The following is a 113,344-nucleotide window of genomic DNA, read 5'->3' as shown; positions in this document are numbered from 1 at the left end:
CAGGTCCAGCCACTGCCGCCCGTACTTGCCGGTGCCCAGCACGAACACCGCCAGCAGCGGCAGCATCGACAGCGCGTAGATCAGCGGGGTCCAGGCGCGCAGGCGCAGCGCCGACACCCGCGACAGGCTCCACATCGCCGCCGCACCGATGGCGAAGCGCGCGCCCTGCGCCATGACGAGGTGCATGCCGCCGGCGCTCTTGAGCACCGCCAGCCCCATCGCCATCAGCGCGCCCAGCGCCAGGCACAGCGGCCAGTCCAGGGTGCGGGTGAAGCGGCCGCCGATGTCGACCAGCCAGCGCAGGAAATCCTTCATCGCTCGTCCGGAATCTCGTCGGGGATCGCCGGCGCTGCGGACTGCAGCGGCACCACCGCCGCATCCACCTCGGCCTGGCCGATCAGCACCGGGCGTTCGCCGGCAGCCAGCGCCACCGCATCGGCGGCGGCGCGCGAGCCCGGATCCTCGGCGTAGTACAGGTGGCTGCCGAAGGCGGTGGCGCCGCGCAGACTGTCCAGCGGCTCGACGCCGGGCGGCAGCCGGCCGAGCAGCCAGGCATCGAAGATCTTGCGTGCGATCGGCGCGGCGGTACTGGCGCCGTAGCCGCCGCCTTCCACCGCGATCGCCAGGGCGATGGTCGGCCGCTCGGCGGGCGCGAAGCCCTCGAACAGCGAGCGGTGCCGCAGGTGCATCGGCAGACTGCGCGGATCGACCGCGGCCAGCCCCTTGCGGCTGACCACCTGCGCGGTACCGGTCTTGCCGGCCATCTGGTACGGCGCACCGACGGTGATGGCATAGCCGCTGCCGCCCGGGCGCATGGTGTCCATCATGCCTTCGCGCACCGCCTGCAGGTTGCTGGGGTTGTCGCTGATCGGCTTGCTCGGCTCCGGCTGCACCGGCGCCCACGGCTGGTCGAAGGCCTGGCGCGTGGCCATCACCAGGTGCGGCGTGCGCAGTTGTCCGTCGGCGATGCCGGCGACCCCGCGCACCAGTTGCAGCGGCGTCACCTTCCAGTCGCCCTGGCCGATGGCGATGTTGACCGTGTCGCCGGGGTACCAGGCTTCCTTGCGGCTCTTGGCCTTGTAGGCCGGCGACGGCACGATGCCGCCGGTCTCGCCGACCAGGTCGATGCCGGTGGGCACGCCGAAGCCGTAGCGGGTCATGTACTGGTCGACCTTGGTGATGCCCATGTCGATGGCCAGCTTGTAGTAGTAGGTGTTCACCGACTGCGCGATGGACTTGCGCAGGTCGGTCCAGCCGTGGCCGCCGCGGTGCGAGTCGCCCCAGCCGCGGCTGACCCCGGGCAGGTAGAACATGCCGGTGGAGAGGATCTTGTCCTCCGGGCGGCGGGTGCCGCTGTCCAGGCCGGCCAGGCCCATGAACGGCTTGATGGTGGAGCCGGGCGCCACGCCGCCCAGCACCAGGCGGTTGAACTGCGGCCGCGACGGGTCGCTGTTGAGCGCCTGGAAATCGGCGTGGGAGATGCCGTTGACGAACAGGTTGGGGTCGTAGGACGGCAGGCTGACCATGGCCAGGATCTCGCCGGTGCGCGGATCGATGGCGATCGCCGAGCCCTGGTAGTCGCCGAACGCGGCGACCATGGCGCGCTGCAGATCGGCGTCGATGGACAGGTGCAGGTCGGCGCCGGATTGCGCCGGCACCCGGCCGACGGTGCGGATCGCGCGGCCCTGCACGTTGGTCTCGACCTGCTCGTAGCCGACCTTGCCACGCAGTTCCTCTTCGTAATAGCGCTCCAGCCCGGACTTGCCGATGTGGGTCAGCGCGGCGTTGCCCTCGCCCAGCGTCTCCAGGTCCTTCTCGTCGATGCGGCCCACGTAGCCGATGATGTGCGCGAACAGGTCGCCGTAGGGGTAGTGCCGGGTCAGGTAGGGTTCCAGCTCCACGCCCGGGAAGCGCCAGCGGTCCACCGCGAAGCGCGCCCGCTCCTCCTCGCTGACGCGCAGCTTCAGGGTGATCGGGCGGAAGCTGCGGCTGGCCTTGCGCGCGGCCTGGAAACGTTCGATGTCTTCCGGCGACAGCGCGATTACCTTGCCCAGCTCGGCCAGCAGCGCGTCCATGTCGGCGACCTTGTCCGGTGTCACGTCGAGCCGGAACGCGGGCACGTTCTCGGCCAGCAGGCGGCCGTTGCGGTCGTAGATCATGCCGCGCCCGGGCACCACCGGCCGCGGCTTGATGCGGTTGGCGTCGGAGCGGGTGGCGTAGACGTCGTGGTCCAGCACCTGCAGCTTGAAGTACCAGCCGCCCAGGCCCAGCAACGCCAGCAGCACGGCGAGGAAGCCCAGCGCCGCGCGGCGCCGGAACTGCTCGGCCTCGGCGTGCGGGTTCTTCTGCGCGCGGCGCGGATGCAGGGCCATGCTACTTGCTCCGCCGGCCCAGCCGCAGCGCGTCCAGCAGCACGAACAGCGGCGGCCACAGCGCCATGCCCAGCAGCGGCGCCCACCAGTAGTTCCACGGCAGGGTCGGCTCGCCGACGGCCAGGTGCACCGCCGCGGCGACGATGCGGTCGTTGACCAGCAGGCCGCCGATCGCCAGCGCCTGCTGCGACATCGGGAAGAAGCGGATGCGCGCGCGGAAGCGCTGCAGGATGAAGCTCAGGATCACCAGGCGCAGCGCCTGCTCGCCCAGCACCCCGCCGTACAGCAGATCGGCCAGCACCCCGACCGCGAAGGCGAAGCCCAGCCCGACCTTGTCCGGGGTCTCGATCACCCAGTACGCCACCACCAGCGCCAGCCAGTACGGCCGCAGCGGCTGCACCACCAGCGGCAACGGCATCAACCCCAGCAACAGCGCCACGATCACGCTGACCGGAAGCACCCAGCCTTTGCTGCGCAGGCGGCTCATTGGCCCGTCTCCTTTGGAGCCGGGATTGGGGATTGGGGATTGGGGATTGGGGAAGGCGCTGGCTGCTTGGGGGCTGCGGACGCGGCCGCGGGCCGTGCACGCGGCTGGTCGCTGGTGACCCGCGAAGGCGTCGTCTGCTGAGCGGAGGACACCAGCTGGGTGGCGGCAGCGGGCATTGCATGACCGTCGCCAACGCCATTGGCGCCGCTTTTCACCAATCCCGACTCCCGAATCCCCAATCCCGTTGCAGCGGCCGAAGGCCGCAGCAACAACACATCCCGCCCCCGGTCCAGCTTCGCCGCCGGCTTCAGTTCGCCGACCAGGAAGGCGTGGGTGTCGTCCGGGCGCAGGGCGGAGATGGTGCCGACCGGGAAGCCGGCCGGGAAGCGGCCGCCCAGGCCGGAGGTGACGATCTCGTCGCCCACCTCGACGCCGGCGCTGAGCGGGATGTCGCGCAGCTCCAGGCTGCCGCCGCGGCCATAGACGATCAGGCGCACGCCGTTGCGCGCCACCGTCACCGGCACCGCGTGGTCGGGGTCGGTCAGCAGCAGCACGGTGGAGTGCAGCGGGGTCACCGCGATCACCTGGCCCATCAGGCCGCCGGCGTCGATCACCGCCTGACCGACGTGCACGCCGTCGCGGCTGCCGGCGTCGAGCACCAGCCGCTGCCGGGTCGGGTCCAGGTCGATGTCCAGGATCGGCGCCAGCTGCACGTCCAGGCCGCGGCGCTCGGCCACGCCCAGCAGTTCGCGCAGCTGCGCGTTGTCCAGCGCCGCGGTCTGCAGCCGGGTCAGGCGCGCCTTGGCGATCAGCAATTCGTTGCGCAACGCGCGGTTTTCCTTGACCAGTTGCGCGTGGCTGGCCGCGTTCTCCTGCACCTGGGTGCCGAGCCGCCCCGGCAGGCCGGCCAGCGCCCAGATCGGCTGCACCAGCACCGTGGCCTGGCTGCGCAGGCGGGCCAGCCAGTCGGCCTGCGCGTCGAGCACGATCAGCACCAGCGCCAGCGCCAGGTAGGCCAGCAGGCGCGGCGTGCTGGCGGATTCGCCGGGGCGGGCGGTGACGGGAGGACCGGCGTAAGGAGGCACGGGCTAAAGCCGGGAATGGGGAATCGGGAATGGGGAATCGAACAACAACGGCGCGCTCCCGGCTCGATCGGGCCGGGGCGCGGATACGGCGGTGAACGCGGGCACTGGGGCATCGGTGCGGATGGGGCATTCGATTCCCCATTCCCCATTCCCGATTCCCAGCCTCACCATCACTCCGGCGCGAAGAACTCGTTGCCGTGCATGTCCACCAGTTCCAGCGCACGGCCGCCGCCCCGGGCCACGCAGGTCAGCGGATCGTCGGCGACCTGCACGTGCAGGCCGGTTTCCTCGGAGATCAGCCGGTCCAGGTCGCGCAGCAGCGCGCCGCCGCCGGTCAGCACGATGCCGCGCTCGGCGACGTCGGCGCACAGTTCCGGCGGGGTCTGCTCCAGGGCCAGCTTGACCGCCGAGACGATGCCCGACAGCGGCTCGTGCAGCGCTTCCAGCACTTCGTTGGAGTTGATCTTGATCATCTTCGGCACGCCCTCGGCGAGGTTGCGGCCGGAGATCTCCATCTCCTGCACCACCGCCTGCGGGTAGGCGCAGCCGATTTCCAGCTTGATCCGCTCGGCGGTAGCCTCGCCGATCAGCATGCCGTGGTTGCGGCGCACGTAGTTGGTGATCGACTCGTCGAAGCGGTCGCCGCCGATGCGCACCGACTGCGAATAGACGATGCCGTTCAGCGAAATGACCGCGACCTCGGTGGTGCCGCCGCCGATGTCGATGACCATCGAGCCGCGCGCCTCGGTGACCGGCATGCCGGCGCCGATCGCCGCGGCCATCGGTTCCTCGATCAGGTATACGTCGCGGGCGCCGGCCTCCTCGGCCGATTCCTTGATCGCGCGGCGCTCGACCTGGGTGGAGCCGGCCGGCACGCACACCAGCACGCGCGGGCTGGGGCGCAGGAAGCGCGACTTGTGCACCTTCTTGATGAAGTGCTTCAGCATCGCCTCGGTATAGGTGAAGTCGGCGATGACGCCGTCCTTCATCGGGCGGATGGTGGTGATGTGGCCGGGGGTACGGCCGAGCATCTGCTTGGCCTCGGCACCGACCGCGGCCACCGAACGGGTGCCGCCGATCGCCCGGTCCTGGCGCACCGCCACCACCGACGGTTCGTTCAGCACGATGCCCTGGCCACGCACGTAGATGAGGGTGTTGGCCGTGCCCAGATCGATGGACAGGTCGTTGGAGAACATGCCGCGGAGTTTCTTGAACATCGGGGGATTGGGTCCTGGGGCGCGCGCCGTCGCCAGAATGGCGAAAAAATGGGCAGAAAACGAAGTCCGCTAGCCTAGCAATCCGCCTGGGTGCGGGCAAGGAAAATTCTCGCTAAAACCACGCGTTGCGTGGTATCGGCGAGACCGCGATGGATCGTGGTTCTGGCCCTGCCGGGCCGCAGCCGTTACCCTTTGCGCCGCGGCGACCCCGCCCTCGCCCGCCTGAATGCGGGCTCATTCCTCCGCCAAGGCCTGCCCGATGTCTGCACTGATCTGTGGTTCTCTCGCTTACGACACCATCATGGTGTTCCCGGACCAGTTCAAGAACCACATCCTGCCGGACAAGGTGCACATCCTGAACGTGTCGTTCCTGGTGCCGCGGATGCGCCGCGAGTTCGGCGGCTGCGCCGGCAACATCGCCTACAACCTGCACCTGCTGGGCGGCGATCCGATCCCGATGGGCACCGTGGGCCAGGACTTCGGCCCGTACCGCGAGCATTTCCAGGCACTGGGCATCGACCTGTCGCGGGTCAAGGTGATCGACGAACTATTCACCCCGCAGGCGTTCATCACCACCGACCACGACAACAACCAGATCACCGCCTTCCACCCCGGGGCGATGATGCGCAGCTACGAGAACCACGTGAAGGACGTGCCGGGCGTGACCCTGGGCCTGGTCGGCCCGGACGGGCGCGAGGGCATGATCCAGAACGCCGAGGAGTTCAGCGCCGGCGGCGTGCCGTTCATCTTCGATCCTGGCCAGGCCATGCCGCTGTTCAACGGCCCGGAGCTGCGCCAGTTCATCGAGCAGGCCGACTACGTGGTGGTCAACGACTACGAGTCCAACCTGCTGCAGGAGCGCACCGGCTGGGACGAGAAGGACATCGTCTCGCGCGTGCAGGCCTACATCACCACCCAGGGCCCGAAGGGCGCGCTGGTGCACACCCCCGAGAAGACCTACGACATCCCGCCGGCGCACGAGCGCCGCGTGGTCGACCCCACCGGCTGCGGCGACGCCTTCCGCGCCGGCCTGATCTTCGGCATCCAGCGCGGCTGCGACTGGCTGACCATCGGCCGCATGGGCAACCTGATGGGCGCCCTGAAGGTCGAGCACCCGGGCACCCAGAACCAGCGCTTCGACTTCGACGAATTCAACGACCAGTTCAAGCAGCAGTTCGGGTACGCGCTGTAAGTCGTACCCGCTGCCGCGCGGCCGGGAGGACGGCTTCGGCACCCCCGCGGCGATCACCCTTCCTACTCCGCTGACCCGGCAGCAGACCACCGTGAACGTCCCGACGAGACGCGGCGTCCAGGCTTGTACCGCCGGTCCGGGCGGGGCTAGACTCGGCCGCCCGCGTCGATGGAATGATCGGATGGACACCACGCCTCGCTGGACCGACAGGGCCCTGGCCGCTGCACCCACCCTGCGCGGACTGCTGCCCCTGTGCTGCGCAGCCATCCTGTGCGCGTGCGGCAATGCCGCCCAGGCACCTGCGAGCGCTGCTTCCTCCGCACCCCCGATCGCCTCTGCGACCGCCGCAAACGGCGCACCGGCGCCTGCTGCAACGAACGCTGCGGCGGCCGCGCAGGTGCCCGCCGGCCACTATGCCACGGAGCCAGGCTGGGGCCAGCTGACCGTGCAGCCCGATGCGCGCTTCACCCTGGAAACGCAGAATGTCGATGCCGGCTGCAGCTTCAGCGGCATGCTGCACGGGACCCAGGCCGCCGTCGACGACGGCACCTGCACGCTGCAGATCGCCCCCAAGGCAGGCGGCGTGGCGGTGATGGCCACGGCAGGTGCCGAGAGCGCATGCCGGGAGTACTGCGGCGGCAACGGCAGCTTCGCGGGCGACTATCTGAAACAGGATGCGGCCTGCACGCCGCAGGCCATGCAGGGGACACGCACGGCATTCCAGGCAGCTTACGATCGCAAGGACTATGCGGGCGCCGAAGCGGCGCTTGCGCCGCTCTACCGCGACTGCGTGGCGGCCATGAGTTTCGGCGACGCCGGCGCCATCCGCAACGACTACGCCCTCACCCAGCACAAGCTCGGCGACGATGCCGGATGCCGGCAGACGCTGGCGCCCTACCGGGAAGACGCCAAGCGCGGCGACGACGCCATCAGCGAAGGCATGACGCCCGCCCTCGTCGACGAGTATCTCCGCGTGATCCGCGCCGCACGCACCAACCTCACGCTCTGCGGAGACGGCAGAGGCTGACGCTAGCGCCCACAGGGACGACACACCATCAGGGAACAGCGACATGTCAGATCCGAACAACGCCCCTACTGCGGCAAGGCCGCAACTCAGCGATGCGCAACTCAAGACCTTGGGCTACTTCGCCATCGGCGTGGCCTCGGAAGGCAGCCTGGGTTCCAAGAACGTCGCCTACAGCCTGTCGTTCGCCGGATCGTTCGAGGGCAATACACTGAAGCCGGTGGCCAACAGCGGCTTCAGCATCGGTACGCTGCAGACCGACCTGGGCGCACATCCTGAAGTCGTGCCGACACTGGTGGATGCCTACCAGACTTGGGCCGGCAGGCAGACTCCGAGTCTGGCATTGTCGGAACACCAAAGAACCCAGACCATCTCCGATCTGCAGCGCAATGGCGATGCCATCCGCGCGGACAACGGCCGCGCGCCTGATGCAACCGTCCTCAAGAACCTCAATACCTTCCTGGCTTCCGACGCGGGCGTGCAATTCGTGCACGATCGCGACCGCTCGCAGATCGACCATCTGATGCGCGAAGGCGACGGCAAGAAGGATCCCGGCGGCGCGCTGCACCAGTTGCGCCAGACCGAGCTGTACAAGAACGCGAGCCTGGACGAGCAGGCCAAGTACGCCACCGTGCTGATGAAGTTGGAGAACCAGGCGGGCAAGGGCCAGTATCCGAAGATCCTCAAGGGCATCAACGACGGCAGCCTCGGCAGCGTCGAGGACGTGGTGAACAAGGTCGACGCGCTGCTGCCGAACAAGACCAACAAGAAAGGCGAGGTGGTGCCGGACTACATCGAGAGCGGCGTCCACCACGCGCTCGCAGGCACCGAGGTGTTCAACAAGCTCCGTGCAGCGCAACCTGGAAATCCCCTGCATGACGCCTTCACCGCGGTCTCCGCCGACCCATTGCGCAGTCCTGTCGATCTGAAGCGCGATACCGCCCACGCGGATGCGTTGCATCAGTACGACGCGACCAAGACCCTGTTCCTGCAGAACGGTCAGTCGCCGAAACTGATCGCCGCACTCGACCAGGACAGCTCGTTCGGCTACAACCTCAAAGGCCGCAACGGCAGGACCGTCGCCCAGTCGTCGAGCCTGTTCGGGTCGGATAACGATGTCGTGGTCTTCGACGGCAACGGCCATGGCACCGCCTTCGTTGGCGGCAAGTGGAGCGCAGTGCAACGCGACGAGGTCAAGCGCGTCGGCAATGCCGATCAGAGCGTGGACCTGCAATTGCGCAAGGACGGCAAGAGCGAAACGCTGCTGCACGTACCCACCCCGGCACAATTGCGTGAACGCAGCGAGCAACAGCAACCGCAAACGCCTGCGTCGGATCGCACCCAGGCGCCGGCGTCCAGCCCGAACGACGCCAACCACCCGAACCATGCACTGCTCGAACAGATCCGCGAGGGCGTCAGAAAGATCGACCAGGAGCTGGGCAAACCCTACGATGCGGCCAGCGAGCGCCTGAGCCGTGCGGCCCTGGCCTCTTGCCGGGACAATGGCGGCCTGGGCAACGCGCCGCTGGCGTCGAACGCGCTGGACCGGGCGGATCGCGTGACGCTCACCGAGAAGGGCTATCTGGTGGTGGTCGAAGGCGAACAGCGCGACCCGGCGCAAAAGCGCGCCAGCGTGGATGTGCAGGTGGCGCTCGCCACGCCAGTGGAACAGTCCGACCAGCGCCTGCAGGCCGCGAACCAAGCGATCGACCGCGAGCGGCAGCTCACGCAACAGCAGGAGCTGACGCGCGAGCGAGACACACCGAGCCGCAACGGTCCGGCGCTGGCATAAGCCCAGCGTCGGCCTGCACACGGGAGCACGCACGCGTCGCATTCAACCACGCGATGCGGCAGGGCGTCGATCGGTTGGCCCAGCCACTGTTCCTGCATGCGACGGTCGGTACGCAGCGCTGCCGGACCGCGGTGAGCCCGGCGTCGCTGACAACCATGTCACCGTCCCCCTGTAGGACCGGCGAACCGAGGGCGGCCGCGCCCTTTGCTTTGCTGCACTGCGGGTTGAGCGCGGGTCCGGTTTGTGCGTCACTTGCCCCAGGGGCCCCCTGGGGGGACGAGAGCGCGCCCATGTCCGAGTCGACTGTCGCCAGCCTCGCGCAAGCCAAGGTCGTTGCAGCATCCGCCGCCGAGGCCGACTGTGCGCCGCTGGCGCGCATGCGCCATTTCCGCCAGATCGAGTCCCTGCCGCCGGTCCTGGCGCGCTCGTGGCGGCGCTGCCTCGACGAGTACGGCCTGGACCCGGACACCCATCCCTCGCCGATGGTCCACGACGACGGCGAGCTGCGCGAGCGCCAGCAGCGGCTGGAGGCGCTGCTGCGCATCGCCACGGTGGAGATGGAAAATCTCTACGAACAGATCGCCGGCGGCAGCTACGCGGTGGTGTTCGCCGACACCGAGGCCACGGTGCTGCACAGCGTGCAGGATCCGGCGCTGCTGCGCGCGTTCCGCGAGACCGGGCTGTTCTGCGGCGCCAGCTGGGCCGAGCGCTACCAGGGCACCAACGGCATCGGCACCTGCGCGGTGGAGGGCAGCGCGCTGAGCGTGCACCGCGGCGAACATTACCTGGAGCGGCACCTGCCGCTGTCGTGCAGCGGCGCGCCGATCCTGGATCCGCAAGGCCGCCTGCTGGCGGTGCTGGACGCCTCCACGCCCGACGCGCGCGATACCAAGCTGGTGCAATGCCATACCGGCGCGCTGGTGCGCATGTCGGCGGCGCAGATCGCCCGCGCGTACTTCCTGGAACAGTACCGGCATGCCTGGATCCTGCGCTTCCACAGCCGCCCGGAATTCGCCGGGCTGCTGCACGAGGCACTGATCGCGGTGGGCGGCGACGGCCGCGTGCTCGCGGTCAACGAGGCGACGCTGGAACAGCTCGGCAAGCCCGACCGCTCCCCGCTGGTCGGGCGCGACATCGCCCAGGTGATGCAGCTGGATTTCGACACGCTGGAGCAGCGCGCGCGCAACGATGCCAGCACATTGTGGTCGATCCGCTGCGCCTGCCACGGCCGCCGCTTCTTCGCCCTGGCGCAGCCGCCACGCGCACGCCCCCCCGCCAGCCGTGCCCGCGCCGGCAGCGCGGATGACCAGGCCACGCGCGCCAACGACCATGTCGGCTCCGATCCGCGCATGCTGCACAACCTGGACAACGCGCTGAAGCTGGCCAAGCACCGCGTTTCGATCCTGCTGTGCGGCGCCACCGGCACCGGCAAGGAAGAGTTCGCCAAGGCGGTGCACCACAGCTCGCCCTGGGCCGACCGGCCGTTCGTGGCGGTGAACTGCGCGGCGATCCCGGAGGCGCTGATCGAGAGCGAGCTGTTCGGCTATGCGCGTGGCGCCTTCACCGATGCCGCGCGCGAGGGACGTCACGGCAAGCTGCTGCAGGCCAGCGGCGGCACCCTGTTCCTGGACGAGATCGGCGACATGCCGCTGCCGCTGCAGACGCGCCTGCTGCGCGTGCTGGAGGAACAGAGCGTGACCCCGCTGGGCAGCGACCGCGCGGTGCCGCTGGAACTGCACGTCATCAGCGCCAGCCACCGCGACCTGGCACAGATGGTCGGCAGCGGCGGCTTCCGCGAGGACCTGTACTACCGCCTCAACGGCGTGGTGCTGCACCTGCCGCCGCTGCGCGAGCGCAGCGACAAGGCCGAACTGATCCGCACCCTGCTGCGCGAGGAGAGTGGCGAACAACCGGTGCGCATCAGCGAGGACGCCCTGCACAAGCTGCTCAGCTATGCCTGGCCCGGCAACCTGCGGCAGCTGCGGAACGTGCTGCGCACCGCGGCGGTGCTGTGCGCCGACGGCGTCATCCGCATCCCTAACCTGCCACAGGAGATCGTCGACGCCGACAGCGGCCCGTGCCTGCTCGGCGACGACGCGCATGCCGGCGACGGCGTGCCCGGCCGCGTCGCCCTGGACAGCGCCGAGCGCAGCGTGCTGCAGCAGCAGCTCGAGCGCCACCGCTGGAACGTCAGCCGCACCGCCGATGCGCTGGGCATCAGCCGCAATACCCTGTATCGCAAGCTGCGCAAGCATGGGTTGGCAACGGTGTGAGGTGAGGTGGCATCGCGATTCAAGGGGCTTGCTGCGTGTCGCGAATGAAGCCTCGCCTGTCGCTCCTCGCCTGGCGGTTGCGCGAGTACTTCGGGAAATTCGGATCCCGACCGCTGATGCGCTTGGAGGATGCCTGGCTTCGACGTCGCGGCTGAAGCCGCTCCTACAGGAATCGCTGCGCCGGTCAGGCTGCGCTACCTCCGTAGGAGCGGCTTCAGCCGCGACAGTCGCCAGAGCCGATCGGCTTCCGGCCGCATGGACCAGGCGGATCGCGCGAAGCCGATCAATACCGCGCGACGCCCACTAGAACCGCCAGCGCAAACCGACCTGGTACTGCCGCGGGGCGCCAGGCGCAACGAAACGCGAGGGGCCATCCTCGACCGCGGCGTCCTGCGGACGCGCCAGGGCTCCGCCCGGGAACAGATCCTCGGCGATGGCCGCATACGTCTCGTAGCGACGGTCGAACACGTTGTTGACCCGCAGGTACAACGACAGGCCCTCGGCGAGTTCCCAGGTGCCGTGCAGGTCGAGCAAGGCATAGCCGCCGGTGGACAGATCGTGGCGCGCTGGCGCCTCGCCCTCTTCCGGATCCTCGACCAGGCCGTCCTCGTTGCCGCTGGCCACGCGCCGCGACACCGCACGCAGGTCCGCGCCCAGCGCCAGCTGCGCCAGCGCCTGCCACTCCACGCCCAGCTTCAGCGTGTTGCGCGGCAGGGCGGCGATGCGCGTGCCCGGGCGCAGCGTCACGGTGCGTTCGCCCGAGAGCAGTTCGCCGGCGCTGCGGTAGGTGGCGTCCAGATAGCTGTAGCCGGCGAACCAGCGCAGCGCGCCGTGGTTGCCGCGGTAGCTGAGATCGGCGCCCTGGTAGCGGGTGCGGTCGACGTTGTCGAAGTAGCCCTGCTGGGAATTGGGCGCGCGCAGGAACAGGATGTCGTCGCGGTTGTCGGCGCGATACAGCGACGCGTTCAGTGTCTGCGCCGGCGACGGGTTCCAGCGCAGGCCGAGCTCGTAGGTGCGCGAGACGATCTGCTCCAGGCGCGGATCGGCCTGCAGCCCGGTCGGCAGCCGGCAGGGTTGCTCCGGGTCGGCGCAGCCGAGTTCGATCGCGGTCGGCGCGCGGCTGTTCTGCGAGGCCGAGGCGAACGCGGTGAAGCCGCCGCCCAGGCGCTGGGTAATGCCCAACGACGGATTGGCCTTGGCGAACACGAAGCGCTCGCGCGGCAGCACACCGTCGTCGGCAGTGGACAGGGTGTTGGCGACGGCGACGCGGTTCCAGCGCAGCGCAGCGCTGACATGCGTGCGCTCGCTCAGCTCCCAGGTATCGGCGGCGAACAGGCCCAGGGTACTGCTGCGGCCGTCGACGCCGGAGAAGAACTCCCGGTCCTCGTCCGGATCGGCGACCACCGAGCGATCGTACTGCACGAACGCCTCCTGTTCGTACTGGCGGTAGCGCACGCGGTTGCGGTCGTAGGTGGCGCCGATGCTCAGCGCGTGCGCGCCGGCCTGGCGGCTGAGGTTCAGCGCCACGCCCTCGGCGTGCTGGCGCATCTGCGTGGTGTTGAGCACGCCGCTGTGCAGGGCGTCGGCATCGGCGCGCGAGACCGTGCAGCCGGCATCCAGCGGCGTGCCGTCGGCGGCGTAGCCGTCGGCGCAGTCGTCGACGAATTCCTCGTAGTCGTCGTTGATGTCGCCGTTGACGGTGTCGCGGCGCCCCTGCCGGTAGTAGGCCAGCAGATGCAGCGCGGTGCGCTCGTCGAAGCGATGGTCGAACTGCCCGGTGAGCAGGGTGTTGCGGTTGCGGGTCAGGTCCGGCGAGGTGTAGACCGCGGCGCGGTCGGCTTCGTACAGCCCCGGCTCGGTGCCCTCGTCGGTATAGCGATAGCTCGGCAGCAGGCCATTGCCGACCAGGCTGCTGCGCCCGTGCAGCAGCGACACGTCCCAATCGGTGCTGTCGCCCTGGCGCCCGAACTTGCCGAACACGGTACCCAGGCGGCCGGCGGAGGCGTCGCGCCAGCCGTTTTCGTCGAAGCCGGTGACCGCAACGAAGGCATGCAGGCCGTCGCGTCCGGCGTAGCCGTAGGACGCATCCAGGCGCTTGCGCGCGCCGCTGCCCACCGACAGGTCGGCGCGTAGGCCCGGCGCGGTCAGGCCGGACTGGGTGGTGAAGGCCAGCGCGCCACCGAGCGTGTTGGGACCGAACAGCGGGTTGGAGCCCGGCATCAGCGCGACGCTGCGGATCGCCGCCTCCGGCATCATGTCCCAGCTGACGATGTCGGCGAACGGCTCGTTCATGCGCACGCCGTCCAGGTACACCGACACGCCCTGCGAGGCGCCGGGCAGCGCCGAGGCGCGGAAGCCGCGGAAGGTCAGATCGGTCTGGAACGGGCTGCCCTGCACCTCGTTGGTGTCCACGCCGTTCATCTCGCGCAGCAGGAAGTCGGTGAGGTTGCCGGCCTGGCTGCGCGCGATGTCGTCGGCATTGGCGGTCTGCACCGTGTACGGCAACAGGTCGGCATCGATCAGCGTGCCGGGAATGGGCGTGGCGGTGACCTCGACCCGATCCAGCGCGGTGATCTGCGCATCGTCGGCGTTGACCGTGGTCTGCGCGCGCGCCGGTGCGGCGAGCAGGCCGATGGCGGTGGCGACGGCCAGGGCGAGCAGGCTCGCCGACGGGGTGCTGGGTCCTGGGGTGTAGGGCATGCCGGTTCCTTGAGGCTCAGTAGAGAACGATCGATTTGATGCCGCGGCCGGCGCGCATCGCCTCGAAACCGCGGTTGATGTGGTCCAGCGGCAGGGTTTCGCTGATCAGTTCGTCGATGCGGATCTCCCCGGCCAGGTAGCGCTCGGCATAGGCCGGCAGCTCGCTGCGGCCCTTGACCCCGCCGAACGCGCTGCCGCGCCAGGCGCGGCCGGTGACCAGCTGCAGCGGCCGCGTGCTGATCTCCTGCGCGCTCGGCGCCACGCCGAGGATGATGCTTTCGCCCCAGCCCTTGTGGCAGCACTCCAGCGCCGCGCGCATCGCACGCACGTCGCCGACGCAGGCGAAGCTGTGGTCGGCGCCGCCGTCGGTGAGATCGACGATGACCTGCTGCACCGGCGCGCCGAAATCCTTCGGGTCCAGGCAATCGGTGGCGCCCAGCGCGCGCGCCAGCGGGAACTTGTCGCGGTTGATGTCGACCACGATGATGCGTTCGGCGCGCGCCATCACCGCGCCCTGCACCACCGACAGGCCGATGCCGCCCAGCCCGAACACCGCCACGCTCTCGCCCGGACGCACCCGCGCGGTATTGAGCACCGCGCCGATGCCGGTGGTGACGGTGCAGCCGAGCAGGCAGGCCTTGTCCAGCGGCGCGGCCGGATGGATCCTGGCCACCGCGATCTCCGGCAGCACGGTGTACTCGGCGAAGGTGCTGGTGCCCATGTAGTGCAGCAGCGGGCGCCCGTGCAGCGAGAAGCGGCTGCTGCCGTCGGGCATCAGCCCGCGGTCCTGGCTGCTGCGGATCGCCTGGCACAGGTTGGTGCGGTTGGAACGGCAGTACTTGCACACGCCGCATTCGGGCATGTACAGCGGGATCACGTGATCGCCCGGGCGCACGCTGGTGACGCCGACACCGACGTCCTCGACCACGCCGGCGCCTTCCTGGCCCAGGATCACCGGAAACGCCGCCTCGGCATCGATGCCGGACAAGGCGATGTCGTCGCCATGGCAGATGCCGCTGGCGACCATGCGCACCAGCACCTCGCCGGCCTTGGGCGGCTGCAGATCCACTTCCTCGATGGCCAGCGGCTGGTTCGCCGCCCAGGCGACCGCGGCTCGCGTCTTCATTCCGGCTCTCCCCGCCTCCCGTCGCGGCGCCCGAGAGCGCCGCTCGCCTCACCTCACTGCGCCACGACCACACCCCATGGCATCTCGCCCACCGCGATCTGCTTGATCTCCTTCATCGCCGCCGTGTCGATGACACTGACGCTGTTGGACCGGCCATTGGCCACGTACAGCTTCTTGCCGTCAGGACTCAGCGCCGGATTCCACGGTCGCTGCCCGACCGGGATTTCCGCCAGCACCCGGCGCGCGGCCGGGTCGATCACGCTGACCGTGCCGGCGCCGTTCGACGCATACACGCGGCTGCCGTCGCGGGCGATGGCGATGCCGGCGGTGCGCTGCCCGGCCGGGATGCTGGCCACGCGCTTGCGCGCCGCCAGATCGATCACGTCGACCACGTTGGCCGCTTCCTGCGCCACGTACGCCGTCTTGCCGTCCGGCGCGAACGCCATGCCGCGCGGATGCCCGCTGGTGGCGATCACGCCGGTGGACGTGCCGGCCTTCAGGTCGATCACGTCCAGGTCGTTGGAGCCTTCGTTGCTGGTCAGCAGCAGCGCGCCGTCCGGGGTGTAGACGCAGTGCTCCGGCGCCTGCCCGCGGGTGGCGATGTGCGCGCCGATGGTGAAGCCGGCCGGGTCGATCAGCATCACCTGGTTCTGCCCTTCCACGCACACCGCCAGCTGGCGGCCATCCGGCGAAGCGGCCACGCCTTCGGCGTTCTCGCCGATGTCGACGCTGCGCAGCACGCGGTCCTGCACGGTGTCCAGGTCCAGCAGGCGATGGCCCTGCGCGTCGATGACGTACAGATGCCCGGGCGGACCCGGCACCACCTGCTGCAGGCGCTTGCCGAGCTGGCCCTGCGCCGACAGCGTCCGCACCACGCGGTCGCTGCCGGTGTCGATCACCGAGATGGTGCCGCTGCGCTGGTTCGGGACGTAGGCCAGCGCCGCGGCAGCGGCCGTCGGTGCCGGCGCAGCCTTCGCGGCGTCGGCCCCTGCGGCTGGCGCAGGTGCACGCTGGCAGGCCGCGGCGCACAGCGACAGCGCAAAGACCGCGGCCAGTCGCAACGCGTTGCTCATTGCGTGGCGCCCGCGGTCTTGTTGATGGAGTGGATGAAGGCCAGCAGCTTCTCGGTATCGCCCGGCTTGAGCACCGGACCGAACGGCGGCATCTGCCCGACCACCTTCTCGTGGCCGATGCGGGTCTTGCCGTGCGCGGCCATGCCGGCGGTGCCTTCGGTGATCAGCGCGCGCAAGGTGTCGTCGTCGCTGCCGTAGACCCAGATGTCGTTGGTCAGCGGAGGGCACATGCCGCCGCCACCGGTGCCGCCATGGCAAGCGGTACAGCCGGCGGAGTTGAAGATCGCCTTGCCTTCGGCGACCAGTTCCGGGGTGACCTTGACCGGCGGCCCCTTCGGAATCGGCGTGACCGCCGCAGCGGGTGCAGGTGCAGGTGCAGGCGCCGCGGCAGCGGGCGCGGCAGGCGCGGCCGGTGCAGGCGCAGGCGCTGCGGCAGGCGCGGCTGGGGCCGGCGCGGCCGCGGGCGCAGGCGGCGTCTCCTGCTTGCCGCAGGCGGCCAGCAACAGGAACGCGGTGAACAGGGACATGGGCAGCAGCACGGAGACGGCGCGACGGCGGACGGAAGCAGGACGCATGGGGACAACACCTTTGCGGAGTGCACGATGGGAAGAGCAGGCCGCGCGGGCGGCATGTGCGGGACGACAGGAAGCGGTCATTGCGTGCGTCGGTGCTGGGCCTCCGTCAACAGGTGGGCGAGTTCGGCATTGCCGCGTTGCTGGGCCAGCGCCGCGGGCGTCTTGCCGTCGGCGTCGCGCGCATCGGCGCTGGCGCCGGCGGCTAGCAGACGCCGGGCGCTGTCCTCGCGACCGGCGGCGGCAGCCAGCATCAAGGGAGTGACGCCGGCGCGGTTCGCGCGGTCGGGCTCGGCGCCGCGCTTGAGCAGCAGGTCGAGGATCTTCGGCTCGTTGCGCGCCACCGCAAACATCACCGGGGTGAAGCCGGCCGGATTGGCGTGGCGCACACTGGCGCCGGCGTCGAGCAGCGCCTGCACCACGTCGGCATCGGCGTAGGAGATGGCCAGGTCCAGCGGCGTCCAGCCGTCGGCGGACACCGCCTCGACCTTGGCACGATGCGCCAGCAACTGCGCGACACTCTTGCCATCGTTGGACCAGGCCGCCTTCATCAGCGGCGTCCAGCCATTGCTGTCGCGGTTTTCGACCTTGGCGCCGGCGGCCAGCAGTTCGCCGACCAGCAGCGGCGCCTGGTTGCGGATCGCCTGCTGCAGCGGCGGCTCGCCGAGCTGGTTGGGCGTGTCGGCGCTGGCGCCATGGCGCAGCAGCCAGGCCACGCGCACACCATCGCCGGCATCCAGCGCGTGCGCCAGTTCCTCGTTGGGATCGGCACCGCCGGCGATGCGCAGCTGCAATTGCGCCAGCATGTCCGAGGAGGCCTGCGCGCTCGGCGTGTCGTCCTGGTCGTCGGGCACCGCATAGGGACCGTGCGAGCGCAGGTCGCCGGCAACGATGCAATCGGCGCAGGCCACCAGCGGCACGTGATAGTCGCGCAGGATCGCATCGATCTTGCCGGCACTGCGCTGCATCGCCGCGTTCAGCGCATCGCGCAGGTCCGCGTTCTTGCGCGACACCGCCCACGCCATCGAATACTCCAGCACCTCGTTGTCGATGACGTTCAGCGGCACCACGCCGAGGCCGCCGCGCGCGGCGTAGTAGCCGGCCACCGGCCCCCAGGATTCGGCGGCATCGAGCTTGCCGGCGGCGACCTGCTCGGCGAGCTTGCCGGGATGCTCCTGCGGCGCGCTGGCCGAGTCGTAGAACAGGTATTGCACCTCGCCCTGCACGCCATGGTCGAACAGCGCCTGCCGCGCCGGCGAACTCTGGAACACGCCGACCTTGAGTTTCTTCAGCACCGGATCGTCCAGCGACGCCGGGCGCAGATCCAGGCCCTTGCGTGTGACCAGCACATAGGTGGAGCGATACAGCGGGCGCGTGGGCAGGCCCATTTCGAAATCGCTGTTCATGTCCATCAGCACGTCGCAGCGCCCGGCGTTGATCGTGCTGCGCGCCAGGCCGCGCTGGTAGTAGCTGCGCCACTCGTACTCCAGGCGCCGGCCCATCTCCGCGGCCACCACCTGAGCGATCTTGTTCTGGAAGCCCTCGCCTGCGCGATCGGACAACGGCATGTTGCCGGGATCGGCGCAGACCCGCAGCACCGGCGCATCAGCCGGCAGCGTCGTGGCGGGCGCGGCGGAGGCCGGCGCCGCAGCGGCGGGCGGGGCAGCAGGAGCGCGAGCCGTCGCGGACGACGGCTCGCGCGTGCAGCCTGCGGCGACGAGTCCGAGGCTGCACAACAGCAACACGGCGCGCGCGCCCGCAGGCAGGCGCCGCGAGACGGGCGCCATGCGGCCCCCGCTCGCACCCTGGACGCGGCGCCGCCGGCTCATCGCACCGTCTTGGCGGCGACCGCCGCGCTGCCGCCGCCCGCGGCCGCGGTGGCGGTCGTGGTAGGCGTGACGGTCTTGCCGGCGCCGTCGATGCGGAAGGTATGCACCATGCCGCCCAACGGAATCTTGTCGAAGCCATTGCTGAAGGCCAGGCCCGCCGCACCCAATGCGCCGTACGGATCGCCCGGGTCCAGGCCGGCGGCGACCGGCAGGCCGATCCAGCCGCCGATGCCCGAGAACACCGCCACGTACTGGTGGCCGTTGGCCTTGTAGGCGATCGGGTTGCCGATGATGCCCGAGGGCAGCTTGGTCTCCCACAGCTTCTTGCCGGTGTCCTTGTCCACCGCGCGGAACCAGCCGTCCAGCGTGCCGTAGAACACCAGCCCGCCATCGGTGACCAGGGTACCGCTCCACACCGGGAACTTCTCCTTGATCTCCCACTTGGACTTGCCTTCGACCACGTCGAACGCCTTGACGATGCCCAGCGCGCCGGGCTCGTTCGGCTTCATCAGCACGTTGGCGAACACGTACGGCAGGCCCATCATGGTGTTGCCGCGCTCCTGCGGATCCAGCTCCATGTGCCAGTTGTTGGTGCCGCAGAAGAACACCGCCGAGTGGGCCGGATCCACCGAGCACGGCTGCTGGTCCTTGCCGCCCATCGCCGACGGGAACGCCTCGACCTTGCGGCCGCGCTCCAGCGGCGAATGCGCCGCGACCTTGACCGGGCGCCCGGTCTTCATGTCGATGCGCTCGGCCCAGTTGGCCGGCACGAACTTGTTGGCGCGCAGCAGGGTGCCGTCGCGGCGGTCGAGCACGTAGGCAAAGCCGTTGCGGTCGAACTGCACCACCGAGGGCACCTGCTTGCCGTCGATGGTCAGGTCGACCAGGATGGGCTCGTTGATGCCGTCGTAGTCCCACTGGTCGAACGGGGTCTTCTGGTAGCCCCACACCGCCTCGCCGGTGTCGATCTTGCGCGCGAACAGGGTCATCGACCACTTGTTGTCGTACTCGCCGGTGTCGCATTCCTTCTGCGTGGTCTTGCCGCAGCGGTACGACGGACTCCACAGGCCGGGATTGCCGGTGCCGTAGTAGACCAGCTTGAGTTTCGGGTCGTAGCTGTACCAGCCCCACGCCGCGCCGCCGCCGCGCTTCCAGCCTTCGTCGGGATAAGTCTTCTGGCCGAGGTCGCCGAGCTGACCGTGCTGCGGATTGGCCTTGTTGAAGTCCGGGCCGAGGCAGATGTCCTTGTCGGTGCCGGTGGCCTCGCAGGACCAGGCCTGCTTGCCGTCGGCCAACGCGTACGCGGCGACACGCCCACGCACGCCGAACTCGTTGCCGCTGATGCCGGCCACGACCTTGCCGTCGGCGATGATCGGGGCCATGGTGATGGTCTCGCCCTTCTCCGGATAGGCGAGCTTCTGCTTCCACACTTCCTTGCCGGTCTTGGCATCGAGCGCGATCACGTCGCCGCTGAGGCTGCCGAACACCACCTTGCCGTCGGCATAGGAGGCGCCGCGGTTGACCGTGTCGCAGCAGGCCACCGCCACCGCACGCTCGTCCTGCTGCGGGGTGTACTTCCACAGCACCTTGCCGTTGTCTTCCTGCGACAGGTCGATGGCGAACACGTTGTTCGGATAGGCGCTGACCATGTACATGGTGCTGCCGATCACCAGCGGCTGGCCTTCGTGGCCGCGGGTGGCGTCGGTCTTCATCTCCCACGACATCTTCAGGTTCTTGACGTTGTCGCGATTGATCTCGGCCAGCGGGCTGTGCCGGTTCAGGCCGAAGTCGCGACCGATGCCACCCCAGTTGTCGGGGTTGGCGGCATTGGTGGCGAACTCGCTGTCGGTATCGGCAACCGCGGCCGGCGCAGCGGCCGGCGGTTGCTGTGCGGCGGCCGCCGGTGCGGCTGGGGCCGGGGCCTCTTCCTGCTTCTTGCAACCCGCCAGCGCCAACGCAGTGGCCAGCGCGAGCAACGTACAAGCCTGGGTACGACGTGAATGACTGTGCATCGTTCTACTCCCCTCGTTGAAGAGCCGCGACAGCTGCACCTTTGTCGGCGTGTGCCACGGAACCTGAAGCGTGGGTGTATGCGAGCAACGTCCATGCCATCGCAGCGCTGCGATGCAACATCCCTTACGTGCGGATCACGACGCCATGCGCCACCCTGAAGGTGTCCATCCAGGCGTCCGCGGGCGTCTCGAGAACGTGACACTTTGTGCCACGTCGTTGCATCGCCGGTGGCGCAGTGTGAGCACGCGCCTCCGTGGCACACCCTGCGCCACCCAGGCCCGTGCGTGGAGGCACGGCAGGGGAAGTGAGGCTGCGGCAGCCGTCAGCCGTCAGCCGCCGCGGCGCGCGGTCAGTGCGGCTGCGGCCCGACGCCGTCCTGCCACCACGCCAGCAGCGCGGCGCAATCGGCGAAATGCAGGTCGGCCAGCGCCGGCCAGGGGTTGTCCGGATGCAACAGCACAGTCGTCGCACCGGCGTGGCGCCCGCACTGCAGGTCGTAGGCGTGATCGCCGACCATCGCCAGCGCCTGCGGGGCCACGCCCCAGTGCTCGGCCAATTGCAGCAGGCCGCCGGGATGCGGCTTGGGCGGCGCCTCGTCGCGACCGAGGATGGTCACCTCCTCGAACAGATCGTCGACCTCGATCTCCTCCAGGGTCAGTTGCGCCAGCTCCCGCGCGTTGCGGGTCAGCACCGCCAGCCGACAATCGGCCGCACGCAGGGTGCGCAGCAGCGCCGGCGCGCCGTTGGCCGCGGTGGCCTCCTGGGCCAGCACCCGCTCGTGCTCCAGCAGCCAGGCGTGCTTGCTGGCGCGCTGCGCGTCCGGCAACGCCGCCAGGTGCTGCAGGATGTCGGCCTGCGGCGGGATCTGCAGTTCGCGGCGGATCAGCGCGAAATCGTGCACGGCGCGGGTCAGCGTGCCGTCCATGTCGAACACCCAGTGGCGGACCTGACGCAGGGCTTGCGCCGACGGCGGCGTGGCGGCGTGCATCGCGCTCAATCCCAGCCCGGCATCTGTGCGCCGTCCAGGCCGCCGGTCTCGAACACCGCGGTGCGGGTGCCGCCGGCCTTCACCGGGAAGGTGATCTGCAGCACCGTGGTCTTGCGTGCCAGCTTCCACAGCGCCTTGTCGTCGCTGATGAACATGGCGATGGCTTCGTCGGTCTTGGGCCGCCAGGCCGCCGCCGCGTGTGGCGGCGCGTCGTCGGCCTTCAGTTCCACCTTGCAGCCGCCGGCGCAGCGGAAATCGCCGGACTGCAGCACCAGGTAGGCACTGCGCTTCCATTCCGGGTGGTCGCGGAATACCAGTTGCACCGGCTTGGGCCCGCTGCCGTCCACATCGACCTTGTCGCGGCTGTACAGCATCGCCGAGCGCTGCACGCCCTTGCCGGCCGGCACCTGCGAGTACTGCCAGGCCGCCTGCATGCGCCGCAGCTCGCGCGCCGCCTCGCCCTTGGCCTTGACCTCGGCATAGCCGGGCTGGATGCGTTCGGCCGCGTCCGACCCGGGATACTGCTGCAGCAGTGCCGCGCCATGGATCCGCGCCAGGTCCCAGTTGCCGGATTTCACCGCGGCGTCGTACTGCTTGGCCAGGTCGTCGGCCGCCTGCGCCTTGGCCTGCGCTTCGGCCGCGGCCTGCGCCTTGCGCTCGGCTTCGTGATCGCCGCAAGCGGCCAGGGCGACGGCGCACAGCGCGCCGAGCAGGATGCGTTTCATCGTGGGGTTCCTCGTTGGATCAGGGCGTCGATGGCCTGCGCGACCTCGGCGGGCTTTTCGACGATGGACATGTGGCCGCTGCCATCCAGCAGCACCTGGATCGCCTGCGGCAGGCGTTGCGCGTACAGCGCCAGCGCGCTGGCGTCGATCACCGCGTCCTGCACGCAGTTCAGCAGCAGCGCCGGCTGGCGAATGCGCGCGGCCTCCTCGAACGGCAGGAACGCCTCCTCGCCGCGGCCGATGCGCGCCAGTACCTGCTGCTCGAACGCGGCCTCGCGGCGGCGCCAGGCCACCACCGCCGGCACCGCCCAGCGCGGGATGTGCGGCTTGGCGCGCTCGAGCAGGAACACGGTGTCGATGTAGCGCTGCAGCGATGCGGCATCGTGCACCGCGAACGGATTGTGCCCGTCCAGCACCGCCTGGCCGAAGACATTGTCGGCGAAGCGCACGCCGGCGGCGTTGAACAGGCCAACCCGGTCGAACACGGTGGGATGGCGCGCCGCGGCCAGCGCGGCGATGCCGCCGCCCATCGAATGCCCGAGCAGCACGCAGTCGCTGCCCGCACGGCGCGCGCACTGCACCGCGAACGCGGCCACGCGCTCGGCCTGCGCGACGAAACCGTAGTCCTGCCCGGCGATGCGCTGGCTCTCGGCCCATCCGGGCAGATCCGGGATCACCAGGTGATAGCGCGTGCCCAGCGCGCGCGCCAGCGGCAGCCAGTTCTCCTTGCTGCCGGTGAAGCCGTGCACCAGCAGCAGGGTCGGCGCGGCGGGATCGGCCGCGGCGCGCACCAGATAGGTCCAGCTGTGTCCGGCGACCTGCGCCTGGCGCCGCTGCAGCCCGCTGCCGCGGCGCTGGCGCAGGCTCTCCAGGCGCACCAGCAGGAACGGATCGCGCAGCACCAGCACCACGCCCACCAGCGCGGCCACCAGCAGCAGGACGCCGGCCAGCAGCAGCCAGGCCATCGTCAGCACCAGCATGGCGACACCGGAAGGCGGAGACGGATCATGCGCTCACACCACCACGTCGGCTTCGCCGAGATGGAGGGCCAGCCACACGGTCGGCTGCCCGGGATCGGTGAAGGTCACCCAATGCGGCGTATCGGCCGGGATGAACAGATGATCGCCCGGCACCAGCGCGACCTCGCGCTCGCGCAGCGCCACCCGCGCGCTGCCGCGCAACAGCAGCACCCATTCGTCGTGCGCCTGCACATAGGGCGTGTCCTGCGGCGTGGTCTGCCCGTGCGAGACGATGCGCTCGACGCGGCAACCGGAGCGCCGCAGCAGCTCGGTGAAGATTTCGCCACCGCGCGCATCGGGCAGCGCGGCCAGCAGGGAACCGGACAGTGGATGCGCGTCGCTCATCTCAGCAGCGCCTCGACACGCGCAGGCGATTCCGCTCGCATCGGCATCGGCACTGTCCTGCCGTGGCGATGGCGCTTGCAGCGGAGAGCAGGGAGGCGGTGGCGAACGGGGTCATGCGCGCATGGACCGGGGACCATCGGGACTGCCGAGGATATCGCGAATGCGTGGCAACGGGTCGCTGCGCGCGAGCCGCGGCATGTGTGGAATTCGTTAACGCCGCCCTGGGCAGACGCGCGTCGTGCAGGACGCGCAAGCGATGCCGCACATGCGCATCTGGCGCAACGTGCGCGCAGCGAACTGCTGCAGCGATCACCGCTTTCGCATGGCGCGCCCGCCGCATCATGCAGGCCTCGCAAACGCACACGGCGCCGGGATCGCTCCCGGCGCCGTGTGCGCGGTCTTCAGCAGCAGACGCGCGTCAGTGCGCGGTGTTGCCGGCCTTGGCCTTGTCCAGCATCTCCTGCACCGACACCGTGGTGATCGGGTGGTAGCCGGGCTTGGCCTTGGCGAACACCTCCTCGGCGAAGGCCAGCCCGTCCGGCGTCTTCACCAGTTCGGCGTAGATCGGCAGGATCAGCTTGCGGCGGCCAACGCGGGCGATGAACCCGCCGGCGGCCGGGCGCGCGTCCAGGTAGCCGCTGCGGATCGCCAGCGGATACCAGCGCATGGCGATCTCGCCGTTGGCGGTGCCGGTGAAGTGGTAGGCGTCGTCGAGCTGCTTGAGCTGCACCGGGGTGAGCTTGTCGCCCAGGCCGCTGAGGAAGCGCGTCCATTCCTGGGTGCTCCACGCATCGGTCACCTGCTTGCCCGGCAGCGTGCCGCTGCCGCTCCAGGCGATGCGGGCGGTGTCGACCATGGCGAAGTTACGCGAACGCGCCTTCTGCGCGAACGCCGGAATGCCCGGCTCGTCCAGCCACGCATGCAGCTCCTGCGCGGTCACCGCGTTCGGCTTCTTCGACAGCAGATGGGTCTTCAGGTACTCGACGAACTGGTCGGTGTTGGCGCTCTGGAACGCGTGGTCGTCGAACCAGCCGCGCAGGAACGGATCGAAGGTGTCGCGACCGAAGCGCTGCTCCAGGAACTGCAGGAACCATGCGCCCTTGACGTAGGCGACCTGGCTCAGCGCCTCGTCCGGATCGCGCTCGGTCAGCGCCGGCAGCGCCAGCGCCTGGTCGGCCGGGCTCATGCCCTTCAGTTCGGCCAGCAGATCGGTCTGGTCGATCTCGCGCTCCATCTCCGCCGCTTCGGGGCCGTACAGCGCCTCGGTGATGCGCGCCTGCACGTAGGTGGTGAAGCCTTCGTTGAGCCAGATGTCCTTCCAACTGGCGTTGGTCACCAGGTTGCCGGACCAGCTATGCGCCAGTTCGTGCGCGATCAGCGACACCAGCGACTTGTCGCCGACGATCACCGTCGGGGTGGCGAAGGTCAGGCGCGGATTCTCCATGCCGCCGAACGGGAACGAGGGCGGCAGCACCAGCATGTCGTAGCGGCCCCAGCGGTACGGGCCGTACAGCGTCTCCGCGGCCACGATCATCTTCTCGGTGTCCTCGAACTCCTTGGCCGCCTTGTCGACCATCGCCGGCTCGGCCCACACGCCCGAGCGCGCGGAGATCGGCTTGAACACCAGGTCGCCGGCGGCGATCGCCAGCAGGTAGGACGGGATCGGCTGCGGCATCTTGAAGCGGTAGTCGCCGTTGCGCACCGCCTTGGGATCGTTGTCGGCGCTCATCAGCACCATCACGTCCGGACGCGAGACCACGTGCGCGCTGTAGGTGAAACGCACGCTCGGCGTGTCCTGCAGCGGCACCCACGAACGCGCGTGGATCGCCTGCGACTGGCTGAACATGAAGGGCAGCTTCTTGCCCTCGGTCATCGACGGCTCCAGCCACTGCAGGCCCGAGGCGGTCGGTGCGGTGTGGTAGGTGATGCTGATCGTCTGCGGCTGGGTCGGCGCCTCGATGGTCAGCTTGCTGCCGTAGATCTTGTCGGCCGGTGCCAGCGCGTACTGCAGCGGCGCCTGCTGGCCCTTGCCGTCGTCGGCCTGCACCTTCTCGATGGTCAGGTCGCGCGTATCCAGCACCAGTTGTTTGGCGCTCTTGTCCTTCCAGTCCAGCGTGTAGGTGGCGGTGCCGCCGATCTGCTTGCTGTCGAAATCCAGCTTCAGATCCAGCGCCAGATCCTTGATCACGACCTTGGACGGCTCGGCGAAGGAGGTCTCGTCGTGACTGCGGTCGGCCGGCTTGGCCGCGGCGGGCGCCGGCTTGGCGGCAGGTGCGGCCGCATCGGGCGCAGGTGCTTCACGGGAACACCCGGACGCGACCATCGCGGCCAGGGACAACAACAGGAACGGGGAACGCATGGCAGTAACCGGTTCGAGGAAAACTCGCAGTCTACCGGAAGGCCGGGATTCGGGATTCGGGAGTCGGGATTCGCAACGGCAGTGCGGCGCACACTGCCGGACCGCGCGTCGGACTGAAGTCCCTCCCACAAGGACAGCACAGCCCCACGATCGGTCAGCAACCGATCGCCTGCTCTTGCTATTCCCCAATCCCGATTCCCCAATCCCGGCTTTCTGCGGCGGATGCTTGCGTCGGCACCGTCGGACCGCGCGTCGGGACTGAAGTCCCTCCCACAAGGACGACACAGCGCCGCGATCAGTCAGCACCCGATCGCCCGTCTTTGCGAATCCCCAATCCCGAATCCCCAATCCCGGCTCTAAATCCTATAGCCCGAATGGATCGCCACAATCCCACCGGTGAGATTCTTGTAGTGGCTGCGGGCGAAGCCGGCCTCTTCCATCATCCCCTTCAGCGCGTCCTGCGGCGGATGCTTGCGGATGCTCTCGGCCAGGTACTGATAGCTGTCGGCGTCCCTGGCGAACAGCTTGCCCAGGCGCGGCAGCACCTTGAACGAATGGAAGTCGTACAGCGGCTTGAACCAGTCGGCGGTGACTTCGGAGAACTCCAGCACCCGCGCCTGGCCGCCGACCTTGAGCACGCGGTACATCTCGCGCAGCGCCGCGTCCTTGTCGGTGACGTTGCGCAGGCCGAAGGCGATGGTCACCAGGTCGAAGCTCTGGTCCGGGAACGGCAGCGCCTCGGCGTTGCACTGCACGTAGTCCAGGCCCGCGACCAGGCCGCGGTTGGTGAGGCGGTCGCGGCCCACCGAGAGCATGCCGGCGTTGATGTCGCCCAGCACGATCTCGCCGTCGGCGCCGACCCGGTCCTTCAGCAGCGCGGCGATGTCGCCGGTGCCGCCGGCCAGGTCGAGCACGCGGTCGCCCGGCTTGACCTGCGCGGTGGCGACGAAATAGCGCTTCCAGACCCGATGGATGCCCATGCTCATCAGGTCGTTCATCAGATCGTAGTTGCCGGCGACCGAGGTGAAGACCTCGCCGACCAGCTTCTGCTTGTCCTTGGCGGCGACGTCGCGGAAGCCGAAATGGGTGGTACCGGTCTTGTAGGGGGATTCGCTCATGCCGGGATTATCGCACTGCCGGCCGCCGCGTGCCGGTGAAGCGCCGCCCGGGATGACAGCCGCCGGCCGCCTGGGCCAGACTGCCGGCCACTCCCTTCCCCCGGCCCTGCCATGCTGACCACGCCCGACTACCGCGCCCTGCTCGACACCGCCATCGCCGAAGCCCGCCAGGGCCTGGCCGAGGGCGGCATCCCGATCGGCGCCGCCCTGTACCACCGCGACGGCCGCCTGCTCGGCTGCGGCCACAACCGCCGCGTGCAGGAGGGGGACCCGTCCGTGCACGGCGAGACCGACGCCTTCCGCAAGGCCGGCCGCCAGCGCCGCTACAAGGACACCATCATGGTCACCACCCTGGCGCCGTGCTGGTACTGCAGCGGCCTGGTGCGGCAGTTCAACATCGGCACGGTGGTGGTCGGCGAATCGGTGACCTTCCAGGGCGGCATCGACTGGCTGCGCGAGAGCGGCGTGGAGGTCATCGACCTGCACAGCCAGGAATGCATCGACCTGCTCGGCGGCTTCATCGCCGCGCACCCGGACGTGTGGAACGAGGACATCGGCGAGGACTGAGCCTTACGCCGCCGCGCCGGTGCAGGCGCGGCGGCCTGACGACGCGATCCGCGGACAGGTGCCCGCGTCGCCAAGGGGCACGCACCCGCGCCCTGCCTGCGGGCGCCGTCGGCTCGACGGGCCATCGCTTCGCGTGACACCCCGGTCGCGACGGCGCACGCGGCCGGCGCCCGACGCGCAAGTGTTATATTGTTTCAATATTCGACACTCGCCGTCACGCATGCCGCCCGCTGCTTCCGTTTCCGCCGCGCCCGCATCCTTCGCCCTGCCCGCCGCTGCCACGGCCAACACACGCCTGGCCTCGATCGATTTGCTGCGCGGCACGGTGATGCTGCTGATGCTGCTCGACCACGTGCGCGAGACCTTCTATCTGCACCACCCGGTCGGTGACCCGATGCAGGTGGAAGGCACGGCGCCGGCGCTGTTCGTCGCGCGCACCCTCGCCCACCTGTGTGCGCCGGTGTTCGTGTTCCTCACCGGCCTGTCGGCCTGGCTGTACGCGTCCAGGCAGGCCGACGGGCGCGCGGCGGCCGCCCGTTTCCTGCTCAAGCGCGGCCTGTTCCTGATCGTGCTGGAGCTGACCCTGGTCAACCTGGCCTGGAGCGGCGCCTTCCCGCCGCAGGCGCTGTACCTGCAGGTGATCTGGGCGATCGGCCTGAGCATGCTCGCGCTGGCCGCGTTGCTGTGGCTGCCGCGGCCGGCGCTGGCCCTGCTGGGCGCGGCGCTGGTTGCCGGCCATCACCTGCTGGACGCCGTGCAGGTGCAGGGCGACGGCCCGCTCGCGGCCGCCTGGGCGGTGCTGCACGACCGGCGCTGGCTGGAACTGGGCGAGCTGCGCCTGCGCACCTCGTATCCGGTGCTGCCGTGGATCGGGGTGATCGCGCTCGGCTATGCCGCCGGCCCCTGGTACGGCGCCGCCACCGACCCGGCGCAACGCCAGCAGCGCCTGCTGGCCTGGGGGCTGGGCGCGCTGGCCGGCTTCCACCTGCTGCGCTGGCACAACGGCTACGGCGATGCGCCCTGGCAGGCGCAGGACGACCTCGCGCATACCGCGATGAGCTTCTTCAACGTCACCAAGTACCCGCCGTCGCTGCAGTTCCTGCTGCTGACCCTGGGCGTGGGCCTGCTGTTGCTGCGCCTGTACGAACACCCCGCCGTGGCGCGCACGCTGGCGCCACTGGCGGCGATCGGCGCGGCACCGATGTTCTTCTACCTGCTGCATCTGTACGTGCTCAAGCTCGCCTATCTGGCCGCGCTGGCGCTGTGGGGCGCCAACCACGGCGCCGTGTTCGGCGTGGACAGCGTGGCCGCGCTGTGGGCGATCGCCGCGGCGCTGGGGCTGGCCCTGTACTGGCCCACCGCCGCGTTCGCGCGGCTCAAGGCGCGGCGCCGCGACCAGGCCTGGCTGCGCTACTTCTAGGAGCGATGGGCGGTTCATCTGCGTGCAATGCACGCGTGGTCGACTGCAGGTTCATTCGTCCGCGCCTGGAGACCTGCGATGTCCACCCGCCTGCCGCAGTTGCTGCTGATCGGCCTGACCCTTGCCGCATGCGCCAGTGGCGCGACGGCGGCGAGCAAGCGCAACGCCTGGGTGGTGCAGCAGATCCACGACTACAACCATCCCTACGCCGCGCAGCGTGCCGAGCTGGACACCAAGATGGCGACCATGGCCACCAGCGCCTACGCCTTCTACCGCGGCACCGACCACATCTTCTACCAGGACATGACGACCCTGCCGGAATCGCTGTGGACCTCGCCGCAGACCGGCTACACCTGGCTCGGCGGCGACACCCACCTCGGCAACTTCGATGCGGCGCGCGACAGCAGCGGCAAGGCGGTGTTCAAGGTCGCCGACTTCGACGAAGGCCACCTCGGCCAGTACGTGTGGGACCTGCGCCGGCTGGCCGCGAGCATGGTCCTGGCCGGCCGCGACAACGGCCTGTCCGACAGCGACATCGGCGACGCCATCGACACCATGGTCGGCGCCTACCTGGACAAGATCGCCGACTTCCGCGGCAGCGACGCCGAAGCGAGCTTCCAGCTGAGCAAGCGCAACACCAGTGGCGCGGTGGCCAAGATCATCGACAGCGCCGACGGCAAGAGCCGCAGCAGCCTGCTGTCCAAGTACACGGTGGTCAACGGCGGCAAGCGCCAGTTCCAGGACCTGGACAACTTGGTCGCGGTGGACACCAGCACTGCCTCGGCGGTGGCCGCGGCGATGAATGGCTACATCGGCTCGATCGCCGCCTCCAAGCGCTATGCGTCCAGCTACTACACCATCAAGGACGTGCGCCAGAAGCTGGGTTCGGGCACCGGCAGTCTCGGCCGCCTGCGCCTGTACGTGCTGATCGAAGGCCCGAGCGCGTCGACCAGCGACGACGTGATCCTGGAGTGGAAGCAGGAAGCGGCCAGCGTGGTCGCGGTGGCGGCGCCGTCGCAGATGCCGGCCTCCACCTACGACAACAACGAGGGCGCGCGGGTGGCGCGCACCGCCAAGGCGCAGACCATCGACGCCGACGTGCTGGTCGGCTACGCCAGCGTCAACGGCACCCCGTTCTACGTGCACGAGAAGTCGCCGTTCCAGCAGGACCTGGACCCGACCGCGCTGGACAGCGCCGGCAAGCTCGCCACCGCCGCCACCTACCTGGGCCAGGCCCTGGCCTCGGCGCACGCCCTGGCCGACCAGGACTACGACCCGAACGTGGTGCCCTACAGCATCGACAAGCAGATCGACCAGGCGGCCACCAGCAAGAGCGGGCTGAAATCGGAACTGCGCCAGTTCGCGTTCGACTACGCCGCGCAGGTGCAGTTGGATTGGCAGTCGTTCGTGGCCGCGTACAAGGCGGGCACGCCGCTGTATTGAGTTCGCCGCTGCATGCGGTCGCACGCGGTATATGTTGCGTTGGCGACCGCTACTGGCCGCCGATGACGCGCTTGCGCTGCCACCGCACCGCCTAGGAGAGAAAAGGCGCCACGCCGTCGCAGCGCAGGCGGACGGCGCCAGCGCGCCTCAGTGCAAGGTCGGGCTGTGCGGATCCAGCCGGTCGATGACGCCCTGCATGGCGCTGTCGAAGGCGCCGTCGTCCACATGCGCGCGCAGCCGGCCCAGCCGCACCATCACCGCCAGTTCTTCCGGCGAGGCCACGCAGAAGCGCACGCCGCGCCGGTTGACGAACAGCAGGCGCGACGAGATCGGACTCACCCACGACAGCTTGCCGGCCTGCATCTTGCCGTCGCGGTCGACGAAATCCAGCCAGGTGCCGATCGGCATCGCGCGGAAGCGGTCGGCATCGGCATTGTCGAAATCGTCCATGGTCTGCGGCGGCGCCACCTCCACCGGCTGCGCCTCCTGCACCGGCGGTTGCGGCAGCGCCACCTGCGGCAGTTCCGGCAGCGGCCGCTCCAGTTCCGGGCGCAGTTCGGCCACCGCCTGCAGCGTGTCGTGCAGCGCATCGATCGCCGCCGCGGCCGCCTCGGCGTGCAGGCCGACGCTGGCGAAGACCCGCTGCAGCGCGCCCTGCCAGGCCTGCAGCCAGGGCTTGCCGACGATGTGCCGCTGCGCCTCGGCGGCTTCCTCGAGCAGGCCGTCGGCCAGCGCCAGCGCATCGCGCACGCCGGGGCCGCCCTCGCCTTCGCGCAGCATCGCCATGGTCAGGTGGTGCTGCCACGGCTGGCGCAGGAAATCCTGCAGCGCCTGCGGCAACTGTCGCCCCTGCAGGCGCAGCTGCAGTTCGGCTTCGGCGCGCTGCCGCGCCAGTTCCAGCTTTTCCTGGCCGCGCTGGGTCTCGGCGGCGCGGCGCTCGGCGATCTCGATGCGGCGGCGGTGCTGCACCAGGAAATCGCGGAATTCCTCTTCCAGGGTCAGGAAGATCGCCAGGTTCTCGTTGAAGTCGGCCACCAGCCGGTCGATGATCTCCTCGACCTTGCCCATCAGCACGCGCTCGGCCTGGCTCTCGCCGGTGTTGCCCTCGCAGGCCTCGGCCAGCGAGTTGAGCAGGCGCCGCGCCGGATGGGTCTTCTGCACGAACATGCGCCGGTCCAGCAGCGCGACCTTGACGAACGGCACCACCAGCCGGCCGATCAGTTCGCGCGAGCGGCCTTCCAGGTCGCGCTCGTCGAGCATCACGTCGAACAGCATGCCGACCAGGTCGATCGCATCCTCGTCGACCGGATCCAGCCGTGCATGCGCCGGGTCCACGCCGAACTGGGTGGCGTTGGACAGCACCTCGCTCTTGAGCCGCTGCGCCAATGACTCGCTGTCGTCGCCGATCGCCGCGCGCAGGGTGGCGCTGGGCGTGGCCTGCAGCAGCGACAGCACCGACATCATCTCGCGCTGGCTCAGCGGCCGTTGCTGGCCGACCGCCGCGGTCGCCGCGGAGGTGGCGCTCTCGCGCGCGTTGCGGGTCTGCTGCAGCAGTTCGTGCAGCGCCTCCAGCAACACGCCCTGGCTGCCGCCAGGCAGGCGCGCCTCGGGGTCCTCGTAGCGCTCGCCGGCCTGCAGGCTGCCGCGGCGCTCGGCCCACCGGTTGACGAAGCGATTGGCCCAGGCCGGCGCGTAGTGTTCCTCGTCCTCGCCCAGCTCGGCGCCGATGCCGGCATCGGCCGCAGCCCCGGTGTCGCGCGGCGGGCGCTGCTCCGGCGGCGGCGCGCGGCGCGGCGGCGGCGTGCGTGGCCGCGAGATCTCCGGCATCACCCCGGCCTGGGCAAGGCTGTCGTCCAGGTCCTGGTAGAGCTTGCCAACGCCGGCGGTGAAGTCGCGCTCGCACAGCTTGATCAGCACCAGCCGCACTTCCGGGGCCAGGTCGCTGGTGGAGAAGGCGGCATGCACGGCCACGCCGATGTGTTCGGGGCCGATCGGGTTGGTGTCCGCATCCAGTTCCAGGCCGCCGGCGATCCAGCCCAGGCGCCGGTCGATGCGGGTCAGCACCGGCTTCCACTCGCGCAGCAGCACGCTGGCCAGGTTGCGCACCGCCAGCCGCGATTCCAGTTCGTGTTCGGAGATCAGGCTCAGGCCCTGCCCATAGCCGGCCAGGGCGACTTCGGCCGACAACGGCGCGCCGGCCTCCAGCGCCTCCCAGGCGGTGTGCAGTTGCGCGCGGAAGCGCGCGGCGATCTCGTCGCGGCGGCGCCGCAACTCGCGCATCCCGTCCAGGAACAGCAGCTGCGACGCACCCGCGCTCTCGGCGCGGTCGAACAGCACATCGTCGAAGTGCGCCAGCGCCTCGGCGAAGGCCTGGCCCAGCACCGGCAGCATGCCCTCGCGCGCCTGCGTCAACAGGCGCGGGTCACGCGCCGGGTGTGCGTGCGGGCTGGGGCTGAAACTCATGCGCGACGGCTCCGCGCCATGGACGGCGCCAGATGGAGGAATGGTGGAGGACAAACAGACGCGGCCCCTGTTTCCGCTCCTGCATGGTAGGCAAGGTAGCTGAATATCAACCGTGACGGGCTACGCATTTCTCGCTCCAGAACGTGACCCCGCGCAGAATCGTAGCGGTCGGCAGCGTAACCGCGTGTGCAGCGCGGCCTGAATGCGAAACCGCTCAGGCCGCGACCGCCACCCGTTCCAGGCGGTCGACCACACCCTGCATGGCGCTGTAGAAGGCATCGTCGTCGCGATGCAGGCGCAGCCGGTCCAGCCGCGCCATCACCGCCAGCGCCTCGGCCGAGGCGACGCACAGCCGCCCGCCACGACGGTTGACGAACAGCAGGCGCGCCGAGATCGGACTCACCCAGGTCAGCTTGCCGGGTTGCACGCGGCCTTCGCGGTCGACGAAGTCCAGCCAGGTCCCCAGCGGCAGGTTGCGGAAGTAATCGGCGGTGATGTGGTCGAAATCGATGGCCTGGGCTGGTTCCGGCAGGGCCGGCACGGTCTCGGCGGCGGGCGGCTCGGGCACGTCCACGCCCGTCGCGGGCAGCGCGGCCTGCAGCGGCCGCGCGTGCGCCAGGTCGTCCAGCGCCGTGTGCAGGGCCTGCCAGGCGGCTTCGGCCGCCGCGGCGTCCAGGCCGACGCTGGTCCACAGCCGGGTCAGCTCGGCATGCTGCGGCTGCAGCCAGCCCTCCGCCGGTGCCACGCCAGACTGGGCCTGGCGGCACTGCGCCAGCACCGCATCGCCCAGCGCCAGCGCCGCAGCGAGCGCGCTGCCCTGGCTGTCGTCGCGCAAGGCCGACTGCTGCACGTACTGGCACCAGGACTGGCGCAGGAACGCCTCGATGGGCAGCGGCAGGGCCAGGTCGCCCCCGGCCTGCTGCAGCAGTTCGTGCAGGGCCTGCGCGGCGCGCTGCCGGGCGACCTCCCGGCGTTCCTCCGCCCGCTGCAGTTCGGCCGCGCGGCGCTCGGCGATCTCCACCCGGCGCCGGTACTGCTCGTAGGCGCTGCCGAACTCGGCCTCCAGCGCCAGGAACACCGCCAGGTGCTCGTCGAAATCGCGCACCACCCGTTCCACCGCCGCCTGCGCCTGCGCCAGCAGCGCCTGCTCCGGGCCGGTGCTGCCGGCATTGCCGTCGCAGGCGTCGGCCAGCAGGTTGAGCAGTCGCCGCGCCGGATGCCCGTCGCGCACGAACAGGCGGCCGTCGATCAGCGCCACCTTGGCCATCGGCACCAGCATCTGCCCCAACAGTTCGCGCTGCGCCGGCTGCAGCACGCATTCCTCGAGCATCACGTCGAACAGCAGGCCGACCAGATCCAGGGTGTCGGCATCGGCCGGGTCCAGGCAGGTGCTGGCCGGGTCCAGACCGAGCGAGGCGCCGACCCCGGCGATCTGCCGGCGCAGGCCCTGCGCCAGCGGGCCGCCGTGTTCGCAGACCGCGGCGAATCCGGCCAACGGCATGGTCTGCAGCAACGACAGCACCGACAGCACCTCGCGCGGCGACAGGCAGCGCCGGCCGTCGCCCGGACCCGCCTCCGGCTGCGCCTCGTGCAGCAGCGCGCGCAACGCCGGCGGCAGTACCTCCTGCTCGTTGCGCGCGTGCGCGTCCAGCGCGCGCGCGGCACGGCGCTGCGCCGCCGACAGCGGCGCGGCGGTGTCCCAGTTCTCGAAGAAGCGGCTGATCCAGTCCGGCGCCGCCTCGTCCTCGCTCGCGCCCAGGCGCGGGATGGCACGACGGCGCGGACGCCCGCTGGGCAGCGCGCGGGCGCGCGCGACCTCGTTCAGGCGCTGCTCCAGTTGCGCATACAGCTCGCCGACGCGCTCCTGCAGTTCCTGCTCGCAGATCTTGACGATCGCCAGTTGCACCTGCGGCGCCAGTACCAGCCCGTGCAGCGCCGCGTACACTGCCGCGCCCACGTGCTCGGGGCCGAACGGGTTGTTGTCGGCATCGATGCGCTGGCCGCCGGCGATGAAGCCGAGGAACCGGTTCAGCCGCATCAGCTCCGGCCGCCAGCGGTGCTGGATCGCGCCGGCCAGGTTGCGCACCGCCAGGCGCACGTCCAGTTCCTGTTCCGAGACCAGGCTCAGGTCGCCGCGCTCGCGCGCCAGGCTGCGCTCCACCGACAGCGGGCGCCCGGCTTCCAGCGCCTGCCAGGCCTGGGCCAGATGCGCGCGGAACCGCGCGGCGATCGGCTCGCGCTGCTGGCGCAACAGCTGGATCGCCTCGAAATAGTCGTTCTGCGCCGGCCCGGCGCGCTCGGCCATGCGGAACAGCGCCTCGGCGAGCACGTCCAGCACCTCGCCGAACGCGCCGGCGAGCGGAACCGACACCACGTCACGGACCTGCTCGAGCAGATCCGCATTGCGGCTGGGCGACAACTCTTCAGCGTATTCAGCAAGGGTCATGGCAGTGTGATACGCAGGCGGCAGTGAGACCGACGTCAATTCGGAAGCTAGCGGCAGATCAGCAACGCAACGTGATTGTCCGTGTAACCGCGGCATCCGCTGCCGCCTGCGAGCGCCCGACTATAATTCCGCGCCCGCCCCACGGAATCGAGACTATGCGCACAATTCATTCGCTGCAAGCGCTGGATGCGCGCCGTTCAGTGCCATCCAAGCAGCTGGGCGAGCCGGGACCGGACGCGGAGACGCTGCTGGCGATGCTGCAGTCGGCAGTGCGTGTCCCCGATCACGGAAAGCTGGTGCCGTTCCGCTTCCTGCGCATCGCCGGCCCGGCGCGCCAGGCGTTGGGCGACATCCTCGCCGCGCGCACCCTGCAGCGCGATCCCGGCGCGGCGCCGGCGGCGGTGGAAAAGGACCGCGAACGCTTCGCCCACGCGCCGCTGGTGATCGCGGTGATCGCCTGCCTGCAGCGCGGACACAAGGTGCCGGAGATCGAACAGTGGATGACCGCCGGATCGGTGTGCTTCGCGCTGCTGCAGGCGGCGCAGGCCTACGGCTTCGGCGCGCAGTGGCTGACCGGCTGGATGGCATATGACGAAACGGTGACCGCGCGACTGGGCCTGGCCGAGCACGAGCATGTCGCCGGCTTCATCCATATCGGCACCGCCCGCCTCGACGTGCCGGAGCGCGAGCGGCCGGACCCACGCGCGCTGCTCAGCGACTGGACGCCGTGAACGCAGGCCTGCCCGTGTCGCGGCCGCTGTACCTGGTCGACGCCAGCCTGTACGTGTTCCGCGCCTGGCATTCGATTCCCGACGAGTTCCAGGACGCGCAGGGCTGGCCGACCAATGCGGTGCACGGCTTCGCCCGCTTCCTGCTCGACCTGCTCGAGCGCGAGCGACCGCAGCACATCGTGATCGCCTTCGACGAGGCGCTGGACAGCTGCTTCCGGCATCGTCTGTACACCGCCTACAAGGCCAACCGCGCGCCGGCACCGGACGCGCTGCGCCGCCAGTTCGCGCACTGCAAGGCGCTGTGCGCGGCCCTGGGCCTGGGCGTGCTGGCGCACCACGACTACGAGGCCGACGATCTGATCGGCAGCGCCCTGCACAGCGCCCGCGGCAACGGCTTCCACGGCGTGATCGTCTCCGCCGACAAGGACCTGTCGCAGTTGCTGCTGGAGTTCGACGAACAATGGGACTACGGCCGCGGCCAGCGCTGGGGCGCGGCCGGGGTCAAGGCGCGCCACGGCGTGCATGCGCACCAGATCGCCGACTACCTGGCGCTGACCGGCGATGCGATCGACAACATCCCCGGCGTGACCGGCATCGGTGCCAAGTCGGCGGCGATCCTGCTGGCGCACTTCGGCGACCTGGACACGCTGCTGGCACGGGTCGACGAAGTGGCGTTCCTGCGCCTGCGCGGCGCCGCGCAGATGGCCGTGCGCCTGCGCGAGCAGCGCGAACACGCGCTGCTGTGGCGGCAGCTGACCACCATCGCCCTGGACGCGCCGCTGCACACCGCCACCGCGGATTTCGCGCGCGGCGCGGCCGATGCCGACATGCTGCACGGCCTGTGCGAGGCGCTGCGCTTCGGGCCGCTGACCCGGCGCCGCCTGCTGCAGGCGGCGGGCCTGGAGTTCGTGGCCGGCTGAGCGAGCGCCGGCCCCGCGTCGCGCCCGCCCACCGCTGGCCGCAGGGCGCGCATCAAAAAAACACAGTGCACGCTCTACACTGCACCGCATCGCCGGACCGCGCCGCGCGCGACCGCGCCTTCTTCCTCCGCCATCTTGCGAGCTGCCCATGCCCCGCCACGATTCCCCGCCCCGCGTCGTCTACGAAGGCAAATACCAGCGCATGGTCGTGCGCGGCACCTGGGAGTATTCCGAACGCGTGCACGCCGGTGGCCTGGCCGCGATCATCGTGGCGGTCACGCCGGACGACGAAGTGCTGTTCGTCGAGCAGTTCCGCGTGCCGCTGCAGGCGCGCACCATCGAGATGCCGGCCGGCCTGGTCGGCGACATCGATGCTGGCGAATCGATCGAAGTGTCGGCGGTGCGCGAACTGGAGGAGGAGACCGGCTGGACCGCCGACCACGCCGAAGTGCTGCTGATCGGCCCGACCTCGGCCGGCGCCAGCAACGAGAAGATCGCCTTCGTGCGTGCCACCGGCCTGCGCAAGGTCGGCAACGGCGGCGGCGACGCCAGCGAGGACATCACCGTGCATTCGGTACCGCGCGCCCGTGCCGCCGCGTGGCTGGTGCAGAAGATGGGCGAAGGCTACGCACTGGACGCGAAGCTGTGGGCCGGCCTGTGGATGATCGAACACGAGCTCGACGGGACGCCGCGTGGCTGAGGCACCCCGTTCCGATCTGCTGCCGCTGCTGGGCGCCGACGACCCGGCGGTGTTCACCATCCACCGCGCGCACGGCGCTTCGCCGTTCGTGCTGCTGGCCGACCACGCCGGCCAGGCGATCCCGCGCGCGCTGCACGGTCTCGGCCTGGCGCAGACGGACCTGGACCGGCACATCGGCTGGGACATCGGCATCGCCGGCACCACCCGCGCGCTGTCCGCGCTGCTCGACGCCTGGGCGATCGAACAGACCTATTCGCGGTTGTTGATCGACTGCAATCGCCCGCTGGCCTCGCCGACGCTGATTCCGCCGGTCAGCGACCACACCGTGGTGCCGGGTAATGCCGGACTCACGGCGGCGCAGCGGCAGCAGCGCATCGACGCCGTGCATGCGCCCTACCACGCGCGCATCGCCGCCGAACTGGACGCGCGCCGCGCTGCCGCGCGCCCCACCCTGCTGGTGATGATGCACAGCTTCACCCCGGTGATGGACGGCGTGCCGCGGCCCTGGCATGCCGGCGTGCTCTACCACCGCGACACCCGCTTCGCCCACGCGCTGCTGCAGGCGCTGCGCGAGGAAGACGACCTGCTGGTCGGCGACAACGCGCCGTACGCGGTCAGCGACAGCAGCGACTACGCGGTCCCCGTGCACGGCGAAGGCCGCGGCCTGCCGCACGTGGAACTGGAAATCCGCCAGGACCTGATCGCCGACGCCGCCGGCCAGCAGGCCTGGGCGCAGCGCCTGGCGCGGATCTTCAGCGCGCTGCAGCCGCAGCTGCTGGCGTTGGGCTGAGCCGAGGCGGACGCAGACCCGGCCGATCGGTCATGCCTCGCGCGACAGGCGGGGCGCTGCACCGCACTCGCCGTGCGGGCAGCGCAGGCACAACGCGATGGCCACGCCGAGGAGCGCGAACAGGGCCGCGCCGTACTGCGCCTGCACCAACCCGTGCAGCGCCGCCGCACTGGCGGCCGGTTGCGCGCCGCGCGCCGCATTGGCCACCATCACCAGTACCGCCAGGCCCACGGCGCCGCCGATCTGCTGCGCCGTGGCGGCCATGCCCGAGGCCACGCCCTGCTGCGGCGCCGGCACGCCCTGTCCGGCCACCACCCACATCGCCGTCCAGCTCATGCCCTGCCCCACACTGAGCAGGACAATGCCCGGCAGCAACGGCCAATAGCCCGCGCCATGCGGCAAGGCGGCGGTCGCTGCGGCGATGCCCAGCGCGCCCGCGCCGAATCCCCAGGCCAGCACCTGCCGCGGCGAACGCCGCTGCAGCAAGCGCTCGGCGATGCGGATGCCGAAGGCGCAGACCAGCGTCGGCGGCAGGAACGCCATCCCGGCCTGCAGCGGACTCCAGCCATAGCCGTCCTGAAAGTACAGCGCCAGGAAGTAGTACTGCACGCCGTAGCTGCTCATGAAAGCGAAGGTCAGGCCCAGTGCGGCGCGCAGACCGGGAAGACGCAGCAGCGCGAAGCGCATCAGCGGATCGCGGCTGCGTTGCTCGATCCATACGAACCCCGCCAGCAGCAGCGCCGATGCCAGCAGGCAGGACAGCGTCGCCGGTGCGCTCCAGCCCCATTCCGGACCCTGCACCAGGGTGGCGACCAGCAGGCTGCCGCCGGCGGTCACGGTGGCGCATCCGGCCAGGTCGAAGGTGCGGCCATGCGCGCGCAGGCCGTCGGCCGGCAACCACCGCCCTGCCGCCGCCGCGCAGGCGATGGCCGGCGGCACGATGACCGCCAGCACCGCCGGCCAGCCGAAGGTCTGAGTCAGCGCGCCGCCCAGCAAGGTGCCCAGCGCCAGCCCCACCGCGCTGGCCGTGCTCCAGATCGCCAACGCGCGATTGCGCGCCGCGCCCTCGGCATAGAGGGTGTTGATCAAGGCCAGCGTCGCCGGAAACAACAATGCCGCGCCCACGCCTTGCGCGGCCCGCGCGGCGATCAGCAGCGCTGCATCGGGTGACAGCGCGCCCAGCAACGAGGCCAGCGCGAACAACAGCATGCCCAGCCGGTAGAAGCGGCGCCGCCCCAACAGATCGGCTGCGCGGCCGCCGAGCAGCAGGCAACCGCCGAACGCCACGGTGTAGGCGCTGACCACCCATTGCAGGCGCTGCGCGTCGATCTGCAGCGCCCGGCCCATATCGTGCAGGGCGACGAAGATGATGGTGGCGTCCAGGGCGATCAGCAGTTGCGCGATGGCGAGCAGCGCCAGCGCCCTGCGCGGATGGGAAACAGAGTGCATTGGCATCGGGACATGGGGAGGAGCCATCAGTCTCATTGATGCGAAATCAACGATAAATCCTGTTTTCTTCATATGTGTCATGCTTTTTTGCATGAATAGCAAAGGCATGGATCTCAACGCGGTGCGCATGCTGGTGCGCGTGGCCGAGGCGCGCAGTTTCACTGTCGCCGCCGGCCAACTCGGCGTCAGTCAATCGGGCCTGTCCCGCGCGATCGGCAGGCTGGAAGCGACACTGGGAGTCAAGCTGCTGCAACGCACGACCCGCAACGTCGGGCTGACCCCGGACGGGCGCCAGTTCGTCGAGCAGGTTGCGCCGCTGCTGGGCGGCCTGGACGAGGCCGAGCGGCAACTGGCGGACCGCTCCTGCACGCCGTCCGGCACGCTCAGGATCAGCGCGCCGTCGATGTTCGGCCGCAAGGTGCTGGTGCCGCTACTGGCCCCATTGCTGGCGCGATATCCGCAGTTGCGCGTGGAGACCGTGCTCAGCGACCGCCTGGTCGATCTGGTCGAGGAAGGCTTCGACGTGGCACTGCGCACCGGCCCTATCGCCGACAGGCGCATCGTCGCACGGCCGCTGCGGCCGCTACGTTGGGTGACCGTCGCCAGTCCCGCCTACCTGGCCGCACGCGGCGCGCCCGCCGATCTCGAGACGCTGCGCGATCACGCCTGCCTGGCGATCCGCAATCCGCGCAGCGGGCGCCTGGTGAACTGGCAGTTCCTGCAGGACGGGGCAACGCTGCGGATTCGCGCCGCCGGCACGGATGGTGTTCGACCACGGCGATCCGCTGGTGGAAGGCGCCATCGCCGGCATGGCCATCGTGCAGGTGATGGATTTCGCAGTGGCCGATGCACTGGCCGACGGACGCCTGCAACGTGTGCTGCAGGCATTCGAAGGCCGCAGCCGCACGCTGTCGATGATCTATCCGCCGTCACGGCAGCGCTCGGCCAAGCTACATGTGTTGACGGAAGCGCTGCTGGCCGGGAGCTGGTGAATCCGCTGCACCGCCGATGACACGGCAATGCGCAGCAGAGACGATGCACGCCAGGCGCATGCGGCCCGTCGCACTATGCCAGGGTCGGCACCGACATCCACGGAAACGCCTTGTAGCCTTGCACCCGCAAGGGCACACCAAGCCCAGCGAAATCGGCCGCGATCGCTGCGGCACGGCGACGGTCCAGTGCCTCGCCCACGGCCAGCGGCCCGGCGCGGCACGCTGCCAGCGCCTGGCCGATCGGCCACCCCAGCAGGCGTGCGACCTGCTGCGCCACCGGCTTCACGCGTTCGGACGGACAGGCCGCGAGCGTCAGATCGAACGTGGCGAAGATGCCGGGGCCCACGCCCAGCGCGCGGGCCGCCTCCCAGGCGTTTTCGTCCGCCTCGCCCAGGGCCTCGTCCACGCCCTCGACCTGCAGGAACGCGTCGTACTCGGCGTAGTGGGCCAACGCCTGCGCGTAATCCTGCAGCGTCGACAGCGGGCCTTGCCGCTTCTGCACGTCGAGCACATCGGCGAACGTCGCCGGTTCCAGGTAGGGCGCCAGGCCCAGCGCGCGCGCCGCCGCGGGCGGTGCGCCATCGTCACCGAAGGCAGTGGCTTCGTCGGGCGGCAACCAGAAGCGCGCCTGCAGCGGATCCTCGCCGGTGGCATGTACCCAGCCGAACGCCGCGTGTACGTGGCCCTCGTCGTTGCAGGCGGCAAAGGCGTCCAGCGTCTCGCCCAGGGTCAACAGCGGGATCATGCGGCGTCGGGCAGCAGCGTGCGGCAGCGCAGTCTACGCCAGGTGCCGACGTTGGAACCTGCGAGGCCCAGCACGACGCCGCTGACGTCACCTCGCCTTGCGCTGCGCGGCCCCGAGCGTCGACCGCCGCCCGCCCCATGCCGTTCGCGCCGGGCAGCGCCGCCGCCACGATGCGTACCCAGTGCAGTCGCCCCCTCGCTCCGCCACGCTGCGCTCGCCACGGCGGCCGTTCGACAGGCACTGAGCGCCGCGCCGCTCAGCATGCTGAAGCTGCGGCCACCGGCCTTCACACCAAGCTGAGCGCGTCCTGCGCACCCTCGGGCTTGACCGGTCCGCGCCGGCACCCCGCCCGCACCGGACTCCCCATGCTCATCCGCCTCGGCTACGAGATCCGCTACCGTTTCGCGCAGGCGACGCCGATGCTGGCGATGCTGGACATCCACGACAGCCGCCGCGACGACATCGTCGCCGCCACCGCCCTGCACAGCGTGCCGGCAGTGCCGCTGCACACCTATCGCGACGGCTTCGGCAATTGCTGCACGCGCCTGCAGGCACCCGCCGGCGCGCTGACCCTGCGTGCCGACGCGGTGGTGCGCGACAGCGGGCTGCCGGACCAGTATCGCTACGACGCCGCGCAGACCCCGGTGGAGCAGTTGCCCGACGACGCCCTGGTCTACCTGCTCGGCAGCCGCTACTGCGAGACCGACCTGCTCAGCGGCATGGCCTGGGAGCTGTTCGGCGGCACGCCGCCCGGCTGGGCGCGGGTGCAGGCGATCTGCGACTACGTGCATGCGCGCATCGCCTTCGGCTACGTCCATGCCTGCGCCACCAAGAGCGCGGCGCAGGCGCTGCAGGAAGGGCGCGGGGTGTGTCGCGACTTTGCGCATGCGGCCATCGCGCTGTGCCGCTGCATGAACATTCCGGCCCGCTACTGCACCGGCTATCTCGGCGACATCGGCGTCCCGGCATCGGACGCGCCGATGGATTTTTCCGGCTGGTTCGAGGCCTTCCTCGAGGGGCACTGGTACACCTTCGATGCGCGCCACAACCTGCCGCGCATCGGCCGCGTGCTGATCGCGCGCGGCCGCGACGCCGCCGACGTGGCGATCAGCACCACCTTCGGCGACAACGTCCTGGAATCGTTCGTGGTGTGGACCGAGGAGACCACGCAAGCGCAGCTCGACCCACGGCCTGCAGCGCCAGGTGCAGCCGCGGCGGCCGACTACGCGCCTGGCAACGTGCTGGCCTGCTGAGCCGCAGACCGGGCGCGCCGCGCAGGCGCCCCCGCGAACTCAGGCGAAGCCGTCGGTGGCGCGCACCAGCGCGTCGACGTTCTCGGCCTCGAACGCAGAATGGCCGGAGGCCGGCGTGATCTGCAGCGACGCCTTCGGCCAGGCCTTGGCCAGGTCCCAGGCGTTGGCCAGCGGGCAGACCACGTCGTAGCGGCCATGCACGATCACCCCGGGGATGTCGGCGATGCGGTGCGCGTCGCGCAGCAACTGATCCTCGACCTCGAAGAAGCCGCCGTTGACGAAGTAGTGGTTCTCGATGCGCGCGAACGCCAGCGCGAAGTGCGGGTCTTCGTGGCTGTCGACGAAATCGGCATCCACGTGCAGGAAGCTGGTCGCGCCCTCCCACACGCTCCAGGCCTTGGCCGCGGCCAGGCGGGTGGCCTCGTCGTCGCTGGTCAGGCGTCGGTGGAAGGCCGAGATCAGGTCCGCTCGCTCCACCGGCGGGATCGCCGCGACGTAGTGCTCCCATGCGTCAGGGAACAGGCGGCTGGCGCCTTCCTGGTAGAACCACTCCAATTCCCAGCGGCGTAGCATGAAGATGCCGCGCAGCACCAGTTCGGTGACGCGCTGCGGATGCGTCTGCGCGTAGGCCAGCGCCAGGGTCGAGCCCCAGCTGCCGCCGAACACCTGCCAGCGGTCGATGCCCAGGTGCGCGCGCAGCCGCTCGATGTCGGCGACCAGGTCCCAGGTGGTGTTGTCGACCAGGTCGGCATGCGGCGTGGAGCGGCCGGAGCCGCGCTGGTCGAACAGCACGATGCGGTACTTGGCCGGATCGTGGAAGCGGCGCATCTTGGCGTTGCAGCCGCCGCCCGGACCGCCATGCAGCAGCACCACCGGCTTGCCGTGCGGATTGCCGCACTGTTCGTAGGACAGGGTATGCCGTGCGTCCACCGGCAACATGCCGCTGTCGAACGGCTCGATCTCGGGATACAGCGTGCGCATGGCGCCTCCTGCAGGGAAACCCCCGATTCTACCCAGCGCGTGGCCTGGACTCGCAGACGAATGCGCCACGCCCCCTTGGCGCCTGGGGCGAATCGACGCGGCCGCTCGGCGCAGCGCGGGTCGCTTCACTGCACGGCGCGCACCGCGTGCCCGCCATCGGCAACGGTCGCGCGCGTCCCGCCAGACCTATCGCTCAACCAGCCAGCCACTGCCCCAGCGTGACCCGGTCGCGCGCTTCCAGATCTTGGTGAGTTGCCACCTGCGCGAAGCCGGCCGCGTCCAGCAGTGCGCGCACCGCCGCGCCCTGGTCCCAGCCGTGTTCCAGCAGCAGCCAGCCACCGGGCAGCAGATGCGCCGGCGCAGCGGCGACGATCCGGCGCAGATCGTCCAGCCCGTCCGGGCCGGATGCCAGCGCGCTGGCCGGTTCGTAGCGCAGGTCGCCCTGCTGCAGGTGCGGATCGCCATCGGCGATGTACGGCGGGTTGCTGGCGATCAGGTCGAAGCGCTGGCGGGCCAGCGGCGCCAGCCAGGCACCGTGGACGAAGGCGACGTTGCCCAGGCCGTGCGCGTGCGCATTGGCCTGCGCCACCGCCAGGGCGGCTGCACTGAGGTCGGTGGCCGTCACCTGCGCCTGCGGGCGCTCGCTGGCCAGGGCCAGGGCGATGGCGCCGCTGCCGGTGCCGAGGTCGGCGACACGCCGGCCCGGCGCCCCATCCAGCCGCTCCAGCGCCAGTTCCACCAGCCGCTCGGTGTCCGCGCGCGGGATCAGCGTGGCCGGCCCGACCGCCAGGTCCAGGGTCCAGAAGCCGCGCCGGCCGGTCAGGTAGGCCACCGGCTCGCCCTGCGCACGCCGCGCCAACAGGGCCTGGAACCCAGCGACCCAATCGCCGGGCAGCGGCTCGCGGGCGTGGGCGAACAGCCACGCGCGGTCGCGTTGCAGGGCGTGCAGCAGCAGGGCTTCGGCATCGCCGCGCTCGACCTGGGTGCAGGCCGCGCGCAGCAGGGACTCGGGGGTAGGCGCATTCATCGCTGTCACGATGACGCAGCGAGCCTGGAAAAGCCAACGTGGTAGAAGGAAACCACGCCTACGCGCCATGGGCGACTGACGCCGTTGCGCGGCAGTGCAGCAAAGAGCCAGGCTTGGAAATCGATAGAGGAAACCTATCTATTCAATTCCATCAATCGATTTGAGGGATCTATCGGTGCCCCCTATCATTAGCCTCGTTCCATCCCCCGACCCCTATTGCAACCACGAGGAAACTCCATGTCGTCTTTGATCAACACCCAGGTCCAGCCGTTCAAGGCCAACGCCTACCGCAACGGCGAATTCATCGAAGTCACCGACGCGGACCTGAAGGGCAAGTGGTCGGTGCTGATCTTCATGCCGGCCGCCTTCACCTTCAACTGCCCGACCGAAGTGGAAGACGCCGCCGAGCATTACGCCGAGTTCCAGAAGATCGGCGCCGAGGTCTACATCGTCACCACCGACACCCATTTCTCGCACAAGGTGTGGCACGAGACCTCCCCGGCGGTGGGCAAGGCCCAGTTCCCGCTGGTCGGCGACCCGACCCACCAGCTGACCCGCGCCTTCGGCGTGCACATCGAGGAAGAAGGCCTGGCCCTGCGCGGCACCTTCGTGATCAACCCGGAAGGCGTGATCAAGACCCTCGAGATCCACGACAACGCGATCGCCCGCGACGTCACCGAGACCCTGCGCAAGCTCAAGGCCGCGCAGTTCGTCGCTTCGCACCCGGGCGAGGTGTGCCCGGCCAAGTGGAAGGAAGGCGAGAAGACCCTGAAGCCGTCGCTGGACCTGGTCGGCAAGATCTAAGCCGCCCGCGCTCCCATCTCCGCCTTGCGGCGGGGGTGGGGGTGAACCGCAGCCGGCATCGCGCGCCGGCGCCGGCTGCGGTTCATCCCTCCTCCCTCTTCGCAGCGCGCTGCTCCGGCAGCTCGCTTCTCCCTCGCTTTGCCCAACGTCAGGAGTCCGCCATGTTGGATGCCGATCTGAAAACCCAATTGAAGGCCTACCTGGAGCGGGTCGTCCGGCCCATCCACATCACCGCGTCGGTGGACGATGGCGCCAAGTCGCGCGAGATGCTCGACCTGCTCGAGGACCTGGTGCTGCTGTCGGACAAGATCACCCTGGACGTGCACCGCGACAGCGGCGAGCGCGCGCCCTCGTTCGCGCTGAACAGCCCGGGCCAGGACATCCACCTGCGCTTCGCCGGCCTGCCGATGGGCCACGAGTTCACCTCGCTGGTGCTGGCGCTGCTACAGGTCGGCGGCCACCCGTCCAAGGCCACCGCCGAGCTGATCGAGCAGGTGCGCAACCTGCCCGGCGAGTACTGCTTCGAAACCTATTTCTCGCTGTCCTGCCAGAACTGCCCGGACGTGGTGCAGGCGCTGAACCTGGCCGCGGTGCTGAATCCGAACATCCAGCACGTAGCGATCGACGGCGCGCTGTTCCAGGACGAGGTCGAGGCGCGGCAGATCATGTCGGTGCCCACCGTCTACCTCAACGGCGAAGTCTTCGACCAGGGCCGCATGACCCTGGAGCAGATCGTGGCCAGGCTCGACACCGGCGCGGCCAAGCGCGATGCGGCGGCGATCGCGGCCAAGGCGCCGTTCGACGTGCTGGTGGTCGGCGGCGGCCCGGCCGGCGCGGCCGCGGCGATCTACGCCGCGCGCAAGGGCATCCGCACCGGCGTGGCGGCCGAGCGCTTCGGCGGCCAGGTGCTGGACACCATGGCGATCGAGAACTTCATCTCCGTGCAGGAGACCGAAGGCCCGAAGATGGCCGCGGCGCTGGAGCAGCACGTGCGCCAGTACGACGTGGACATCATGAACCTGCAGCGCGCCGAGCAGCTGGTGCCGGCCGGCGCCGACGGCCTGGTCGAGGTCAAGCTGGCCAACGGCGCGTCGCTGAAGAGCCGCACGGTGATCCTGTCCACCGGCGCGCGCTGGCGGCAGATGAACGTGCCCGGCGAAGACCAGTACCGCAACAAGGGCGTTGCCTACTGCCCGCACTGTGACGGCCCACTGTTCAAGGGCAAGCGTGTGGCGGTGATCGGCGGCGGCAACTCCGGCGTGGAAGCGGCGATCGACCTGGCCGGCATCGTCAGCCACGTCACCCTGGTCGAGTTCGACAGCAAGCTGCGCGCCGACGAAGTCCTGCAGCGCAAGCTGCGCAGCCTGGGCAACGTCGACATCCTGGTCAACGCGCAGAGCACCGAGGTGCTGGGCGACGGCCAGAAGGTCACCGGCCTGGTCTACAAGGACCGCGTCGGCGGCGATGTGCACCGCGTGGCGCTGGAAGGCATCTTCGTGCAGATCGGGCTGCTGCCGAACACCGAATGGCTGCAGGGCACGGTGGCGCTGTCGCCGCGCGGCGAGATCGTGGTCGACGACCGCGGCCAGACCTCGCTGCCGGGCGTGTTCGCCGCCGGCGATGCCACCACGGTGCCGTACAAGCAGATCATCATCGCCATGGGCGAAGGCTCCAAGGCGGCGCTGAGCGCCTTCGACCACCTGATCCGCCACAGCGCACCGGTGACCAGCGGCAGCGTCGCCGAAGCGGCCTGATTCGCCCCGTCCCGCGCCGCACTGCCGGCGCGGGACCAAGGCGCGCGGCCTGCCCATCTGTCTCGCCGCCATCTGCGCCAGACGCTCTATGCTGTGACCCTGCGCCACCTCCCGCCGCTGCGTCCCGAGGACCCCGTCGATGAACCTGCGTGATCTGAAATACCTGGTGGCGCTGGCCGATCACAAGCATTTCGGGCGTGCCGCCGCGGCCTGCTTCGTCAGCCAGCCGACGCTGTCCACGCAGATCAAGAAACTCGAGGACGAACTGGGCGTGCCGCTGGTCGAGCGCGCTCCGCGCAAGGTCATGCTGACCCCGGCCGGGCGCGAGGCGGCCAGCCGCGCGCGCGGCATCGTCGCCGAGATCGAGCAGATGAAGGAGGCGGCGCGGCGCAGCCAGGATCCGGAAGCCGGCACCGTGCGCCTGGGCATCTTCCCCACGCTCGGCCCGTACCTGCTGCCGCACGTGATCCCGCGCATCCGCGAGCGCTTCCCGCAACTGGAACTGCTGCTGATCGAAGAGAAGAGCGACGTGCTGCTGACCCGCCTGCGCGAAGGCCGGCTGGACGCCGCACTGCTGGCGCTGCCGCTGCACGACGAGCAGTTGCACGCCGAATTCCTGTTCGAGGAACCGTTCGTGCTGGCGGTGCCCGAGCAGCATCCGCTGGCGCGGCGGCCGACCCCGCTGACCCTGGAGGAACTGCACGCGCAACGCCTGCTGCTGCTCGAGGATGGGCATTGCCTGCGCGACCAGGCGCTGGACGTGTGCCATCTGTCCGGCGCGCTGGAAAAGGCCGAGTTCCAGGCCACCAGCCTGGAGACACTGCGGCAGATGGTCGCCGCCAACGTCGGCGTGACCCTGTTGCCGCTGCTGGCGGTGCAGCCGCCGGTGGCCAACCCGCCGAACCTGCGGCTGCTGGCGTTCGCGCCCGACGGCGGACCGAGCCGGCGCATCGCCATGCTGTGGCGGCGCAGTTCGGCGATGGGCGCATTCCTGCAGCAACTGGCGCACCTGTTCGGCGCGCTCCCCGAAGACCTGTTCACGCTGCCGGCGCAGGCGCCGCTGTCGAGCCAGGCGCCGCGCCAGGTGGCCTGAGCGGGGCAGACCCGGCCACGGCGTCGCATCGGCGCCGGCTTGCTTGCACAATGGCAACAGGGGGCGGCACGGTGCCGCCCCCGTGCGTTGTGCCATCCAACCGGAGCCTGTCCATGACCTCGCAACACCACAGCGGCCTGCCGCCCTCGTTGATCGTCTCCAGCCGCGATTTCGCGCGCCTGGAAGCCCTGCTCGATTCCCCTGCCTTGCACCAGCACCCGGCCGCGCTCGCGCTGGGCGCAGAACTCGACCGCGCCACCGTCGTGGCGCCGGAGCAACTTCCTCCCGGCATCGTCGCCATGCATTCGCGCGTGGAATGCGAAGACGAACTGCACGGCGAACGCCACCAGCTGACCCTGGTCTATCCGCACGAAGCCGATGCCGCGCATGCGCGCATCTCGGTGCTGGCCCCGGTCGGCAGCGCCCTGCTCGGCCTGGCCGTGGGCCAGTCGATCGACTGGCAGGCGCCCGGCGGACGCCCGCTGCGCCTGCGCGTGACCGCGGTGCAGCGCGCCGACGACGACAACGCGCGCGCAGCGCGTTAACGTGCGCGGCCCTATCCTTGTTCCCACTCGTTTCCGAGAGATACCGATGACCTCTTCCGCCCCCTCCAAGCTCGCCCAGTTGCGCGAGTTGTCCGTGGTCGTGGCCGATACCGGCGACTACGACGCGATCAAGCGGCTCAAGCCGGTGGACTGCACCACCAACCCGACCCTGGTGAAGAAGGCGCTGGACCTGCCGGTCTATGCCGACCTGATCGACGAGGCGCTGGCCTGGGCGCGTAGCCAGGACGGCGACCACGCCGCCCTGGTCGACGAGATCGCCGATCGCCTGACCATCGGCGTCGGCGCCAAGCTCAGCGCGCTGGTGCCCGGCCGCGTGTCCACCGAAGTGGACGCCGACCTGGCCCACGACACCGCCGCCACCATCGCCAAGGCGCACAAGTTCATCGCCATGTACGCCGAGCGCGGCATCCCCAAGGACCGCATCCTGATCAAGGTCGCCGCAACCTGGGAAGGCATCGAGGCCGCGCGGCAGCTGCAGAAGGACGGCATCGACTGCAACCTGACGCTGATCTTCAACCGCACCCAGGCCCTGGCCTGCGCCGAGGCCGGGGTATTCCTGATCTCGCCGTTCGTCGGCCGCATCCTCGACTGGTACGTGGCCAAGGGCCAGACCCCGGCGACCATCGACGAAGACCCAGGCGTGCAGTTCGTGCGCGGGGTCTACGACGAGTTCAAGCGGCGCGGTTCGCAGACCGTGGTCATGGGCGCCTCGTTCCGTTCCACCGCGCAGATCGAGGCGCTGGCCGGCTGCGACCGCCTGACCATTTCGCCGGACCTGCTGGAGAAGCTCGACGCCGACCATGGCCCGCTGCCGCGCAAGCTCTCGCCCGGCCAGGCCGACGGCGCCAAGATCGAGCCGATCGACGCCAAGCGCTTCGCCGCCGACCTGGCCGCCGATCCGATGGCCACCGAGAAGCTGGCCGGCGGCATCGACACCTTCGCCAAGGACCTGCAGACCCTGCGCGACACGATTCGGCAGAAGTTGGTCGGCTGAGTGTTGCCTGCACCCCAAGCGCGGTGATGCTGCGCTTGGGGTGCGGGGAATAGGGAAACGGGAATGGGGAATCGGGAAAAGCGAGTCCCCGTTTTTCTGCTGTCTCCTGATCGATTCGATGACGTCTGCACGCGGTTGCACTGCGCGAGCGCGAAGGTGCACGTCCCCGCGAACGCCGAAAACAGACTAGGAGCAGCGCACATCACCTGCGGCACGTTCGTAACAGCGTTGGCGCGGCCGCAACTTTTCCCGGGCTATGCTGCGCGCCCGAGTGCAGAGGCAAGGCAATGGCAACGATCGCAGTGGTGATGGTGGACGGCGTGGCGGACTGGGAGATCGGCACCATCCTGCCGGCGGCGCGGGCCTGGTTCGGCGACACGATCCAGATCGCCAGCATCGACGGCAAGCCCATCACCTCGATCGGCGGACTCGACCTGCACCCCACCCATGCGCTGTCGGACCTGGCGCCGCTGGATGCCGACCTGTGGCTGCTGCCCGGCAGCGACCGCTGGCAGGCCGGCGAGATTCCGGGCCTGAGCGCGTTGCTGCAGCAGCGCCTGGAGGCCGGCCGCGGCGTCGCGGCGATCTGCGGCGCGACCCTGGCCCTGGCCTATGCCGGCCTGCTCGATGCCCGCCCGCATACCAGCAACTCCGGAGCCTTCCTGCGCGAGCACGCCGGCGTCTATGCCGGCAGCGCGCACTACCAGGAACGCCGCGTGGTCAGCGCCGGCGGCCTGATCACCGCACCGGGCACGAGCCCGGTCAGCTTCGCCGAGGCATGCCTGCGCCTGCTGCACCCCGAACGCGAGGAGCAGATCGCGCAGATGCGGCAGATGTTCGCGGCCGAGTTCGTCTAGCGCGGCCAGTGCCACCTGTCATGCAGACGGCGGCGGCACGCCGTGACTACACTTGTCGCCACACCATGCAACCCGCCATCGGCGGCTGCGCGCGGCGTCGCGGTCGATCCGCGGCGGGCGTGACGTAACGGCGCTCACGCACACCCGCGCGCCGGCAGGGTGCTGCCACGGCCTGGATAGGAGAGAGTGCATGCGCGGATGGATGGCGCGTTGTTTGTTTTCGCTGACGCTGGCTGCCGCCAGCGCCACCGGCATGGCCGCCACGCCGGCACCGACCCGGGTCGCGATCCTGGGCGTGGAGCACGCCGCGCAACTGGTCTCCGAGCGCGACCAGCCGGGCGTGCTTGCCGCGTTCCTGGAGCACCTCGCGCCGGATGCGATCTGTCTCGAGCGACCGCCGGAGCAGGCGGCGCGCGGCGACTATTACGAGTACACCTACGAGGTGCAGGGCGTGATCCTGCCATACGCCGCGGCGCATCCGGTCGCCCTCTGTCCGATCGACTGGATGCCGCCGGTGGAGGACGCCAGGCTCGGCTTCGGCGTGGACCTGGACACCCCGCTGGAACTGCGCCGCGAGCAGGGCTTTCAGGGCTTCCTGTCGTTCCCCGACAAGGCCGCCCTGCAGCGCGACTTCTTTGCGGCGGATGCGGCCGAGAACGTGGCCGCGGTGCAGAAGTGGGCGCAGACGCCGGCGCCGCGGGCCGACCAGGACCTGCCGCGACGCCTGTACCTGTACCGCACCTTCCTGCAAGCCCAGCGCATCCGCGCCGCAGCGCTGGCGCACCCGGGCAAGACCGTGCTGGTCGTGGTCGGCTATTTCCACAAACCGGACCTGGAAGCGATCCTCGCGCACGATCCGGCGATCGCGTTGGTCAAGCCCTCAACGCTGGGGCGCCCGGCGGCGGACGCGGTCGAGCGCGCCACCACCGCGACGCAGCGCGCGGCTATCCTCGCCTTCAACCTGCTCGGCACCCAGGCCGACACCGGCAACGTCGATTGGGCGTGGATGGGCCGCGTCCTGGATGCCTACGCGGCCGACGCACCAGCCGCCGAAACGGCGCTGTTGCAGACGCGCCTGGCGCTGCTGAGCGGCCGCATTGCACCGGCCGAGGCACGGCGGCGCTACGCACGGCTCGCCGAGGACACCCCAGTCGAACTGGCGTTCGGCTGGACCGGCGTGCAGGACCGCACACGGGTGGATTCCTTCTTCGATCCCTTCGGCAACCTGACGGTGCGCCAGCGCGCGACGCTGGAACTGGCGCGGACCGACTACGCGCTCAGCCGCAGCCGTGACGGCGACGCAGCGATCGAACGGCTCAAGGCCGAGCTGTCGCCACGCAAGGCGCTGCAACTGTCCGGCTATGCGGCGCGGCTGCGGCCGGCCGCCGCGAGCACGCGCGATCCGCGTGCCGCGAAGTAACGGGCTCGCGCCAAGACGTCACCCGCGGTCGCGGTGCCCCCCGATGGCGACAGCATCCTGCGCACACCATGCGCAGATGCGCCCGCTCAGGCCTCCAGCCCGATCGGGCAACTCACCCCGGTCCCGCCCAGGCCGCAGTAGCCGCCCGGGTTCTTGGCCAGATACTGCTGGTGCTCGTCCTCGGCGTAATAGAACGGCGGCGCCGGGAAGCGGATTTCGGTGGTGATGGGGCCGTAGCCGGCGGCGTCCAGGCGCTGCTGGTAGGCATCGCGGCTGGCCAGCGCGGCGGCGTACTGCGCCTGGGTGGTGCAGTAGATCGCCGAGCGGTACTGGGTGCCGGTGTCGTTGCCCTGGCGCATGCCCTGGGTCGGGTCGTGGCTTTCCCAGAAGGTCTGCAGCAACTGCTCGAAGCGCACGGCCTGCGGGTCGAACGCCACCAGCACCGCCTCGGTGTGGCCGGTCTGGCCCGAGCAGACCTCGCGATAGGTAGCATTGGGCGTCTCGCCGCCGGCGTAGCCGACGGCGGTGCTGAACACGCCCGGCAGCGACCAGAACTTGCGTTCGGCGCCCCAGAAGCAGCCCAGGCCGAACTGCACCTGCTCCAGGCCGGCGAAGGCGTCGCGCAACGGATGGCCGTTGACGAAGTGGCGGTTGTGCAGCGGCAGCGGCTGCGCGCGTCCCGGCAGGCTCTCGCCCGGACGCGGCAGGCGCTGCTTGAAGGCACCGATTCCCAACATGGCACGGACTCCTGGCAACGACGGCGATGCACTGTGGATGGCGCTGCCGGAGTCCGCTTTCAAGTGCGCCGCACCACCGCGGCGGCACCAGGCGCGCCGTTCACTTTGTGACAGCGCTGGCCGTCGCGGCGGCGACCGGCTCCGGCATCGCCGAGCTGTGGTGGTTGATGATTAGCCAGCGCCCGTCGCGCTTTTCGTAGACGAAGGTGTAGCGCGCCTGCACCTGGCGGGTGCTGCCGTCGGGATTGTTCAGGGTGAAGGTGTAGACGCCGGCATCGACCGCACTGTCGTCGTCGAGCAGCCGCACCTGGCGGTAGTTGATGGCGCCACGCGGCTTGGCGGCGAGGAAGTGGCTGAAGTAGTCCTCGATCTCGGCGCGGCTGGCGCGCACCTGGTTGGACACGGTGGGCAGCAGCACGCCGTCGCGGGCGTACAGGTCGGCCACGCGCTGCGGATTGCCGGTGGCCAGCGCCGCGTTCCAGCGGTCGAACAGGCCGGCGATCTCGCGTTCGGCGCTGCTGGCCGGCGTCGCCGGCTGGCCGTCGTAGTGCATCGCCGGCGCGGCCAGCGCGGTGGAGGTGGTGGTGGTCAGGCCCAGTGCCAGGGCGAACAGGATGCGACGCATGGGAAGTCTCCGTGTGCTGAGGGGATGCCGTCTCGGGGCGAAGCGAGTATTGGCGGCGGCGGCTTGCGCAACATCCGCCGGGCGGCATATCCTCGAATATGCCGTTCGGCATATCGGAGACGCACGCGTGCATAGCCCCTCCAATGCAGGCCAGTGGCGTGAAGCGCTGCGCCGCGACGCCGCCGACGCCGCGCGCTGGCAGGCGGTGGCCGCCGCCGCCGCGGCGCTGCGCGAGGCCGGCGATGCCGCGCAGGCCGCCACGCACGCGCTCGTGCCGGCCAGCGTCCTGGTGGCGGCCCCGCACGCCGCCGTGCTGGCGGTGCGCGGCGCCCGCTGCCTGGTGCTGGCCAGCCAGGGCGATGCGTTGCCGCCGGGCGCCAGCGTCGCTGTCGAGGCGCCAGCGCATGCGTGGCGCCTGCGCTGCCATGCCGCCGCCGAGGCCGAGGCCGGCGAACTGTGCCTGTCGATCGCCGCGCTGGGCGTGCCGCTGGGCACGCTGTGCCTGGGCTGGGACGCCCGCACCGTCCCGGCGCCGGAAGACGTGCAGGCCCTGTCCGCGATCGCCGCGCTGCTGGCACCGCTGGCGGCCGAACCGCCGCGTCCGCCGCGGCGACGCAAACCGGCGCAGGCCGACCGCCTGGCCGTGCTCAGCGCGCGCGAGCGGCAGGTGCTGGCGCTGCTGTCGCGCGGCCTCACCAATGCCGCGCTCGGCGCCGAGCTGGGCATCAGCGCCGGCACCGCCAAGGTCCACGTCGAACGCATCCTGCACAAGCTGCAGGTGGCCGACCGCACCCAGGCCGCAGTGGTCGCGGTGCAGGCGGGGGTGGCGCTGTGAGGGCGCTGGCGCGGCGCTGGAACGACTGGCCGCTGACCCGCAAGAGCCTGGCGCTGGTGGCGCTGCCGCTGTTGCTGCTGGTGGCGGCGCTGGTGGCGATCTACAGCGTGGAGCGGCAGAACATCGCCGCCGAGAACGACGTGCGCCGCACATTGCAACTGCTCAGCGACCTGCACGAGGCGCATGCGCTGCTGGCCGAGACCGCCGCCGGCGTGCGCGGCTACCGGCTGGTGCGCCAGGACGCGTTCCTGACCCCGTACCGCGACGCCGAGCCGCGGCTCAAGACCGTGGTGCAGCGCCTGTCGCAACGCATCACCGATCCGCGCCAGGCGCAGCGCTTCGCCCGCATCCAGCCGCTGTTCGAGGAGAAGATGCAGGGCTGGCGGCGGCTGCTGGCGCCGGACCTGAGCCGCGAGGAAGAGATCCGCCAGCTGCGCGAGGGCAAGGTCACCCTCGACATCCTGCGCGCGGAACTGCGCGAGCTGCGCAACTACGAGACCGCGCAGCTGCAGGTGCGCACTGCCAAGGCGCAGGCACTGCGCCAGCGCAACCTGCTGATCACCCTGTGCGCAGCAATGCTGGGCGGGCTCGGCGCGGTGCTCGCGGTGGCCTGGTTCGCCTCGTCGCTGTCGCGCCGCCTGCGCCAGCTCTCGGCCAACGCCGACCGCCTCGGCGACGGCCGGCCACTGGCGCCGCAGCCGCCGGCCGGCGACGAACTGGGCCAGGTGGCGCAACGCCTGCAGCAGGCCAGCACCCTGCTCGCGGCGCGCGCCGAGGAAGCGCAGTCGGCGCGCCGCGAGGCCGAGAGCGCCAACCGCGCCAAGACCGAATTCCTCTCGCGCAGCAGCCACGAACTGCGCACCCCGCTCAACGCCATCCTCGGCTACGCGCAGTTGCTGGAGATGGACCTGCCGGGCGCGGCGCAGCGCGATCACCTGCAGCACATCCTCGGCGCCGGCCGGCACCTGCTGGGGCTGATCACCGAACTGCTGGATATCGCCCGCATCGAGGCCGACCAGCTCGACCTGAGCCCACGCCCGGTGCCGGTGCGCACCGCGCTGGAAGAGGCGCTGGGGCTGGTCGCGCCGGAGGCGCAGGCGCGCGGCATCGTGCTGCGGCCACCGCAACTGCCGCCGGAATGGACGGTGCGCGCCGACCCGCAGCGGCTGCGCCAGGTGCTGATCAACCTGCTGTCCAACGCGATCAAGTTCAACCGCCCGGGTGGCGCGGTGTGGGTGAGCGCCGTGCCCGAAGGCCAGTCCCTGGCGCTGACCGTGCACGACCAGGGCCACGGCCTGACGCCGGCACAGGTGGAACGCTTGTTCACGCCGTTCGAGCGCCTCGGCGCCGAGCGCTCGGCGATCGAAGGCACCGGCCTGGGCCTGGCGCTGAGCAAGCGCCTGACCGAGGCGATGGGCGGGCGCATCGCCGTGGACAGCGGCCCGGACGGATCGCGGTTCACGATCGCGCTGCCGCTGGACCGGCCGCAGGCCGCGGCGCAGCCGGACCTGGCCGTGGCGACGACGACGGCGGGCGGGGGACATCGCCAGTTGCTGAGCGTGGAAGACAACCCGTCCAACCAGGCGCTGATCCGTACCCTGGTCGAACGCCGCCCGCACTGGCGCCTGCACGAGGCCGCCAGCCTGGCGCAGGCGCACGCGCATCTGCAGCAGGCCACGCCGGACCTGATCCTGCTCGATCTGCACCTGAGCGACGGCAACGGCGAGGAGCTGCTGCAGGCGCTGCGCGCGCAGCCGCACACCGCAGCGATCCCGGTGGTGGTGGTCAGTGCCGATGCCACCGCGACCACGCTGGCGCGCGTGCAGGGCGATCCGGTGTGCGCCTACCTGACCAAGCCGCTGGACGTGGCCGACTTCTTCTCCGTTCTGGACCGACACCTCGCATGACCCGCAACGATGTCCTCGCCGCGCGCATCCTGATCGTCGACGACGAACCGGCCAACGTCCGCCTGCTGGAGGAACTGCTGCAGCGCGAAGGTTTCCGCCAGGTGGTGGCGACCACCGACCCGCAGCGGGTGCTGGGGCTGGTCGCCGCATTCGCGCCGGACCTGATCCTGCTCGACCTGATGATGCCGGAGCTGGACGGCTACGCGATCCTGGAGCAACTGGCGCGGCTGGCCGGCCCGTCCAGCTTCCTGCCGGTGATCGTGCTCACCGCCGACCCCAGCCGCAGCGCACGCCACCGCGCCCTCGGCCTGGGCGCCAAGGATTTCCTGACCAAGCCGCTGGACACCTTCGAAGTGGCCCTGCGGGTCTGGAACGTGGCCGAGACCGTGGTGCTGTTCAAGCGACTGCGCGGCCTGGCCGTGGCCGATGCCGCGCCGCCGGGCTGGTCGACGAGGGGCGGAGATTCGGGATTGGGGATTGGGGATTCGTAGAAGCGGGAGTGCTTGCCGTTACGAATCCCCAATCCCGACTCCCCAATCTCGGCCCCACCCCTACATCGCCCGCGTCACCTGGCCGCCCAGGCCCAATGCCATCAGCACTTCCTGGGCCTTTTCCAGCAGTTCGTCGGCCACGCAGACCTGGACCACGCCGAACGGCAGTTCGCCGGCGCCGCCAAGCAGGGCCTCGCCGAACACGAAGGCGGTGATGCCGGCGTCCTCCAGCGCGTGCTTGGCCAGGTGCGCATCGATCAGCTGTTGGGCGCGGTAGGCGATCTGCATGGCGGCGCCCTCAGCCGTACACAGCGACATTGGCGACGGCACGGGAGACGCGCCGCACGCTCGCAGACAGGGTCTGGGCGCCGATAACGAGGCTGAGCAAAGGCATGGCGCGTTCTCGCAAAGGGAGATCGGCAGAGTACGCTGGAGACGCCGGTCGCAGCCAGCCGAACCGAGCCCCCAGCGTCAACAAACGTCAACATAGGGTCAACGTTTGTTGACCCGAGTAGACTGTTGCGCACCCAATTTGTTGACGCGCGCATGTCCGACACCCCCGCCACCGACGCCTCCGCCCCGGCCGAGAAGAAAGACTTCATCCGCCAGATCGTCCGCGATGACCTGGCCAGCGGCAAGCACACGGCCATCCGCACCCGCTTCCCGCCCGAGCCCAACGGCTATCTGCACATCGGCCACGCCAAGGCGATCTGCCTGGACTTCGGCATCGCCGCCGAGTTCGGCGGGCGCTGCAACCTGCGCTTCGACGACACCAACCCGGCCAAGGAAGATCCCGAATTCGTCGCCGCGATCCAGGACGACGTGCGCTGGCTGGGCTTCGACTGGGCCGAGCTGCGCCATGCCTCTGACTATTTCGAGGTGTACTACCTGGCCGCCGAGAAGCTGATCCGCGACGGCCACGCCTTCGTCTGCGACCTCTCCGCCGAGCAGGTGCGCGAATACCGCGGCACCCTCACCGAGCCGGGCCGCGACTCGCCGTACCGCACCCGCAGCGTCGAGGAGAACCTGGACCTGTTCCGGCGCATGCGTGCCGGCGAGTTCCCGGACGGTGCGCGCACCCTGCGCGCCAGGATCGACATGAGCAGCGGCAACATCAACCTGCGCGACCCGGCGCTGTACCGGATCAAGCACGTCGAGCACCAGAACACCGGCAACGCCTGGCCGATCTACCCGATGTACGACTTCGCGCATTCGCTGGGCGATGCGGTGGAAGGCATCACCCACTCACTGTGCACCCTGGAGTTCGAGGACCACCGCCCGCTGTACGACTGGTGCGTGGACAAGGTCGACCTGGCCGGCCACCCGGAACTGCTGCAGCCGCTGCTGGACAAGGGCCTGCCGCGCGAGGCGGCCAAGCCGCGGCAGATCGAGTTCTCGCGGCTCAACATCAACTACACGGTGATGAGCAAGCGCAAGCTGACCCAACTCGTCGCCGAAGGCCTGGTCGACGGCTGGGACGACCCGCGCATGTACACCCTGCAGGGCCTGCGCCGCCGCGGCTACACGCCGGCCGCGCTGCGCCTGCTGGTCGACCGCGTCGGCATCAGCAAGCAGAACTCGGTGATCGACTTCTCGGTGCTGGAAGGCTGCCTGCGCGAAGACCTGGACGCGCATGCCGCGCGGCGCATGGCGGTGATCGAGCCGCTGAAGCTGGTGCTGAGCAACCTGCCCGAGGGCCACAGCGAAACGCTGACCTTCTCCAACCATCCCAAGGACGAGGGCTTCGGCACGCGCGAGGTGCCGTTCTCGCGCGAGCTGTGGATCGAGCGCGAGGACTTCGCCGAAGTCCCGCCCAAGGGCTGGAAGCGGCTGGTGCCGGGCGGCGAAGTGCGCCTGCGCGGCGCCGGCATCGCCCGCGTCGACGAAGTGATCAAGAACGACGCCGGCGAGATCGTGGAACTGCGCGGCTGGCTCGACCCGGAATCGCGCCCGGGCATGGAAGGCGCCAACCGCAAGGTCAAGGGCACCATCCACTGGGTCAGCGCCGCGCACGCGGTGGAGGCGGAGATCCGCCTGTACGACCGCCTGTTCTCGGTGGAGAAGCCCGACGACGAGTCCGACGGCAAGACCTACCGCGACTATCTCAATCCCGCCTCCAAGCGCAGCGTGCGCGGCTACGTCGAACCCGCCGCCGCCCAGGCCGCGCCGGAGCAGGCGTTCCAGTTCGAGCGCACCGGCTATTTCGTCGCCGACCGCTACGACCACCGCGCCGACGCGCCGGTGTTCAACCGCAGCGTGACGTTGCGCGATACCTGGAGCAGCGGCCAGGGCGGCGCCTGACGCAGTGCGCGTGCTGTCCTCGCGGCCGCACGCGCAGCGCCCCGCATGGGCCAGCGCCGGCCGATAGCGGCGCCTGGTCTCCGCACCGCAGCTGGCACGCACCGCGATGAAACGCTTGAAGCGTCCGTAGGAGCGGCTTCAGCGGCGACGGGACTGACCGGAAACCCAGGGTCGCGGCTGAAGCCGCTTGTGTCAAATAAGGGTCTATCGTTGTAGGTGAGAGCGGAGTGCGGCAGGCCGTTTAGCCGCAGTGCCAGCAAGCACGAGTAGGAGTCAGCGCCGCCGCACTCCGGTTCTCCTGCCTGACAAGCCCGAACAGTTGCCCGAGTGACGAGCTCGAACTCCACAAGCATGGGCATCGGCAGGAGCGCTCTCGTCCATGAGTCTACTGCGGAGAACGTCTATGCGGCGCCATGTCGGGATCGATGTATCCAAGGCCGAGCTGGTCATTCATGTCCTGCCGGACGAGCAGGCCTGGACCCAGCCCAATACGCCACAGGGGCAGCGTGCGCTGGCCCAACGTCTGGCTGGGATGGACTGCGAGCGGATCGTGCTGGAAGCCAGCGGTGGGTACGAACGTGCCGTGCTGCAAGTGTTGCGGCAGGCCGATCTGCCCGTGGTGCGGATGCCCGCCGATCGTCCGCGCAAGCTCGCCCAGGCCTTGGGCCTGCATGCCAAGACCGATGCCCTGGACGCGCGCCTGCTGGCCATCGCCGCCCAGCACATCCCGACCACCCCCACGCCCGTGGTGCCCGGGCACCAGCAGTCTCTTCGCGAACTGCTGGACCTGCGTGCCACCCTGGTGAGCCAGCGTGATGCCCATCGGCGGCGCCTGGAGCACATCACCAGCGCCAAGGTGCAACACCGCTGCCGAGAGGTGATCGCCCTGCTGAACCAGCAGATCCAGACGTTGACGCAGGAGATCGGGCAGCAGGGCAAGACCTGCTCGAGCCTACCCAAGGTGCCTGGGCTCGGCACGATCCTGCGCGCGGTTCTGGCCGCGCGGCTGCCAGAGCTGGGCACGCTGCCGCCACGCAAGCTCGCTGCCATGGTCGGGCTGGCCCCGTTCAATCACGACAGCGGCTGCTGGAAAGGCCAGCGCCGCATCAAAGGTGGACGTGCCGACGTGCGGCGCGTGCTGTACATGGCCACCTGGGCCAGCATCCGCGCCAAATCCCCCTTGGCCAACACCTACGCACGTCTGCGCGCAGCGGGCAAGCCGGCCAAGGTCGCCATCGTCGCCTGCATGCACAAGTTCCTGCGCTGGCTCAATGCCATCGCGCGCGATCAGGCCCCGTACGCTCCTCCTGTCATCGCAGGTGCATGACAGTTGACTCCTACGACGACAGCGCAACACGCGGCTGTTGCGAATCTCGAATCTCGAATCCCGAATCCCGAATCCCGCCCTTCCCCCGCCACCGCCCGCGCGCTAGCGTAACGGGCATGTCCCCCGCCCCATCCCTGAGCCTGCGCAGCTACGGCCGCGACGGCGCCGCCCATCAGCACGACCACGTGCAGTTGGTGCTGCCGTTGCACGGCTCGATGGAACTGGAGGTGGACGGCCGCGGCGGCTATCTGGACCGTTTCCGCGCCGCGGTGGTCGCGCCGCAGACCCGGCATGCGCAGTGCGCGCTGGACGCCAACCGCTTCCTGGTCGTCGATTGCACAACCGATACCTTTGGCGACGATGCACTGGAGCGCCTGCGGCGACAGCCATTCCTCGACCTGCCCCCTCCCCTGCAGGATCTGCTCGCGACCCAGGCACCGCATCCACACCTCGCGATCGCCCATGCCGATGCCGGCGCCGCCGTGCTGGCCTGGCTGCAGGCAGACACCGCGCCACGCGGCTGGCAGCGGCTGCAGGCGCTGTGCCGCCGCATCGAGGCCGCGCCCGGCCAGGACTGGCCGGTGCGGCGCATGGCGCAGGTGGCGCACCTGAGCCCGAGTCGCCTGCACGCGCTGTTCCGCGCTGCGTTCGGACGCACGCCGCAGGACTGGGTGGCGGCACGGCGGCTGGACTGGGTGCGCCGACAGCTGGCGCATGGCAACCGGCCGATCGCCGCCCTGGCCCAGGACAGCGGCTATGCCGACCAGAGCGCGCTGACCCGCGCGCTCAAGCGCAGCACCGGGCAGACCCCGTCCGCCTACCGCCGCCGTCATCGCCAGGCGCCAGGCGCCAGGACAGGAGTCTGGGACAAGCCGGCCGCTGCCGGCGCCGGCATGCTGAGCCGTCACGGCTGACACGGCCGATACGGAAACGAACGCATGCGCGAACGTCTATGGGCAGGGGTCGGCAGCGGCATGGTCGCGGGCGCGCTGTGGGGCCTGGTGTTCCTGGCGCCGCAATTGCTCAGCGCCTTTTCGCCGCTGCAATTGGCCATCTCGCGCTACCTGGCCTATGGCGCCATCGCCGCCGTGGTGCTGCTGCCGCGCTGGCGCGCCGCCGCCGCGCCGCTGGGCGCGGCCGAATGGTGGGCGCTGCTGCGTCTGAGCCTGCTCGGCAACATCGTCTACTACGTGCTGCTGGGCAGCGCGGTGCAGTGGGCCGGCGGCGCCGCCACCGCGCTGATCATCGGCCTGCTGCCGGCGGCGGTCACCGTGATCGGTTCGCGCGCGGCCGGCGCGGTCCGCCTGCGCCGGCTCGCCGCGCCCTGCGCGCTGTGCGTGCTCGGGGTGGCGCTGGTCGCGGTGCAGACCCTGGCCGAGGCGCGGCCGCACATTCCGGCCAGCCTCGGCCTGCGTGCGGCGGGACTGGCCTGCGCGGTCGGCGCGCTGGCGTGCTGGACCGCCTATTCGATCAAGAACGCGCGCTGGCTGCGGCGGCGCCCGGACCTGTCCGGCCGCGACTGGTCGCTGCTGACCGGCGTGGTCACCGGCGCGCTGGCCCTGGGCCTGGCGCTGCCGGCGTTCGCGCTGGCCGGCACGCCACACGCCGGCCCCGAGTGGATGCGCTTCTGGGGCATGGCGCTGGTGCTGGCGCTGTTCGCTTCGGTGATCGGCAACGCCTGCTGGAACCACGCCAGCCGGCTGCTGCCGCTGACCCTGGTCGGGCAGATGATCGTGTTCGAGACCGTGTTCGCGCTGCTGTACGGCTTCCTGTGGGAGCAGCGCTGGCCGACCGCGCTGGAACTGCTGGCGATCGCCTGCCTGCTCGGCGGCGTGCTGTGGTGCACCCTGGTGCATGCGCGGCCGCAACCCGCCGTGCGCGAAGCCAAGCCCGGTTAAGCGGCGCTGCCTAGACTTTGCGCAGGTCCTCCCACGGGAATCGCGCCATGCACACCGTCCTGCACCGTTGCTGCCCCGCCCTCGCGCTGGTCTTCGCACTCGCCGGCTGCAGCAACGCTTCCACCGCACCTTCCCCCGCGACACCGGACTCGGCCGTCACCGCCAGCGCACCGATGGCAACCGGCAAGTGCGACGCCGTCCCCGACCATGCCTACGACCTGCCGGCCGGGCGCTTCGATGAGGTGTCGCAGCAGCTGGCCCACGCCACCGGCTGCATGGTCGTGTACCGCGATCCCAGCCTGGCGTCGCTGCCGGTCAACGCGGTGCAGGGACAGGTCAGCATCCGCCAGGCGCTGCACCAGGCACTGGACGGCACGGCGTTGCGGATCGCGCAGGAGAACGCGGACACGCTGACGGTCGTGCGCCGCTGAGCCGGCGGCGGCGCAGGGATTGCTACCATGGCCGCACTCCACCGCACGGAAGGTCGCCATGTCCCGCCATTTCGCGTCGATGCTGTGTTCCCTGTGCCTGCTCGCCGGCATGCTGCTGTCCAGCGCCTGCGCGCGCAGCGAAACCGCCAAGCCGGCGGTGCCGGCGCCGGCGCAAGCGGCATCCGCACCGGGCCTGCCGATCAAGGTCGACACCAGCTGCCGCACCGATGCCGACTGCACGATCAAGAACGTCGGCAACTGCTGCGGCGCGATGCCGGCCTGCGTCAACCGCGACAGCCCTACCGATCCGCAGGGCGTGATGGCGCAGTGCCAGGCCAGCGGGCGCATGAGCGTGTGCGGCTCGCCCGCGATCGCCGGCTGCTCGTGCGTGGCCGGGCAATGCAGCGCGCGCCCCGCGCAAGCCGATACACTGCGCGCCCCCCAGCCTGCCGAACCCGTCCGCTGATGCTCTACGCGCAAGTCCACCTCACCCTGCCCGCCTGGATCCACGACGCGGTCGATCCGCAGGCCGTCTACGCCAGCGACGCCGACAAGGTCGCGCTGGCGGTGGAACTGTCGCGGCTGAACGTGGACGCCGGCAGCGGCGGCCCATTCGGCGCGGCGGTGTTCGGCCCGGACCACCGCATCATCGCCGTCGGCGTGAACCGTGTGGTGCCGCAGACCACATCGCTGGCGCATGCCGAGAACATGGCCTACATGCTGGCCCAGCAGCGCCTGCAGACCCCACGGCTGAACGCGGTGCTGTCGCCGGTGACCCTCGCGACTTCCTCGCAGCCATGCTGCCAGTGCTACGGCGCCACCATCTGGGCCGGCATCGACCGCCTGCTGATCGGCGCCAGCGCCGAGGACGTGATGGCGCTGACCCCGTTCGACGAAGGCCCGCTGCCGGCGGACTGGGTGGGCGAACTGCAGCGCCGCGGCATCGAGGTGGTGCGCGGCCTGCACCGCGACGCCGCCTGCGCGGTGCTGCGCCGCTACGGCGAACTCGACAGCCCCCGCTACTGACGCCGCCGGCGAAGGCTTGCCCATGTCCTCCGAGAACGGCCCGCTGGTCCATGGCCTGCTGTGCTACTGCCGGCCCGGCTTCGAACCCGAACTGGCGGCCGAGCTCAACGCCCGCGCCGGCGAGGCCGGGCTGGCCGCCTACGCCCGCACCGAGCGCAACAGCGGCTATGCGCTGCTGCTCAGCGACACCGCGGTGCCGGCGCAGGCGTTGCCCTGGCGCGGGCTGATCTTCGCCCGGCAGAAGCTGCAGTTGCTGGCCGAACTGCGCGAGCTGCCGGCCAGCGACCGCATCGCGCCGATCCTGCAGGCACTGGCCGGCCAGCCGCGCTTCGGCGACCTGTGGGTCGAACATCCGGACTCGGACGCCGGCAAGCCGCTGTCGGGCCTGGCGCGCAGCTTCGGCAACGCGCTGCGCCCGGCGCTACGCAAGGCCGGCCTGCTCAGCGACAAGCCGCAGCCGCGGCTGCCGCGCCTGCACGTGTGCTTCGTGACCGGCACCCACGCCCTGCTGGCGGTGGCCGACAGCGAAGACAGCGCGCCGTGGCCGCTGGGCATTCCGCGCCTCAAGCTGCTGCCGGAGGCGCCCTCGCGCTCGGCGCTGAAACTGGAGGAAGCGCTGCTGGCGCTGCTGACCCCGCACGAGCGCGAGACGCTGCTGCGTCCGGGCATGCGCGCGGCCGACCTCGGCGCCGCCCCCGGCGGCTGGACCTGGGTGCTGACCCGCCAGCACCTGCACGTGACCAGCGTGGACAACGGCCCGCTGCGCCAGCATGTGCTCGACAGCGGCCTGGTCGACCACCTGCGCGCCGACGGCTTCCACTGGAAACCGCCGCAGCCACTGGACTGGATGGTCTGCGACATGGTCGAGCAACCGCGCCGCGTCGCCGAGCGCATGGCCACCTGGTTCCGCGAGGGCTGGTGCCGGCACGCGATCTTCAACCTGAAACTGCCGATGAAGAAGCGCTGGGACGAGACCCGGCTGTGCCTGGACCTGTTCGCCGAGCGCGCCGAGCGTCCGCTGCAGTTGCGTGCCAAGCAGCTCTACCACGACCGCGAAGAGATCACGGTGCTGGCGATCCCCGGCTGAGCGGCCGCGAGCATCCGACCCGTTTCTTCGTAGGAGCGGCTTCAGCCGCGACAGGCTTTCCCGGGGACGCCTGTCGCGGCTGAAGCCGCTCCTACGAAGAGCGCATTGGCTCCGCCTACCGCTACAACACGATCCGCGCCCCATCCTCCCGCGCCGAGCGCTGGATGGCATCGACGATGCGCATGTCGCGCAAGCCTTCTTCGCCAGGCACGCGCAGCGGCGTGCCCTGCAGGATCGCCAGCGCGTCCTCGTCCATCTGCAGCGCCTGCTGGTGGTGCACCCGCGCGTCGAACAGGCGGCCATCGCTGGCCCGGCCGCGCACGCCGTCGTAGGCCTGGAACGGCGCCAGTTCGTACCAGCCGTTCGCGCACTCGGCGCGCAGCAGGTTCATGGTGCGGCCGAAGCTGGCCGCGCAGCTGGCGATCACCTCGTGCGGGAACTCCAGGGTGAAGTGCATGTGCTCGTCGACCTCGTCGAACAGCGCCGGCCGATCCGTGGAACGCTGCGCGCTCACCGCCAGCGGCTCGGCGCCGGTCGTGTAGCGCGCCGCATTGAGCGGATACACGCCCATGTCGTACATCGCACCGCCGCCGTACTGCGCGCGCAGCCGCCACGGCCGCTGCGCCGGGTCGGTGTCGCCATAGCCGGCATAGCCCGCCTCGGCGCGCACGCTGCGCATCGCCCCGAACGGGCGTTCGTCGGCCAGGGCGATGAGGCGCCGGGTGTTGGGCTCGTGCTGCATGCGGTAGCCGATGCTCAGCCGCACCTTGTTGCGCGCGCAGGCCTCGATCATCGCCTGCGCCTGCTCGGCGTGCAGCGCCATCGGCTTCTCGCACCACACGTGCTTGCCGGCGGCCGCGGCGCGGATGCTCAGCGGCGCATGCAAATGGGTGGGCGTGACCACGTAGACCACGTCGATGTCCGGGTTGTCGGCGATGCGCTCCAGATCCTCGTAGCTGTAGACGTTGCGATCCGGGATGCGGTAGCGCGCCTGCCACTGCGGGATCTTCTGCGGCGAGCCGGTGACGATGCCGGCCAGGCGGCAGTGCCTGGTCAGGGTGAGCCCTGGAGCCAGGCGGTTGCTCGCGTACTCGCCCAACCCGACCAGGGCCACGCCCAACGGCTTGCGGCGACGCGCCGGCGTGGCCGCCCACGTGGACGCTCCGAGCATGGCGGCGGCGGTGGCGGAGAGGCCGGCCAGCAACAGGCGGCGGCGATTCGGCGAGGACGGCTCCATGCGCAACTCCGACCGGAAGGATGCTCCACCCTAACCGCTCGTGCGGCATCGGCACTGTGAGCGCTATCGCGCGATGCGCCGGGGCCTCTGGCACACTGCCGCCTCCCCCGCCGTCCGGACACCCGATGCGCTGCCGCCCACTGCTCGCCGCCCTCGCCCTGCTGCTGGCTGCCCCGGCCGGGGCGCAGGAACCCCTGTTCCACGCCCGCGACCTGGTCGGCGATGGCGTCTTCACCGACAAGATCGAAGGCCCTGCGACCGGTCCCGATGGTGCGCTGTACGTGGTCAACTTCGCCCACGACGGCAGCATCGGCCGGGTCCAGCGCGATGATGCCGACGGCCGCGGGCAGGCCACTCTGTTCGTCGATCTTCCTGAGGGCAGCATCGGCAACGGCATCCGCTTCGACCGCCGCGGGCGCATGTACGTGGCCGACTACGGCCAGCACCGCATCCTGCGCATCGCCCTGCCGAGCAAGCGCATCGAGGTCTATGCCACGCTGCCGGGCGCGTTCCAGCCCAACGACATCGCGATGGCGCCCGACGGCACCTTGTACGCCAGCGACCCGGACTGGAAGCACGACGGCGGCCAGCTGTGGCGCATCGACCGCGACCACAGCGCGCATCTGATCGAGACCCGCATGGGCACCACCAACGGCATCGAGGTCAGCCCCGACGGCAAGCGCCTGTACGTCAACGAGAGCGTGCAGCGGCGGATCTGGGTCTACGACCGTGCGGCCGACGGCAGCGTGTCGAACAAGCGGCTGTTCGCCAGCTTCGCCGATGCCGGCCTGGACGGCATGCGCTGCGACGTCGACGGCAACCTGTACGTGGCCCGCTACGACGCCGGCAAGGTGATCGTGCTGGCGCCCGACGGCACGCTGCTGCACGAGGTCGCGACCAAGGGCCGCAAGCCCACCAACCTGGCCTTCGGCGGCGCCGACGGGCGCGATGTCGACGTGACCCTGCAGGACCGTGGCGCGATCGAAACCTTCCGCAGCGAGCGCCCCGGGCGCGAGCACGGACGTTGATGGGATGCGTATCGCAGCGGTGTCTCAGCCCGCGCAATGGCCGCCTGGCATCCTGGCTGCACTGACTGGAGGGCCGCGCACATGCAGCCGATCGAACTGAACAACCCGGCTGGCTTCGCCGACGAATTCCTGCGCCTGACCCTGTTGCAGGGCTTCCAGTCGCTGACCAAGCGCGACCTGGAACTGCTGATCTTCGTGTTGCTGGAACGCGACGGCGCGATCTCGCGCAGCGATTCCAACAACGCGGTGGCGATGCGCCTGCGGGTGACCCCAGCCAAGGTCAAGGGCCTGCGCCGCGACGGCTATGCGCGCTGGCGCGCGCTGGTGCCCGAGGACAACGAGGCGGCGCTGCAGCGCATCGTCGCCACCGTGCTCACCGAGGACAACCTGCGCGCCGGGGCCAAGCACGTCAGCGAGCGCAGCAAGAAGGACGGCTTCCTGGCGATCCGCATCGAACACCCCGACGACCAGCAGCGCTTCGAACAGGCCATCGTCGACGTCGGCGCCATGCCCGTTTACGAGCGCAACCGCGACGTGATGGCGGTGCGCTTCGACACGCTGCTGAAGATCGCCGAGCGCTGGGGCTATCTGCAGCCGGAGACGGAGAAGGTGACGCAGGAACTGCAGAAACTGGCGCCCACCGCCGAGGAGGTCGCCGACCTGCTGAAGAAGGACGTGAGCAAGCTACGCTGGGAGGACGTGCGCCGCGCCCTCAACAGCCTCGGCGCCAAGGCCGTCGCCAGCACTGCCGAGGGCGGGCTGAAGGGCCTGTTGAAGCTCGCGTTTCCGTTCATCCCCGGCTGAGCCGGGGCCGCCATCCATCGCCATACCGGAGTTGCGTCGTGTCCATGTCCTGCCGTTCCCTCGTCCTGCTTTGCTGCCTGTGCGCCTGTGCCGCGCCGGCCGCGGCGCAGAATCTCAACAGCACCTCCAGCGCCACCACCGAACCGCTGAGGGATGCGCCGGTCAACGTGCGCGCGCAGCCGCTCAGCAACGGTGTGGTCACCCACCAGGTGCAGTTGCCGGCCACGCCTGGCGAAGCGCAGGTGACCGTGCGCAGCATCCAGCCGGACCGCGTCGCCGGCAGCTACCGCATCGATTTCGAGGCGTTGGACACCGACCACGACGGCTACATCAGCCGCAGCGAAGCGCAGGCCAACCCGTCGCTGGCCGACGAGTTCGACGCGCTCGACACCACCCACAGCGGCCGCCTCAGCCGCGCGCAGTTGGCCGGCTGGCTGTAACCGCAGCGACATGCGTCCCGGCGCCGCCATGAAGGACGCCGGGCCGCGCTCGATCGCGGCCCAAGACACATTGGAAACGCTTGCTAAACAGCGCCGGCGCACACGTGCGAAGGCCCGATTTTTTTAGCGTCGATTAATTCGGCCAGGCCTATGTTCTTGACTCCTTCCCAGCAACAGGAGTCGTGCCATGAACCGCATCGTTCCTCGTCTCGTCCCGTTCGCGTTCGCGCTGCTTGCCGCGCCGGCGCTGGCCATGGCGCAGTCGGCGCCGGACGAAGTGACCCTGCACCAGAACGGCCAGATCATCAATGTCACCTCGGTCGAACCGAACTCGATCGTCGGCGACTACCACATCGATTTCGCCAAGCTCGACCGCAACCATGACGGCTACATCAGCCGCGCCGAAGCCAAGGCCGACCCGACACTGTACGCCGAGTTCGATGCCGTCGACGTGCATCACCACGGCCGCCTGAGCAAGGCCGACCTGGAAGGCTGGATGTCGACGTGACGCGATCCACGCGTCGACCGATCCGCGTCCTTCCCATCACACGCGCCGCCTGCGGCCTCCCCGCCGCATGCGGCGCGATTGTTTTCTGAAGCGGCAACACCGCAGACAGAAATGACGCCCAGAGCGTCGCTCGACCGCTTCAGCGCAACTGCCGCCAGCGCATCGATCGCCGCGCCCACCGCACTGACGAGCGCTACAGCACTCCTTCCTGCAGCGGCGCATCCTGCGTTCCACCCCAGGGATCGCCCAGCAGATAACGCGCCGCCACCGGCTGCGTCGCCGGCACCAGGGTGAGCCGGTAGTACACCTCGCCGCCTTCGCAGACTTCGTAGTACAGCGCGTAGTCGCCAGGCTGCAGCGCCAGTGTCACATCGAAGGCCTCGGCAGCGGACGCCACCTGCACCCGCGCGTCCGGATCCACCCGGAACGGCACCTGCATGCGCCGCTGCGCACGCGGATCGGGCGCGAACGCCGCGGCCAGCACCAAGTGCACCTGCGCGCCGAACACGTCCTCGGGCAACGGATCGAACACTACGTAGTCGCGATGCAGGATCGCGCCCTGCTCCAGGTTGCGCGGCCCCCAGCGGCAGGCGGCCTCGTCGAAGGCACGGGCGCGCAACTGCACCTGGCTGTGGGAGATCAGCAGATCCACGGTCTGCGTCGCATCTTGCATCGTCATCCTCCATGGCAGGAACGCGGCCTGCGTGCTGCGCTTCGCGCCCTACCCTCACCCCAACCCCTCTCCCGAAAGGAGAGGGGCTCAAGCAAACCAGCCGACGCTGGCTCTTCCTTCTCCCTCCGGGAGAAGGTGCCCCGAAGGGGCGGATGAGGGTACGGGCGCCGCTCGGCGCGGGTGGTCGAATCTGCGGCCTCCGCGTCCGGCCGGAGCGTGCGGTCACACGCCGGAAGCGCGCTTCCAGAAACCGTGCATCAACAAGGGCAGCTTGCCGGCCAGGCCCAGCAGCGGGCCGCGCAGCAGGGTCAGGTGCAGCTCGTCGTTGGAGAACAGCCGGTTGATCGCATCGAAGCCGTAGGCGGCCACGGTGTTGTCGCTGCGGCGACCACGCGCCCAACGCGCCAACCGCTGCGGCGCCGCCCAGTCGACCCGCTGCGCCTGCGCCTGCCGCACCAGGGTCGCCAGCGCGGCGACGTCGCGCAGGCCCAGGTTGACGCCCTGCCCGGCCAGCGGATGCACCACGTGCGCGGCGTCGCCCAGCACCAGCAGGCGGCCGCGCTGGTAGGCCTCCACCAGTTGCCGGCGCAGCGGGAACGCCAGCCGCGGCGACAGCGCGCGCACCGCGCCCAGCCGCGCGCCGAAGGCCTGGGTCAGTTCGGCGCCGAAGGCCGCATCGTCCAGCGCCAGCACCCGCGCCGCCTCGGCCTCGGGCAAGGTCCACACGATCGAGCTGCGGCCGTCGGCGAACGGCAGGAACGCCAGCGGCCCGCCCGGCAGGAAGCGCTGCCAGGCAGTGTCCTGGTGCGGTTGTTCGGTCTGTACGAAGGCGACCACGCCGCGCTGGCCGTAGTCGTGCGCCGGCGCGTCCAGCCCGGCCAGCCCGCGCAGGGTGGAATCGGCACCGTCGGCGGCGATCGCCAGGCGCGCGTCGAGGCGGCTGCCGTCGTCCAGGCGCAGGCGCGCGCGTTCGGTCGAGGGCTCCAGCGCCTCCACTCGCGCCGGGCAGTGCACCTGCACGCCGGCGGCCGGCAGCGCCGCCCACAGTTGTTCGACCAGCAGGCTGTGTTCGACGATCCAGCCGAGTTGGTCGCGCCCCAGGGTGTCGGCGTCGAAGGCCAGTTCGCCACCGCCGCCGGCATCCCACACGCGCATGCGCCGGTACGCGCTGGCGCGTTGCGCCAGCACCTGCGGCCACACGCCCAGGCCCTGCAGCAGCGCCGCGTTGTCCGGGGCGAAGGCGTAGACCCGCAGGTCCGGCGTGTCCGCCGACCAGCGTGGCGGTTCGCGGCCCTCGACCAGCGCCACCGCCAGGCCTTCGCCGGCCAGGGCCAGCGCACAGGCCGCGCCGACCACGCCACCGCCCACCACCACCACATCCAGCACACCGCGCCGGCTCATGCGCGCGTCTCCCGGCACAGCTGCGGCACATCGCCGCGGAAGCCCATCGCGCCACCGACCAGGAACGACTGCAACGGCGCGGCCTGCGCCGCCGCCAGCAGGCCCAGGCTGCGCAGCGGGCGCAGCAGCGTGGCCGGGTTGGCGGTCAGCCGCGCCAGCCCGCCGGAGAACGCAACCGTGCGTTGGCGATCCTGCTCGCGGCGCTGCGCGTACTGCTGCAGCAGCGCCGGCGCGCCCGGGTCGGTGCCGTCGCGCTCGATCAGTTCGGCCAGGGTCAGCGCATCGCGCAGGCCCAGGTTGAAGCCCTGCGCGCCCAGCGGGTGCAAGGTCTGCGCGGCATTGCCCAGCAGCACCGCGCGCGCGTCGGTCAGCCGCTCGGCCAGCACCTGCACGATCGGGTAGGCACTGCGCTCGCCACTGCCGAGCAGGCGGCCGACGCGCCAACCCAGCGCATCCTGCAGGCGCTGCAACCAGGCGCCCTCGTCCAGCGCCGCCACCGCATCGACGTCCTCGGCGGCGACCGCGTGGATCGCGCCGTAATGGCGGTCGCCGCGCGGCAACAAGGCGGTCGGACCGTCGTCGCGGAAGCGCTCGTAGGCGGTGCCGTCGGGCTGGCGGCTGCCGCGCACCCGCGCCACGAACAGGGTCTGCTGGAAATCGTGCCGTGTTGCGGCGATGCCCAAGGCCTCGCGCACCGCGCTGGCGCTGCCGTCGGCGCCGACCAGCAGCCGCGTGTGCAGGACCTGCTCGCTGCCGTCGCGCGCGATGCGCAGGCGGCGCTCGCCCTCCTCGGTGTCGGCCTCCAGCGCCACGAACTGCGCCGGGCGATAGCGGGTCAGCCGCGTGGTCGCCGCCAGGCTGGCCTCCAGCGCCTCGCCGAAGTCGCGCGCGACCACCACCTGGCCGAAGGCCTCGCGCCCATACTCGGCGGCCTCCAGCCGCACCCGGCCGAAATCGCCGGCGCGGCTGACGTGGATGCGGCGGATCGGGCCGGTCGGCGCGCGCAGCCGCTGCATCACCCCGAGCGCGCTCAGCGCGTTGACCGTGGCGGCGGCGAAGCTGAGGTTGCGCTGGTCGAACACCGGCGGCAACGCGCCCGGCGGTGCGGCCTCGACCAGGCCCACGTCCACACCCAGCCGGTCCAGGGCGATGGCCAGGCTGGCGCCGACCAGGCCGCCGCCGACGATCACTACGTCATGTCGTTTGCTCATCCGGCCATGATACGACCGGCACCCGTCTGGCCGGTGAGCGCCACCGCCCAGCTTGCGCACCGTGGCGGGAGCGGCGCACGGCGCTCGCGCGCGCCGCGCTTCCAGTAGAATCCGGGGTCTTACGTGCCCCGGTGCCCGCCGTCATGACGCCTTCCGCCCACCGCCTCCCCGCCCTGCTGCTGTTGACCGCGCTGCTGGCCGCGACCCGCATCAACCACTTCGGGGCGATCCCGGACGCGTCGTGGGCGGTGTTCTTCGTCGGCGGCTTCTACCTGCGCAGTTGGACCCGCTGGGCGTTCCCGCTGCTGATGGCGCTGGCGGTGCTGGTCGACTACCTGGTCATCCGCAGCCAGGGCCTGGATTTCTGGCAGCACTACTGCGTGTCGCCGGCCTACTGGTGCCTGATCCCGGCCTACTTCGTGCTGTGGGCCGGCGGCGCCTGGCTGGCGCAGCGCTACCGCGGCGCCGACTGGCGCGCCCTGGGCCTGGCCGCCGGCAGCCTGCTGGTGGCGGTGGCGTTGTGCCACCTGCTGGCGCAGGGCAGCTTCTACTGGGTCAGCCGCAGCGTGCCGAACCCGACCCTGGCCGGCTGGTGGCAGAACTACAGCGACTGGCTGTTGCCCTACCTGGGCAGCGCCAGCCTGTACGTGGCGCTGGCCGCGGCGGTCCAGGTCGGCGTCGAGCAGCTGGCGCGGCTGGGCCAGCGCGGCCAGCCGGTCGGTCACTGACCGGGATGGGCAACCGCCTCTCCAAGATCTACACCCGCACCGGCGACGACGGCAGCACCGGCCTGGGCGATGGCAACCGGGTCGGCAAGGACTCGGCGCGGGTCGCCGCCTACGGCACCGTGGACGAGGCCAACTCGGCGATCGGCGTGGTCCTGGCCTGCCCGCTGGCCGAGGACGTGCGGCAGTTGCTGACCGCGATCCAGCACCAGTTGTTCGACCTCGGCGGGGAGCTGTGCATCCCCGGCCACGCCGCGATCCATGCCGCCGACATCGACGCGCTGGAACGGCACCTGGATCGCTACAACGACACCCTGCCGCCACTGCAGGACTTCATCCTGCCCGCCGGCGGCGAGGCGGCGGCGCGCTGCCACCTGGCCCGCACCATCGTGCGCCGCGCCGAGCGCGAGACGGTGGCGCTGTCGCGGCAGGACGCGGTGCGCCCGGAAGCGGTGCGCTACCTCAACCGCCTGTCCGACCTGCTGTTCGTGCTGGCGCGGGTGCTGGCGCGGGCCGACGGCCACGGCGAAGTGCTGTGGCGCCACGACCGGCGCCAGGCCTGAGCGACGCCCGGGCCGCGGCCGCGCATGCTGATCTACACCCATCCTGCCTGCCTTGGCCACGCGCCCGGACCGGACCACCCGGAACGTCCGCAGCGCCTGGAGGCGGTGACCACCGCGCTGCGCGAGGCCTTTCCTGCGCTGGAATGGCGCGAGGCGCCGCTGGCCAAGCTCGGCGACCTGGCCCGGGTCCATGAGCGCGACCTGATCGACCGCGTCCTGGCCGACCTCGACGGCCCGCAGATGCTCGACGTGGACACGGTGATCTCGCCCGGCTCGCGCGCTGCCGCGCTGCGTGCCGCCGGCGCCGGCGTGGCCGCGGTGGACGCGGTCATGCACGGCGTCAGCGACACCGCCTTCTGCGCGGTGCGCCCGCCCGGCCACCACGCCACCGCCGACACCGCGATGGGCTTCTGCCTGTTCAACAACGTCGCCGTGGCCGCCGCGCACGCCCGCGACGCGCATGGCCTGGAGCGGATCGCCATCGTCGATTTCGACGTGCATCACGGCAACGGCACCCAGGCGATCTTCGAGCGCGAGCCCCGCGTGCAGTACCTCAGCACCCACCAGTCCGGGCTGTTCCCGCACACCGGCGGGGTCCACGACCGCGGCGTCGGCAACCTGCACAATGCGCTGCTGCCGCCCGGCAGCGGCGGTTTCCGCTTCCGCAACACCTGGGCCGACCAGATGCTGCCGCTGCTGGACGCGTTCAAGCCGCAGTTGCTGCTGATCTCGGCCGGCTTCGACGCGCACATGCGCGATCCGCTGGCCGACCTGATGCTGGACACCGAGGACTTCGCCTGGATCACCGCCGAGCTGCGCGCGGTGGCACAGCGGCACGCGCGCGGCCGGGTGGTGTCCCTGCTGGAGGGCGGCTACGACCTGCAGGCCCTGCGCGAGGGCAGCGTCGCCCACGTCGACGCGCTGCGCTGAGCGTCCCGCAGGCCCGATGAACCCCGTCCCCTGCCCCGGGGACGCCTTCATTGCCCCTATGCACAGGATGGGGCAAGCTAGCGACCGTTTTCGCCCGATACCTGACGCGCGTGCGCCGAACCCTTCGCCTGCTCCCTCTCCCGTTCAGTATCGCCCTGTGCCTGCCGGCAATGGCGGCTGAAAAGCCGCCGAACTGGGGCCTGTGCCCGACCCCGGACGTGCTGCCCAAGTTCGACGACGCGCAGCAGCCGGATCCCAAGCTCGCGCAGAACCGCGACCAGCAGCCGACCAATATCGAAGGCGACCAGCTGTCGGGCACCACCACCATCCCCAACTACACCGGCAACGTCGCGCTCAAGCGCGGCGACCAGTTCATGGGCACGGACAGCCTGCGGGTGGACACGGAGACCGGCAACTACATCGCCGAGGGCCACGTGCGCTACCAGGATTCGTCGATCCGCATGATCGCCGACCGCGCCGAGGGCAATCAGGACACCGATACCCACAAGATCACCAACATCCGCTACCAGCTGCTGGCCCGCCGCGGCAACGGCAAGGCCGACTCGGTCGACCTGCAGGGCGCGCTGGGGCAGATGCACCGCTCCACCTACACCACCTGCGACCCCTCGCAGCGGGTGTGGGAACTGCATGCGCCGGAAATCGACGTCGACAACGACGAGGGCTTCGGCACTGCGCGCAACGCGATCCTCAAGGTCTACAACGTCCCGATCCTGTACGCGCCCTGGTTCAAGTTCCCGATCGACGATCGCCGCAGCAGCGGCTTCCTGTTCCCGGCGATCGGCATGTCCAGCCGCAACGGCTTCGACTACACCCAGCCGTACTACCTGAATCTGGCACCGAACTACGACGCCACCCTGTATCCGCGCTTCATGGCCCGCCGCGGCCTGATGCTGGGCAGCGAGTTCCGCTATCTGTACGACGGCGGCAAGGGCGAACTGGAGGCCGCCTACCTGCCCGACGACAAGCTGCGCGACAAGGATCGCGGCCGCTTCAGTTACCAGGGCTACCACAACATCAATGCGCAGTGGCAGGCGCGCGCCTCGGTGGCATGGGTCAGCGACGAGCGCTACACGGAGGATTTCTCCAACCGCCTGCTCGGCAACGCGGTATCCAACATCCAGAGCACGATCGGCGTCTACGGTACAGGCGAGACCTGGACCGCCGGCCTGATGGCAGACCGCTGGCAGTTGACCGACTACACCCTGACCGAGGATGCGCTGCCGTACAACCGCCAGCCGCGCGCCTTCTTCAACTGGGACCAGTCGTTCGGCAACTATTTCGAAGCCGGCCTGTACAGCGAAGCGGTGCGCTTCGTGCACGATGACATCCATGAGAAAACCACCGACGGCACCTACGAACGCACTGGCGTGGTCACGCCGCGCCCCGGCGGCAGCCGTCTGGACCTCAAGCCCTACATCTCGATGCCGCTGGCCGGCGCCGCCTGGTTCCTCAAGCCCACGCTGGCCTGGCGCTACACCGCCTATCAACTCGACAAGGATCTGGCGGCCACGCTGGGCGGCGACACCACGCCCTCGCGCAGCCTGCCGATCGCCACGGTCGACGCGGGCCTGTACTTCGACCGCGATACCAAATGGGGGAACACCAGCTATCTGCAGACCCTGGAACCGCGGCTGTTCTACCTGTATACCCCGTACCGCGACCAGAACGACCTGCCGATCTTCGATACCCGCGAGTTCACCTTCAGCTGGGGCCAGTTGTTCCGCGATTCGCGCTACACCGGCGCCGACCGCCAGAACGACGCCAATCAGCTGACCATGGCGTTGAGCTCGCGCCTGCTGCGCCAGGACGACGGCAAGGAAAAGCTGTCGGTCAGCCTTGGCCAGATCCTGTATTTCAGCGATTCGCGGGTCAGCCTGCCCAACAGCGACACCACGATCGAGCAGGGCAAGTCGGCCTGGGTGGCCGATGCGAACTACATGATCAACGACCGCTGGAACCTGGGCGCCACCTATCAATGGGACCCCAAGTACCGGCGCAAGGATCTGGCCAGCTTCCGCGCGCGCTATCTGATGCCAGGCGACGGCATCGTCAACATCGCCTACCGCTATCGCCGCGACCTGCTGGAGCAGGCCGATGTGTCGTTCCTGTACCCGATCAACCCGACCTGGAGCGTGGTGGGCCGGCATTACTACTCGCTGATGGACAAGAAGCCGCTGGAAAGCATCCTCGGCGTGCAGTGGGACAGCTGCTGCCTGGCGGTGCGCGCCGTGGCGCGGCGCTACGTGCGCAACCGCACCGGCGCGCTGGATACCGCGTTCCAGGTCGAGTTCGTGCTCAAGGGCCTGTCGTCCCTGGGCCAGGACACGGACCGCGTTCTGCGCCGTGCTATTCTCGGCTACAACCGCGACGACCTGTACTTGGTCCCGCCCAGCAACACCACGACCGATCCGGACGCTTACGATCCGAACCAGATTCCATGACCAAGACCCTTTCTGTATTTCTCGCCGCCCTGATGGCGGTCGCCGGCGTGTCCGCTCCGGCCGCCGCGCAACAAACCCAACCGCTGGACCGCATCGCCGCGGTGGTCGACGAGGATGTCGTGCTGCAGAGCGAACTGGATCGTGCCGTGCGCAACGTGAAGGCGCAGTATGCCGGCCGCGAGGCGCAGCTGCCGCCGGATAACGTGCTGCAGCGGCAGGTGCTGGAACGCCTGGTCCTGGTCAAGCTGCAGGTCGCGCGCGCCAACAGCACCGGCATCCGCGTCGGCGACGACGAGCTGAATCGCGCCATCGCCAGCATCGCCCAGCAGAACGGCACCGACGTGGACGGCCTGCGCAAGAAGCTGGCCGCCGACGGCATGTCCTACACCGACTTCCGCAACTCGGTGCGCGACGAAATCACCGTGCAGCGTCTGCGCCAGAGCTTCGCGCAGAGCCGCATCAACGTCAGCGAGGCCGAAGTCGACGCGGCGCTGGCGCAGCAGGCCACCACCGGTGCGCAGTACCACCTGGCGCACATCCTGGTCGGCCTGCCGGAAGGCGCCACCGCCGAGCAGATCAAGACCGCCCAGGGCAAGATCGACGGGGTCAAGAACCTGATCGACAAGGGCGAGATCGACTTCAACGCCGCGGCGGTGCGCTACTCCGACAGCCCCAATGCGCTGGAAGGCGGCGACCTGGGATGGCGCAGCCTGGATGAAATCCCCAACGCGTTCGCGCAGCTGATCCGCGACATGAAGCCCGGCCAGGTGGTCGGCCCGCTGCGCGGCCCCAGCGGCTTCCAGCTGCTGAAGCTGGTCGAGATGCGCGACGCCTCGGCCAATCCGGAAAAGAAGACCGTCACCGAGTACCACGCCCGCCACATCCTGATCCGGGTCAACGATGCGCAGCCCGATGCGGCGGCCAAGGCCAAGATCGAGACCCTGCGTGCGCGCATCGCCGGTGGCGCCGACTTCCAGGCCGTGGCCAAGGAAGCGTCGGAAGACACCAACAGCCGCAGCCAGGGCGGCGACCTGGGCTGGTTCCCGGCCGACGCGTTCGGCCCGGACTTCGGCCACCAGGTCGCGAGCCTGCAGGATGGCCAGGTGTCGCAGCCGTTCCGCACCGAGGCCGGCTGGCACATCGTGCAGCGCGTCGGCGAGCGCCAGACCGACGTGACCAGCGATACCCAGCGCGCCCAGGTCCGCGAGACCATCGGCCGCCGCAAGCTGGAAGAGGAATACAACCGCTTCCTGCAGGAAATGCGTGGCGAAGCCTACGTCGACCTGCGCGTGGGCAACACCGACGCCGCCACTGCGCCGGCGGCCACGCCCGCGCCGGCGCCCGCCGCCAAGCCCTGACCCATGCGCCCCTCGCTCGCGCTGGTGCCGGGCGAGCCGGGCGGGATCGGCCCGGAGTTGTGCGTGCGGCTGGCGCAACAGCCGCGTCACGACTGCCAGCTCCTGGCCTTCGCCGATCCCGATACCTTGCGCGCCGCCGCCACGGCGCTGTCGCTGCCGCTGCAGCTGCTCCCGGAATCCAGTCCCGCCCTCGCCCCTGGCGACCTGCGCCTGCGCACGGTCGCCAATGCCGTGCCAAGCCGCTTCGGTGCGACCGAGCCGGCCAATGCCGCAGCGGTGATCGCCGCCCTGACCCAGGCCGCCGATGCCTGCCTGCGCGGCGAACTGGCCGGCATGGTCACCGGCCCGGTGCACAAGGCCGCGATCAACGCCGGCGGCATCGCCTACACCGGGACAACCGAACTGCTGGCCCAGCACGCCGGCCGCGAGGTGGTGATGATGCTGGCCAACGCCATCGTGCGCGTGGCCCTGGTCACCACCCATCTGCCGCTGCGCGCGGTCGCCGATGCGCTCACGCCGGCCCTGCTGGAGCGCAGCCTGCGCATCACCGAGGCCGCCTTGCGCCGCGAGTTCGGCATCGCCGCGCCGACCATCGCCGTGCTGGGGCTGAACCCGCATGCCGGCGAGGACGGCCACCTGGGCCTGGAGGAGATCCAGGTGATGCAGCCGGTGCTGGACGCCTTGCGTGCGGAAGGCATGCGCCTGCTCGGCCCGCTGCCGGCCGATACCGCGTTCCTGCCGCAGAAGCTGGCGAGCGTGGATGCGGTGCTGGCGATGTACCACGACCAGGGCCTGCCGGTGCTCAAGTACAGCGGGTTCGAGCAGGCGGTGAACCTGACCCTGGGCCTGCCCTATCCGCGCGTGGCGGTCGACCACGGCACCGCGCTGGAGCTGGCCGGCCGCGGTGTCGCAGACCCGTCCAGCCTGTTCGCCGCCAATGCGCTTTGCGCGCAACTGGCTACACGCCGCGCGCAGTCCTAGCTGCCGGGCCGAGCGCGTTCGGCGCTCTGTCGCAACCAGGCTCCCGGTCATGCCGGTCGCGGCTGAAGCCGCTCCTACGTCGCCGCAGGCGCGCGCCACCCCGTGCATGCCGATAAAATGCCCGCCATGACTTCCTCCTCCGGCTTCGGCGCCCCGGCCAAGAAATCCCTCGGCCAGCACTTCCTCAGCGACCGCCACTACATCGACAGCATCGTCCGCGCGGTCGATCCCAAGCCGGGCGATCGCCTGGTGGAGATCGGTCCCGGCCAGGGTGCGATCACCTTTCCGCTGCTGCGCCGGCATGGCCAGCTGACCGTGATCGAATTCGACCGCGACCTGATCGCGCCGCTGACCGCGGCGGCGGCCGACGTCGGCGAACTGACCATCCTCAACCGCGACGTGCTGTCGGTGGATTTCGCCGCCCTGGCCGAGGGCGCGCGCATCCGCCTGGTCGGCAACCTGCCCTACAACATTTCCTCGCCGATCCTGTTCCATGCACTGGACCACGCCGCGGCGATCGCCGACATGCATTTCATGCTGCAGAAGGAAGTGGTCGACCGCATGGCCGCCGATCCGGGCAGCAAGGTCTACGGTCGGCTCAGCGTCATGCTGCAGGCGTATTGCGAGGTGACCTCGCTGTTCGTGGTGCCGCCGGGCGCGTTCCGGCCGCCGCCGAAGGTGGATTCGGCCGTGGTGCGGCTGGTGCCGCGGCCACCGCAGACCGTGGGCATCGCCGATCGGACGCGCTTCGCCGACGTGGTCCGCGCTGCGTTCGGGCAGCGCCGCAAGACCCTGCGCAACGCCTTGAACGGCGTCTGCGATGCCGCGCAGTTCGAGGCTGCCGGCGTGCGCCCGGACGCGCGCGCCGAGCAGCTCGAGGTCGCCGACTTCGTGCGCCTGGCCAACATCGCGCAAGCCTGAGCGGACGTCCCGCGCGGCGCGCACATGCATGCGTGGTGCGAACCTCTGCGCGCGCGTTGCTCCGCTCCTTGCATGCCGGCGCAGGCGTCGCCGACCTGCACCGTAGACTTGGTGATGACGGCACCGCCTCGACACCGCAACGTGGCAAGCCGCACAACACAGACCGCCACCGCGAACGACGGCCCTCCTGCACACTGCCCGCGGCAACAACAGGCCCGCACGGGCGGCGCGCGCAGGCGGCAGCCAGGGCCACTGCCACGCGTCAGCCGCCTGGCAGTGACAACCGTTGACGCATCTCGCCTCAAACGGCAAAACACGCTCTAAACTGTGGGGATGAACGATGACGCCCCCTATCGGATCGAGGTCGAAGTGTCGCCCCGATTCCTCGACGACCAATCGGCGCCGGAGGACGGACGCTACACGTTCGCCTACACGATCCGCATCCACAACCGCGGCCGCGTCGCCGCGCGGCTGATCGCCCGGCACTGGGAGATCACCGACGGCAACGGCCGCATCGAACGCGTGGACGGCGACGGCGTGGTCGGCGAACAACCGCGGCTGCGCCCAGGCGAGGATTTCCGCTACACCTCCGGGCTGGTGCTGGAGACCGAACACGGCACGATGCGCGGCCACTACGACATGGAGGCCGACGACGGCACCCACTTCATCGCCGCGATCGCGCCGTTCGTGCTGTCCGTGCCACGGACCCTGCACTGATGGCGGTCTGGGCGATCGGCGACCTGCAGGGTTGCTATGACATCACCCAGCACCTGCTGGAGAAGATCCGCTTCGATCCGGCGGTGGACCGGCTGTGGTTCTGCGGCGACTTGGTCAACCGCGGCGGGCAGTCGCTGGAAACCCTGCGCCTGGTGCACTCGCTGCGCGAACACAGCGTGGTGGTGCTGGGCAACCACGACCTGTCGCTGCTGGCGATCGGCGAGCGCAGCCCGGACGAGCAGCGCAAGGTCAATCCGGACCTGCAGCGCATCGTGCTGGCCGAGGACCGCGACGAACTGCTGACCTGGCTGCGCATGCAGAAGCTGCTGCACGCCGACCGCCAGCTCGGCTGGATGATGATCCACGCCGGCCTGGCGCCGAAGTGGACCACCGCGCTGGCCGAGAAGCACGCGCGCGAGGTCGAGCAGCAACTGCACGGCAACGGCTACCGCAAGCTGTTCCGCAACATGTACGGCGACCGCCCCGCCTGGTCGCCGGGCCTGACCGGCTACGACCGCTCGCGCGCGATCATCAACCTGTTCACCCGCGCCCGCTACTGCACCCCCCGCGGGCGCATTGCGATCGAGGAAAAGGGCACGCCCGGCACCCAGGCGCAGGGCCTGTATCCGTGGTTCGAAGTGCCGGGGCGGGTCGAGCGCGACCTGAAGATCGTCTGCGGACACTGGTCGACGCTGGGCCTGACCATCACCCAGGGCGTGCACGCGATCGACACCGGCGCGGTCTGGGGCGGCAAGCTCACCGCGTTGCGCCTGGACAGCGAGGACCTGCAGGTCGTGCAGGTTCCGGGCCGTCCGGTGCAAGGACCACCGCCGGCGGCGCGCAGTGGCACGCCGCGGCGGCGCAGCGCGCCGAACCGTGGACAACCGGCGCCGGCTGCATCTGCGCCCGAGCAGGAGTGAGTTTCACGTGCTCCGTCGCGATCTCGTAGGAGCGGCTTCAGCCGCGACAGGCGTTTCCGAGAATGCGCGTCGCGGCTGAAGCCGCTCCTGCGACAACCCGGTGGCCGCTACACCGCGCCAGATCGGCGCCGGTAGTCCACGAACTCGAAGGCCAGCGCATGCCGCGCATCCGCCGGATGCGCCTGCCGCGCCACTACCTCCCACTGCGCCGGATCGAACGCGGGAAAATGCGCATCGGCACCGTCGACCACGGTGTCGACGTGGGTCAGGTACAGCGCCTCGGCCAACGGCAGGGCCAGGGCGAAGATGTCGCCGCCGCCGATCACCGCCAGTTCCGTGGCGCCGGCTTCGCACGCCGCGTCGATCGCCGCCGGCAGCGACGCCACCGCCTGCATGTCCGCGAACGGCACCTGCCCGGAACGGGTCATCACCAGGTTCAAGCGCCCGGGCAGCGCGCGCCCGAGCGACTGCGCGGTCTTGCGCCCCATCAACACCAGCTTGCCCAGGGTCAGCGCCTTGAAGCGCTTGAGATCGTCCGGCAGGCGCCACGGCAAGTCGTTGTCACGACCGATCGCATTGGCCCGATCCAGCGCCGCAATCAGGCTCAACTGCAGCGAGGGGCGCATAGACGGCTCCGTATCCGTCGCCGTCGCGACGGCGGCGCTCGCCGATTCCCGATTCCCCACTCCCGATTCCCGGCTGCTGTTCACACCGCCACCGGCGCCTTGATCGCCGGATGCGGGTCGTAACCCTCGATGGCGATGTCGTCGTAGGTGAAGGCGAACAGATCGGTCACCGCCGGATTCAGCCGGAGGCGCGGCAACGGCCGCGGCGTGCGCGCCAGTTGCTCGCGCGCCTGTTCGAAATGGTTGGAGTACAGGTGCGCATCGCCCAGCGTGTGCACGAAATCGCCCACGCCCAGGCCGGTCGCCTGCGCCACCATGTGGGTCAGCAGCGCGTAGCTGGCGATGTTGAACGGCACGCCGAGGAAGATATCGCCGCTGCGCTGGTACAGCTGGCAACTGAGCTTGCCGTCGACCACGTAGAACTGGAACAGGCTGTGGCACGGCATCAGCGCCATCTGCGGCAGCTCGGCCACGTTCCAGGCGCTGATCACCAGGCGCCGCGAATCCGGGTTGCGCTTGATCTCGTCCACCAGCCATTGCATCTGGTCGATCTCGCGGCCGTCGGCGCCGGTCCAGCGCCGCCACTGCTTGCCGTACACAGGGCCGAGTTCGCCCTGCGCATCGGCCCACTCGTCCCAGATGCTGACCTTGTTGTCCTTGAGGTAGGCGATGTTGGTCTCGCCCTTCAGGAACCACAGCAGTTCGTGCACGATCGAGCGCAGGTGCAACTTCTTGGTGGTGACCAGCGGAAAGCCGTCGTTGAGGTCGAAACGCATCTGCCAGCCGAACACGCTGCGCGTGCCGGTGCCGGTGCGGTCGGCTTTCTCGGCGCCGCGCTCCAGCACGTGCTGCAGCAAGTCCAGGTATTGCTTCACTTGGTCACCTCCGGCGGCGGCACCGGCTGCAGCACCGGCGCGCTGCGCGAGCGCCACAGCAGGAACACGCCCAACAGGATCAGCGGAATGCTCAGCTGTTGCCCGCGGGTCAGCCAATGGAACGCCAGGTAGCCGAGCTGCGCATCCGGCACCCGCACGAACTCCACGGCGAAGCGGAACACGCCGTACAACAGCGCGAACAGGCCGGACACCGCATAGCGCGCCCGCGGCTTCATCGAGAACGTCCACAGCACCACGAACATCACCAATCCTTCCAGCGCCGCTTCGTACAGCTGCGAGGGATGGCGGGCATAGCGATCGAGCATGCCGGCGGCGTACTGCTGCTGCAATTGCGCGCTGCTCACCAAGCTCTCCAGCGCTGGCGCGTTGGCCACCCCGTCGGTCGCCGGCGCGTGCGGAAAGATCACGCCCCAGCCGGCGTGGGTCAACTTGCCCCACAACTCGCCGCCGACGAAATTGCCGATGCGACCGAAGCCCAGGCCCAGCGGCACCAGCGGTGCGATGAAGTCGACGGTGTCGAAGAAATGCAGGCGCGCCTTGCGCGTCCACCACAGGCAGGCCGCCAGCACGCCCAGCAGGCCGCCGTGGAAGCTCATGCCGCCGTCCCACACCTTGAAGATCAGCAGCGGGTCGGCGAGGAAATCCGACAGCGCGTAGAACAGCATGTAGCCGATGCGCCCGCCCAGCACCACGCCGAGCATCGCGTAGAACAGCAGGTCGGAGAAGCCGTCCTCGTTCACCCCGGGCAGGCGCCCGGCACGGATGCGGCGGCGGCCCAGCCACCAGGCCGAGATGAAGCCGGCCAAGTACATCAGCCCGTACCAATGCACCTTCACCGGCCCGAGCGAGAAGGCGATGGGGTCGATCTGGTGGAGATAGGTCATGCGCAGGCGTCGGCCGGGGGGCAAAGAGCGCCTATTCTGCCACCGACTCCGCTCCTTGCCGCGATTGCGGACGGCACAGCGGGGCGGCGCTTCATCTGCCGGCAGGCGCACGCGTCTGCCACCGACTCCGCTCCTTGCCGCGATTGCGGACGGCACAGCGGGGTAGCGCTTCATCTGCTGGCAGGCGCACGCGTCTGCCACTGACTCCGCTCCTTGCCGCGACTGCGGACGGCGCAGCGGGGTGGCGCTTCCTCTGCTGGCAGGCGCACGCGTCTGCCACGGACTCCACCGCCGACTCTGCGCATGACCGATGTACAGCCGGATGCGATGCGCATTCCCGTAGGAGCGGCTTCAGCCGCGACCGGGCTTTACCAGGGAACGCCCGTCGCGGCTGAAGCCGCTCCTACGGCAGGAGGCGTCGGTGGCGAAGGTCGGTGCAAAAATCCCAGCCAAGTAGATGGCTCGGATCGGCAGCAGGTGGACAGCGCATTCTGATTCCCCCTGCTTGCTTGCCGAAGCCAAGCCCCTGAAATCCACCACATCGGCGCCAAAACGCCGCGTGTCATCTACCGGCAGGACACGCCCGAACTCCAGGCGCGCTCAATCCAGCACCTGCGGCAGATTCGGCAATTCGTTCTCGCCCTGCTGACCCGGCTGCGCCGGGAAGTGTGCGGCCAGCAACGCGGAGACTGCGCCGACGCCGGCGATCACCGCCTGCTCGGGCTGGCCGGCGCGCATGTCGCGCTCGATCAGCGCGCAGACCTGGCGCCACTGCGCCGCGTCCACCCGTCCGCGCAGGCCGCGATCGGCGACGATCTCGATGTGGTGATCGGCCAGCAGCAGGTAGATCAGCACGCCGTTGTTGGCCTCGGTATCCCAGGTGCGCAGCTGCGCGAACGCATGCTCGGCGCGCAGCCGCGGGGCCATGCCACGCAGCACCTGCGCCGGTGCCAGCCCCGATTCCACCGCGAACATCACCTGGCCGCTGTGCAGGCGCTCGCCCTCGGCGATCGCCGCGCCGATGCGCTCCAGGCTGGCCGCCGGGAACAACCGCTGTGCCGAGGGCGCGAACAGGTGCCGGAACAGGTGCATCACCAGCTCCCCGAGGCGCCACCGCCTCCGGAACTGCCGCCGCCGCCACCCCAGCCGCCTCCGCCGCCGCCCCAACTGCCACCGCCACCGCCGCCCCAGCCACCGCCGAAGCCGCCGCCACCCCAACCTCCACCGCCCCAGCCACCCCATCCGCCACCGCCGGCCGAGCGGCCCGGCGCGATGCCGACGAACAGGCCCAGCAGCAGGCCGATCGCGCCGGTCAGCGCACCGACGAACAGCGACAGGCTCAGCAGCAGGCCGACACCGCCGCCGACCACGCCGCTCAGCACACCGCGCACAGGGCGCGACAGCCGCGCGAACAGCACCTGTGCGACCAGCGCCGCGAACAGGCCGGCGAAGAACCCGAACCCCAGACCACCGCCACGCGAGGCCGAGGCGTGTGCGCTGACCGGCGCCGGCAACGCTTCGCCGTCAATCAGCTTGACCAGCATCGCGGTCGCTTCGGCAATGCCGCCGCTGTAGTCGCCGGCGCGGAAACGCGGCACCAGGTACTCCTGGATGATGCGATTGGCGGTGGCGTCGGGAATCGCGCCTTCCAGGCCGTAGCCGGGCTGGATGCGCACGCGCCGGTCGTTCTTGGCCACCACCAGCAGCACGCCATCGTCCACGCCCTTGCGGCCGAGCTTCCACTGGTCGAACACGCGCTGGGTGTATTGCTCGATGCTCTCCGGCGCGGTGCTGGGCACCACCAGCACCTGCAACTGACTGCCCTTGCGCTGCTGCAGCTGCACCGCCTGCCGGTCCAGCTCCAGGCGCTGGTTCGGCGTCAGCGTGCCGGTGGTGTCGACCACCGGCGCATCCAGCGGCGGGATCGGCGCCTCGGTCTGCGCCCACGCCAGCCAGGGCAGCAACGCCAGCAGCAGCACCAGCCAGACGCCGGCGAGCCGGCGGCGAGGTGCACGGCGAGCGACGCCATCCGACGCCGCCGATACGGCAGCGCGCTCAGCCACCACGAATGTGGAACGCACGGTCACGCCGGCCCGCGGCGACGCTTACTGCGCCGGTGCCGGCTGCTGCGGCTGCTGCGGCGCGGACGCCGGCTGACCGCCGAAGTTCACCGCCGGCGCCTCGGAAATCTGCGCCTCGTTCTCCACCGAGAAGTTGGGCTTCTCCTTGTAGCCGAACATCTTGGCGGTGAGCACCTGCGGAAAGGACAGGATGTAGGTGTTGTAGTCCTGCACCGCCTGGATGTAGCGGCCGCGCGCCACGGTGATGCGGTTTTCGGTGCCTTCCAGCTGCGCCTGCAGGTCGCGGAAGGCCTGGTCGGATTTCAGGTTGGGGTAGTTCTCGCTGACCACCAGCAACCGCGACAGCGCGCTGGACAACTGGCCCTGCGCCTGCTGGAACTGTTGCAGCGAGGCGGCGTCGTCGGCGTTGACCTGCACCTGGCCGACGCGGGCGCGGGCGTTGGTCACGTCGGTCAGCACCTGCCGCTCCTGGTCGGCATAGCCCTTGACCGTGTTGACCAGGTTCGGCACCAGGTCGGCGCGGCGCTTGTACTGGTTCAGCACTTCCGACCAGCCGGCCTTGACCGCCTGATCCTTCTGCTGGATCGCGTTGTAGCCGCAGCCGGACAGCAACACCGCCAGCGCGGCCAGGAACAGGGAGCGGGACAACAGGCGCATGCGAGGACTCCGGCGAATGACTGCGCGCAGCTTGCCACGCCGCCGGTGAAAACGCAGCCGTCCTCAGCGGTGGCTCACCACTTCCCCGCGCCGGGCACCTGGTGCGCGGCGGCGCGCCGGCGCATCAGCAGGTTCAGCCACTCCACCAGCACCGAGAAGCCCATCGCCGCGTAGATGTAGGGCTTGGGCACGTGCACGTCCAGGCCGTCCAGGATCAGCACCACGCCGATCATCAGGATGAAGGCCAGCGCCAGCATCTTCACCGTCGGGTTGGCGTCGATGAAACGGCCCAGCGGGTTGGCCGCCAGCAGCATCACCGCCACCGCCAGCAGCACCGCGGCGATCATCACCGGGATGTGCTGGGCCATGCCCACCGCGGTGATCACCGAGTCCAGCGAGAACACGATGTCGATCACCGCGATCTGCGCGATCACCATCCAGAACACGCCCGAGGCCTTGCTGGTGGTGGGGTCTTCGTCCTCGCCGCCAGTGATCAGCTCGCGGATCTCCATCGTGCCCTTCACCAGCAGGAACAGGCCGCCGACGATCAGCACCAGGTCGCGGATCGAGATGCCCATGCCGGCGACGCTGAACAACTCCCCCTGCATCCGCGCCAGGAACGCCAGCGACACCAGCAGCGCGATGCGGGTCAGGCACGCCACCGCGATGCCGAACCTGCGCGCTGCCGGGCGTTGCGCTTCCGGCAGCTTGCCCACGGCGATGGAGATGAACACCAGGTTGTCGATGCCCAGCACGATCTCCAACGCACTCAGCGTCAACAGCGTCAGCCAGGTGTTGGGGTCGGCGAGAAATTCGAGGGCCATGGTGTCGGGTCCTTTAACGGAAGAAGAAACGGGCGGCGATCACAGCAGGCGCGGCAGCAGGATCAGGCCCCAGCACAGCACCACGTTGGCCAGCATCACGAACACCGCGGCCGAGCCCATGTCCTTGGCGCGGCCGGCCAGCTCGTGATGCTCGGGGCCATAGCGCTCGATCACCGCTTCGATCGCCGAATTGAGCAGCTCCACCGCCAGCACCAGCAGCAGCGAGCCGATCATCAGCACCTGCTGCACCGGCCCCTGCCCCAGCCACAGCGCCAACGGCGCCAGGATCAGGAACAGGCACACCTCCAGGCGGAAGGAGGATTCGTGCAGCCAGGCCGCGCGCAAGCCCTGCCAGGACCAACGCGCTGCCATCAGCATGCGGCGCGGCCCGCGCGGCAGATGCCCGAACTGGTCGGCCACGGCTCAGCCCCGCCCCAGGGAACGGGGACGCGACGACGACGGCCGGAAGGAATCGGTCATGGGCAAGGCGCAGCGGGATAGGCGGCAATTTTGCCACAAGCCCCGCGGCGGCGCCGGCATCGCCGCGGATTTGCCTGCATGCGGCGCCTGCGGCACCATCGCCGATCCCCTTAGCTTCGAGGAGGCGTCATGCCCCGTTCGCCGCTGCGCGCACCGCTGCTCGCCCTGAGTCTGTTCAGCCTGTCCCTGCTGGGCCCGTCGCCGGCGCTGGCGCTCACCCCACCCCCGCCGCCCAGCGTGCCCGCACAGGTCTCCAATGCCGCCTGGGAAGAGGACATGGCGCGTTTCGCCAAGGACGATGCCGCGCATCCGGTCAAACCCGGCGGCGTGCTGTTCGTCGGCAGTTCCTCGATCCGCTTCTGGACCTCACTGGCCACCGATTTCCCCGGCGTGCAGACGCTCAACCGCGGCTTCGGCGGCTCGGAGATCCGCGACAGCACCTGGTATGCCGACCGCATCGTGGTGCCGTACAAGCCGCGCCTGATCGTGTTCTACGCTGGCGACAACGATCTCAACAGCGGCCGCAGCCCGCAGCAGGTGCGCGACGACTTCGTGGCCTTCGTGACCCGCGTGCGCCGCGACCTGCCCAAGACCCGCATCGTCTACCTGTCGATCAAGCCCAGCCCCTCGCGTGCGGCGCTGATGCCGAAGATGGCCGAGGCCAACGCGCTGATCCGCAAGGCTGCTGCCGGCCTGAAGCAGGTCCAGTTCGTCGACGTGTACACGCCGATGCTGGGCGCCGACGGGCAGCCGCGCGCCGAGTTGTTCGGCCCGGACAAGCTGCACATGAACGCGGCCGGCTACGCGCTGTGGCGCGACACCGTGCGTCCGTACCTGACGCACTGACCGCGGCGCGCGGCCAACGCCCGCGCTGCACGCGGTCCGGCCGCTCCCTCGGCCGGCCCGACACTGACGGCGATGCCGCGCGTTTCCGAACGCGCGCCATGCAAGCGCGGCGCGCACGGTGCTGCGAAAGGCGCACGCCGGCTTGTTGCAGGTGGACGAGCGAACGCCCGCGAGGTCGGTGCGGCATGCCGGGCTTGGCCCACCGCATCGCGCGTGCCGGCCGCAGCACGCCCCGCGCACGGTCTCACATCTTCTGCAGCAGCGCCTGACCGCGACTGGCGCCGCTGACCTTGCCGGAGATGGTGCCGGTATCGCCCATACCAGTCACATTGATGATCAGTTCGTCCGCATGCTGGGGCACATGCTTGAGCATCTTGGGCTGCGGCGCGCCGCCGAGGACGAGCGTCACGTCGGTGATGGCGACGATGGCGCCATCGGCCGCGACCAGCCGCAGTTTGTACTGCGCCGCTTCCGTCACCACGCCACGCAGATCGAACGAGAACGTCCCGTCCTTCCAGTCGCCGATCAGGTGCTTGGACCACAACCCGGAAGGCGCATTCCAGTCGGCCGGCGGCGCCACGCCCGTGTCGTACACCGCCAGCGTACGCAGCATCGGCGCGGCCGCGGCCCGGGTGGTGCGCACGCGCACCGCGTCGACCTCGATCGGGACCACCGGCTGGATGCGCTTGTAGCCGACCGCCGACCCCTGGCCCAACGTCGTCCATGCGCCTGCCACGCGGCCTTCGAGTACGTATGCGCGCACGCGCTCGCCGTGCTCGATCTGTTCCTGCAGCACCACCGTGTCGATCCGGCGCGGCTGCGGCAGCGTCAGGATCACGTCCGCACCGGCGCCCGACGTCGTTGCCAGCGCCTTGCCGAAGCGGCGCCGGATCTCCGCACCGAAGGCTGCGACCGCGTCCTGGTCGGCCTTGTCGACCAAGCCGCGCGGATTGGGACAGACGTTCAGCAGCAGCTGCGCGCCACGCCCCACGGAGCGGTAGTAGATCGAGAGCAACTGATCCAGGTGCAGCACCTTGTCGCCATTGGTCGGGGTCCAGAACCATTCCGGCCTGCGGATGGAGACATCGACCTCGTTGGGCAGCCAGCGGTCGCCGTCCGGATCGCTGTCCAGCGCGGTCGCCGTCCCCAACGCGGCGACGGCGCGATCCACGCCGTTCCAGCACGGATACGGCGCGAAACCGTCCTCGTTGCCCACCCAGCGGATCGTCGCCGCGGCGCCCTGGAAGACCGCCGCATGCGGCTGGTGCTGCTGGAGGATGTCGGCGACCGGGGTCGCCGTGGCGCCGTCGAACCACACCTCGACCAGCGCGCCGTAGCGCGTGGTCAACTCGGTCAGTTGCTGGCGGTAGACGGCGTCGTAGTGCGCCTGCTCCGCCGGGGTCTTGCAAATGCCCCCGGTCGCCGCGCCGAAGTGATCGTCGCGCGGCGAAAGATAGACGCCGAGTCCAAGGCCGTATCTGTCGCAGGATGCGCGCAGCATCGCCATGATGTCGCCCTTGCCGTGCTTCCATGGCGAGCGCTTCAGGCTGAAATCGGTGGTGTCGGTCTGCCAGCAGCAGAACCCGTATTGGTGCTTGGCGACGAAGACGATGTAGGTCGCGCCGGCGGCCACCGCCGTCTCGGCCCACTGATCGGTGTCCAGATCGACCGGGTTCACTTCCTGCGCCGGCACCGAAAAGTCGTGCGGGCGGCCGTTACTGTAGGTCTCGTTGCCGAAATGCACGAACATGCCCATCTCGCGCCGCTGCCAGCGCACCTGGTCGGCCGTGGGCAACGCGGCCACGCGGCCTTGCTGGACGAAGCCGAGGGACGCCGGACGTGGCAGAGACCTGGCCAAGGCCAGCGAGGGCATGGCGCTCAGCACGCCGAGGCGGGCGGACAGCGCGAGCAGGGTGCGACGTTTCATCGGGACATGGCGAGGGGCAGGACCGGCGCACCATAGCACTCTCGTCCATCGGACTCGCCGCCTCCAGGAAAAGCCCCTGCGCGGCCTCTTACCGATGGACCGGACGCCCCCGCCGCGCGCGCCCTGTGCCAGCGCTTACGCTGCCGGGCCGAACCGCACCGTCGCGAGAATGCCGCCCCCGCCGGCGCTTTCCAGGGAAACCTGCCAGCCGAAGCGGTCGCACAGCCGGCGCACGATCGACAGACCCAGCCCGGTACCCTGCGGACGTTCCTGCTCAGCGCGGAAGAACGGCTCGAAGGCGTGCCGCAGCGCCTCCTCGGACATGCCGATGCCGGTATCGCGGATACGGATGCGGTCGGCCTCGACCTCGACTTCGACGCGTCCTGCATCGGTATAGCTGCAGGCGTTGCGCAGCAGGTTGCTGACCACCACGTGCAGCACCCGTGGCGGCGCGTGCAGTGTGGCCGGGGCCAGCACGCGCACGCTCAGGGTCACCGGCTTGTCCGCCAGCAGCTCACGGGCGTTTTCGGCCTCGTATTCCACCAGCTCGGCGACGTCGATGGTCTCGCTCTGCGGCACCACGTCCGCTTCCCGCGCCAGGATCAGGAACGCGTCGATCACCGCTTCCATGTCGCGGCCGGCACGCTGGATACGCTGCAGGCTGCGGTTCAGGCGCGGCGGCAGTTCCTGCTCGGTCATCGCGATGTCGGTGGCGACGCGGATCACCGTCAGCGGGGTGCGCAGTTCGTGGCTGGCATCGCGGGTGAAGTTGCGTTCGCGGGCGACGTGGTCGGTGACGCGCTGGGCCAGCGCATGCAGCGCGGCGGCCAACTGCCGCGCTTCGCCCTGCACGTCGGCCGGCAGGTTTTCCGGGGCCAGATCGGCGGCGGCCGGGTGCCGCGGATCCCAGCGCGAGACCCGCCGCGCCAGCCAGTTCATCGGCGACAGCAAGCGTCGCGACACCCGCCACGTCAACCAGGCCACCACGATCACCGCGATCAGGGTCAGCAGGGTCGGCACCACGCCGAACCAGAACGCCAGCCGCTGCGCCGGCGCGCGCAGGAATACCAGGTACAGGCGGCCGGACGGATTCTGGTCGACCAGCACGATCTCGCCGCCGGGACGGTCCTCGTGCAGGCCCGGCGCCAGCCCCCGCAGGTCGACGGGCACCGCGGCATCGGATTGGCCGGGCGCCACCAGATAGCCGCGCAGGCTGTGGGTATTGGGCGGAAGTTGCTGCGGCTGCTGCGCATGCACGCGCCAGTAATAGCGCGCTTCCTGCTGCAGGATCGAGCCGACCAGCGAGTGCTGCACGATCGCCACCACCAGATAACTGGCAAGCGTGACGACGCAGCCCGCAAACACGATGCGGGCGATCAGGGCGAGGCGAAGTTTGCGCGGCAACCCGTGCGGCATACGGCATCCGTGATCGTTGCCGCGATTATAGGAAGGCCGATCGTGAGCCTTTCGTGCAAGCGGCCCCGTTCAGCGGGGCCGCGTTGCATCCACGATCGGGCGCCGCCTCAGCTCATCGGCTGGGCGATGTCGGCGATGCGGTAACCGGCGCTCTGCACGGTGTGCAGCAGCGGGCGGTCGAACGGCTTGTCGATGATCTTGCGCAGGTTGTACAGATGGCTGCGCAGGGTGTCCGAGTCCGGCAGGCCGTTGCCCCAGATCTCGCGCTCGATTTCCTGGCGGGTGACCACGCGCGGCGATTCGCGCATCAGGATGGTCAGCAGGCGCAGGCCGATCGGCGAGAGCTGCAGCTCGGTGCCGGCGCGGGTGGCGCGCATGCTCACCGGATCCAGCACCAGGTCGGCCACCTTCAGCACTTCCGAGCCGACCTGGCGGCGCTCGCGGCGGATCAACGCACGCAGGCGCGCTTCCAGTTCCTGGATCGCGAACGGCTTGGTCAGGTAGTCGTCGGCACCGAAACCCAGGCCGGTGAGCTTGTCGTCGAGCGTGTCGCGCGCAGTCAGCATCAGCACCGGGGTGGACTTGCGCGCGTCGTTGCGCAGGCGGCGGCACACTTCGATGCCGTCCAGACGCGGCAGCATCAGGTCCAGCACCACCACGTCGTAACTGTTTTCCGCCGCCAGGCGGTAGCCGTCCAGGCCATCGCAGGCGTAATCCACTTCGAACCCGCGGCCCTCCAGATACTCGCCGATCATCTCGGAAATATTGCGGTTGTCTTCCACGACCAGCACGAGCCCGGATGTTTCCTTGGTCTGACGCATAACGCTTCCTCAGTCTTCAGCTTTGTGAAACATGCCGGATGTGCGGTGGTGGTGGCGTGAAGGTCGCTTCATCTGCCTGAGTCGCAAAAAAACTATTGCGCAATCAATGGTTTGAGCTGCGGCCACACGTTATCCAGCACCTTCGGCTGGGCCGCGGCGGTGGGGTGCAGACCGTCGCCCTGCATCAGCGCCGGGTTCAGCGCCACGCCCTCCAGCAGGAATGGCAGCAGGCCGGTCTGGTACTGCTTCGCCAGGTCCGCGTAGACCGCGCGCAGGCGCTGGCGGTAGCCCGGGCCGTAGTTCGGCGGCACGTCGATGCCCAGCAACAACACCTTCGCACCCGCGTCACGGCTGAGCACGATCATCTTCTCCAGGTTGCCGCGCAGTTCGGCCGGGCTCAGCCCGCGCAACGCGTCGTTGCCGCCCAGTTCGATCACCACCACCGACGGCCGGTGCTTCTGCAGCAGCGCCGGCAGGCGGGTCAGTGCGCCGGAGGAGGTATCGCCGCTGATGCTGGCATTGACCACGGCCGGCGGCGTCCGCATCTGTTGCTGCAGGCGCTTGTCCAGCAAGGCCACCCAGCCGGACTGCACCGGGATGTTGTGCGCCGCGCTGAGGCTGTCGCCGAGCACCAGCACCGGACCCGTCGCACCTTTGGCACAGGCGATGACGGGCAGCAGCACCCACCATGCCAGCAGCAGCCAGGCGCGGCGCGTCCAGGCCGGCTTGCTTCTCGTCTCATCACCACGCATCGGAGATTCCCTCATCGACAGTCAGGCCCCCACGCTTCGCGCCGGCATCGCCATCGACGTGCGCGATGTCGGCAAATCCGTCAGCGGACCGGAGGGTACGGTCCACATTCTCGACAAGGTCGGATTGACCATCGGTGAAGGCGACAGCGTCGCCATCGTCGGTGCCTCCGGCTCCGGCAAGACCACCCTGCTCGGCTTGCTGGCCGGCCTCGACCTGCCCACGCGCGGTGAGATCGTGCTGGCCGGGCAATCGCTCAATGCGCTGGACGAGGAAGCGCGCGCTGCGCTGCGCGCGCGCGAGGTCGGCTTCGTGTTCCAGAGTTTCCACCTGCTGCCGTCGCTGACCGCGGCCGAGAACATCGCCCTGCCGCTGGAACTGGCCGGACGCGAGGATCCGGCGCGGGTGCGCGAGGTGCTGGAGGCCGTGGGGCTGAGCGCACGGGCGCGGCACTACCCGCGGCAACTGTCCGGCGGCGAGCAGCAGCGCGTGGCCTTGGCGCGCGCGTTCGTGGCGCGGCCGCGCATCCTGTTCGCCGACGAGCCCACCGGCAGCCTCGACCAGGCCACCGGGCAGCAGATCAGCGACCTGTTGTTCGCGCTCAACGCCGGCAGCGACACCACGCTGGTGCTGGTCACGCACGACATGCGCCTGGCGCAGCGCTGCGAGCACCGCTACCGCCTCGATGGCGGCCGCCTGCGCGCCGCCGACGCGGCGGATGCCGCATGAACGTGCTGCGCCACGCCGCGCGCGCACTGCGCCGCGAACTGTTCGCCGGCGATCTGCTGACCGTGTTCGCCGCGCTGGTGCTGGGCGTGGCGGTGATGACCGCGGTCGGCACCCTGGTCGACCGGGTAACCCTCGCGCTGACCGGCAGCGCCGCCGAGGTGATCGGCGGCGACCTCGGCGTCAGCGGACGCCAGGACATCCCCGCCGCCTTCGCCGAGGAGGCGCAGCGGCGCGGGCTGCGCAGCACGCGCATGGTCAGTTTCCCGAGCGTGCTGTTCCATGGCGACGCCAGCCAGATGGCCAACATCAAGGCGGTGGGGGCCGGCTATCCGCTGCGCGGCGAGTTGCTGGTCGCGCGCGACACCGTCGGTGCCGGCAGCGAACGCGCCGGGCCGCCGCCACGCGGCGAGGCCTATGCCGATCCGCGTCTGCTCGAGGCCCTGGGCCTGAAGCTCGGCGACGCACTGGAGTTCGGCGCCGGCACGCTGCGCGTGACCCGGGTGCTGCGCGCCGAACCGGATGCCTCCGGCGAACTGATGCAGTTGTCACCGCCGCTGCTGGTCAACCGCGCTGACGTCGATGCCGCCGGCCTGCTCGGCCCCGGCAGCCGCGCCTCCTACCGGTTGATGTTCGCCGGCGCGCCGGGCGAGATCGCCGCCCTGCGCGCATGGCTGGCGCCGCGCGCCAAGGCGTTCCGCCTGGTCGGCATCGAGGACACCCAGCGCGGCGTGCGCGGCGCCTTCGACCGCGCCGGACGTTTCCTGGCGCTGGCCGCATTGCTGGCGGTGCTGCTGGCCGGCGTCGCCACCGCACTGGCCGCCAACCGTTTCGCGTTGCGCCGCATCGATCAGGTCGCAGTACTGCGCTGCCTGGGCGCGCGCCAGCGCGACATCCTCGGCGCGCTGGCCCTGCAGTTGCTGCTGCTGGCGATCCCCGCCTGCGCGCTCGGCGTGGGCCTGGGCATGCTGGCCCAGGTCGGCCTGGTCGAAGCGCTGGGCAGCCTGATTCCCAACCGCCTGCCGTTGCCGCAGGCGATGCCGGCGCTGGCCGGCGCCGGCATCGGCCTGTTGCTGCTGCTCGGCTTCGGCCTGCCGCCGCTGCTGCGCCTGCGCGACGTGCCGCCGATGCGCGTGCTCAACCGCAGCTTCGCCGCGCTGCCGCCGACCTCGCTGCTGGTCTACGCCGCGGCGCTGGTCGCCACCGTGGTGCTGGCGGTGTACGCCACCGGCGACGGCGTGCTGGCGGCCTGGGTGCTGGGCGGCCTGACCCTGCTGGCGGCGCTGGCCGCGGCGGTCGGCGGCGTGCTGCTGGCGGTGCTGCGGCGGCTGCAGGGACGGCTGCGTGGTCCATGGAAACTCGGCCTGGCCGCGCTGACCCGGCGCCGCGCGCTGAGCGTGGTGCAACTGGTGGGATTGTCGCTGTCGCTGTGCGCGCTGCTGTTGCTGGCGGTGATCGGCCCCGGCCTGCTCGGACAATGGCGCGACCGATTGCCCGCGGACACGCCCAACTATTTCCTGATGAACATCCAGCCCGACCAGGCCGAGCAGGTGTTGGGCACCTTGCGCACGCTCGGTGTGGCCGATGCGGCGGTGGAACCGTTCAGCACCGGCAAGCTGGTGGCGATCAACGGCAGGCCGCCGCAGCGCCGCGAGCAGGGTCCGGAGGACGATGGCGACGGCAGCGACCGACCGATCAACTTCTCCTGGCGGCACGAATTCCCCGCCGCCAACCGGTTGCTGTCCGGCCGCTTCTGGGCTGCCGACAGCACCGCCGCCGAAGCCTCGGTGGAGGAAGGCTGGGCGCAGCGCTACGGGCTCAAGCTCGGCGACCGCATCACCCTGCTGCTCGGCGACCAGCAGCGCAGCTTCACCGTCACCAGCCTGCGCAAGGCCGACTGGGATTCGTTCCGGGTCAACTTCTTCCTGCTGCTCAACGCCGGCGCGGTGCAGGATGCGCCGTACAACCTGATCTCCGCCTTCCACCTGCCGCACGCCTCGGCGGCGCAGCTGAGCGGGCTCAGCCGCACCTATCCGAACGTGTCGCTGCTGGACATCGACGCGATCCTGCAGCGCGTGCGCGAGGTCATCGACCGCGTCGCCCAGGCGGTGCAACTGGTGATGGGCTTCAGCCTGCTGGCCGGTGCGCTGGTGTTGCTGGCCGCCCTGCAGGCCACCGCCGGCGAGCGCCGCTACGACAGCGCGGTGCTGCGCACGCTGGGCGCGCGGCGCGGGCAGTTGCGCGGCGCGGTGCTGGTGGAGTTCGGCGCACTCGGCCTGCTCGCGGCGATCCTTGCGGTCGGCGCGGCCGCGATCATCGGCGTGGTGGTCGCCAGGCAGGCCTTCGACCTCGCGCTGTCGCCGCCGTGGCCGGCGCTGCTGCTCGGCGGCCTCGGCGGCGTGGCGCTGAGCCTGCTCGCCGGCTGGTCCGGCACCCGCCGCATCCTGCGCACGCCGCCGGCGCTGGCCTTGCGCGAGAACTGAGCGCACGGCGGCCCGGCACACCGCACCGCTGCAAGACGTGGGCGTCGCCCACGCATGCTTGCAACGATCGGCGGCGCGCACCGCCGCCGGGGATCGACAGACCACTACGAATCCCGAATCCCGAATCCCGGCACCAAGCATATGCCGGTTGCGTATAAGCACCATCCGAATCGTTGCTTCGGCGCGCGCCGGACGCGGCCTACAGTGGGAATGGACGCCGCATGCCGGAGCCGCGGCGTCGCATCCTTCGCAGACGAGGCCGCCGCATGGCACGCGCATCCATCGCAACACGGCCGGCCGCCGCCGCGCCGACGGTCCGCATCGAACCGTTCGCCGCGCCGCTGGGCGCGCAGGTGCTGGGGCTGGACCTGACCCAGCCGCTGGACGCCAGCACGTTCGCGCTGCTGCATCGCGCACACCTGCACTACCACGTGCTGGTGTTCCGCGACCAGCGCATCACCCCGGCGCAGCAGGTCGCCTTCAGCCGCCGCTTCGGCCCGCTGCAGATCCATGTGCTGCGCCAGTTCCAGCTGCGCGATCACCCGGAAGTGCTGGTGGTGTCCAACATCAAGGAGCATGGCCAGCCGATCGGGCTGGGCGATGCCGGCCACTACTGGCATTCGGACCTGTCGTACAAGCCGACCCCGAGCCTGGGCTCGATGCTGCTGGCGCAGGAGTTGCCGGCCGAGGGCGGCGATACCTTGTTCGCCAACCAGCACCTGGCCTGGGACACGCTGCCGCTTGAGCTGCAACGCGCGGTCGACGGGCGCCTGGCCGAGCACAGCTACCTGGCCAAGTACGAGGACCTGCGCAAGCGCAATCCGTGGCGGCCGCCACTGACCCAGGCGCAGATCGACGAGGTGCCGCCGGTGCGCCATCCGATCGTGCGCACCCATCCGGAGACCGGGCGCCGCGCGCTGTTCGTCAGCGAGCACTTCACCACCCGCATCGTCGGCCTGCCGCAGGACGAAAGCGACGCGCTGCTGCAGGCGCTGTTCGCGCACAGCAGCGCCGATGCGCTGGTCTACCGGCACCGCTGGCAGCCGCACGACATGGTGTTCTGGGACAACCGCTCGGTCACTCACCTGGCCGGCGGCACCCCGGACCACCTGCGCCGGCGCCTGCACCGCACCACCATCGAGGGCGACGTGCCGTTCTGAGCCACGCCCCTGCACGCGGCGCATCCGCCGCTATCCGACCGCGCAGTCCCCTCCCCCACTGGAACGACGCATGACCGCTTCCGATTCGCTCGCTCTCCTGCCCACCGCGCCGCCCGCCGCCGCGCCGCGGCGACTGCGCTGGTTCGCCACCGCACTGCTCGCCGTCGCGCTGTTGCACACCCAGCCTGCGCAGGCCGAAGGCCGGCTGCGCATCGCCAAGCAGTACGGCATCGTCTACCTGCTGCTGGATGTGGCGCAGGAGCAGAAGCTGATCGAGAAGCACGGCAAGGCCGCCGGCATCGACATCGCGGTGGAGACCGTGCAGTTGTCCGGCGGTGCGGCCGCCAACGATGCGCTGCTGTCCGGGTCGATCGACGTGGCCGGCGCCGGCGTCGGCCCGCTGTTCACCCTGTGGGACCGCACGCGCGGTCGCCAGAACGTGCGCGGGGTGGCCTCGCTGGGCAATTTCCCGTACTACCTGATCAGCAACGATCCGCGGATCAAGACCCTGGACGATTTCGGCCCGCGCGACCGCATCGCGGTGCCGGCGGTCGGCGTGTCGGTGCAGTCGCGCCTGCTGCAGCATGCCTCGGCGCAGCGCTGGGGCGAGCGCGCCTACAACCGGCTGGACGCGCAGCAGGTGGCCTTGCCGCATCCCGACGCGGCCGCGGCGATCATCCGCGGCGGCACCGAGATCACCGCGCACTTCGCCAGCCCGCCGTTCCAGGAGCAGGAACTGGCGCGCAACCCGAAGGCGCACATCGTGCTCGATTCGTACGCGATCGAAGGCGGCCCGACCTCGGCCACGGTGCTGTACGCCACCGAGAAATTCCGCCGCGACAATCCCAAGACCTACCAGGCCTTCGTCGCCGCGCTGGCCGAGGCGGCGGTCTTCGTGCAGCGCCAGCCGGAACAGGCGGCGGACCTGTTCGTGCGCCGCAATGGCGGCAAGATCGACCGCGCGCTGGTGCTGCGCATCCTCAAGGACCCGAAGGTGCAGTTCAAGACCGCGCCGCAGAACACGCTCAAGCTCGGCCAGTTCCTGTCCCGGATCGGCGCGATCAGGCAGGCGCCGGCCTCGGTCAAGGAGTATTTCTTCGACAGCGCGCAAGTCGCCGGAGGCAGTTGAGATGAACCCCTTCGCCTTGACGCCGGCACCGTTGCTGCAGCTCGAGCGGGTCAGCCTGGACTACGCCAGCGGGGCGCGCGTAGTCCGCGCTACGCACCAGGTCAGCTTCGACGTGTACGCCGCCGACCGGCTGGTGCTGCTCGGCCCGTCGGGCTGCGGCAAGTCGACCCTGCTCAAGGCCATCGCCGGCTTCGTCGCGCCCAGCGAAGGACAGATCCGCCTGGATGGGCAGGTGCTGCGCGCGCCGGGGCCGGACCGGGTGGTGGTGTTCCAGGAATTCGACCAGTTGGCGCCGTGGAAGACGGTGCGCCAGAACGTGGCCTTCGGCTTGCGCGCGGCGCGCAAGCTGGGGCGGCGTGAAGCGGCCGAGCGCGCCGATCATTTCCTGCACAAGGTCGGGCTGTCGGCGTTCGCCGACGCCTATCCACATACCTTGTCCGGCGGCATGAAGCAGCGCGTGGCGATCGCGCGGGCGCTGGCCATGCAGCCGCGCGTGCTGCTGATGGACGAGCCGTTCGCCGCGCTCGACGCGCTGACCCGCCAGCGCATGCAGGCGGAGGTACTGGAGTTGTGGGACGAGGCCCGCTTCACCCTGGTGTTCGTGACCCACTCGATCGAGGAGGCCTTGCTGGTCGGCAGCCGCATCGTGCTGCTGTCGGCGCATCCGGGCCAGGTGCGCGCCGAACTCAACAGCCATGGCTTCGGCCCCGCCAGCGTCGGCAGCCCGGCATTCCAGCACGCCGCACAGCGCATCCACCGGCTGCTGTTCGATGCGCCGGGCGACGCCGGCGCCGGTGACGACACCAAGGGGACAGCGACGGCCGCCAGCAACGTGGCGCCATTGCGTCGGCGCGCCGGCGTGCGCGAGGCCGCGCCGTGAGCGCCGCCGCACCGCTGCGGCCGCCGATCCGCGCCGAATACGAAAACCCGGTCGTGCCCTACACCGCGACCGTACCGGCGGCCGTGGCGCGGCGGCGGCAGCTCCCGGACTGGCTGCGCCAGGCGCTGGTGCTGGTCGCGCTGGCGGCACTGTGGGAAGCGGCGGCGCGCTGGCTCGGCGACGACCTGTTGCTGCCGAGCTTCCTGCAGACCGCGCATGCCCTCGCCGACGGGATATGGACGGGCGAATTGCTGGGCCTGGTCGGCGCCTCGCTGCGCATGCTCGCGCAAGGCTATGCGCTCGGTGTGGCATTGGCCTTCGGCCTGACCGCGCTGGCGGTCTCGACCCGGATCGGCCGCGACCTGCTGGGCACGCTGACGGCGATGTTCAATCCGTTGCCGGCGATCGCCCTGCTGCCGCTGGCCCTGCTGTGGTTCGGCCTGGGCAACGGCAGCCTGGTGTTCGTGCTGGTGCACGCAGTGCTGTGGCCGCTGGCGCTGAACACCTACGCCGGCTTCCAGGGCGTGCCGGAGACGCTGCGCATGGCCGCGCGCAACTATGGGCTGCATGGCCTGCGCTACGTGGTCGCGATCCTGGTGCCGGCGGCGTTGCCGGCGATCCTGTCCGGCCTGAAGATCGCCTGGGCCTTCGCCTGGCGCACGCTGATCGCCGCCGAACTGGTGTTCGGTGCCACCTCCGGCCAGGGCGGCCTCGGTTGGTACATCTTCCAGAATCGCAACGAGCTCTACACCGACCGCGTCTTCGCCGGGCTGGCAATGGTGATCCTGCTCGGCCTGCTGGTGGAAGGCGCCGGATTCCGCGTGCTGGAACGCCTCACCGTGCGCCGCTGGGGCATGCAGCGCTGAGCGGCGCGGGCGTCATCGCCAGCACGGATTCGCGACGGCCACGGGTGCCCGCGCACGGGTAAAACGCAAAAAGGGGAAGGCGCCATCCCGGCCGCCTTCCCCCACCCTGGCTGTGTCGCCGGCGCTGGCCTCAGCGCGCGGCCGGTGCCGGCGCCGTCCATTGCGCGAACACCGCATCGAGCTGCGCATCACTGACCGGCTTGCCCTGTTGCACCGCCTCGGCCTGGCCGAACAGCGGCACGATGATCGCCATGCCATCGACCTTGGTCTTCAGGTGCACGCCCGGCGGCTTGCCGAGCAGGCCGTCCCAGCGCGCGCGCACCCTGGCCCAGTAGCCCTGGGTGGCCTTCCAGTAGGCGTAGGCCGGGGCGAAATCGACGGCCGTGGTCCTGACGTAGTCGTTGAAGCCGAACTCGCGCGCGATGGCCTGCTGGCTGCCGTCGGGCTTGCGCAGCACCTTGGTGTTGAACTGCTCGTGGGTCCAGCCGGCCGGGGTCAGCGTGTGCCGGTTGATCACCGCCAGCGCGTTGTAGTCGCTGCGCTTGGTGTACTCGCGGCGCGGCAACGGGCGCCAGCTCAGGTCGCTGGTCCAGGTCGGATGGCCATCGGCGTAGTCCCAGCGCCCGGTGCCGCAGTAGCGCGGCGCATCGCTGACCTCGTACACGCATTGGGTCCAGGCGCCGCGGGTGGTGGCGGCATCGAGCGGGCGCACCTGCCAGGTCTGGTCGGCGCTGAACGCGAAACGCTGCGGCGCCTCGTAGATCCAGTCCTGGCGCCAGTGCTTGGTCACGTGGCCGCTCTTGGGCTCCACCAGCAGGTGCTGCAGCACCACCTTGCGCGGGCTGTCCTCGACCACGATCACCACTTCGTCGCCGCCGCTGCGCATTGGCGCGGCGCGCGTGTAGCCAGGTTGCAGCAACACGGTCTCGTCGAAGGCGAACGCCACGGTGTACTCGCCCTGCATCGCCAGGATGCTGGCGCGGTCGCGGGCCGGATCGGTCTCCGCGGCGTGGACGGGAAGACTGCCGGCAAGCAGCAGGGTGCAGAACAGAGGCGGAGCTTTCATCATCGAGAGGTGTGTTGTCGTTGTGGATGGGAAACGGGGAACGCGATCGGCCACTCACAACCGCAGCAGCGGCCACGGCCGCTCGGGATCGGGACGCGGCGCAGTGCGACCGGCGCGGGCGCAACAGCAGTCGTCGACCAGCACGTCGCCCTCGGCCGCCTCCAGGCGCGCGATGCGCCTGGCGATGCTGGCGCCGAGCGGCGACACGCCGGCCACACTGGCCGCCAGCACGCCATCGGCCGCGTGCAGGCGCAGCGCCCGCGCGTGCCAGCCGTCGCCGCGCAGGCGGCCGGCCACGCGCCGCCATAGCCGTTCGGCAACACCGCCGTCGGCGGCGTCCTGTGCCGCGGGCAATGCCGACAACAGCGTGTCCCAGGCGACGAAGTCGCTGTCCGGCAACAGGTACAGGCGCCAGCAGCATTGCTGCTGGCGGTCGTAGAAGCGCAGGCTCTCCAGCACGCCGTCGCTGTCCACGTCCAGGTGCGCGGCCACGCTGCGGGCGTGGCGCCAGCCGATCAGTTCGGCGCCGGTGCGGGCGCGGTACAGGCACAGCACGGTGCCCAGCGCGGCCAGTTGCGCCGGGCGCGGCAGCGGCGCAGCGGCGATCCGCTCCGGGCCGGTACGCGCTGGCGCGGCCGTGCGCATCCGCCGCTACCAGTCCAGCGCCAGGCTGACCGAGACGTTGCGCCCGGCACCGGTATAGCGGTCGAGCACGCTGCTGCTGGCCAGGGTCGCGCCGGGCAGCATGTTCCAGTCGATGTAGCGGCGGTCGGCCAGGTTGAACACGCCGACCTCGAGCCGCGCTCCTTCGGTGAAATGCCAGTGCGCGAGCAGGTCCAGCGTCGCGTAGCCGGCCGGGGTGTAGTAGGTCGGCAGTTCCGGCCGGCGCTTCTTCGCCACCGCGGTGGCGACCAGTTGCGTCCCCCAGGTGCTGCGGTCGTAGCCCAGGCCGAGCACGCCACGCAGCGGATCCACCGAATTGAGCGGGGTGCCGTCGGTGCGGTTGTCGCCGCGCGCATAGGCCGCGCTGGCCTGCAGCGACCAGCCGGTCCAGCGCGCGTCGAGTGCGCCGAAGTCGATGCCGGCCTTGGCTTCGACGCCGCGGATGGTCACCCGGTCGACGTTGCGCGATTGATACAGCATCAGGCCGTCGGCGTTGAAGCCGACGAAGCGGTAGGACTCGATGAAGTCGCGATAGGCGTTGCGGTAGGCGCTCAGGCCGGCGTAGACGGCCGGACCGGTGTAGCGCACGCCCAACTCCGCGCCGCGGCTGGTCTCCGGCTTCAGGTCGGGATTGGCGATCGCGGTGTAACCGATCAGCAGGTTGGTGAAGCCGATATTGACGTCGTTGTAGGGCGGCGCGCGGAAGCCGTGCGCATAGTTGGCGTACAGCGACCAGGCATCGTCCAGGCGCCAGATCGCGCCGAGCTTGGGCGAGACGTTGCGGTCGCTGATCTTCTTCGCCGCCACGCCGGGATTGTCGGTGGCGAAGATCGCATCCACCTGCGGCGACAGCCGGTAGTAGTCGGCACGCAGCGCCGGAATCAGGCTGAAGCGGCCGTCGGCCAGCGCGATCTCGTCCTGCAGGTAGGCACCGGCCTTGAGCGTCTCGGTGATCGGGAAGTCGCGGACCGGGAAGGTCTCCATGCCCACGGTCTTGCTGATCGCACCGGTACGCAGGTTCAGCGTGTGGCCGTCGCGCTTTTCGTGGGTGTCGGTGTGCGACAGGTCGATGCCGTAGCTGATGTCGTGCATGACGCGGCCCTGCTCCACCCGCTTGTGCAGATTGGCCTGCAGCCCGTACAGGCGCTGGTCGAAGTCGTGCTCCATGTGCCGCAGCGTGGCGTTGCTGCGGCGTTCGTCGGTGCGTTGCAGGCTCTGGCTGTCCTGGCGGTACAGCTGCCACTGCAGGTCGTCGGCAAGCCACGTGTCAAGCTGGTCCACCTCGTGCGCCAGCGACACGCGGGCGCGAGTCTGATGGTCGCGTCCGCGCTGCGACAGGATGCTGGCGGTGACGTTGCTCAGCGCATCGATGCGCGAATAGTCCTCGTTGCCTTCGATGGTCAGCTTGAAGCGCTGATTGGCGCTGGGCGCGTAGACCAGCTTGCTGAGCAGGCTGCGGCCGTCGCTGCTGAGCGGATTGGGTGCGGTGCGGGCGGCGCCGATGCTGCGGTTGTCGCCCTGGGTCTCGCTTTCCTGGCCCTGGCGATGGCTGAGCGCAGCCATGCCGCTCCAGCGGTCGCCGCCGAAGGCGACCAGCGCACCGGCGAACAGGCCCTTCCACTCGCTCTCGTAGCCGAACTTCAGACCGACGTAGCTGTCCTTGCCCGGCGCCAGATAGTCGGCTGGATCCTTGGTGACGTAGGCGACCACGCCGCCAAGCGCATCGGAGCCATACAGCGCGCTGGCCGGGCCGCGCACGATCTCCACGCGCTTGAGCGTGTCCATGTCGACGAAATTACGGTTGGCGTTGAGGTAGCTGCCGAAGCTGAAGGTGTCCGAGACCGGGATGCCGTCGGTCTGGATCAGCACGCGGTTGCCGTCCAGGCCACGGATGCGGATGCCGGAGATGCCGCTGAAGCGGCCGCTGTTGCCGGTGGCGGACACGCCGGGCGTGTAGCGCAGCAGATCCTTCAGGTCGTGGACCAGTGCGCGGTCCATCTGTTCGCGGTCGATCACATCGACGCTGCCGGGCACGTCGACGATGGCGCGCTGGGTACGCGTGGCGGTGACCTGCAGGCGATCGAAATCGCGCACGGCGGACGCCGCAGTGACGTCGGCGTCGGCGTTGGAGGAAGAGGGTGCGGATGCGGGAGCGGCATGCGCGCCGGCGGCCAGGGCCAGCCACAGCGCGCCAGTGAGCGGGGCGGTACGGAACATGGAGAGCATCGGTGGTCGCGGAAGACCCTCGACCGGCACGGCGCGGGGTCCGCGCCTGGCCGAGGGGGAGAGAGAAGGATCGCGACTGCGAGGCGGCCGCGGCCGGCGCGCAGGGGCGTCGGCCAGGTGGCGGCAGATCGAGCGGGGAGGCCGGCCGCGCACGGCGGCCGGACGACGTTACTTGGTCAGGATCAGCTTGTCGTTGCTGGTGTGGCGCAGGCGATAGACGCGGTCGCCGTGCTGGATCAGCACTTCGCGGCGGCCCTTGAGCAGCGCCTGGCTGCTGATGGTTTCTTCGGCCGGCACGGCGCGCGGCACGGTGCGCTCGCGCAGGCTCAGGGTCTCGGGGTGACGCAACAGCACGGGTTGAGCGGTCATGGTCGAACTCCATCCACGGGGTGCATCGAGATGATAATGATTCTCAATACTTAATCAAGACCCATTCTCGCCCGATTCGATTCGCAGTCCTGATCGAAACTGCGCCCGCGAAAGATTCCGAAAATCGCAACGCCCTCGCCGCTCGCTGCCGCGCCGCCGCTACATCGCGGCAGCGCACGCACATCCCGTCAGCGCACCGCGGCTTCGACCCACTCCCACCACGCCGCGTCGTCGCGTGCGGCCAGGTCCAGCGCGGCCAGGTTCTCCAGCAACTGCGCGACCCGGCTGGCGCCGAGGATCACCGTGGACACGTGCGGGTTGCGCAGGCACCAGGCGATCGCCAGCGCCGCCGGTGCCACGCCTTCGGCCGCGGCCAGCGCGGTGAAGGCGCGCGCGCGCTCGATGCGACGCTGCGCCGGCGGCCCGATCACTTCCTGCTGCAGCCAGGCATTGCGTTCCTGGCCCAGCCGCGAGGCCGGATCGATGCCGTCGTTGTACTTGCCGGTGAGCAGGCCCGAGGCCAGCGGCGACCAGATGGTGGTGCCCAGGCCGAGTTCGGCGTACAGCGGCGCGTATTCCTGCTCGACGCGCTCGCGATGCAGCAGGTTGTACTGCGGCTGCTCCATCGATGGCCCGTGCAGGCCAAGCGCGCGCGCCACCTTCGCCGCCTCGCGGATGCGCTCGGCCGGCCACTCGGAGGTGCCCCAGTACAGCACCTTGCCCTGGCGGATCAGCGCGTCCATCGCGCGCACGGTTTCCTCCACCGGCGTGTCCGGATCGGGGCGGTGGCAGTAGTACAGATCCAGATACTCCACCCGCAGCCGCTTGAGCGCGGCATGGCAGGCGTCGGTGACGTGCTTGCGCGAGAGCCCGCGCTGGGTGGGGCGCGGCGACTCGACGGCGCCGAAGTAGACCTTGCTGGACACGCAGAAGCCGTCGCGCGGCAGCCGCAGGTCGGCGATCACGTCGCCCATCACCTGCTCGGCGCGGCCATGCGCGTAGACCTCGGCGTTGTCGAAGAAGTTGATGCCGTGGTCCCAGGCGGCGGCGATCAGGTTGCGCGCTTCGCCGCGGCCGGTCTGCCCGCCGAAGTTGATCCAGGCGCCGAACGACAGCGCCGACAGTTGCAGCCCGGTGGCACCGAGGCGACGGTAATGCATGGAAACTCCTCCTGCTGAGCGAACCCGCGGCACGGCCGGGGGCGGCCGCACAGTGTAGCGGCGGCGCCCGACATCGCCCTGCCAATCGCAGGGCGCCCCCGCTCTTGCGAATCCCCAATCCCCAATCCCAAATCCCCGATCCCCCGACTGAACACCGCTCGCCTTGCCGGCCGTCACCCCCTGCACTAGGCTTCCCGTCTTTGGTCGGGGACCGGGGACGCAGATGGTCGAGGGATTGGGAAGGATCGGCTTCGGCCTGTTCGGGTTGGCGGTGTTGATCGGAATCACCTGGCTGTTCTCCAACAACCGCCGCGCGGTGGACTGGAAGCTGGTCGCGACCGGCCTGGTCCTGCAGATCGGTTTCGCCTCGCTGGTGCTGCTGGTCCCCGGCGGCCGCGAAGTGTTCGACTGGCTCGGCCAGGTGTTCGTGAAGGTGCTGAGCTTCGTCAACGAAGGCTCCAGCTTCATCTTCGGCAGCCTGCTCGACACCAAGACCTACGGCTTCATCTTCGCCTTCCAGGTGCTGCCGACCATCATCTTCTTCTCCGCGCTGATGGGCGTGCTGTACCACCTGGGGGTGATGCAGGCGGTGGTGCGGGTGATGGCCTGGGCGATCACCAAGGTGATGCGCGTGTCCGGCGCCGAGACCACCAGCGTCTGCGCCAGCGTGTTCATCGGCCAGACCGAGGCGCCGCTGACGGTGCGCCCGTACATCCCGCGCATGACCGAGTCCGAACTGCTGACGATGATGATCGGCGGCATGGCGCACATCGCCGGCGGCGTGCTGGCGGCCTACGTGGGCATGCTCGGCGGCGGCGACCCGGCGCAGCAGGCGTTCTACGCCAAGCATCTGCTGGCGGCCAGCATCATGGCCGCGCCGGCGACGCTGGTGGTGGCCAAGCTGCTGATTCCGGAAACCGGTACGCCGCTGACCCGCGGCACGGTCAAGATGGAAGTGGAGAAGACCACCAGCAACGTGATCGACGCCGCCGCCGCCGGTGCCGGCGACGGCCTGCGCCTGGCGCTGAACATCGGCGCGATGCTGCTGGCGTTCATCGCGCTGATCGCGCTGGTCAATGCGCCGCTGACCTGGCTCGGCGACGTCACCGGCCTGGCCGGCGTGATCGGCCGCCCGACCAACCTGTCCACCATCTTCGGCTACGTGCTGGCGCCGGTGGCCTGGGTGATCGGCACGCCGTGGCCGGATGCGACCACGGTCGGTTCGCTGATCGGCCAGAAGGTGGTCATCAACGAGTTCGTCGCGTATACCGAGCTGTCGCGTATCGTCCAGGGCCAGGTGCCGGGCGTGAGCCTGAGCGCGGAGGGCCGGCTGGTCGCCACCTATGCGCTGTGCGGCTTCGCCAACTTCAGCTCGATCGCGATCCAGATCGGCGGCATCGGCGGCCTGGCCCCCGAACGCCGCCACGACCTGGCACGCTTCGGCCTGCGTGCGGTGCTGGGCGGCTCGATCGCCACCTTCATGACCGCGACCATCGCCGGGGTGCTGTCGCACTTCGCCTGATCCGGCCGCAGCACCCGCTCCACCGTTTTTCCTTTTTCAGTTCCAGTCGAGAAGCAGTACATGCCTATGAGTTCGGTCATCGTCGTCGGTTCGTTCAATGTCGACCATGTGTGGCGTTGCGAGAATCTGCCCGCACCGGGGGCGACCATCGCCGGCCGCTACAGCACCGGCCCCGGCGGCAAGGGCTTCAACCAGGCGGTGGCGGCGGCGCGTGCCGGCGCGCGCACCAGCTTCGTCTGCGCGCTCGGCGACGATGCCGGCGGCGCGATGGCGCGCGGCCTGGCCGCGCAGGACGGCATCACCTTGGTGGCCGAGGCCAGCAGCGAGCCGACCGGCACCGGCGGCATCTATGTCGACGGCCATGGCCGCAACACCATCGTCATCGGCGCCGGCGCCAACGCGGCGCTGAGCCTGGACTTCGTGCAGGCGCAGCGCCCGCTGCTGGGCTCGGCGCGGGTGCTGCTGGCGCAGCTGGAATCGCCGATCGAGACCATCGAGGGCACCCTCGCCCTCGCCCGCGAGGCCGGCCTGACCACCGTGCTCAACGCCGCTCCGGCCAATGCGCAGACCAGCATCGGCCTGCTCAAGCTGGCCGACGTGCTGACCCCCAACGAAACCGAGTTCGCCGCCCTGCTGGCGCGCCATGTCGGCGTGCGCGTGGACGCCGACGACGTCGCCGCCACCGATGGCGGCAGCCTGCACGCGCTGTGCCGCAAGCTGCTGCCCGGCGGCACCGTGGTGGTGACGCTTGGCGCGGTGGGCGCGTTCATCTCGCACCCCGAGGAGCGCCTGCTCGGCGACACCCAGCCCTACTACCGGATCGGCGCCGAAGCCGCGCACACCGTGGACACCACCGGCGCTGGCGACGCCTTCAACGGCGCCCTGGTGGCGTCGCTGGCGCAGTCGCCGAACGCCGCGTTCGCCACCCACGTGCGCTTCGCCAACCACTATGCGGCGCGCTCCACCGAGGCCGAAGGCGCGGCGGCGTCGATGCCGCGGCTGACGCCCGAGGCCGGCTGAGCCATCGGCGCGACGGCCCCGGCCGTCGCCGTTGCCTGCCGCCACCACCAGCGCCGGCGCTGCGCCGGCCACGCATCCGCCAAGGAGTTGCCGATGCCCCGCCGTTCCGTCATCCCGTTCGGCGCGCTGTGCGCGCTGCTGCTCCCGCTGTCCGCCGCCGCGGCACCGCGCTGCGACTGGAACAGCCTGGCCGCCGACGCCGACCGCGCCGCGGTGACCGTCTCCGCGGAACGGCTGCAGCAGGTGATCGCGGCGCATTACGACGATGCCGAGCAGGAACAGGGCGCGGCGCTGGCGCGGACCCTGCTGCAGCGCGCGCAGACGCCGCAGCAGCCCGGTACATTGGAGGGCCACTGGAAGGTGCGCTCGATCCAGGTCGATCCGCACTTCGCCTACGCCTATCCCTACTTCAAGGCCGAGATCCGCCGCGATCCCTGCGGCTACCACCTGAGCAAGACCAGCGGCTCGCAGCGGCGCAGCGGCACGCTGTATCCGCTGTCCGCCGGCAGCCGCGAACTGGCCTTCCTCGGCACCAGCACGGTCAACGACGAGCCGGAAGCGGCCTATGCGCCCGGTCATGTCTCCGACGGCACGCATGGCAACAGCGTCGGCCGCCTGGTCGCGCTGGGCCCGAACGAACTGCTGCTGATCCTGGACGGCAAGGACAACGGCTTCGAGCTGTACCAACTGATGCGCTGACGGCCGCGCGGGACCGCCCGGCGCCGCCCGACCCGTCGGCGCATGCGCCCCGCTACACTACGCGCATGCGCATCGGCCCCTACACGATCGAACCGAAGGTGATCCTGGCACCGATGGCCGGGGTCACCGACAAGCCGTTCCGGCTGCTGTGCAAGCGCCTGGGCGCCGGGCTGGCGGTGTCGGAAATGACCATTTCCGATCCACGCTTCTGGCAGACCCGCAAGTCGCTGCAACGCATGGACCATGCCGGCGAGCCGGACCCGGTGAGCGTGCAGATCGCCGGCACCGAACCGCAGCAACTGGCCGAGGCCGCGCGCTACAACGCCGACCACGGCGCGCAGCTGATCGACATCAACATGGGCTGCCCGGCGAAGAAGGTCTGCAACGCCTGGGCCGGCTCGGCGCTGATGCGCGACGAGGCGCTGGTGGCGCGCATCCTCAGCGCGGTGGTGAAGGCCTCGCCGGTGCCGGTGACGCTGAAGATCCGCACCGGCTGGGACTGCGACCACCGCAACGGCCCGGTCATCGCGCGCATCGCCGAGGACTGCGGCATCGGCGCGCTGGCGGTGCACGGGCGCACCCGCGACCAGCACTACAGCGGCCAGGCCGAATACGCCACCATCGCCCAGATCAAGGCGATGCTGCACATCCCGGTGATCGCCAACGGCGACATCGACTCCCCGCAGAAAGCAGCGCAGGTGCTGGCCGCGACCGGCGCCGATGCGGTGATGGTGGGGCGCGCGGCACAGGGCCGGCCGTGGATCTTCGGTGAGATCGCGCACTATCTGGCCACCGGCGAACTCCTGCCGGCGCCGTCGCTGGCGTTCATGCGCGACACCCTGCTCGGCCACCTGCAGGCCCTTCACGATTTCTACGGCGAGACGCAAGGCGTGCGCATCGCGCGCAAGCACCTGGGCTGGTACGCCAAGGACCGGCCGGAAAACGCCGCGTTCCGCGCCGTGGTCAACCGCGCCGAGAGCGCGCAGGCGCAACTCGTGCTGACCGCCGAGTACTTCGACGCGCTGATCGCCGGCGTGCCACCGGCCTTGTCCGCCGCCGCCTGACGTCTTCTCCCTGGAGCACCGCCATGCGCTCGTCTCCCGATACCCCGACCTACCTGCACGGCTATTCCGACACCGAGCAGGCGCGCCTGCTGAAACAGGCGCGCTTGCTGGAAGCCACCCTGTTCAACCAGATCGACTACACCGGCGCGCGGCGCCTGCTCGAAGTGGGCAGCGGCGTCGGCGCGCAGACCGAAGTGCTGCTGCGGCGCTTCCCGGAACTGCACGTCACCGGTATCGACCTGAGCGAGGCGCAACTGCAGGCCGCACGCGAGAACCTGCAACGCATGCCCTGGTGCCAGGACCGCTACACGCTGCAGCAGGCCGATGCCGGCGACCTGCCGTTCCAGCCGCGCAGCTTCGATGCGGCGTTCCTGTGCTGGGTGCTGGAGCATGTGCCATCGCCGGCGCGGGTGCTCAGCGAAGTGCGGCGCGTGCTGGCGCCGGGAGCGCCGGTATACGTGACCGAGGTGATGAACGCCTCGTTCCTGCTGCATCCGTACTCGCCGAACGTATGGCGCTACTGGATGGCGTTCAACGACTTCCAGTACGACCACGGCGGCGATCCATTCGTCGGCGCCAAGCTCGGCAACCTGCTGCTGGCCGGCGGCTATCGCGACGTCAGCACGCAGATCAAGACCCTGCACCTGGACAACCGCGAACCTGCGCGGCGCAAGACCATGATCGGGTTCTGGGAAGAACTGCTGCTGTCGGCTGCCGAACGCCTGCTGCAGGCCGGCGCGGTGGATGCGGAGACCGTGGCCGGCATGCGCCGGGAAATGGCGCAGGTGCAGAGCGATCCGGACGCGGTGTTCTTCTATTCGTTCGTGCAGGCGCACGCGACGGTGTATTGAGCGGCGTTGACGGCGGTGCTGGTGAAGCCTGCGTATCGAGCGGCGATCGCGACGTTGCCGGGCGAAGCCACGTTTGCTGGCGATGCGGGACGGCTTGGCTCAGTCTCCCCCAGAAGCCCGGATCAACGCGGCGCCTGCACACCCGACTAGTGGCAACATGGCCCGCATTCTCTTTTTGATGAAAAGGCGTCCCCATTGGGAACGCCTTTCCTTATCTGCACTACCTGAAGCAGCTTAGGGGAGGCACTATTGGTAGGCGTAGAGCGGGAAATATCCCTGTGAAGCAAGTACATGAAACGCTGCGCGCGAGGTGGCAGCACCCAACTCGCCGTCATGAAACACAAAGTAGCCGACTGCATCGCACGCTGAGACCAACAACCAGCCCTGGTTCGGGTCCGGAGACGCAGCGTATTTCGCCGTGGTGCCGGCCGCGAATTTGGACCAGTAGCGCGCGGAGTGTCTGAGCACGCTCAGCCCGCCCAGCACCAGCGCGCCGTTCTTCGACTTGGGATCGAGCCGTGCGATGCCTTCCCGTTCCAATTCCTCGAATTGCAACGCCGCCGCGTCCAGGCTCCCTGCGTTCTGCACGATCTGGTCCATGCGCACGATGAACGAGAACTCGTAGGCACTGATCTCCTGGCGTAGCCCGGTCAGGCTCTCGGTCATCGGCCGGGTCGGATCGATCGCATCGATCATGGGCTTGCGCGTGGCGATGAAGCGCTCCAGCGGCATGCCGGGATCGTAGCCGCACTTCTCGACCAGGACAGCGAGGTCCTCGTCGGGCGAGGCCTTGGTATCCATCAGGCAGCCGAGGTACATGTTGTGCTTGATGCCAGCCTGGTCCATCGGGTTCTCGGCCGCTAGCGCGGGGGCGGCGCCAAAAGCACTGCCGATCAGGAGCGCGGCAGCCGCGCCAAAAAGCATTTTGTTCATGAACATTCTCATGCAATAGATGGGAAGAGGATGGCCTAGGTCTCCAGACGT

At 70.1% G+C, this 113,344-nt stretch carries 103 protein-coding genes and 1 pseudogene (1 of these 104 only partly in view); 56 read left to right on the top strand and 48 right to left on the bottom strand.

What is annotated here, in order from left to right; translation table 11 throughout:
• From rodA to AC1G9L_RS04750, 5 genes are all read right to left on the bottom strand, one after another.
• Positions 1–315, bottom strand: partial view of a rod shape-determining protein RodA gene (rodA, locus tag AC1G9L_RS04770; protein ID WP_010343696.1) — the start only. The gene continues 792 nt to the left of window position 1, outside the view; the window shows 315 of its 1,107 coding nt (coding positions 1–315); the start codon lies at positions 313–315; the stop codon falls past the left edge of the window.
• Entirely contained in the window at positions 312–2,372 is a 2,061-nt protein-coding gene (mrdA, locus tag AC1G9L_RS04765; RefSeq protein WP_019800982.1) for a penicillin-binding protein 2, read from the bottom strand. Before mrdA ends, rodA begins: the two co-directional genes overlap by 4 nt.
• Position 2,373: 1 nt before the next feature.
• Positions 2,374–2,859, bottom strand: a complete 486-nt coding sequence (mreD, locus tag AC1G9L_RS04760) for a rod shape-determining protein MreD (RefSeq protein ID WP_010343694.1) — start codon at positions 2,857–2,859, stop codon at positions 2,374–2,376.
• A complete protein-coding gene (gene mreC / locus AC1G9L_RS04755) occupies positions 2,856–3,944 on the bottom strand; it encodes a rod shape-determining protein MreC (RefSeq protein ID WP_481070379.1) in 1,089 nt (362 codons plus the stop codon). The genes mreD and mreC overlap by 4 nt, the downstream gene beginning before the upstream one ends.
• Positions 3,945–4,114: 170 nt before the next feature.
• Positions 4,115–5,161, bottom strand: a complete 1,047-nt coding sequence (locus AC1G9L_RS04750) for a rod shape-determining protein (RefSeq protein ID WP_010343692.1) — start codon at positions 5,159–5,161, stop codon at positions 4,115–4,117.
• 259 nt (positions 5,162–5,420) lie between these two features.
• On the opposite strand from AC1G9L_RS04750, the gene AC1G9L_RS04745 reads away from it, so the two are divergent.
• The 4 genes from AC1G9L_RS04745 (at position 5,421) to AC1G9L_RS04730 (ending at position 11,442) form a co-directional block, all read left to right on the top strand.
• Positions 5,421–6,353, top strand: coding sequence for a carbohydrate kinase family protein (locus AC1G9L_RS04745; RefSeq protein ID WP_481070378.1), 933 nt, complete (start codon positions 5,421–5,423; stop codon positions 6,351–6,353).
• A gap of 514 nt (positions 6,354–6,867) precedes the next feature.
• The gene (locus AC1G9L_RS04740; RefSeq protein ID WP_481071017.1) at positions 6,868–7,380 is read left to right on the top strand and encodes a hypothetical protein; all 513 of its coding nucleotides are present in this window, start codon (positions 6,868–6,870) and stop codon (positions 7,378–7,380) included.
• A 43-nt stretch (positions 7,381–7,423) separates the two neighbouring features.
• Positions 7,424–9,169 carry an XVIPCD domain-containing protein gene (locus AC1G9L_RS04735; RefSeq protein WP_481070377.1) on the top strand — a complete coding sequence of 582 codons (1,746 nt, stop codon included), beginning with the start codon at positions 7,424–7,426 and terminating at the stop codon, positions 9,167–9,169.
• 290 nt (positions 9,170–9,459) lie between these two features.
• On the top strand, positions 9,460–11,442 hold the full coding sequence (locus AC1G9L_RS04730; protein WP_481070376.1) for a sigma-54-dependent Fis family transcriptional regulator: 1,983 nt from the start codon (positions 9,460–9,462) through the stop codon (positions 11,440–11,442).
• Positions 11,443–11,745: 303 nt separating this feature from the next.
• Here the strand turns inward: AC1G9L_RS04730 and AC1G9L_RS04725 are convergent, their stop codons facing one another.
• From AC1G9L_RS04725 to ubiE, 12 genes are all read right to left on the bottom strand, one after another.
• Positions 11,746–14,142, bottom strand: a complete 2,397-nt coding sequence (locus AC1G9L_RS04725; RefSeq protein ID WP_019801041.1) for a TonB-dependent receptor domain-containing protein — start codon at positions 14,140–14,142, stop codon at positions 11,746–11,748.
• 16 nt (positions 14,143–14,158) lie between these two features.
• Entirely contained in the window at positions 14,159–15,268 is a 1,110-nt protein-coding gene (locus AC1G9L_RS04720; protein ID WP_019801042.1) for an S-(hydroxymethyl)glutathione dehydrogenase/class III alcohol dehydrogenase, read from the bottom strand.
• Positions 15,269–15,321: 53 nt separating this feature from the next.
• Entirely contained in the window at positions 15,322–16,341 is a 1,020-nt protein-coding gene (locus tag AC1G9L_RS04715; RefSeq protein ID WP_019801043.1) for a beta-propeller fold lactonase family protein, read from the bottom strand.
• Positions 16,338–16,868, bottom strand: a complete 531-nt coding sequence (locus AC1G9L_RS04710) for a c-type cytochrome (RefSeq protein WP_481070375.1) — start codon at positions 16,866–16,868, stop codon at positions 16,338–16,340. The genes AC1G9L_RS04715 and AC1G9L_RS04710 overlap by 4 nt, the downstream gene beginning before the upstream one ends.
• Before the next feature lie 125 nt (positions 16,869–16,993).
• On the bottom strand, positions 16,994–18,700 hold the full coding sequence (locus AC1G9L_RS04705; RefSeq protein WP_481070374.1) for a quinoprotein dehydrogenase-associated putative ABC transporter substrate-binding protein: 1,707 nt from the start codon (positions 18,698–18,700) through the stop codon (positions 16,994–16,996).
• Positions 18,701–18,738: 38 nt separating this feature from the next.
• Positions 18,739–20,754 (bottom strand): methanol/ethanol family PQQ-dependent dehydrogenase, encoded by a 2,016-nt coding sequence (locus AC1G9L_RS04700; protein ID WP_481070373.1) that lies wholly within the window; start codon positions 20,752–20,754, stop codon positions 18,739–18,741.
• 350 nt (positions 20,755–21,104) lie between these two features.
• Positions 21,105–21,743, bottom strand: a complete 639-nt coding sequence (locus tag AC1G9L_RS04695; RefSeq protein ID WP_019801473.1) for an HAD-IA family hydrolase — start codon at positions 21,741–21,743, stop codon at positions 21,105–21,107.
• A gap of 5 nt (positions 21,744–21,748) precedes the next feature.
• Entirely contained in the window at positions 21,749–22,468 is a 720-nt protein-coding gene (locus AC1G9L_RS04690; RefSeq protein ID WP_017910020.1) for a hypothetical protein, read from the bottom strand.
• A complete protein-coding gene (locus tag AC1G9L_RS04685) occupies positions 22,465–23,448 on the bottom strand; it encodes an alpha/beta fold hydrolase (RefSeq protein ID WP_481070372.1) in 984 nt (327 codons plus the stop codon). The genes AC1G9L_RS04690 and AC1G9L_RS04685 overlap by 4 nt, the downstream gene beginning before the upstream one ends.
• Positions 23,449–23,481: 33 nt before the next feature.
• Entirely contained in the window at positions 23,482–23,832 is a 351-nt protein-coding gene (locus AC1G9L_RS04680) for a cupin domain-containing protein (RefSeq protein WP_019801476.1), read from the bottom strand.
• 418 nt (positions 23,833–24,250) lie between these two features.
• On the bottom strand, positions 24,251–26,191 hold the full coding sequence (locus AC1G9L_RS04675; protein WP_019801477.1) for a leukotriene A4 hydrolase C-terminal domain-containing protein: 1,941 nt from the start codon (positions 26,189–26,191) through the stop codon (positions 24,251–24,253).
• Between the two features lie 356 nt (positions 26,192–26,547).
• Complete coding sequence (gene ubiE, locus AC1G9L_RS04670) at positions 26,548–27,309, bottom strand: bifunctional demethylmenaquinone methyltransferase/2-methoxy-6-polyprenyl-1,4-benzoquinol methylase UbiE (protein WP_019801478.1); 762 nt, start codon at positions 27,307–27,309, stop codon at positions 26,548–26,550.
• Between the two features lie 111 nt (positions 27,310–27,420).
• On the opposite strand from ubiE, the gene AC1G9L_RS04665 reads away from it, so the two are divergent.
• The 3 genes from AC1G9L_RS04665 (at position 27,421) to AC1G9L_RS04655 (ending at position 30,739) form a co-directional block, all read left to right on the top strand.
• A complete protein-coding gene (locus AC1G9L_RS04665) occupies positions 27,421–27,876 on the top strand; it encodes a nucleoside deaminase (RefSeq protein ID WP_010341927.1) in 456 nt (151 codons plus the stop codon).
• Positions 27,877–28,096: 220 nt separating this feature from the next.
• A complete protein-coding gene (locus AC1G9L_RS04660) occupies positions 28,097–29,296 on the top strand; it encodes an acetyltransferase domain-containing protein (RefSeq protein ID WP_481070371.1) in 1,200 nt (399 codons plus the stop codon).
• 78 nt (positions 29,297–29,374) lie between these two features.
• Entirely contained in the window at positions 29,375–30,739 is a 1,365-nt protein-coding gene (locus AC1G9L_RS04655) for a DUF2252 family protein (protein WP_019801447.1), read from the top strand.
• 147 nt (positions 30,740–30,886) lie between these two features.
• On the opposite strand, the gene AC1G9L_RS04650 is transcribed toward AC1G9L_RS04655, so the two are convergent.
• Both AC1G9L_RS04650 and AC1G9L_RS04645 read right to left on the bottom strand, forming a co-directional pair.
• Positions 30,887–33,202 carry a DUF1631 domain-containing protein gene (locus AC1G9L_RS04650; protein ID WP_481070370.1) on the bottom strand — a complete coding sequence of 772 codons (2,316 nt, stop codon included), beginning with the start codon at positions 33,200–33,202 and terminating at the stop codon, positions 30,887–30,889.
• 214 nt (positions 33,203–33,416) lie between these two features.
• Entirely contained in the window at positions 33,417–35,648 is a 2,232-nt protein-coding gene (locus tag AC1G9L_RS04645; protein ID WP_481070369.1) for a DUF1631 family protein, read from the bottom strand.
• A 155-nt stretch (positions 35,649–35,803) separates the two neighbouring features.
• On the opposite strand from AC1G9L_RS04645, the gene AC1G9L_RS04640 reads away from it, so the two are divergent.
• The 4 genes from AC1G9L_RS04640 to AC1G9L_RS04625 all read left to right on the top strand — a co-directional run bounded on the left by AC1G9L_RS04640 (position 35,804) and on the right by AC1G9L_RS04625 (position 38,789).
• A complete protein-coding gene (locus AC1G9L_RS04640; RefSeq protein ID WP_019802437.1) occupies positions 35,804–36,379 on the top strand; it encodes a nitroreductase family protein in 576 nt (191 codons plus the stop codon).
• On the top strand, positions 36,376–37,299 hold the full coding sequence (locus tag AC1G9L_RS04635) for a 5'-3' exonuclease (protein WP_481070368.1): 924 nt from the start codon (positions 36,376–36,378) through the stop codon (positions 37,297–37,299). Before AC1G9L_RS04640 ends, AC1G9L_RS04635 begins: the two co-directional genes overlap by 4 nt.
• 148 nt (positions 37,300–37,447) lie before the next feature.
• Entirely contained in the window at positions 37,448–37,999 is a 552-nt protein-coding gene (locus AC1G9L_RS04630) for an NUDIX hydrolase (protein WP_019801603.1), read from the top strand.
• A complete protein-coding gene (locus tag AC1G9L_RS04625) occupies positions 37,992–38,789 on the top strand; it encodes an N-formylglutamate amidohydrolase (RefSeq protein ID WP_019801602.1) in 798 nt (265 codons plus the stop codon). Before AC1G9L_RS04630 ends, AC1G9L_RS04625 begins: the two co-directional genes overlap by 8 nt.
• Positions 38,790–38,819: 30 nt before the next feature.
• Here AC1G9L_RS04625 and AC1G9L_RS04620 read toward each other — a convergent pair whose 3' ends face one another.
• Positions 38,820–40,238, bottom strand: coding sequence for an MFS transporter (locus AC1G9L_RS04620; protein WP_481070367.1), 1,419 nt, complete (start codon positions 40,236–40,238; stop codon positions 38,820–38,822).
• 106 nt (positions 40,239–40,344) lie between these two features.
• Between AC1G9L_RS04620 and AC1G9L_RS04615 the strand changes: the two are divergent.
• Positions 40,345–41,230 (top strand): annotated as a pseudogene (locus tag AC1G9L_RS04615) (LysR family transcriptional regulator).
• Positions 41,231–41,303: 73 nt separating this feature from the next.
• On the opposite strand, the gene AC1G9L_RS04610 reads toward AC1G9L_RS04615, so the two are convergent.
• Positions 41,304–41,975: a DUF7716 domain-containing protein gene (locus tag AC1G9L_RS04610; RefSeq protein WP_019801056.1), complete on the bottom strand. Its 672-nt coding sequence runs from the start codon at positions 41,973–41,975 to the stop codon at positions 41,304–41,306.
• A gap of 365 nt (positions 41,976–42,340) precedes the next feature.
• On the opposite strand from AC1G9L_RS04610, the gene AC1G9L_RS04605 reads away from it, so the two are divergent.
• Positions 42,341–43,228, top strand: a complete 888-nt coding sequence (locus AC1G9L_RS04605) for a transglutaminase domain-containing protein (protein WP_019801057.1) — start codon at positions 42,341–42,343, stop codon at positions 43,226–43,228.
• Positions 43,229–43,267: 39 nt separating this feature from the next.
• Here AC1G9L_RS04605 and pip read toward each other — a convergent pair whose 3' ends face one another.
• Together pip and prmC are read right to left on the bottom strand one after the other, a co-directional pair.
• A complete protein-coding gene (pip, locus tag AC1G9L_RS04600) occupies positions 43,268–44,209 on the bottom strand; it encodes a prolyl aminopeptidase (RefSeq protein ID WP_019801058.1) in 942 nt (313 codons plus the stop codon).
• A 193-nt stretch (positions 44,210–44,402) separates the two neighbouring features.
• Positions 44,403–45,236: a peptide chain release factor N(5)-glutamine methyltransferase gene (gene prmC / locus AC1G9L_RS04595; RefSeq protein WP_481070366.1), complete on the bottom strand. Its 834-nt coding sequence runs from the start codon at positions 45,234–45,236 to the stop codon at positions 44,403–44,405.
• A 237-nt stretch (positions 45,237–45,473) separates the two neighbouring features.
• Here prmC and ahpC point away from each other — a divergent pair, with 237 nt between their 5' ends.
• From ahpC to AC1G9L_RS04560, 7 genes are all read left to right on the top strand, one after another.
• Positions 45,474–46,040, top strand: a complete 567-nt coding sequence (gene ahpC / locus AC1G9L_RS04590; RefSeq protein ID WP_010341941.1) for an alkyl hydroperoxide reductase subunit C — start codon at positions 45,474–45,476, stop codon at positions 46,038–46,040.
• A gap of 161 nt (positions 46,041–46,201) precedes the next feature.
• The gene (ahpF, locus tag AC1G9L_RS04585) at positions 46,202–47,794 is read left to right on the top strand and encodes an alkyl hydroperoxide reductase subunit F (protein ID WP_481070365.1); all 1,593 of its coding nucleotides are present in this window, start codon (positions 46,202–46,204) and stop codon (positions 47,792–47,794) included.
• Positions 47,795–47,933: 139 nt separating this feature from the next.
• Entirely contained in the window at positions 47,934–48,887 is a 954-nt protein-coding gene (locus AC1G9L_RS04580) for a LysR substrate-binding domain-containing protein (protein WP_019802013.1), read from the top strand.
• Positions 48,888–49,000: 113 nt separating this feature from the next.
• Complete coding sequence (gene rnk / locus AC1G9L_RS04575; RefSeq protein WP_019802012.1) at positions 49,001–49,432, top strand: nucleoside diphosphate kinase regulator; 432 nt, start codon at positions 49,001–49,003, stop codon at positions 49,430–49,432.
• Between the two features lie 46 nt (positions 49,433–49,478).
• A complete protein-coding gene (gene tal, locus AC1G9L_RS04570; protein ID WP_019802011.1) occupies positions 49,479–50,447 on the top strand; it encodes a transaldolase in 969 nt (322 codons plus the stop codon).
• A 287-nt stretch (positions 50,448–50,734) separates the two neighbouring features.
• On the top strand, positions 50,735–51,304 hold the full coding sequence (locus tag AC1G9L_RS04565; protein ID WP_481070364.1) for a type 1 glutamine amidotransferase family protein: 570 nt from the start codon (positions 50,735–50,737) through the stop codon (positions 51,302–51,304).
• 190 nt (positions 51,305–51,494) lie between these two features.
• Entirely contained in the window at positions 51,495–52,724 is a 1,230-nt protein-coding gene (locus AC1G9L_RS04560; RefSeq protein ID WP_481070363.1) for a hypothetical protein, read from the top strand.
• Between the two features lie 86 nt (positions 52,725–52,810).
• Here AC1G9L_RS04560 and msrA read toward each other — a convergent pair whose 3' ends face one another.
• On the bottom strand, positions 52,811–53,461 hold the full coding sequence (gene msrA / locus AC1G9L_RS04555; protein WP_019802008.1) for a peptide-methionine (S)-S-oxide reductase MsrA: 651 nt from the start codon (positions 53,459–53,461) through the stop codon (positions 52,811–52,813).
• Between the two features lie 100 nt (positions 53,462–53,561).
• Positions 53,562–54,086: an SgcJ/EcaC family oxidoreductase gene (locus tag AC1G9L_RS04550; RefSeq protein WP_481070362.1), complete on the bottom strand. Its 525-nt coding sequence runs from the start codon at positions 54,084–54,086 to the stop codon at positions 53,562–53,564.
• 127 nt (positions 54,087–54,213) lie between these two features.
• Between AC1G9L_RS04550 and AC1G9L_RS04545 the strand changes: the two genes are divergently transcribed.
• The 3 genes from AC1G9L_RS04545 to AC1G9L_RS04535 are packed head-to-tail and all read left to right on the top strand — an operon-like array spanning position 54,214 to position 57,319.
• Complete coding sequence (locus tag AC1G9L_RS04545; RefSeq protein WP_481070361.1) at positions 54,214–54,921, top strand: helix-turn-helix transcriptional regulator; 708 nt, start codon at positions 54,214–54,216, stop codon at positions 54,919–54,921.
• Positions 54,918–56,828 carry an ATP-binding protein gene (locus AC1G9L_RS04540; protein WP_481070360.1) on the top strand — a complete coding sequence of 637 codons (1,911 nt, stop codon included), beginning with the start codon at positions 54,918–54,920 and terminating at the stop codon, positions 56,826–56,828. Before AC1G9L_RS04545 ends, AC1G9L_RS04540 begins: the two co-directional genes overlap by 4 nt.
• Positions 56,825–57,319 (top strand): response regulator, encoded by a 495-nt coding sequence (locus AC1G9L_RS04535; protein WP_019799250.1) that lies wholly within the window; start codon positions 56,825–56,827, stop codon positions 57,317–57,319. Before AC1G9L_RS04540 ends, AC1G9L_RS04535 begins: the two co-directional genes overlap by 4 nt.
• A gap of 60 nt (positions 57,320–57,379) precedes the next feature.
• On the opposite strand, the gene AC1G9L_RS04530 is transcribed toward AC1G9L_RS04535, so the two are convergent.
• Positions 57,380–57,607 (bottom strand): putative signal transducing protein, encoded by a 228-nt coding sequence (locus tag AC1G9L_RS04530; RefSeq protein ID WP_019799251.1) that lies wholly within the window; start codon positions 57,605–57,607, stop codon positions 57,380–57,382.
• A 258-nt stretch (positions 57,608–57,865) separates the two neighbouring features.
• Here AC1G9L_RS04530 and AC1G9L_RS04525 point away from each other — a divergent pair, with 258 nt between their 5' ends.
• The 8 genes from AC1G9L_RS04525 to rlmM all read left to right on the top strand — a co-directional run bounded on the left by AC1G9L_RS04525 (position 57,866) and on the right by rlmM (position 65,389).
• Positions 57,866–59,620: a glutamine--tRNA ligase/YqeY domain fusion protein gene (locus AC1G9L_RS04525; protein WP_019799252.1), complete on the top strand. Its 1,755-nt coding sequence runs from the start codon at positions 57,866–57,868 to the stop codon at positions 59,618–59,620.
• Between the two features lie 403 nt (positions 59,621–60,023).
• Positions 60,024–60,947, top strand: a complete 924-nt coding sequence (locus AC1G9L_RS04520) for an IS110 family RNA-guided transposase (protein ID WP_481070359.1) — start codon at positions 60,024–60,026, stop codon at positions 60,945–60,947.
• Between the two features lie 116 nt (positions 60,948–61,063).
• Positions 61,064–61,861 (top strand): helix-turn-helix transcriptional regulator, encoded by a 798-nt coding sequence (locus AC1G9L_RS04515; protein WP_481070358.1) that lies wholly within the window; start codon positions 61,064–61,066, stop codon positions 61,859–61,861.
• A gap of 24 nt (positions 61,862–61,885) precedes the next feature.
• On the top strand, positions 61,886–62,845 hold the full coding sequence (locus AC1G9L_RS04510) for a DMT family transporter (protein ID WP_481070357.1): 960 nt from the start codon (positions 61,886–61,888) through the stop codon (positions 62,843–62,845).
• Between the two features lie 47 nt (positions 62,846–62,892).
• Positions 62,893–63,276, top strand: coding sequence for a secretin and TonB N-terminal domain-containing protein (locus AC1G9L_RS04505; RefSeq protein WP_019801494.1), 384 nt, complete (start codon positions 62,893–62,895; stop codon positions 63,274–63,276).
• 58 nt (positions 63,277–63,334) lie between these two features.
• Entirely contained in the window at positions 63,335–63,742 is a 408-nt protein-coding gene (locus AC1G9L_RS04500) for a hypothetical protein (protein ID WP_010340018.1), read from the top strand.
• On the top strand, positions 63,742–64,302 hold the full coding sequence (locus AC1G9L_RS04495; protein ID WP_010340017.1) for a nucleoside deaminase: 561 nt from the start codon (positions 63,742–63,744) through the stop codon (positions 64,300–64,302). The genes AC1G9L_RS04500 and AC1G9L_RS04495 overlap by 1 nt, the downstream gene beginning before the upstream one ends.
• A 22-nt stretch (positions 64,303–64,324) precedes the next feature.
• On the top strand, positions 64,325–65,389 hold the full coding sequence (rlmM, locus tag AC1G9L_RS04490; protein WP_481070356.1) for a 23S rRNA (cytidine(2498)-2'-O)-methyltransferase RlmM: 1,065 nt from the start codon (positions 64,325–64,327) through the stop codon (positions 65,387–65,389).
• A gap of 121 nt (positions 65,390–65,510) precedes the next feature.
• On the opposite strand, the gene AC1G9L_RS04485 is transcribed toward rlmM, so the two are convergent.
• Positions 65,511–66,626 carry a Gfo/Idh/MocA family oxidoreductase gene (locus AC1G9L_RS04485; protein ID WP_019799758.1) on the bottom strand — a complete coding sequence of 372 codons (1,116 nt, stop codon included), beginning with the start codon at positions 66,624–66,626 and terminating at the stop codon, positions 65,511–65,513.
• A 125-nt stretch (positions 66,627–66,751) separates the two neighbouring features.
• On the opposite strand from AC1G9L_RS04485, the gene AC1G9L_RS04480 reads away from it, so the two are divergent.
• The 4 genes from AC1G9L_RS04480 (at position 66,752) to AC1G9L_RS04465 (ending at position 69,406) form a co-directional block, all read left to right on the top strand.
• Positions 66,752–67,654, top strand: a complete 903-nt coding sequence (locus AC1G9L_RS04480; RefSeq protein WP_019799759.1) for an SMP-30/gluconolactonase/LRE family protein — start codon at positions 66,752–66,754, stop codon at positions 67,652–67,654.
• A gap of 81 nt (positions 67,655–67,735) precedes the next feature.
• Positions 67,736–68,458, top strand: a complete 723-nt coding sequence (locus AC1G9L_RS04475) for a hypothetical protein (RefSeq protein WP_019799760.1) — start codon at positions 67,736–67,738, stop codon at positions 68,456–68,458.
• Positions 68,459–68,502: 44 nt separating this feature from the next.
• Positions 68,503–68,898 carry an EF-hand domain-containing protein gene (locus AC1G9L_RS04470; protein ID WP_010340012.1) on the top strand — a complete coding sequence of 132 codons (396 nt, stop codon included), beginning with the start codon at positions 68,503–68,505 and terminating at the stop codon, positions 68,896–68,898.
• A 187-nt stretch (positions 68,899–69,085) separates the two neighbouring features.
• The gene (locus AC1G9L_RS04465; protein WP_010340011.1) at positions 69,086–69,406 is read left to right on the top strand and encodes an EF-hand domain-containing protein; all 321 of its coding nucleotides are present in this window, start codon (positions 69,086–69,088) and stop codon (positions 69,404–69,406) included.
• A 193-nt stretch (positions 69,407–69,599) separates the two neighbouring features.
• Here the strand turns inward: AC1G9L_RS04465 and comJ are convergent, their stop codons facing one another.
• From comJ to ubiH, 3 genes are all read right to left on the bottom strand, one after another.
• Positions 69,600–70,079, bottom strand: coding sequence for a competence protein ComJ (gene comJ, locus AC1G9L_RS04460; RefSeq protein ID WP_481070355.1), 480 nt, complete (start codon positions 70,077–70,079; stop codon positions 69,600–69,602).
• A 222-nt stretch (positions 70,080–70,301) separates the two neighbouring features.
• Complete coding sequence (locus tag AC1G9L_RS04455) at positions 70,302–71,480, bottom strand: UbiH/UbiF family hydroxylase (RefSeq protein ID WP_010340009.1); 1,179 nt, start codon at positions 71,478–71,480, stop codon at positions 70,302–70,304.
• Entirely contained in the window at positions 71,477–72,691 is a 1,215-nt protein-coding gene (gene ubiH / locus AC1G9L_RS04450; protein ID WP_481070354.1) for a 2-octaprenyl-6-methoxyphenyl hydroxylase, read from the bottom strand. The genes AC1G9L_RS04455 and ubiH overlap by 4 nt, the downstream gene beginning before the upstream one ends.
• A 143-nt stretch (positions 72,692–72,834) precedes the next feature.
• On the opposite strand from ubiH, the gene AC1G9L_RS04445 reads away from it, so the two are divergent.
• From AC1G9L_RS04445 to AC1G9L_RS04405, 9 genes are all read left to right on the top strand, one after another.
• Positions 72,835–73,419: a hypothetical protein gene (locus tag AC1G9L_RS04445; RefSeq protein WP_010340007.1), complete on the top strand. Its 585-nt coding sequence runs from the start codon at positions 72,835–72,837 to the stop codon at positions 73,417–73,419.
• 5 nt (positions 73,420–73,424) lie between these two features.
• Positions 73,425–73,979 carry a cob(I)yrinic acid a,c-diamide adenosyltransferase gene (locus AC1G9L_RS04440; protein WP_010340006.1) on the top strand — a complete coding sequence of 185 codons (555 nt, stop codon included), beginning with the start codon at positions 73,425–73,427 and terminating at the stop codon, positions 73,977–73,979.
• A gap of 24 nt (positions 73,980–74,003) precedes the next feature.
• Positions 74,004–74,909: a histone deacetylase family protein gene (locus tag AC1G9L_RS04435; protein WP_481070353.1), complete on the top strand. Its 906-nt coding sequence runs from the start codon at positions 74,004–74,006 to the stop codon at positions 74,907–74,909.
• Positions 74,910–75,019: 110 nt separating this feature from the next.
• Entirely contained in the window at positions 75,020–77,371 is a 2,352-nt protein-coding gene (gene lptD / locus AC1G9L_RS04430) for an LPS-assembly protein LptD (protein ID WP_481070352.1), read from the top strand.
• Complete coding sequence (locus AC1G9L_RS04425; RefSeq protein ID WP_481070351.1) at positions 77,368–78,729, top strand: peptidylprolyl isomerase; 1,362 nt, start codon at positions 77,368–77,370, stop codon at positions 78,727–78,729. Before lptD ends, AC1G9L_RS04425 begins: the two co-directional genes overlap by 4 nt.
• A gap of 3 nt (positions 78,730–78,732) precedes the next feature.
• Entirely contained in the window at positions 78,733–79,710 is a 978-nt protein-coding gene (pdxA, locus tag AC1G9L_RS04420) for a 4-hydroxythreonine-4-phosphate dehydrogenase PdxA (protein WP_481070350.1), read from the top strand.
• Positions 79,711–79,836: 126 nt separating this feature from the next.
• Positions 79,837–80,631, top strand: a complete 795-nt coding sequence (rsmA, locus tag AC1G9L_RS04415; RefSeq protein WP_019800715.1) for a 16S rRNA (adenine(1518)-N(6)/adenine(1519)-N(6))-dimethyltransferase RsmA — start codon at positions 79,837–79,839, stop codon at positions 80,629–80,631.
• A 333-nt stretch (positions 80,632–80,964) separates the two neighbouring features.
• On the top strand, positions 80,965–81,348 hold the full coding sequence (gene apaG / locus AC1G9L_RS04410) for a Co2+/Mg2+ efflux protein ApaG (protein WP_010340000.1): 384 nt from the start codon (positions 80,965–80,967) through the stop codon (positions 81,346–81,348).
• Positions 81,348–82,268, top strand: coding sequence for a symmetrical bis(5'-nucleosyl)-tetraphosphatase (locus AC1G9L_RS04405; protein WP_019800716.1), 921 nt, complete (start codon positions 81,348–81,350; stop codon positions 82,266–82,268). The genes apaG and AC1G9L_RS04405 overlap by 1 nt, the downstream gene beginning before the upstream one ends.
• A 107-nt stretch (positions 82,269–82,375) precedes the next feature.
• Here AC1G9L_RS04405 and AC1G9L_RS04400 read toward each other — a convergent pair whose 3' ends face one another.
• The 8 genes from AC1G9L_RS04400 to AC1G9L_RS04365 form a co-directional block, all read right to left on the bottom strand.
• Entirely contained in the window at positions 82,376–82,882 is a 507-nt protein-coding gene (locus tag AC1G9L_RS04400; RefSeq protein WP_481071015.1) for a dihydrofolate reductase, read from the bottom strand.
• 92 nt (positions 82,883–82,974) lie between these two features.
• Positions 82,975–83,769, bottom strand: a complete 795-nt coding sequence (locus tag AC1G9L_RS04395; RefSeq protein WP_481070349.1) for a thymidylate synthase — start codon at positions 83,767–83,769, stop codon at positions 82,975–82,977.
• Complete coding sequence (gene lgt, locus AC1G9L_RS04390) at positions 83,766–84,674, bottom strand: prolipoprotein diacylglyceryl transferase (protein WP_019800719.1); 909 nt, start codon at positions 84,672–84,674, stop codon at positions 83,766–83,768. The genes AC1G9L_RS04395 and lgt overlap by 4 nt, the downstream gene beginning before the upstream one ends.
• A gap of 600 nt (positions 84,675–85,274) precedes the next feature.
• Positions 85,275–85,766 (bottom strand): TPM domain-containing protein, encoded by a 492-nt coding sequence (locus AC1G9L_RS04385; RefSeq protein WP_019800720.1) that lies wholly within the window; start codon positions 85,764–85,766, stop codon positions 85,275–85,277.
• Positions 85,766–86,653: a TPM domain-containing protein gene (locus AC1G9L_RS04380; RefSeq protein ID WP_481071013.1), complete on the bottom strand. Its 888-nt coding sequence runs from the start codon at positions 86,651–86,653 to the stop codon at positions 85,766–85,768. Before AC1G9L_RS04380 ends, AC1G9L_RS04385 begins: the two co-directional genes overlap by 1 nt.
• Positions 86,654–86,779: 126 nt before the next feature.
• Positions 86,780–87,412, bottom strand: coding sequence for a LemA family protein (locus AC1G9L_RS04375; RefSeq protein WP_019799748.1), 633 nt, complete (start codon positions 87,410–87,412; stop codon positions 86,780–86,782).
• Between the two features lie 74 nt (positions 87,413–87,486).
• Positions 87,487–88,236 carry a TerC family protein gene (locus AC1G9L_RS04370; protein WP_019799747.1) on the bottom strand — a complete coding sequence of 250 codons (750 nt, stop codon included), beginning with the start codon at positions 88,234–88,236 and terminating at the stop codon, positions 87,487–87,489.
• A 39-nt stretch (positions 88,237–88,275) separates the two neighbouring features.
• The gene (locus AC1G9L_RS04365; RefSeq protein WP_010342212.1) at positions 88,276–88,656 is read right to left on the bottom strand and encodes a diacylglycerol kinase; all 381 of its coding nucleotides are present in this window, start codon (positions 88,654–88,656) and stop codon (positions 88,276–88,278) included.
• A gap of 189 nt (positions 88,657–88,845) precedes the next feature.
• On the opposite strand from AC1G9L_RS04365, the gene AC1G9L_RS04360 reads away from it, so the two are divergent.
• Positions 88,846–89,562 (top strand): GDSL-type esterase/lipase family protein, encoded by a 717-nt coding sequence (locus AC1G9L_RS04360; RefSeq protein ID WP_019799746.1) that lies wholly within the window; start codon positions 88,846–88,848, stop codon positions 89,560–89,562.
• 244 nt (positions 89,563–89,806) lie between these two features.
• Here the strand turns inward: AC1G9L_RS04360 and AC1G9L_RS04355 are convergent, their stop codons facing one another.
• From AC1G9L_RS04355 to AC1G9L_RS04340, 4 genes are all read right to left on the bottom strand, one after another.
• Positions 89,807–91,489: an alpha-L-fucosidase gene (locus AC1G9L_RS04355; protein WP_019799330.1), complete on the bottom strand. Its 1,683-nt coding sequence runs from the start codon at positions 91,487–91,489 to the stop codon at positions 89,807–89,809.
• A gap of 135 nt (positions 91,490–91,624) precedes the next feature.
• Positions 91,625–92,905: an ATP-binding protein gene (locus tag AC1G9L_RS04350; RefSeq protein ID WP_019799331.1), complete on the bottom strand. Its 1,281-nt coding sequence runs from the start codon at positions 92,903–92,905 to the stop codon at positions 91,625–91,627.
• A 107-nt stretch (positions 92,906–93,012) separates the two neighbouring features.
• Positions 93,013–93,726 (bottom strand): response regulator transcription factor, encoded by a 714-nt coding sequence (locus tag AC1G9L_RS04345; protein ID WP_003481607.1) that lies wholly within the window; start codon positions 93,724–93,726, stop codon positions 93,013–93,015.
• A gap of 92 nt (positions 93,727–93,818) precedes the next feature.
• Complete coding sequence (locus AC1G9L_RS04340) at positions 93,819–94,478, bottom strand: GDSL-type esterase/lipase family protein (protein WP_019799332.1); 660 nt, start codon at positions 94,476–94,478, stop codon at positions 93,819–93,821.
• A 124-nt stretch (positions 94,479–94,602) separates the two neighbouring features.
• Between AC1G9L_RS04340 and AC1G9L_RS04335 the strand changes: the two genes are divergently transcribed.
• From AC1G9L_RS04335 to AC1G9L_RS04310, 6 genes are all read left to right on the top strand, one after another.
• On the top strand, positions 94,603–95,205 hold the full coding sequence (locus AC1G9L_RS04335) for an ABC transporter ATP-binding protein (protein ID WP_010342203.1): 603 nt from the start codon (positions 94,603–94,605) through the stop codon (positions 95,203–95,205).
• Complete coding sequence (locus AC1G9L_RS04330; protein ID WP_481070348.1) at positions 95,202–97,685, top strand: ABC transporter permease; 2,484 nt, start codon at positions 95,202–95,204, stop codon at positions 97,683–97,685. Before AC1G9L_RS04335 ends, AC1G9L_RS04330 begins: the two co-directional genes overlap by 4 nt.
• Positions 97,686–97,951: 266 nt before the next feature.
• Positions 97,952–98,845 carry a TauD/TfdA dioxygenase family protein gene (locus AC1G9L_RS04325; protein WP_010342201.1) on the top strand — a complete coding sequence of 298 codons (894 nt, stop codon included), beginning with the start codon at positions 97,952–97,954 and terminating at the stop codon, positions 98,843–98,845.
• Between the two features lie 70 nt (positions 98,846–98,915).
• The gene (locus AC1G9L_RS04320; RefSeq protein ID WP_019801886.1) at positions 98,916–99,974 is read left to right on the top strand and encodes an ABC transporter substrate-binding protein; all 1,059 of its coding nucleotides are present in this window, start codon (positions 98,916–98,918) and stop codon (positions 99,972–99,974) included.
• Position 99,975: 1 nt separating this feature from the next.
• Positions 99,976–100,854: an ABC transporter ATP-binding protein gene (locus tag AC1G9L_RS04315; RefSeq protein WP_481070347.1), complete on the top strand. Its 879-nt coding sequence runs from the start codon at positions 99,976–99,978 to the stop codon at positions 100,852–100,854.
• Positions 100,851–101,720, top strand: a complete 870-nt coding sequence (locus tag AC1G9L_RS04310; protein WP_481070346.1) for an ABC transporter permease — start codon at positions 100,851–100,853, stop codon at positions 101,718–101,720. Before AC1G9L_RS04315 ends, AC1G9L_RS04310 begins: the two co-directional genes overlap by 4 nt.
• A gap of 130 nt (positions 101,721–101,850) precedes the next feature.
• Here the strand turns inward: AC1G9L_RS04310 and AC1G9L_RS04305 are convergent, their stop codons facing one another.
• From AC1G9L_RS04305 to AC1G9L_RS04285, 5 genes are all read right to left on the bottom strand, one after another.
• The gene (locus AC1G9L_RS04305; RefSeq protein WP_019800547.1) at positions 101,851–102,789 is read right to left on the bottom strand and encodes a DUF6607 family protein; all 939 of its coding nucleotides are present in this window, start codon (positions 102,787–102,789) and stop codon (positions 101,851–101,853) included.
• A gap of 51 nt (positions 102,790–102,840) precedes the next feature.
• Positions 102,841–103,431, bottom strand: coding sequence for a Hemin transport protein (locus AC1G9L_RS04300; RefSeq protein WP_481070345.1), 591 nt, complete (start codon positions 103,429–103,431; stop codon positions 102,841–102,843).
• A 6-nt stretch (positions 103,432–103,437) separates the two neighbouring features.
• Entirely contained in the window at positions 103,438–105,666 is a 2,229-nt protein-coding gene (locus tag AC1G9L_RS04295; protein ID WP_019799523.1) for a TonB-dependent hemoglobin/transferrin/lactoferrin family receptor, read from the bottom strand.
• A gap of 177 nt (positions 105,667–105,843) precedes the next feature.
• A complete protein-coding gene (gene hemP / locus AC1G9L_RS04290; protein ID WP_017907561.1) occupies positions 105,844–106,044 on the bottom strand; it encodes a hemin uptake protein HemP in 201 nt (66 codons plus the stop codon).
• Between the two features lie 188 nt (positions 106,045–106,232).
• Entirely contained in the window at positions 106,233–107,204 is a 972-nt protein-coding gene (locus AC1G9L_RS04285) for an aldo/keto reductase (RefSeq protein ID WP_481070344.1), read from the bottom strand.
• A 223-nt stretch (positions 107,205–107,427) separates the two neighbouring features.
• On the opposite strand from AC1G9L_RS04285, the gene AC1G9L_RS04280 reads away from it, so the two are divergent.
• The 5 genes from AC1G9L_RS04280 to AC1G9L_RS04260 all read left to right on the top strand — a co-directional run bounded on the left by AC1G9L_RS04280 (position 107,428) and on the right by AC1G9L_RS04260 (position 112,360).
• Complete coding sequence (locus AC1G9L_RS04280) at positions 107,428–108,726, top strand: nucleoside transporter C-terminal domain-containing protein (protein WP_019801064.1); 1,299 nt, start codon at positions 107,428–107,430, stop codon at positions 108,724–108,726.
• Positions 108,727–108,792: 66 nt separating this feature from the next.
• Positions 108,793–109,746 (top strand): ribokinase, encoded by a 954-nt coding sequence (locus AC1G9L_RS04275; protein WP_010342191.1) that lies wholly within the window; start codon positions 108,793–108,795, stop codon positions 109,744–109,746.
• Between the two features lie 93 nt (positions 109,747–109,839).
• On the top strand, positions 109,840–110,445 hold the full coding sequence (locus AC1G9L_RS04270) for a DUF4893 domain-containing protein (RefSeq protein WP_481070343.1): 606 nt from the start codon (positions 109,840–109,842) through the stop codon (positions 110,443–110,445).
• 65 nt (positions 110,446–110,510) lie between these two features.
• Positions 110,511–111,509, top strand: a complete 999-nt coding sequence (dusB, locus tag AC1G9L_RS04265) for a tRNA dihydrouridine synthase DusB (RefSeq protein WP_019800198.1) — start codon at positions 110,511–110,513, stop codon at positions 111,507–111,509.
• A 23-nt stretch (positions 111,510–111,532) separates the two neighbouring features.
• Complete coding sequence (locus AC1G9L_RS04260; protein WP_019800197.1) at positions 111,533–112,360, top strand: methyltransferase domain-containing protein; 828 nt, start codon at positions 111,533–111,535, stop codon at positions 112,358–112,360.
• Between the two features lie 246 nt (positions 112,361–112,606).
• Here AC1G9L_RS04260 and AC1G9L_RS04255 read toward each other — a convergent pair whose 3' ends face one another.
• Complete coding sequence (locus AC1G9L_RS04255) at positions 112,607–113,293, bottom strand: hypothetical protein (protein WP_481070342.1); 687 nt, start codon at positions 113,291–113,293, stop codon at positions 112,607–112,609.
• Between the last annotated feature and the right edge of the window lie 51 nt (positions 113,294–113,344).

It is taken from the genome of Xanthomonas sp. NCPPB 1132 (genome assembly GCF_056629235.1).
This window is presented reverse-complemented; position numbering and strand designations above follow the sequence as displayed.

Bases quoted from the DNA above. Each gene is read 5' to 3' on its own strand.
- mrdA (WP_019800982.1), bottom strand. From the start codon at position 2,372: ATGGCCCTGCATCCGCGCCGCGCGCAGAAGAACCCGCACGCCGAGGCC.
- mreD (WP_010343694.1), bottom strand. From the start codon at position 2,859: ATGAGCCGCCTGCGCAGCAAAGGCTGGGTGCTTCCGGTCAGCGTGATC.
- AC1G9L_RS04750 (WP_010343692.1), bottom strand. From the start codon at position 5,161: ATGTTCAAGAAACTCCGCGGCATGTTCTCCAACGACCTGTCCATCGAT.
- AC1G9L_RS04745 (WP_481070378.1), top strand. From the start codon at position 5,421: ATGTCTGCACTGATCTGTGGTTCTCTCGCTTACGACACCATCATGGTG.
- AC1G9L_RS04735 (WP_481070377.1), top strand. From the start codon at position 7,424: ATGTCAGATCCGAACAACGCCCCTACTGCGGCAAGGCCGCAACTCAGC.
- AC1G9L_RS04730 (WP_481070376.1), top strand. From the start codon at position 9,460: ATGTCCGAGTCGACTGTCGCCAGCCTCGCGCAAGCCAAGGTCGTTGCA.
- AC1G9L_RS04725 (WP_019801041.1), bottom strand. From the start codon at position 14,142: ATGCCCTACACCCCAGGACCCAGCACCCCGTCGGCGAGCCTGCTCGCC.
- AC1G9L_RS04720 (WP_019801042.1), bottom strand. From the start codon at position 15,268: ATGAAGACGCGAGCCGCGGTCGCCTGGGCGGCGAACCAGCCGCTGGCC.
- AC1G9L_RS04715 (WP_019801043.1), bottom strand. From the start codon at position 16,341: ATGAGCAACGCGTTGCGACTGGCCGCGGTCTTTGCGCTGTCGCTGTGC.
- AC1G9L_RS04710 (WP_481070375.1), bottom strand. From the start codon at position 16,868: ATGTCCCTGTTCACCGCGTTCCTGTTGCTGGCCGCCTGCGGCAAGCAG.
- AC1G9L_RS04705 (WP_481070374.1), bottom strand. From the start codon at position 18,700: ATGGCGCCCGTCTCGCGGCGCCTGCCTGCGGGCGCGCGCGCCGTGTTG.
- AC1G9L_RS04700 (WP_481070373.1), bottom strand. From the start codon at position 20,754: ATGCACAGTCATTCACGTCGTACCCAGGCTTGTACGTTGCTCGCGCTG.
- AC1G9L_RS04695 (WP_019801473.1), bottom strand. From the start codon at position 21,743: ATGCACGCCGCCACGCCGCCGTCGGCGCAAGCCCTGCGTCAGGTCCGC.
- AC1G9L_RS04690 (WP_017910020.1), bottom strand. From the start codon at position 22,468: ATGAAACGCATCCTGCTCGGCGCGCTGTGCGCCGTCGCCCTGGCCGCT.
- AC1G9L_RS04685 (WP_481070372.1), bottom strand. From the start codon at position 23,448: ATGCTGGTGCTGACGATGGCCTGGCTGCTGCTGGCCGGCGTCCTGCTG.
- AC1G9L_RS04680 (WP_019801476.1), bottom strand. From the start codon at position 23,832: ATGAGCGACGCGCATCCACTGTCCGGTTCCCTGCTGGCCGCGCTGCCC.
- AC1G9L_RS04675 (WP_019801477.1), bottom strand. From the start codon at position 26,191: ATGCGTTCCCCGTTCCTGTTGTTGTCCCTGGCCGCGATGGTCGCGTCC.
- ubiE (WP_019801478.1), bottom strand. From the start codon at position 27,309: ATGAGCGAATCCCCCTACAAGACCGGTACCACCCATTTCGGCTTCCGC.
- AC1G9L_RS04665 (WP_010341927.1), top strand. From the start codon at position 27,421: ATGCTGACCACGCCCGACTACCGCGCCCTGCTCGACACCGCCATCGCC.
- AC1G9L_RS04660 (WP_481070371.1), top strand. From the start codon at position 28,097: ATGCCGCCCGCTGCTTCCGTTTCCGCCGCGCCCGCATCCTTCGCCCTG.
- AC1G9L_RS04655 (WP_019801447.1), top strand. From the start codon at position 29,375: ATGTCCACCCGCCTGCCGCAGTTGCTGCTGATCGGCCTGACCCTTGCC.
- AC1G9L_RS04650 (WP_481070370.1), bottom strand. From the start codon at position 33,202: ATGAGTTTCAGCCCCAGCCCGCACGCACACCCGGCGCGTGACCCGCGC.
- AC1G9L_RS04645 (WP_481070369.1), bottom strand. From the start codon at position 35,648: ATGACCCTTGCTGAATACGCTGAAGAGTTGTCGCCCAGCCGCAATGCG.
- AC1G9L_RS04640 (WP_019802437.1), top strand. From the start codon at position 35,804: ATGCGCACAATTCATTCGCTGCAAGCGCTGGATGCGCGCCGTTCAGTG.
- AC1G9L_RS04630 (WP_019801603.1), top strand. From the start codon at position 37,448: ATGCCCCGCCACGATTCCCCGCCCCGCGTCGTCTACGAAGGCAAATAC.
- AC1G9L_RS04620 (WP_481070367.1), bottom strand. From the start codon at position 40,238: ATGCACTCTGTTTCCCATCCGCGCAGGGCGCTGGCGCTGCTCGCCATC.
- AC1G9L_RS04610 (WP_019801056.1), bottom strand. From the start codon at position 41,975: ATGATCCCGCTGTTGACCCTGGGCGAGACGCTGGACGCCTTTGCCGCC.
- AC1G9L_RS04605 (WP_019801057.1), top strand. From the start codon at position 42,341: ATGCTCATCCGCCTCGGCTACGAGATCCGCTACCGTTTCGCGCAGGCG.
- pip (WP_019801058.1), bottom strand. From the start codon at position 44,209: ATGCGCACGCTGTATCCCGAGATCGAGCCGTTCGACAGCGGCATGTTG.
- prmC (WP_481070366.1), bottom strand. From the start codon at position 45,236: ATGAATGCGCCTACCCCCGAGTCCCTGCTGCGCGCGGCCTGCACCCAG.
- ahpC (WP_010341941.1), top strand. From the start codon at position 45,474: ATGTCGTCTTTGATCAACACCCAGGTCCAGCCGTTCAAGGCCAACGCC.
- ahpF (WP_481070365.1), top strand. From the start codon at position 46,202: ATGTTGGATGCCGATCTGAAAACCCAATTGAAGGCCTACCTGGAGCGG.
- AC1G9L_RS04580 (WP_019802013.1), top strand. From the start codon at position 47,934: ATGAACCTGCGTGATCTGAAATACCTGGTGGCGCTGGCCGATCACAAG.
- rnk (WP_019802012.1), top strand. From the start codon at position 49,001: ATGACCTCGCAACACCACAGCGGCCTGCCGCCCTCGTTGATCGTCTCC.
- tal (WP_019802011.1), top strand. From the start codon at position 49,479: ATGACCTCTTCCGCCCCCTCCAAGCTCGCCCAGTTGCGCGAGTTGTCC.
- AC1G9L_RS04565 (WP_481070364.1), top strand. From the start codon at position 50,735: ATGGCAACGATCGCAGTGGTGATGGTGGACGGCGTGGCGGACTGGGAG.
- AC1G9L_RS04560 (WP_481070363.1), top strand. From the start codon at position 51,495: ATGCGCGGATGGATGGCGCGTTGTTTGTTTTCGCTGACGCTGGCTGCC.
- msrA (WP_019802008.1), bottom strand. From the start codon at position 53,461: ATGTTGGGAATCGGTGCCTTCAAGCAGCGCCTGCCGCGTCCGGGCGAG.
- AC1G9L_RS04550 (WP_481070362.1), bottom strand. From the start codon at position 54,086: ATGCGTCGCATCCTGTTCGCCCTGGCACTGGGCCTGACCACCACCACC.
- AC1G9L_RS04535 (WP_019799250.1), top strand. From the start codon at position 56,825: ATGACCCGCAACGATGTCCTCGCCGCGCGCATCCTGATCGTCGACGAC.
- AC1G9L_RS04530 (WP_019799251.1), bottom strand. From the start codon at position 57,607: ATGCAGATCGCCTACCGCGCCCAACAGCTGATCGATGCGCACCTGGCC.
- AC1G9L_RS04525 (WP_019799252.1), top strand. From the start codon at position 57,866: ATGTCCGACACCCCCGCCACCGACGCCTCCGCCCCGGCCGAGAAGAAA.
- AC1G9L_RS04520 (WP_481070359.1), top strand. From the start codon at position 60,024: ATGCGGCGCCATGTCGGGATCGATGTATCCAAGGCCGAGCTGGTCATT.
- AC1G9L_RS04515 (WP_481070358.1), top strand. From the start codon at position 61,064: ATGTCCCCCGCCCCATCCCTGAGCCTGCGCAGCTACGGCCGCGACGGC.
- AC1G9L_RS04510 (WP_481070357.1), top strand. From the start codon at position 61,886: ATGCGCGAACGTCTATGGGCAGGGGTCGGCAGCGGCATGGTCGCGGGC.
- AC1G9L_RS04505 (WP_019801494.1), top strand. From the start codon at position 62,893: ATGCACACCGTCCTGCACCGTTGCTGCCCCGCCCTCGCGCTGGTCTTC.
- AC1G9L_RS04500 (WP_010340018.1), top strand. From the start codon at position 63,335: ATGTCCCGCCATTTCGCGTCGATGCTGTGTTCCCTGTGCCTGCTCGCC.
- AC1G9L_RS04495 (WP_010340017.1), top strand. From the start codon at position 63,742: ATGCTCTACGCGCAAGTCCACCTCACCCTGCCCGCCTGGATCCACGAC.
- rlmM (WP_481070356.1), top strand. From the start codon at position 64,325: ATGTCCTCCGAGAACGGCCCGCTGGTCCATGGCCTGCTGTGCTACTGC.
- AC1G9L_RS04485 (WP_019799758.1), bottom strand. From the start codon at position 66,626: ATGGAGCCGTCCTCGCCGAATCGCCGCCGCCTGTTGCTGGCCGGCCTC.
- AC1G9L_RS04480 (WP_019799759.1), top strand. From the start codon at position 66,752: ATGCGCTGCCGCCCACTGCTCGCCGCCCTCGCCCTGCTGCTGGCTGCC.
- AC1G9L_RS04475 (WP_019799760.1), top strand. From the start codon at position 67,736: ATGCAGCCGATCGAACTGAACAACCCGGCTGGCTTCGCCGACGAATTC.
- AC1G9L_RS04470 (WP_010340012.1), top strand. From the start codon at position 68,503: ATGTCCTGCCGTTCCCTCGTCCTGCTTTGCTGCCTGTGCGCCTGTGCC.
- AC1G9L_RS04465 (WP_010340011.1), top strand. From the start codon at position 69,086: ATGAACCGCATCGTTCCTCGTCTCGTCCCGTTCGCGTTCGCGCTGCTT.
- comJ (WP_481070355.1), bottom strand. From the start codon at position 70,079: ATGCAAGATGCGACGCAGACCGTGGATCTGCTGATCTCCCACAGCCAG.
- AC1G9L_RS04455 (WP_010340009.1), bottom strand. From the start codon at position 71,480: ATGAGCCGGCGCGGTGTGCTGGATGTGGTGGTGGTGGGCGGTGGCGTG.
- ubiH (WP_481070354.1), bottom strand. From the start codon at position 72,691: ATGAGCAAACGACATGACGTAGTGATCGTCGGCGGCGGCCTGGTCGGC.
- AC1G9L_RS04445 (WP_010340007.1), top strand. From the start codon at position 72,835: ATGACGCCTTCCGCCCACCGCCTCCCCGCCCTGCTGCTGTTGACCGCG.
- AC1G9L_RS04440 (WP_010340006.1), top strand. From the start codon at position 73,425: ATGGGCAACCGCCTCTCCAAGATCTACACCCGCACCGGCGACGACGGC.
- AC1G9L_RS04435 (WP_481070353.1), top strand. From the start codon at position 74,004: ATGCTGATCTACACCCATCCTGCCTGCCTTGGCCACGCGCCCGGACCG.
- AC1G9L_RS04425 (WP_481070351.1), top strand. From the start codon at position 77,368: ATGACCAAGACCCTTTCTGTATTTCTCGCCGCCCTGATGGCGGTCGCC.
- pdxA (WP_481070350.1), top strand. From the start codon at position 78,733: ATGCGCCCCTCGCTCGCGCTGGTGCCGGGCGAGCCGGGCGGGATCGGC.
- rsmA (WP_019800715.1), top strand. From the start codon at position 79,837: ATGACTTCCTCCTCCGGCTTCGGCGCCCCGGCCAAGAAATCCCTCGGC.
- apaG (WP_010340000.1), top strand. From the start codon at position 80,965: ATGAACGATGACGCCCCCTATCGGATCGAGGTCGAAGTGTCGCCCCGA.
- AC1G9L_RS04405 (WP_019800716.1), top strand. From the start codon at position 81,348: ATGGCGGTCTGGGCGATCGGCGACCTGCAGGGTTGCTATGACATCACC.
- lgt (WP_019800719.1), bottom strand. From the start codon at position 84,674: ATGACCTATCTCCACCAGATCGACCCCATCGCCTTCTCGCTCGGGCCG.
- AC1G9L_RS04385 (WP_019800720.1), bottom strand. From the start codon at position 85,766: ATGCACCTGTTCCGGCACCTGTTCGCGCCCTCGGCACAGCGGTTGTTC.
- AC1G9L_RS04375 (WP_019799748.1), bottom strand. From the start codon at position 87,412: ATGCGCCTGTTGTCCCGCTCCCTGTTCCTGGCCGCGCTGGCGGTGTTG.
- AC1G9L_RS04370 (WP_019799747.1), bottom strand. From the start codon at position 88,236: ATGGCCCTCGAATTTCTCGCCGACCCCAACACCTGGCTGACGCTGTTG.
- AC1G9L_RS04360 (WP_019799746.1), top strand. From the start codon at position 88,846: ATGCCCCGTTCGCCGCTGCGCGCACCGCTGCTCGCCCTGAGTCTGTTC.
- AC1G9L_RS04355 (WP_019799330.1), bottom strand. From the start codon at position 91,489: ATGAAACGTCGCACCCTGCTCGCGCTGTCCGCCCGCCTCGGCGTGCTG.
- AC1G9L_RS04350 (WP_019799331.1), bottom strand. From the start codon at position 92,905: ATGCCGCACGGGTTGCCGCGCAAACTTCGCCTCGCCCTGATCGCCCGC.
- AC1G9L_RS04345 (WP_003481607.1), bottom strand. From the start codon at position 93,726: ATGCGTCAGACCAAGGAAACATCCGGGCTCGTGCTGGTCGTGGAAGAC.
- AC1G9L_RS04340 (WP_019799332.1), bottom strand. From the start codon at position 94,478: ATGCGTGGTGATGAGACGAGAAGCAAGCCGGCCTGGACGCGCCGCGCC.
- AC1G9L_RS04330 (WP_481070348.1), top strand. From the start codon at position 95,202: ATGAACGTGCTGCGCCACGCCGCGCGCGCACTGCGCCGCGAACTGTTC.
- AC1G9L_RS04325 (WP_010342201.1), top strand. From the start codon at position 97,952: ATGGCACGCGCATCCATCGCAACACGGCCGGCCGCCGCCGCGCCGACG.
- AC1G9L_RS04320 (WP_019801886.1), top strand. From the start codon at position 98,916: ATGACCGCTTCCGATTCGCTCGCTCTCCTGCCCACCGCGCCGCCCGCC.
- AC1G9L_RS04315 (WP_481070347.1), top strand. From the start codon at position 99,976: ATGAACCCCTTCGCCTTGACGCCGGCACCGTTGCTGCAGCTCGAGCGG.
- AC1G9L_RS04305 (WP_019800547.1), bottom strand. From the start codon at position 102,789: ATGATGAAAGCTCCGCCTCTGTTCTGCACCCTGCTGCTTGCCGGCAGT.
- AC1G9L_RS04300 (WP_481070345.1), bottom strand. From the start codon at position 103,431: ATGCGCACGGCCGCGCCAGCGCGTACCGGCCCGGAGCGGATCGCCGCT.
- AC1G9L_RS04295 (WP_019799523.1), bottom strand. From the start codon at position 105,666: ATGTTCCGTACCGCCCCGCTCACTGGCGCGCTGTGGCTGGCCCTGGCC.
- hemP (WP_017907561.1), bottom strand. From the start codon at position 106,044: ATGACCGCTCAACCCGTGCTGTTGCGTCACCCCGAGACCCTGAGCCTG.
- AC1G9L_RS04285 (WP_481070344.1), bottom strand. From the start codon at position 107,204: ATGCATTACCGTCGCCTCGGTGCCACCGGGCTGCAACTGTCGGCGCTG.
- AC1G9L_RS04280 (WP_019801064.1), top strand. From the start codon at position 107,428: ATGGTCGAGGGATTGGGAAGGATCGGCTTCGGCCTGTTCGGGTTGGCG.
- AC1G9L_RS04275 (WP_010342191.1), top strand. From the start codon at position 108,793: ATGAGTTCGGTCATCGTCGTCGGTTCGTTCAATGTCGACCATGTGTGG.
- AC1G9L_RS04270 (WP_481070343.1), top strand. From the start codon at position 109,840: ATGCCCCGCCGTTCCGTCATCCCGTTCGGCGCGCTGTGCGCGCTGCTG.
- dusB (WP_019800198.1), top strand. From the start codon at position 110,511: ATGCGCATCGGCCCCTACACGATCGAACCGAAGGTGATCCTGGCACCG.
- AC1G9L_RS04260 (WP_019800197.1), top strand. From the start codon at position 111,533: ATGCGCTCGTCTCCCGATACCCCGACCTACCTGCACGGCTATTCCGAC.
- AC1G9L_RS04255 (WP_481070342.1), bottom strand. From the start codon at position 113,293: ATGAACAAAATGCTTTTTGGCGCGGCTGCCGCGCTCCTGATCGGCAGT.